This window comes from Allomesorhizobium camelthorni, from assembly GCF_011045125.1.
Classification (GTDB): domain Bacteria; phylum Pseudomonadota; class Alphaproteobacteria; order Rhizobiales; family Rhizobiaceae; genus Allomesorhizobium; species Allomesorhizobium camelthorni.
This window is the reverse complement of sequence record NZ_JAAKZF010000014.1, coordinates 1-112435: the sequence shown is the minus strand read 5'-3', so window position 1 is coordinate 112435 and position 112435 is coordinate 1. Positions and strand designations below refer to the sequence as shown.

The window sequence follows — 112435 nt, the reverse complement described above, 5'->3', positions numbered from 1 at the left end:
ATGTGTGAATAAAAGATTCTTTTGCCAAATCGCCAAGTGTTTGAAATCGCTGCAAAGAATCGTCGGTGGCAGCGAAAACCGGCCAGGATCGGACTGGTTTTATCCCCATTTCGTGAGTGGATGGCGTTGCCGCTTTCGGGGGTTGCATTCTTCACCGCCGGAGCACTGCCGCGAGGGTACGGCATGGATCCTCGGGTCTCCGCTACGTCGCTTCGCTCCTGCTCCGCCCGAGGATGACGAATTGAGGTGCTGCCGCCAACCGCGACATTGGCGATCGCTACATCGCTACGCGGCGGGCGCCGTGCGCATTGCCCAGGCCCGGTAGAACAGGAGCAGCGCGTAGAGGATCATCAGCGCCGTGACGATGCGGACAAGAACGACTGCGCTGGAAAGCGGAATGAACAGCAGGGCCAGGCCGAACACGATGTAGAGCCCTCCGCCGATCATAGCGGGCCATAGCCGGGAGCCACGCTCATGGTCGATGAAGCCGGATAGAAATTCCATTATCCCGACAAGGACGGCGAGCAATCCCACCAGACTCGTCATGAAGCTCAGGCTGAAAATGCCGAGCAGCACCGGGCTGAACAGCACAATCAGGCCGGCCGCTATCGAGAGGCCGTTGCGCACGAGCTCGAACCAGAAAATATTGGTTCTCGGACCTGAGAATTTCATTGCCGCCAGGCCGAGCGCGCCGTCGATCAGCAGCAGGCCGCCGCCCGCCAGGACCAGGAACCTGACCGCCTGGGCGGGATAGATGAAGGCAAGCAGCGCCGCCACCGCCATAAGCAGTCCGCGCAATGCCGTCAGTACGGCATCGATACGATCGGATTCCCCCACTGCCATGATGCTCTCCCGAATTCCGCCGGCACGACCATCGTGGCGGCCTCATTGCAATTCCTATGTCCGGCTGCCCTCATGGCTCCGCCGTCAGCGTTGCGACGGCAGTTCCGGAACCGTCGCGCAGGGTCAGCGTGCCGCCCTCGACGGTGTAGGACGCTGCTTTCGCCAGCGCGGCCAGGAACGCGGCCTCCTGTTCCATCTTGGGCTGCTCGCAAGCCATCATGGTGGAGAACACGTCGCTGAACTTCAGCTTGACGCCGTCGAAACTCGCCTTGCCGCCGAAGCTGTTGCAGCCGCCATTGCCGCTGATGTTGTTGTCATCGTTGAAGGTGAGCGTCGAAACTACACTCGCGGCCGCGTCCTCGCCGCCAAGGCTGGACAGCCGCCAGGCGGTTCCTTTGATCGAGCCCGCTTCGGCCGGGTTTTCAGGCGGAGATTTTTCGGCCACGCGGACCAGCAGCACGGATAGAGGAGCAGCCGGCTCTTCCAGATCGATTGGCGCAGGCGTTTCGTTCGCGAACCAGGTTACGCCGTCGACCGCGATACGGGCCATGAGCCCGTGATCCTTGCCGGGCGCCAGGCGTGCCGCATCGATAGAGAGGGAGAAGGCGATCGGAACCTGGCCGGCGGGATGGACCGACGCTTCGCCAACGACGCCTACCGGCGCTTGCGTCGTGTCCACCAGTTGCACGGTCAGGGTGGCGTCATCAGGCAGGGCCATGCGCTCTCGATAGAAAACGCTGCCGCTGATGGTAACGTCCGCCGCCTGCGCTGCCGTGGGGAGAAAGGCGCCGGCAACCACGAAAGCGAATGCTGCAAGACGGCGACGGTCGATCAAAGCCATCAGCTTTCCTCCGCTCCAGGCAGGGGTCCCGCCTGTGTCCGTCCAGTGCCGGAGGGATATTTCCTGGATGAGACCTCGGCGCTGTAGCGCCGGCCCTATACCTTCATCGCTTCAGGCCTATCGCGACATGTCCCTCAAACATGGCCGTTACGCATCCGACGAACAGGATAACGGGCTTTCCCGGCTCCACAAGCCGCCGGGCGGCGGCTGTAACGGTTACGGCGATCATTCCGGATCGCCGCGCAAAAGCCGGCTCAACTAGCGGGCTTGGGAGCATTTCAGTGTCCTCCTAATTGGCCGGCCGGCCTTCATCGTCGGCCGATCCGCCCGACAGGAGCACCTCGATCCAGCGGCTGGACGGGTCCTGTGCGCAATAGACGATGAAGACCATCAGCATCGGCACGCCGAGGAACGCGCCCGGGATGCCCCACATGAAGCTCCAGAAGAAGACCGCGAAAATGACCGCGAAAGGCGAGATCTTCAGGGACGCGCCTGTGAGCAGTGGTTCCAGGTAGCTGCCGATGATGAACTGGATGATGTTGAGGCCGATGAACACCACGACCGCCATCTGCCAGGATTCGAACTGGGCGATCGCGAACAGCGTCGGAAACACCGTGGCGATCAGCGGCCCGAGAAACGGGATATAGTTGAGCGCGAAGGCGATGGCGCCCCAGGCGGCAGCCAGTTCGAGCCCAGCGGCAAGCGCGAAGATCCAGACGACGAGGCCGGTGAGCACGCTGGCGAAGCTGCGCACCGCCATGTAGCGGCGCAGCTTGCCGGCGATCTCGCGGATGGCGCTCAGGATTTTTTCGCCCTGCGGCTGGGCTCCGGGCAGTCGCAGCCGCCGGGTGAAGTCGTCGACCTCGAGTAGGCCGAGCATGACGAAGATGAATACCAGGACGAGGAAGCCGGCGAAGCCGTTGAGCCTGAGCACCACGCCCTGCGTGACGCGCACCAGCCACATCACGTCGAAACGGTCGGCGAGCGGACCGGCGATGGCTATGCCGTGCAGTTCCAGCCAATCGGCCCAGCTGACGTAGATCTCCTGGTAGCGCGCGGCATTGACGAACAGCCACTGGCCGAGCCTGCCGAAGCCCCAGGCGACCGACGACCCGACCATCAGGATGACCAGGATGGTCATGGTCAGCGCGATCAGCAGCGCCAGCAGCTCCGGTATCCACCTTTTGAGCGCCCGCTGCAGCGGCCAGACCAGCGCGATGGCGAACAGCGAGACGACCAGCGGCACAAGGATCGACTGGGCGAAATAAAGCAGGGCGATGACCAGGATGCCCGTCGACAGACGGCTTACCGGTCGGCTGGCGTTCGTCACCATCATGCCCCGCCTTCAGAATGCTGCATCGAACCGCTGCGTAGCAGTTGGCGTGGCAGCCATCAACGGCAGGGGCCGGAATGGACGATCACGTAGCCCTCGACGCGTGCCAGGCAGCTGTTGGTGAAGGTGCGCAGCCTTCCAGCGCGGCTGGCGCAGACCCGGGCGATTTCGCGCGTGCATTGGTGGATCGGACGGCACTGGCCTTGAGCGATGACGCGGAAGCCCTCGGCGCGCGCCAGGCAGGCATTGGTAAAAGTGCGCTGCCGGTCGCCGCGCTGACCGCAGACCGGGTCGTGCTGCAGGGTGCATGCGACCGGGGCGGGCGCCGGACGGGGCTGTTCCACCACGACGGTGCAGGCCGAAACAATGCCGGCGACGAGCAGGAGGAACGCTGCGGAGTGGGAAAGAACGCGTCGGATCATCACAATTCTCCCTTTAGATCGAGGTTCACGCGTGTCCACCTGCGGCGGCCATCGACTTCAGCGCCCCACTTTGTTCCGGATGAACCCGGCTACGGCCGTCAGCAGGATGCCGCCGAGCAGTCCGGCAATGCCCACCCCGACGAGGATCGCGGGTGTGAGGCCGCCCACGCTTTGCGCGGTGGCGTCCGCCGCCTGTTCGACGCGCCCGACAAAGCGGCCGATGCCGGGCGTCCGCGCCGCCAGCCAGGTCAGCGCCAGGCCGCCGATCGCGCCTGCGAGCGCGTCGCCGGATGAGCCAAGGCTCAGGCTTCGGACGAACCTGCCGAGGAAGATGCCTCCCGCCGCGCCGCAAACGACCTCGATAATGATAGGGACGAGTGTTTGCGTCGTCGGCATGACTTCACCTCGGCCTGGGGCTCATCGGCGGTGGCATGCGACAGCGATGGGATGCCGGGGATGCGCGCGTTCGCAGGATCATGCTGGTCACGCTGCGGCAATCAGGCGGTAGGCAGCCTGAGGATTCCTGACCTTCGGGCCAGATCCGCGCCTTCATGAACTCGCCCTCGAATGCGGTTCGGCAACGCAGGGCAACTCTGCATTGAAAAGGCGGATCCCGCAAGGAAGAAAGCTGCCTGGGGCCGCTCCGGCGGCGTCGCCGGAGCGATGAGTTCGCCTTATCCCCTCAGCTCCCGGCGCAAGATCTTGCCGACTGGCGTCTTGGGCAGTTCGGTGCGGAACTCGATGAATTTCGGCCGCTTGTAGCCGGTCAGGTTCTGCTTGCAGTAGGCGAGTAGGGTTTCCTCGGTCAGGCTTGCATCCTTCTTGACGACGAAGAGCTTTGGCACCTCGCCCGAATGCTCATCGGGTACGCCGATCGCCGCGACTTCCAGCACGCCCGGATGCGCGGCCACGACCTCTTCCAGCTCGTTCGGATAGACGTTGAAGCCGGAAACCAGGATCATGTCCTTCTTGCGGTCGACGACCTTGACGTAGCCATTCTCGTCCATGAAGCCCATGTCGCCGGATTTGAAGAAGCCGTCGGCGGTCATCACCTTGGCGGTCTCGTCCGGCCGGTTCCAGTAGCCGGACATCACCTGCGGTCCCCTGATGCAGATCTCGCCGACTTCGCCGAGCGGCAGATCGTTGCCGTCCTCGTCGCGTATGGCGATGTCGGTCGAGGGCAGCGGCAGGCCGATCGTGCCGGTGAATTCGGTGCCGCTGACCTTGTTGGCCGTCGCCACCGGAGAGGTTTCCGAAAGGCCGTAGCCTTCCGTGATGTTGCAGCCGGTGAGCTTCTGCCAACGGTCGGCGACAGACTTCTGCACCGCCATGCCGCCGCCCAGCGTCAGGATTAGCGGCTTGAAATCGAGCTTGCGGAAATCCTCGTTGTTCAAGAGCGCGTTGAACAGCGTGTTCAGGCCCGGGAAGATATGGAAGGGCTGCTTCTGCAGTTCCTTGACGAAGGCCGGAATGTCGCGCGGATTGGGGATCAGGAGGTTATGGCCGCCCTGCTGGATGCCCATCAGCGCGTTCACGGTGAGCGCGAAGATGTGGTAGAGCGGCAATGCGCAGACATAGTTGATGTTGGCCGGGCGCGGCTTCACCGTGTAGGCGTCCTCCACCCAAAGCGCGAGCTGCGCGACATTGGCGAGCACATTGCCGTGGGTGAGGGTCGCGCCCTTGGAAACGCCGGTGGTGCCGCCGGTATATTGCAGGAAGGCGGTGTCGCCCGTCTCGACCTTGGCGGGCTTGAAGGTCATCGCCGCGCCGGCTTTCAGTGCAGAGTTGAAGGCGGTGTGGCCGGGCAGCGACCAGGCCGGAACCATCTTCTTGACCCGGCGCACGACCAGGTTGACGATCATGCCCTTCAGGCCGCCGAGCAGATCGCCCATCGTTGCCACCACCACATGCTTGACCGGTGTTTTGGCGATCACTGCCTGCAGGGTGCAGGCGAAGTTTTCCAGGATGACGATAGCCTCCGCGCCCGAATCCTTGAGCTGGTGCTCGAGCTCGCGCGGCGTATAGAGCGGGTTGACGTTGACCACCGTGTAGCCGGCGCGCAGGACGCCCATCATCACCACCGGATATTGCAGCACGTTCGGCATCATGATGGCGACGCGCGCGCCCTTGGGGAGGCCCTTCGACTGCAGCCAGGCGCCGAAATCCGTCGACAGGCGCTCGAGCTCGGCATAGGTGATAGTCTTGCCCATGCAGGTGAAGGCCGGCCGGGCAGCATACTTCTTCGCGGCATCAGTCGTCAGATCGCCGATCGAGGCGACTGCGAGCGGCGCGATCTCCGGCGAGATACCCTTCGGGTAGCTTTTAAGCCAAGGCTTGCTGGCGCCGGTAGGCAGGGCCGACGTCGCCTTCGGCATTACGGGCTTGGACTTGGCAGCTGGCTTGCCCGCCGCCTTGCCGGAGCCCTTCGCTGGCGCTGCCTTTGCCGTGGATTTCGCAGCGGCGGATTTCGCGGCGGCCGGCTTGGCGGATGTTGACTTGCCCGCTGCTGGCTTAGCGGAAGTTTTGCCAGCCGGCTTGGGCGCAGTGGCCTTGGCGGCCGGCTGTTTGGATGCGGCAGGCTTCGCGGCTGATTTCGCCGGCGCGACTTTTGCAGTCGTCTTTGCTGTTGCAGATTTTGCCGCGGTCTTGGCGGTCGACTTCGTTACCGGCTTCGATGCGGCGGGCTTCGAGGTTTTGGCAGCCGACGGTTTTGCGATTGTGCTTTTCGCAACCGGCTTGGCAGTTGCTTTTACCTGCTTGGCAGAGGCTGCCTTGGCTGGCTTTGTCGTGCCGGTCTTTGTTGGCGTTGCCGGGCTGGATGGCGCCTCTGCAGGTTTCGCTTTCGGCGCCGCCGTCTTGTTCGTTGTCTTAGCCAATTTTGCCTCCCTCGTGTTTTCCGTTGCCGGATTTTTATCGTTTGCAGCCGCCCCCTCGCAGCTGTTTCGCCCGTCGAGCATTTGCTGCGAAATCGAGCCAAAAACGATCGTGCCGCCTATGTATTGTGACAAAGTGGCGGCGCGCAAGCCTTGCCTCTGCGTCAGCTTCGGGATGATTTTTCTTGTGGAGCAGCGTCTGAACAGCGGCGGCCAAAGTATCGCCGGCTGCTGAGCGAAACAAGCGCTTGCGCAAAGCCTTGGCGTCTCTAACCAGTCTGTAAAGGACGAACCAGAAAGAAAATCCGGAAACTCACTATTCGGAGGTAAAAAAATCTCGTTACCAAGCGGAATGCAAACGGGGAGTTCCAAAGCCCGGTAAACGGTGCTTATATGCGCCCTCACGAGCCCGCCTCAAGGGCTTGGAACAATCTCAGGGGAGTAATCATGAAAAGAAAACTGATCTTCGCGGCCGCGCTTATGGCTGCGACCGTGCTGAGCGGCGCGGCGAGCGCAAAGACGTTCGTCTACTGCTCCGAGGGATCGCCGGAAGGTTTCGATCCCGGGCTTTACACGGCCGGCACCACCTTCGACGCGGCTGCGCATACCGTCTACAACCGCCTGCTCGAATTTAAGCCCGGGACCACCGAAGCCGTTCCGGGCCTTGCGGAAAGCTGGGAGATTTCCGACGACGGCCTGCAGTACACCTTCAAGCTGCGTCCGGGCGTCAAGTTCCAGACAACCGAGTTCTTCACCCCGACTCGCGACCTGAACGCCGACGACGTGGTCTTCTCCTACGAGCGCCAGCTCAAGGCCGACCATCCGTGGAACAAATATGTCCCCGGCACCGCCTGGGAATATTTCAACGGCATGGGCTTTCCCGACCTGATCGCCTCGGTCGAGAAGGTCGACGATCTGACCGTGAAGTTCACGCTGAAGCAGAAGGAAGCTCCGTTCCTCGCCAATGTGGCGATGCCCTTCGCCTCCATCATGTCGAAGGAATACGCCGACAAGCTGGAAGCCGAAGGCAAGATGAACCAGTTGAACCAGATGCCGCTCGGCACCGGTCCGTTCGCCTTCGTCGCCTACCAGCAGGACGCGGCGATCCGCTACAAGGCCCATCCGGATTACTGGAACGGCAAGCAGAAGATCGACGATCTGGTGTTCGCCATCACCACCGACGCGGCCGTGCGCTACCAGAAACTGAAGGCCGGTGAATGCCACCTGATGCCTTATCCGAACGCGGCGGACGTCGAGGCCATGAAGGCAGACCCGGCGCTGACGGTGATGGAGCAGGAAGGCCTGAACGTCGCCTACCTCGCCTACAACACCACCCAGGCTCCGTTCGACAAGGTTGAAGTGCGCAAGGCGCTGAACATGGCGATCAACAAGCAGGCGATCGTCGATTCGGTGTTCCAGGGGCAGGCGACGCCCGCCAAGAACCCGATCCCGCCGACGATGTGGTCCTACAACGACGCGGTCGAGGACGACAAATACGATCCGGAAGCCGCCAAGAAGATGCTTGAGGACGCCGGCGTTTCTGGCCTGTCGATGAAGGTCTGGGCGATGCCCGTCGCCCGTCCTTACATGCTGAACGCGCGCCGCGCCGCCGAGCTCATCCAGTCGGATTTCGACAAGATCGGCGTCAAGGTCGAGATCGTCTCCTATGAATGGGCCGAATATCTCGATCGCTCCAAGGCCAAGGACCGCGACGGCGCGGTGATCCTCGGCTGGACCGGCGACAATGGCGATCCGGACAACTTCCTGCACACGCTGCTCGGCTGCGATGCGGTCGGCGGCAACAACCGCGCGCAGTGGTGCAACGAAGAGTTCGACAAGCTGGTCGTCCAGGCCAAGACCACGTCGGACCAGGCAGAGCGCACCAAGCTCTACGAAGAGGCGCAGGTCGTCTTCAAGCGCGAAGCTCCGTGGGCGACGCTGGACCACTCGCTGTCGGTCGTGCCGATGCGCAAGGAAGTCCAGGGGTTCGTACAGAGCCCGCTTGGCGATTTCGCCTTCGACGGTGTCGACCTCGCCGAATAACGCCAACTAGAAGACCCGGAGTTGGGGGCGCTTGTCATGCAAGCGCCCCCAAGCACATTTTGTGCTATCTTGCCCGTGGTCTCGGAAAACCCACCGAAGGTCTGATATGCTCCGGTTTCTTCTGGGGCGGCTCGCCGTCCTGATCCCGACATTCATCGGGGTCTCCATCATCGCATTTTCCTTCATCAGGCTGCTGCCCGGCGACCCCGTGGCGCTGCTGTCGGGCGAGCGGGTCATGTCGCCCGAGCGCCACGCGCAGATCACGCACGAACTCGGTTACGACCGGCACATTGTCATCCAGTACCTCGACTATTTGTGGGGCGTGCTGACCGGCGATATGGGCACTTCGATCGTCACCAAGCAACCGGTGCTCGGGCAGTTCCTGACGCTGTTTCCGGCGACGCTTGAGCTCTCTACCTGCGCCATACTCCTGGCCGTCATCCTCGGCATTCCGGCCGGCATATTCGCAGCGCTCAAGCGCGGGACGTTCTTCGACCAGAGCATCATGGGGACCGCGCTTGTCGGCTATTCCATGCCGATATTCTGGTGGGGCTTGCTGCTGATCATCCTGTTTTCCGGCATATTGCAGTGGACGCCGGTGTCCGGCCGCATCTCGCTGCTCTATTATTTTCCGTCGGTTACCGGCTTCATGCTGATCGACTCGCTGCTTTCCGGACAGGAAGGCGCATTCAAGTCCGCCGTCAGCCATCTTATTCTGCCCACCATCGTGCTCGCCACCATTCCGCTCGCCGTCATTGCCCGCCAGACCCGTTCGGCGATGCTCGAAGTTCTCGGCGAGGATTATGTGCGCACGGCCCGCGCAAAGGGGCTGCCCCCGTTCCGCGTCGTGGGCGTGCATGCGCTCCGCAACGCGATGATCCCGGTGATCACCACGATCGGCCTGCAGGTCGGCGTGCTGCTTGCCGGCGCGATCCTGACGGAAACCATCTTTTCCTGGCCGGGTATCGGCAAATGGATGGTGGATTCGGTGTTCCGGCGCGACTACCCGGTCATCCAGGCCGGCCTGCTGATGATCGCGGGCATCATCATGATCGTCAATCTCATCGTTGATCTGCTCTACGGCCTGATCAACCCGCGCATCCGGTACTGAGGAGGAGCGGACCATGGCAGATACAACGGCCATCGAGAGCATCTCGCTCGACCCATCCCGCCGCGCTCGGCTCGCCGAGTTCTGGTACTATTTTTCCGAAAATCGCGGCGCGGTGATCGGGCTGTGGATCTTCGTTGCCTTGGTCGTCATCGCGCTTCTGGCGCCGCTGATCGCGCCGCATCTACCCTATGCGCAGTATCGCGACGCGACGCTGTTGCCGCCATTCTGGCAGGACGGCGGCCGCGCCGCCTTTCCGCTCGGCACCGACGCGGTCGGCCGCGACATGCTTTCGCGGCTGCTGTTCGGCGCGCGATACTCGCTTTTCATCGGGGTCTTCGTTACCACCATCGCGCTGGTGGGCGGCATCATCATCGGCGTCATCGCAGGCTATTTCGGCGGCTGGATCGACACCGTGATCATGCGCGTCATGGATGTCATCCTGGCGTTCCCGTCGCTGCTGCTGGCGCTGGTGCTGGTCGCGGTGCTCGGGCCCGGCCTGACCAACGCCATGATCGCCATCGCGCTGGTGCTGCAGCCGCATTTCGTTCGCCTGACACGCGCGGCCGTCATGTCGGAGAAGGGCCGGGAATACGTCACCGCGGCAAGGGTCGCCGGCGCCGGCCCGCTGCGGCTGATGTTCAGGACCATCCTGCCCAACTGCATGGCGCCGCTGATCGTGCAGGCGACGCTTTCGTTTTCGAACGCTATTCTAGACGCGGCCGCCCTCGGTTTCCTCGGCATGGGCGCGCAGCCGCCGACACCGGAATGGGGCACCATGCTTGCCGAAGCGCGCGAGTTCATCCTGCGCGCATGGTGGGTCGTCACTTTCCCGGGCCTAGCGATCCTGATCACCGTTCTGGCGATCAACCTGATGGGCGACGGCCTGCGCGACGCGCTCGATCCGAAACTGAAGAGGTCGTGAGGCGATGGCACTTCTCGAAATAGAAAACCTCGTCGTCGAATTCGCCACCGCCAGCGGGCCGTTCCGCGCCGTCGACGGCGTGTCGCTGTCGGTCGAGCAGCGCGAGGTGCTGGCGATCGTAGGCGAGAGCGGTTCCGGCAAATCCGTCTCCATGCTCGCCGTCATGGGACTTTTGCCATGGACGGCGAAGGTGACGGCCGACCGTATGGTCTTCGCCGGCACCGATCTCCTGAAGCTCAGCGACGCCGAGCGCAGAAAAATGGTCGGCAAGGACATGGCGATGATCTTCCAGGAGCCGATGGCGAGCCTCAACCCCTGCTTCACCGTAGGCTTCCAGATCGAGGAGGTGCTGCGCGTCCATATGGGCATGGACCGGACCCAGCGCCGCGCCCGCGCCATAGAGCTGCTCAAGCAGGTCGGCATTCCCGACCCCGAGCAGCGGCTGTCGTCCTTTCCGCATCAGATGTCGGGCGGCCAGTGCCAGCGCGTGATGATCGCGATCGCGATCGCCTGCAACCCGAAGCTGCTCATTGCCGACGAGCCGACCACCGCGCTCGACGTGACCATCCAAAAGCAGATCCTCGACCTCCTGATGCGGCTGCAGGCCGAGCACGGCATGGGCCTGATCATGATAACCCACAATATGGGCGTGGTGGCCGAGACGGCGGATCGCGTCATCGTCCAGTACAAGGGCCGCAAGATGGAGGAGGCCGACGTGCTGTCGCTGTTTGAGCGGCCGAAGAGCAACTACACCAAGGCGCTGCTTTCGGCGCTGCCGGAAAACGCCACCGGCGACCGGCTGCCGACCATCGCCGATTATGTCACCGAAGAAGCGCCCGCAGAGGGAGCCGTCCAATGACCGAAAAAGTCCTGGAAGCCAGAAACATCGTTCGCGACTACCATGTCGGCGGCGGGATTTTCGGAAAGTCGCGCACCCTTCGCGCGGTCAAGGGCGTCGGCTTCTCGGTGGAGAAGGGAAAGACGCTGGCGATCGTCGGCGAGAGCGGCTGCGGCAAGTCCACGCTGGCGCGCATCATTACGCTGATCGACGCGCCGACCGAGGGCGAGCTCTTCATCGAGGGCAAGAAGGTCGACATCGCCAGGGAACGTCTGACGCCGGAAATGCGCCAGAAGGTGCAGATCATCTTCCAGAACCCTTACGGCTCACTCAACCCGCGCCAGAAGATCGGCGACGTGCTCGGCGAGCCTCTGCTGATCAACACCAACAAATCCGCCGCCGAACGGCGCGACCTCGCCATGAACATGCTGCTCAAGGTCGGGCTGGAGGCAAAGCACTTCAACCGTTACCCCCATATGTTTTCCGGCGGCCAGCGCCAGCGCATAGCCATCGCCCGCGCGCTGATGCTCAATCCGAGCCTGCTGGTGCTGGACGAGCCGGTCTCGGCGCTCGATCTTTCGGTGCAGGCGCAGGTGCTGAACCTGCTGGCCGATTTGCAGGACGAGTTCAAGCTGACCTACGTGTTCATCAGCCACGATCTCTCGGTGGTGAAGTACATCTCCGACGACGTGATGGTGATGTATTACGGCGAGGCGGTGGAGTATGGCAGCCGCGACGCGGTGTTTTCAAACCCGCAGCACGACTACACCAAGACGCTGTTCGCCGCGACGCCTCGCGCCGATGTGGCGAGCATCAAGGCAAGGCTGGCGAAGAAGGCGGCTTAATTCCGCGCCAAAGTGGCGCCGCCCATTGCTAATGATGCAGGTCGATCATGTTCTTCGGTTGCGGCAGGACCGCCGACCTGATCGTCGGGCGCTCGATCATCCTATGCACCCGAGGCGGCTCGGCCCCGCTGTGCAGCCGCCGGATGCGGTCGGTAACGATGGCGTCGGCATGGGTCATCCGGCGGTTGTGGCGCACATATTCGAGCCAGGTCGGCGTGTGGTAGGTCTCCATCCAGCTTTCCGGGTTTTCCAAATCGCGCGCCAGCGTCCATTGCCGCGCTCCGTCGCGCCGGCGAATCCGCCTGCGCTCCGTCATCACTTCGAGGAATTCGGCCGTGTCCTCGTCCTTGATGATGTATTCGATCATGATTACGATCGGGCCTGAGCGCGGTTGCAGGTCGAGCGCGAGCGGCGGCTCCTTGAAACGGTTGAGCGGGTCGAGGTTGAGCGATGTCTGATCGGGCAGGGTGAACCGCCAGAGCCCGAGCGCCGCGCCCGCGATCATCAGCGCTGCCGACGCGAGCAGCGCGTTGCCGGGACCATATTCGTCCGCCGCCACGCCCCAGATCCAGCTGCCCAGCGCCATGCCGCCAAAGGTGGCCGTCTGGTAGAGGGACAGCGCGCGCCCTACTACCCAGCGCGGTGTCGACAATTGCACCGTGACATTGAAGAGCGACAGCGCGATCACCCAGTTTGCCCCGCCGATCGCGAGCGCCGCCGCCGTCAGCCAGGGATAGGTGCTGAGGCCCGCGGTTGCGGCGCAGACGGCAAAGCCAATGAATGCGACGCGCACGCACCATTCCGTCGAAAGCACCTGTCTCAGCCTCGAACTGACCAGCGCGCCGCCCACCGCGCCAACGCCGAATGCGCCGAGCAATATGCCGTATAGCAGCGGGCCGCCGCCGACCAGATCGCGCGCGACCAGCGGCAGCAGGGCGAGAACGGAGATGGCGGTGAAGCCGAAGACGAAGCCGCGCAGCAGCACTTTTTCTATGTTGGGCGACATGGCGATGTAGCGCAGGCCCGCCGCCATTGCCGGCCCTATCGCCTCGCGCGGCAGTGCATTCGGCGGGATCGCCGGCTTCCAGCGGCCGAGAACGAACAGCAGCACCAGATAGCTTAACGCATTGACTGCGAATGCCGCGGCCGCCCCGGCCGCAGCCACTATTGCGCCGCCGATCGCCGGGCCGACGCTGCGCGTCAGGTTGAAGCCCATGCTGTTCAAGGCGACGGCCGCGGGCAGGTCGGTGCGCGGCACCATGTCGCCCACCGAGGCCTGCCATGAGGGGTTGTTGAGCGCCGTCCCGCAGCCGATCAGGAATGTGAAGGTTAGCAGCCCCCAGGGCGTGAGCAGCCCGAGATAGGCGGCGACGGTCAGCGCGACGGATGTGACGAGCATGAAGCTTTGCGCAACCAGCATCACCCTTCGCCGGTCGAAACTGTCGGCGATCGCGCCCGACGGCAGCGAAAGCAGCATGATGGGCAGCGCCGTCGATGCCTGGACCAGCGCCACCATATTGGCCGAGTCGGAGATGGCTGTCATCATCCAGGCGGCTCCGACGCCCTGGATCAGCGATCCGAAATTCGACGCGAGGCTCGCGACCCACACATAGCGGAAGATGTCGTGCCGGAACGGGGCCAATGGCGAGATGCGTTCAGTCACGGGCTTAGACTTTCATCAACTACAACAAGCCTGCGCGTCGGGGCCCATCGCCTTCGCGTGGCGGAGACGCTGGTCCGCTGTTGCGGCCTGGGCGGACATGAAATGGCACACCGAAAGTAAGGTGTACAGGGACAGCAGGCGGGTGCTCAACCTGCGGCAGCTTTATTGCTTGATCTGAGTGCTCAGCGGTTCTTGGACACGCCGACTGGCTCGCTCGTCACGCGAAAAATGCAACGTTGCCAAAGTGTGCGACGATCAGACCGTGCAAACGACACCCTTGTACCTCGATCCGGTACGCTTTGAGGGAGCGGATCGGGCGCATGTGTTCGGGCGCGCAAGAGCATTCCGGCAGCTAGCATCAAAATGAAGTATGAGATGCACTCGGCCAATTCCTCCCAAAACTTCGATACGGGAAGATCCAGATAGCGGACGCCATATTTGTCAAATCCATAACCGATCAACAGGACGACTGCGGCGGCTTGGAATGGCCACGCGCGACGACTAAGCGCATAGCGGAATAGCTCCGGTACGAGACGCCAACGCACCAAGGCGTACGGAACGAGAATGGCGAGCACCACCAACGCCTCGTGTAGTCGGAACGCTTGGCTGGACAGATACGATGCGAATGGCGCCGTAGGCGGAAATTCAATCTCACGGAAGAACAATAATCCGCATAGCAAACCGGCGTTCACGCCAACGGCGCGATCAACGGCACGCGAGCGGCAGGCCGCCAAGAGAAATATGATGGTGGCAGCCAGCAGCACGATGTTCTGTGACTGCTCCATCAAGCCTGCTTCCGAGACGGCAAGGTCCATTGCCATTTATCCAGTCAGCCGCGCCGAGCCAAATTGGCAAGTTCGTCGACGTATGACGCTATGGCCCGAACTCGGTGCAGATTGCGCGCGGCGCATCGAAAATGGAGTCGGCATCCACTTTCTTTTGGAGAGATCAAAGACGCCGGCCACTTGCTCGCCGCTCAGAAATCATCGTTGAAGATCTTCTCTTCGAACATCTCACCGAAGCTGTCGGCCGGCCGCTTTGGGCGGAACATCTGTTCAAATGGATCATAGGCGTCAGCCGGTGGTTTCGCCGGCCGCTGCTCTTTATCCCTACGTTCGCGGTCACGCTGATTCATGCTGACTTCCTTGGCCGTCAGCGCGCGACCTTGTCAAATCACCTTAGGTGGCTCACTAAAATTTGGCGTGTGCTGCCGCACAGCGGTGTGCTTGAAAAAGGCCTTCATCAACTTTCCTTGGGGGGAGAAGTCAGATGTCAGCCTTCAACCATATGGGCATATGGTGAGCTTAGTAGGCGATGTAGGCTGGTTGTTGAAATCATTGGTGCCGCTTGCGTGACTCGAACACGCGACCCCATCATTACGAATGATGTGCTCTACCAACTGAGCTAAAGCGGCAGCCGTGGTCGCGACTTGGCGGCGCGGCCGAATGTGCGCCTGATAGCTTCATTGCGCGGCGAATTCAAGCCGCGTCGCGCGCAAATCGCAGGCATGGTTTCCGGGAGCGCCGGGCGCGCAATGCGGGCGCCCCGCGCCGAATGTCGGATGCTGGCGGTTGATTGATGCCGCCGCTGCGGCTAACGATCATGAAATGCTGGCCGCATCAAAGGGATAACGGATTGGACGCGATTGAAAAGGCGATCCGTAACGCCTTCGAGAAAGGAAACGCCGAGGACCGGGCGTTCCGCGAGAAAGTCTATCGGTCGGCATTCGCCGCGCTCGACCGCGCCCTGCAGGCAAATCCGAGCCTGACGGTGGAGGCGGCGATCAATCGCCGCAAAGCCATGCAGGCCAAGATCACCGAGATCGAATCCGAATTCCAGCCGGCGGCGCCCGCGGCAAGCGCTGCGCCCGAGCCCGTGGCCGGCGGTGCAGCGGAACGCGCGACGGCCGGCGACGTAGCGCCGGAGCCCAGGGTCGACAGCGCCCAGGAGCGCGCGGCGAGCACCGCCCCGGAACCCGTGGCAGCCGCCGGGGCGGGCAGCGAGTCGACCTTTGGCGTCAGTGTCGAGCCGGAGCGACGAGAGGGGGCTGAGCCCTCGGCAAAAGCGCCCGAAGTGTCGCTCGATTGGCGCGTGGAGCCGCGCGATGCCCCGCCGACGCCCGACATCAGCGGCGCACGCACGCCGACGCTTGCTGGCGATACGGCTGCAGAGGTCGCGCCCGACCGCGACGAGCGGCGCGCCCGCCGGCGGCTGCCCTTCGCGCAGATTTTCCTTGCCGCGACCTTGATTGCTGCGGTTGGGATAGGCGGCTGGTGGGCGTTTCAGACCGGCCTCCTGAAGACGCCGGCTGAGCGCGACACGACGGTGCCCAACCCGCCGGCGACGGTGGAGAGCGAGGACTTCATTCCCGAGGCCGAAGCGCCGCCGCTGCTGCCCGGCCAGGCCGATGCGGAGCGCAACTGGATCACGGTGTTCTCGCCGGAAAACGCCACGCAGGTCGCCGCCCCGGCCGACACCAGCGCCGAGGTGATGGAGGACGATTCCGGCAGCTTCCTGCGCATCCGCTCCGGCACGTCAGGCTCGGCGATCGTGTTCGATGTCGGCCAGGGCGTTCTGGAACAGATCGCCGGCAGGAAGGCGACCTTCGACATCGTCGCCCGCGCCGAGGAAGGGCAGGAAACCGAAATGTCGGTCGACTGCAATTTCGGTGAGCTGGGCGATTGCGGCCGCAAGCGCTATGCGGTCGGCTACCAGCGCGGCGACTATCTGTTCGAGCTCGATTTCCCGAACGCCGATCCGGGCTCGGGCGGCACCATCGCCATCAACTCGGATTTCGCCAACCAGGGCAAGGCCGTCGACATATACGAGATCAGGGTGTCGGTGGCGGAGTAGGGGCGTGCGTCCTTCGACAGGCTCAGGATGAGGACCGCGGGTGCTGGCGTCAGCCAGTTAGGTTGGCGCTACCCTTGGCTTGTTGCCAGTAATGGTGGTGGAGAAGGCGTGCGTCCTTCGACAGGCTCAGGATGAGGACCGTGGGTGGTGACGTCAGCTAGTTAAGTTGGCGTCCGTGGCTTGTTGCCCCAACGATTGATCTGTCGTTTGAGGTCGCACAACCGTCCTCATCCTGAGCCTGTCGAAGGACGTACCAGGCATCCGCGGCGCTCAATCCAGCAGCGCCTGCAATGTCTCGATCCGGTCGGCCTCGTGGGTGGGCTTGTCCCAGCGCAGCCGCGAAATGCGCGGGAAGCGCATCGCCACGCCGGATTTGTGCCGAGTCGAGCGGTTCAGCCCCTCGAAGGCGATTTCGAGCACCAGGCCGTGGCTGCGGTCGGCGCGCACCGAGCGCACCGGGCCGAACCGCTCAACCGTGTTGTCGCGCACGAATTTGTCGATCTGCCTTAGCTCCTCGTCGGTGAAGCCGAAATAGGCCTTGCCCACCGGCACCAGCTCCTCCGCGCCTTCCGGGCCAGACCAGACGCCGAACGTATAATCGGAATAGAAGCTCGAGCGCTTGCCGTGGCCGCGCTGCGCATACATCAGCACCGCGTCCACCGTGTGCGGGTCGCGCTTCCACTTGAACCAAGGTCCCTTCGGCCGTCCGGCAAGGTAGGGCGAATCACGGCGCTTCAGCATCACCCCCTCGATCACCGGATGCGGCGGATGCCTGCGCATCTCCTCAAGCGCGGCCCAGTTGGCGAAGGGCGCGAGCGGCGACAGGTCGAAGCGCGACGGGTCGAGCCGGGCGACGAAATTCTCCAGATGGCCGCGCCGCTCTATGAAGGGCAACGCGCGCCGGTCCTCCGCGCCTTCCTGCAGGATGTCGTAGCAGCGCACGAACACCGGATATTGCTCGCGGATCCTGGCCGAAACCGCCTTGCGGTTAAGCCGCTGCTGCAGCTCGGAAAATGTGCCGGTCGCCTTCAGCGGGTCACCGACCAGCAATTCGCCGTCGAGCACGCCGCCGAAATTCATGGCGTCGACCAGATCGGGGAAGGCGCCGGAAATATCGTCGCCGGTGCGCGAATAGAGCCGCCGGACGCCGCCCTCCGAAACCGCCTGCACGCGGATGCCGTCCCATTTCCACTCGGCGGCGTAGTCGCCCGGGTCGAGCTTTTCGAGGTCGCCGTCGCCGACCGGGTTGGACAGCATGACCGGGCGAAACAGCGCCTTGGCCGACTTTACCGGCTTGTCGGCCTTGCCCTCCAGCCAGGCGAACAGTTCGGTGTAGGGCGGCGAAAGCCCGTGCCACAGTTCCTCGATCTCGCCGACATCGACCTTGCCGAAATCGGCGAGCGCCTGCTTTGCCAGCCGCGCCGAGACGCCAATGCGCAACCCGCCGGTCACCAGCTTGATGATGGCGTAGCGCGCCGAAATGCCGGCATTGTCGAGAAGCCGCGCCAGCACCTTCGGACCGTCGGAGCGGCTGGCCGCCTGCAGCGCGGCCACCGTCTCGCCGAGGGTGAGGTGACGGTTGGGCCTCAGATGCGCCGGCGCGTCGGGCCAGACCAGCGATACCGTCTCGGCGAGGTCTCCGACATAGTCGTAGGAATAGCCGAACAGCACCGGGTCCATGCGCTCCATGACCAGCGTGCGCAGCATGGCCGGCTTGACCGCGGCGATGTTCAGGTCGCCGGTGATGGCGGTGAGCGCCAGCCCGCGGTCGGGGTCCTCGACCTCGCGGAAATAGTCGGTCAGCAGCGTCAGCTTGCCGTTGCGCGACGGCGTCATGACGAGGCGGTCGAGCAACTCGGCGAAGCGGTTCATGCGCTGGAGAGCCTGCATCGATGCGGCAGCAGGCGGCCGAGACTACCCCCCTCTGGCCTGCCGGCCATCTCCCCCTCAAGGGGGGAGATTGGCAGCGTCTGCCTCACCGCTCCACCTGCGACGCCAACGATTGGCGAAACCGTCAATGAGGGCTGATCTCCACCCTTGAGGGGGAGATGGCCGCCCCTCGATAAAAACTCGGGAGGCCAGAGGGGGGCCGCCTGAGGAATTGGGCCGGCCATCGCCTCAATCCCCCTCGTCCTCATAGCCGACAAGGTGCAGCGGGCGCGCGGAAATTCCGGACAACTCGCACCAGCGCACCAGCGCCTCCTCGCGGCCGTGCGTGACCCAGACCTCGCCGGCGCCGGTCTCGGTGATCGTATCGATGAGTTCGTCCCAGTCGGCGTGGTCGGAGATGATCAGCGGCAGCTCGACGCCGAGTTGCTTGGCGCGCTGGCGGATGCGCATCCAGCCCGATGCGTAGCAGGCGATCGGATCGGGAAAGCGCCGCGCCCAGCGATCGACGAAGGGCGACGGCGTGCCGACCACGATCGCGCCGGCGAAGTCGGCTTTCGTGCCGGTCTCGACGGTCGCCGGCTGCAAATCGCCGAGCGCGACGCCGCGGCTCTCGTAATACTCGCAGAGTTTCGCCAGCGCGCCATGGATGTAGATGGTCTCGTGATGGCCGGCATCGCGCAAAAGCCGGATGACGCGCTGCGCCTTGCCGAGCGCATAGGCGCCGATCAGATGCGAGCGCTCCGGAAACTGCCTGGCCGAGGTGAGGATGCGGGCGATCTCCTCGGTGTCGGGCGGATGCTTGAACACCGGCAGGCCGAAGGTTGCCTCGGTGATGAACACGTCGCAGGGAATCGGGACGAATGCCGCGCAGGTGGCGTCGGGCTGGCGCTTGTAGTCGCCGGAGGCGACGATGCGGATGCCGCCATATTCGACCGCGATCTGCGCCGAGCCGAGCACATGGCCGGCCGGGTGGAAGGTCACCGAAACGCCGTTGACGGTCAGCGTTTCGCCGAACCTCGCCGCTTGGGTCGATCCGGCGAAATCCTCGCCGCAGCGGATCGCCATGATGTCGAGCGTCTCGCGCGTCGCCAGCACCGATCCGTGGCCGGGACGAGCATGGTCGGAATGGCCGTGGGTGATCAGCGCGCGCTCGACCTGGCGGACCGGGTCGATGAAGAAATCGCCGGGGGCGCAATAGAGCCCTCCGGGTTTCGGGCAAAGCAGGTCGCGGGCGCGCATGCTGCAAACATAGGCATTTGCGTGCGCGGGGGAAGCCTGTTGAAATTCGCTGCTGACAGGCCGATAGAAGCGCGGGAGGCCATGGGGACAGTTACTTTTTGCCCCTTGCGTGACGTATCCACAGCCTCATCCTTCCGGGGCAAGAAAAGTAAACTGTCCCCAGCACTCGTTCAGCCAAGGACTGTTCCGATTTGAAACCGCTAGAAACTTCTTCCAGTGACCTTCTGGCCGACCGCCGCGCCGACTATGCCGAGATGCTGTTCGGCTCGGGCGATCATGCCGCCGCGGCCGAGCTGATGCTCGGCGCGCTGGAACTCGCGCCCGGCTGGGCAATGGGCTGGTTCCGTCTCGGCGAATTCCACGAGGCGGCGGGCGCGCTCGACCAGGCGGCGGAAGCCTGGCGCATGGCGCTGAAACTGGAGCCGGCGGACCGGACGGGCGCGGCGCTGAAGCTCGCGCTGATCGGCGCGGCGCCGGCTGCGGATGCGCCGCCGAGCGCCTTTGTCGAGGCGCTGTTCGACCAGTATGCGCAGAAGTTCGACGACGCGCTGGTGCGCACTCTCGAATACCGCGTGCCGGATATTCTCGCCGAGGCGATTCGCAATCGTGGTCGCGAACGTTTCGGGCTGGCGATCGACCTTGGATGCGGCACGGGCCTTATGGGCGAGCGGCTGCGACCGATCGCCGAAATTCTGGAAGGCCATGATATCTCAGCCGAGATGCTGAAGAAGGCGCGCGGCAAGGGCATCTATGACAGGCTCATGAAGTCGGACCTCCAGACGATCCAGCTTGCGCCGGCGAGCGCCGACCTAATCACGACCGCCGACGTGTTCATGTATGTCGGCGCGCTCGGCAGCATTGTAGCCAAGGTGGCGGCGGCCTTGCGCGGAGCCGGGCTGTTCGCCTTCTCGGTCGAGCGCCATGCCGGCCCTGAAGATTTTGTCCTGCGCCCCTCCCGTCGCTACGCGCATTCAGAGACGTATGTGCGGGATGTTCTGGCGCGAAATGGATTTGCGACGGTCTCGCTGGAGATGCACATTATTCGGCAGGACCGCCGCGAGCCCGTGGAAGGATTGATCGTGGTGGCGGAACGCCCGAATCCGCTTCTTTGAAACTAACGCTTAGTCGCGCCGGCACTGCCGCCAAGGTAGATGACGGGAATGACGATCACGGTTTGTTCACAAATTCGCTTGGCGGCGTGAGGCGTCCGCGCTAATTCTGGCGCGTGAACACGCTGACCCGCTCCCAGATGCAGCATGACGCGGCCGCCCTGCTGCCGGAGCGGTTCGTAAAATGGTTTTCCGAGCGCGGCTGGGCGCCCCGTCCGCATCAGCTCGAATTGCTTTCCCGAGTCCAGACCGGATCGTCGGTGCTGCTGATCGCGCCGACCGGCGCCGGCAAGACGCTGGCCGGCTTCCTGCCAACGCTGACCGATCTGGAGCACCGGCCGAGACGCAGGCCGGGCGAGGCGCGCCGCGGCATCCACACCCTCTACATCTCGCCGCTGAAGGCGCTCGCTGTCGACATCGAGCGCAACCTGACCAAGCCGGTCGGCGAGATCGGGCTGCCGGTGACGATGGAAACGCGCACCGGCGACACGCCGACGCACAAGCGGCAGCGCCAGAAGCTCGTTCCGCCGGACATTCTCATGACCACGCCGGAGCAATTGGCCTTGCTGATCGCGGCGTCGGATGCGCAGCGCTTCTTCGAGGATCTGCGTTACGTCGTGCTCGACGAACTGCATTCGCTGGTGACGTCGAAGCGCGGCCATCTGCTGTCGTTGGGGCTGGCGCGGCTGCGCCGCTACGTGCCGTCGCTGCAGGCCATCGGCCTGTCGGCGACCGTCGCCGAGCCGGACGAATTGCGCCGCTGGCTGGTGGGCCAGAACCCGCCCGGCGAGATGGCCGACCTGATCACCGTGGCCGGTGGCGCAAAGCCCGAGATCACCATTCTCGATTCCGAGGAGCACGTGCCGTGGTCGGGCCATTCGGCGCGCTACGCCACGCCTGAGATCTACGACGCGGTGAAGCGGCACAAGACGACGCTGCTGTTCGTCAACACGCGCAGCCAGGCCGAACTGCTGTTCCAGGAACTATGGCGCGTCAACGACGACAATCTGCCGATAGCGTTGCACCACGGTTCGCTGGACGTTGCGCAGCGCCGGCGCGTGGAAAAGGCGATGGAGACCAACAGCCTGCGCGCCATAGTCGCCACTTCCACGCTCGACCTGGGCATCGACTGGGGTGATGTCGACCTCGTTGTCCATGTCGGCGCGCCAAAGGGGGCGAGCCGGCTGGCGCAGCGCATCGGCCGCTCCAACCACCGCATGGACGAGCCGAGCCGGGCGATCCTCATTCCCGCCAACCGCTTCGAGGTGCTGGAATGCCGCGCGGCCCTCGACGCCAACTATCTCGGCGCGCAGGACACGCCGCCGCTGGTCGATGGCGGGCTCGACGTGCTGTCGCAGCATGTGCTGGGCTGCGCCTGCGGCGCGCCTTTCTACTCAGATGACCTGTTCGAGGAAGTGAGGAGTGCTGCGCCCTACGCCAATCTCGACCGCGCCACCTTCAACCGCGTCGTCGAGTTCGTCGCCACCGGCGGCTATTCGCTGAAGAGCTACGAGCGCTATGCCCGCATCAGGCGGACGAAGGATGGCGCGTGGCGTGTGTCCAACCCGCGCATCGCCCAGCAATACCGGCTGAATGTCGGGACGATTATCGAGATTCCGGCGCTGAATGTGCGCTACGTGAAGGCCGGAAGCAAAGGCTCGGCTTCGCGCGGCGGGCCGGTTCTCGGCAAGATCGAGGAGGCGTTTCTTGAAACGCTGACGCATGGCGACACTTTCATGTTCGCCGGCAAGGTGCTGCGCTTCGAGGGCATCCGCGAGAACGAGTGCTTCGTCTCCAACGCTCCTGGCGCCGACGCCAAGGTTCCCTATTACGGCGGAGGAAAATTCCCACTCTCGACCTATCTGGCCGAGCAGGTGCGCGCCATGATCGCCGATCCCGCCCGCTGGAAGAATTTGCCGGACCAGGTGGCGGACTGGCTGCGCATCCAGGCCGAGAAGTCCGTCCTGCCGCGCCGCCAGGACCTGCTCATCGAGACCTTTCCGCGTGGCGAGCGCCACTACATGGTCGCCTATCCGTTCGAGGGCAGGCTAGCGCACCAGACGCTGGGCATGCTGCTGACACGCCGGCTGGAGCGCGCCGGCGCGCGCCCGCTGGGCTTCGTGGCGACCGACTATGCCATGGCGATCTGGTCGCTCGGCGACATGGGCCAGATGTTCAAGCGCGGCAGGCCGAGCCTCGGCCAGCTCCTCGACGAGGATATGCTGGGCGACGACCTCGAAGCCTGGCTCGCCGACAGCTGGCTCCTGAAGCGGACCTTCCGCAATTGCGCGCTGATTTCCGGCCTGATCGAAAAGCGCCATCCAGGCCAGGAAAAGAGCGGCCGCCAAGTGACCGTGTCGGCGGATCTGATTTACGACGTGCTGCGCAGCCACGAGCCGGACCACATCCTTCTGCAGGCGACGCGGGCGGATGCGGCGACCGGCCTTCTGGATGTCAGGAGACTTGCCGAGATGCTGTCGCGCATCCGCAGCCGAATCGTGCATAAGGATCTGGAGCGGATTTCGCCGCTGGCGGTACCGATCATGCTCGAAGTGGGCAAGATGCCGGTCCATGGCGAAGCCGGAGATTCGCTGCTCACCGAAGCAGCCGATCTGGTCGAAGAGGCCATGGGTTAGAATGAATGTAGCGCTGAGGCCTTTTATGGCCGGAAAAGACGGGACGATCCTTATCGCGGGCGAACGCGCCGTCTGCGACCAGCGCGGCGTGCTCTTTTTCCCGGACCTTGGGCTGCTTGCCGTCTCCGACCTGCACTTGGAGAAAGGTTCGTCGCTAGCGCGGCGCGGGGTCTTACTGCCGCCTTACGACACCGCGGCGACCCTTCTGCGCCTGCAGGCGATCATCGCCGATTACAATCCGCGGATGGTGATCAGCCTCGGTGACAGCTTCCACGACAGCGAAGGTTCGGCGCGACTGCCCGATCCCTTCCGCGACCGACTTTGCGCGATGATGGCCGGGCGCGACTGGTTCTGGGTCGCGGGCAATCACGATCCCGACGCGCCGGCCGGGCTGCCGGGCGAGACGGTGCGGGAACTGGCGATCGGCGGGCTGGTGTTCCGCCACGAGCCGTCGGCGGTTCCGGTGGCGGGCGAGATCGCCGGCCATCTTCACCCCTGCGCCCGCATCGTCCAGCGCGGCCGCTCGGTGCGCCGCCGCTGCTTCGCCAGCGACGGCGACAGGCTCGTGATGCCGGCCTTCGGCAGCTACACAGGCTCCCTGAACGTGCTCGACCGCGCCTATGCCGGCCTGTTCCGCTGGGACGCGTTCGTCGCCTACATGCTTGGCTCGAGCCGCATTTTTGCGATTGCCGGCTCGATGCTTCGGCCGGGGTAGGTTCAGGTGATGCCGGCCTGCAGATGACGGCTTGTGCGGTTACTGACCTGGCTATCAATCCCGGCGGAAGATGAGGCGGCCGAGCCAGCCGGTCAGCATTGCGAGGCCTACGGCGACGAAGCCGTAAAAGGTACCGTGATTGACGGACAGGCGGAAGAGCATCTGCTCGAAGCCAGACTTCTGGATCGCGAGATGCGCTGAGGTCTCCTTGACGAACACGCCATTGCGGAACAGGAAGCCGCGCGCCTTGTGCGTGCCGACGGGAACGTTGGGCGCGAGCGACACCGTCGCGCGGAAGAGGTTCGCCGACAGGAACTGCACGCCGCCGACGCGCTCGTTGAACAGGCCGGTCGCTTTCTTGCGTTCGCGCAGCGCGGCCTCGAATTGCTGGATCGTCACCGGATTTCCATCGGGATCGGCAGGCTGGATATGAAGATTGTCGGCGCCGAGAGCCAGTTGCCGATAGTTGGTCGGGCCGGTGATGTCCTGCAGCGGGCGGGTCGTTGCCACCGAATAGGACTGCGGCACGTTGAGGAACGTTTCCGACTGAAGGTTGACCCAGACGCCGAGCACCCGGTCCTTGCGCCTGACCACGACGGGCCGCGCCGGCCCCTCCAAGACGACGATGACGTCGTAGCGGCCCTGCCGGTTGATCAGCGGATCGGCATTCTCGACGGAGCCGAAGATGGTCAGGTCGGCGCCCGAGAAATCAGCAGTGATTTCGATGCGGTCGGTCGACAGGCCGATCTGGATGCTTTCCGGGACTGGAGCCTGCGCCAGCGCGGCCACCGGCAGGCAGCAGAGCGCCGCCAGCGTCGTGGCGAGGGCTTTCTTCCCGCCCGTCATGGCACCGTCAACCCGGTGAGCGAATAGAGGCTGGGCGGGGGCAGGAACAGGCCGAAGGCCAAGCGCACGGCAACCGCCAGCACCAGCATCCCGAGGAGCGCGCGCAACTGCTCGCCGCGCAGCTTCTGCCCGGCTTTCGCGCCATATTGCGCGCCAGCGACGCCGCCCAGCATGAGTACGAACGCCAGGACGATGTCGACCGTCTGGTTGGTTGTTGCGTGGATGATGGTGCTGAAAGCGGCGACGAAGATGATCTGGAACAGCGAAGTGCCGACCACGACGTTTGTCGGCACCTTCAGGAGATAGATCAAAGCCGGCACCATGATGAAGCCGCCGCCGACGCCCATGATCGCCGAAAGGAAGCCGATGCCTGCGCCAAGCGCCAGAACCGGGATGACGCTGACGAAGAGCTTCGAGGCGCGAAACCGCATCTTCAGCGGCAGCCGGTGGATCCAGTTGTGCTGGCCGGGTTTCTTCAGCGTCGGGGCCGCACCGCCTTTGGCGCGCCTGATGGCGTTCACGCTCTCGACCAGCATCAAGCCGCCGACCAGGCCGAGGAAGACGACGTAGAGTAGGGAAATAAACAGGTCGAGTTGGCCGAGGGCGCGCAGCAGCGAAAACGCATAGATGCCGATCGTGGACCCGACGATGCCGCCGGCCAGAAGCACTGTGCCGAGCTTGAAATCGAGCGTTCCGCGCTTGAAATGCGCCAGCGCGCCGGAAAAGGAAGATGCAATAACCTGGTTGGCGCCGGTGGCGACCGCGATGGCCGGAGGAATGTTGTAGAAGATCAGGAGCGGGGTGATCAGGAAGCCGCCGCCAACCCCGAACATGCCCGACAGGAAGCCCACCGCCGCGCCCATCGCAAGCAGCACCAGCACGTTAACGGACATTTCAGCGATCGGGAGATAGATGCCCACCCGTCAAACTCGATTGTATGTGCCTGTCGGCGAAGACCGTCCCTTGTCCTCGGGTTACATGGCTCTTGCGCCGACAATGCGGCGAAGTCAAACTTCACCGCATTGTCGAAATAAAAACCATCTCAACAGGTTATCATCGAATCCGTAACCAAAGCGTTCCGGCAGCGACGCCTGATGCGATCATTTGCGCGCAATCAGCGCGCGAACCAGCTTTTCGTCGATCTCGCCGGTCGGCGCCAGCTCGTTGTCCTTCTGGAAAGCGATGATCGCGTTCTTGGTTTTCTCGCCCATGACGCCGTCAGCGCCGCCGGCGTCGTATCCGTTCTTGTTCAAGATCGACTGGATGTTCTGCACCGCCTTCTTCATGTCGATGCCGGCGGTAGTATCGGTGCTTTCCTGCCAGGATTCGGGTATGTCGACTGCGTTGGCCTGCGGGTCGAGCGGCTTGGCCTTCCACAGTTCGGCCGCGGCGCGGGCGCGTTCAAGCTGCTCCGGGCGCAGCGCATTGGCGATCTCGTCGCGCTTGGCTGAGGCGTCGCGGTCGCCTGCCTTGGCGACCAGCGCGAACCATTTGTAGGATTCCTCGAGGTTCTGCGTCATGCCGACGCCCTTGGCCGCGAGAATGCCGAGGTTGAACTGGCTGTCCTTGACGCCGAGCTCGGCGGCGTCGGTGAACCAGCGCGCCGCCGATTCATTGTCGGCCGTGCCGTCCGCGCCCATGGCGAACAGCACCGCCAGATTGTGCATGGCGCTGGCGTTGCCCTGCGCCGCCGCGAGTTGGTACCAGGTCTTCGATTTCTGCACGTCGCGTTCGACGCCGACGCCTTTCTCATAGAGGTTGCCGATGCGGTACTGCGCCGGGGCGAAGCCGAGTTCGGCGGATTTCTCGTACCATTTCGCCGCCTCTTTCATGTCGGCGGTCACCCCGCGGCCGTCGGCATAGCGCGAGGCAATTTCGAACAGCGCCTTGGCGTCGCCGGCGTCCGCCGCCTCGCGAAGCGCCACTGGGCCGGCCTCGACCGGCACGGTGACGGCAGGCGTTGCGGGGGAGGGAGAAGCGCTTGCCGTCGACACAAGGTCCATCTGTGGCTGCGGTTCGGTAGGCGAAGCGGCCGCAGAAATTTCCTTCTCCAAGGCCGGTTGGACAGGCCGCACGCCTCCTGCCTGAGTGGCCGGTACTTCCGGCGAAATCTCGGCAGCCTGAGTGTCTTCCCATGGCTCGGGGGCGTCGGACCGCGGTTCCTCGTCGACCTTGCGCATCGCATCCTGTTCGTCGGGCGCGACGTTTTGCAGCTCGGCCTCTGGTGCGGTTTCTTCGAGCGCTGCCTGCGGCCCAGCGTCGTCCTGCGCTGACTCCTGGGTCGAGGCGGTTTCGATCTGCTGCTGGGCCACGAGCGGGACAGTCGAAATTTCCGCGATCTCGCCGCCGTCCGCCAGGAATGCCTTGCCGAGCTGAAGGCCGGCAAGCGCGATAATGATGCCGGCGCTGGCCATCAGGATGGTCTTGCGCCGCTTCTTCAAGAGGTCGCCGATCCTGAGTGCCCGCACCGGTCCGCCAAGATCGGCATTGCGCTTCAGCACTTCGGCTTCCGCCGCCGCCGCTTGGGCCGCGCGGCGGGCCGCAGCGATGAAATCGGATTTGGCTGCGTCGGGTTCGTTCGGCTTGGGCGGTTGGCCGCGCTCGTCGCGCACGCGCTTCATGATCGCGTTGAGATCTGGGCCGCCCGAACCGGGCTCCAGCGGACGGTTGGCGAATTTGGGGTCGAGCGGTTCGTCGAGATCGACACTGGGGGCTTCGCTCGCGGCAGCGGCCGGGGCCGAACCTGCCAGCGGCAGCGTTTCCTTGTCCTTGCGGCCGGTCAGCGCGCGCGCGATACCGCCGAGCATGGAGCGCCTGCCGGAAGGCTCGCTTTCCGCGATGCTGTCAGAGCCGAGGGCGGCTTCCGCAGCCGCCGCGGCAGCTTCGGCGGGCGTGCGCTGGCCGCGCCCTGCGGGAGCGACGTCCTCCGCGGCATGAAGCGGCATGGCGTCATCGAAATCGAGAGATGGCGCGTCCTGCAGCGACAGCTTGCGCTGCGGCGCCGGCTTGGGAGCGGCCGGGGCGTCGTCGGAATTCTCCAGCGAGCCGAGGCGGTCGACGATCTTGATCAGCGTGTCGTGGATCGCCTCGAAAGTCTTGGTGTTGCGTTCATCGGAGCGGCGCGTCAGCGCCTCCAGCGCTTTCAGGTCCTGAGCGAGGCCGGTGACGGCGGCCGTGTGCGTCTGCGAGCCGTCGAGCGAGCGCACCGCATTCTCGGCCGCCTGGCGCGCGGCTTCGAGGATCGATTCGCGGCTGCCGGCGATCGACTTCTCGATATCGTCGAGGCGTGGCCCGATATCCTCGAATTCCGGCAGGGGCGTTCCAGGACGCGTGAGGTGGTTGGAAAGCCCGGACACCTGCGCTTCAAGGCTGCGGATAAGTTCCGGATCGATGCCGGCGAACTGCGCCGATGAGGAATCGAGCCGGCTCGAAATGCTTTCCAGCCGTGCCTCCAACCCGCGTATGGCATCGCTACCGGGCTCGCCGGCTCCGCCCGCGGCAATCTTGTCGGCCAGCGCTGCAAAGCGCGCATCGATCGCATTCATGATCGCGGCATTGTCGAAGGTTGCGTCCGGCACCCTCTGGTCGAGCCGATCGGCCACTTCGTCGAGGCGGCGTTCGAGGTCGCGGAACAGCATATTGCCCTGTTCCAGCGCGTCGCCCTGCCGGCGCTCGATCATGCTGGACAGAAGATCGAAGCGCTGCTCGATACCCTGGAAGATGTAGTCGGCATCCGGCGGCGTTGGGACCCGGTCGATCTTGTCGGCTATAATCGCGATCTGCTTGGCCAGCCGCTCCACCGCCTGGCTGGGCACGTTGGTGTGTGCTGCAAGTTCGTCGACGCGCTGCGACAGGAAGTTGATGCGTTCGATGACTTCGCCCGCCGGGCGGTCCTCGGCGACTTCATCGATCTGCCGCGCCAGCGCCGAGATCCGCGCCTCGATGCGCTCGAAGGGCTCGGGGTCGAAGTTGGGCATTTGGGCGGCGGCCGTCGAAGCCACGATTGCGCGAGAAATCTCGTCTAGCCGCTCCTCGATCAGGGCGAACGTCTCTGACCCGCCATGTTCCTGCTGGCGGGCGAAATGGTCGACGGCGCCGGCCAGCGTGCGCACCTTCTCTTCGAGCGAGCGCAGCGACAGCGATTCGGGAAGGTTGTTGACCGCGTCGCTGATCTGCTCGAGCCGTGCGGTAAGCGCCGCCAGGCCAGGCTCTCCCGCCCGCTGGCGCGCGTCGGCGCGATCCTCGAAATCGCTCCAGCGGCGGTCGAATTCGTCCCAGCGGCGGTCGACCGAAAGCACGGTCTCCTCGCGGGCGAGCGTGTCGAGCGCTGCCTTCACCTGCTCCAGCTCCAGCCGCAGCATGTTGATGCTCTTGTCGTCGCTGCGCTCCGAAAGCGTCTGGATCGCGGTCGCGATGCGCTCGAATTCGCGGCCGAGTTCTTCACCCACCCGCGTTGCAGCGCCGGACGAATAGGCCCGCTCAATGTCCTTTCGCAGGGTCTCGAATTCACGGCGAATGCCGGAAGTGACCTGCAGGCGCAGCTCCTCGCGCAGCGTCTTCAACTCGCCGGCGATCTTGCCGGCCGCGGCGATCCCGTCCTCCTGCCCGCGCAGGCGGTCCATGTCGCGCGCGATCGACTGGTAAGGCTGCTCGCGCATACGCGACGAATAAGGCATGTTGGTTTCAAGGCGGGCGTGCGGGCTCGTGCGATCCGTCTCGCCGCGCGCCGCATAATCGTCGGTCCGTTCGGGCGAGCGACCCAGCCGCTGCTCAAGCGTTTCCAGCGAGCGGTTAAGCTGCTCGAGCGTGGTATGCGGCCTTCGCTGTCTTCCGGCATTCAGTGTGTCGAGATATGACCGCTTGCTGTTCATCGAAACGCCCATCTGCCAGTTTCTCCGGCCGCCCTGCCGGGTTCGAAATCCGTGCCGGGTCTGACCGCGGCGAAGCCGTGGAAGACGAAGCGTGGCCCTGCGCCGCGCTTCGGAAACCGTGAAGAACCAGGTACAAAATAGCCACGGCAGACCGACACGCGCACAATTCGCCCAACGTGGTAAACAAGCCGTTAACCAAGCTTAAGATCGGGCAAGGATTGTCTAAAATGAATGACGCATTCGTCGCGGCGGTGCGACACTCTATCAGCGAAGACAAGGCTTGCGTCGCCTAGACCACCCGATTATATCATTTACGTAAACGTAAAAGTGCGGGAACCCGCTCAGCTTACGCAGCCATTAGTTGAAACCATAGCTGGAAGCCAACGCCCCGAATGCTTCCGCCCGGCGCAGAGCGGCCCGACCGCAGCGCCCACGAACGGGGAAAGCAAAATGACCATGAAGCCAATGAAAGCCGGCGACAATGCTGGCGCTGCAGACAACATGTTCGTCGATTCGGGCGAAGCCGGGGACGGCTTTCTCAGGATCGGCGAGATGGCCAAGAAGTTCGGCGTGACGCTGCGCACGCTTCGCTTTTACGAAGACAAGGGGTTGCTCCATCCCCACCGCGACGGCAGCACGCGTCTTTATACCCGCCGCGACAAGGCTCGGCTGAAGCTGATCCTGCTCGGCCGCAAGGTCGGCTTTTCGCTGCGCGATGTGAAGCAGATGATGGATCTTTACGATCCGTCCGGCACAAACACAAAGCAGCTCCGCCTCGCGCTCGACAAGTCCGAGAAGCAGCTCGCCCGCCTGCAGAAGCAGAGGGACGTGATTGAGGACGCCATCAACGAGCTGAGCAACTCGATGACTCTGGTGCGCAAGATGCTCGCCGAGCGATCCACGCAGACGAACAGCGCCGCCTGAGCTTCCGGCAAGGCGAACACTCAACAGTTTTGCAGACGAAAGGCGCGGGAATTCCCGCGCCTTTGTCGTTTCGTGCGGGCATCGAGCCGCACAATCCGCTTCGCATTCAGCGCGGCTCCAAGTACGATTCCGTGCACGACAGCAATTGACGTTTACGCAAACGTCAATTATTGCTATGACCGTTCGATCGAGGCCGCCAGCGCCCGGCAGGCGCTTTTCATGGCCGTCAGAAATCGCGTGCTGGAGGAAAAGAGATGCCGACATACAAAGCGCCGGTTCAAGACACGCTGTTCGTGCTGAACGAAGTGCTGGGCTACGAGCGCTACAGCAATCTCCCCGGTTTTTCCGACGCCACGCCCGATGTGCTCGAAGTGATTCTCGCCGAGGGCGCCAAGCTTGCCGAAAACGTCATCCTGCCGACCAACCGCATCGGCGACATCGAGGGCTGCGTCCGCCACGAGGACGGCTCCGTCACCACACCCAAGGGCTTCAAGGAAGCCTTCGACCAGTATCGCGAAGGCGGCTGGATGGGTCTAGCCGCGCCGACGGAGTATGGCGGCCAGGGTCTGCCGTATACCGTCCATTCTGCGGTCGGCGAATATCTTTCCTCCGCCAACATGGCGCTGATGATGTATCCTGGCCTTACCCAGGGCGCCATCGCGGCGATCCTCGTCCATGGCTCGGACGAACAGGAGCAGAAATTCCTGCCGAAGATGGTCGAAGGTCTCTGGACCGGCACCATGAACCTGACTGAGCCGCATTGCGGCACCGATCTGGGCCTGCTGCGGACCAAGGCAGTCCCCAACGGCGACGGCAGCTACAGGATTTCAGGCCAGAAGATATTCATCTCCGCCGGCGAGCATGACATGGCCGAGAACATCGTCCATCTGGTGCTGGCGCGCATCGAAGGCGCACCGGAAGGCGTCAAGGGCATCTCGCTGTTCATCGTGCCCAAATTCAAGCTGAAGGGCGGCGAGTTGGGCGATCGCAACGGTGTGTCCTGCGGCTCGATCGAAGAGAAGATGGGCATCCACGGCAACTCGACGTGCGTCCTGAATTATGACGAGGCCGAGGGCCATCTGCTCGGCGAGCCGAATGGCGGCCTGAAGGCCATGTTCACGATGATGAACGAGGCGCGTCTGTCCGTCGGCATGCAGGGATTGTGCATCTCGGAGATCGCGTACCAGAACGCCGTTGCCTATGCCCGCGACCGCATCCAGGGCCGCTCCCTGACCGGCCCAAAGGCGCTGGACAAGAAGGCCGATCCGATCATCGTGCACCCCGACATCCGCCGCAATCTGATGACCATGAAGGCGTTCAATGAGGCCGGCCGCGCGCTGATCCTGTGGACGGCGATCAAGTCGGATGTCGCGCACCGTTCGGGCAACGACAAGGAGCGCCAGGCGGCTGACGACCATATGGGCCTGATGACGCCGATCATCAAAGGCGTGCTGACCGACAAGGGTTTTGACCATGCCGTGATGGCGCAGCAGGTCTTCGGCGGCCATGGCTATATCGAAGAGCACGGCATGAGCCAGTTCGTGCGCGATGCCCGCATCGCCATGATCTACGAAGGCGCCAACGGCATCCAGGCGCTCGACCTCGTCGGCCGCAAGCTGGCCTTGAATGGCGGCCGCGCGGTCCAGGCATTCTTCAAGGAGGTCGGCGAGTTCTGCGAGGAGAACCGCGCCGACGAGAAGATGGTGCCGTTCACCAAGCAGCTCAAGAAGGGTCTCAACGACCTGCAGGCCGCGACCATGTGGCTGATGCAGAACGGCATGCAGAACCCCGACAATGCGGGCGCCGCCTCCACCGACTATTTGCATCTCTTCGGCCTGGTCTCGCTCGGCTATATGTGGGCGCAGATGGTCAAGGTCGCGCAGGGCAAGCTCGCAGGCGGGGCCGGCGGCAAAGCATCATTCTACGAAAACAAGCTGGTCACAGGCCGCTATTTCATGGAACGTGTGATGCCGGAAACGTCGGCGCATCTGGCCCGCATTTCGAGCGGCGCGGGGTCGATGATGGCGCTGCCGGCCGAAGCGTTCTGATTTCCGTGGGGCCGGCTCGACCCGGCCTCGCGTCAAAAAAAGCCGAAGCGGAGGAAATTGTGGCCATTGTTCCTGCTGAAGTCCTGGGCTTGCCAAAACCCGCTTGGGCCGGCGACGATGTCGCCATGCTCTACGACATGGCGACCCGTTTCCTTTCGGAGGAAATCGCGCCGCGCTACGAGGAATTCGAGAAGGCCGAGATGTTCGACCGCGAAAGCTGGACGAAGGCCGGCGAAGCGGGCCTGCTCTGCGCCTCGATGCCGGAGGAATATGGCGGCTCTGGCGGAACCTTCGCGCATGAGAGCGCCATCATCGAGGCGATCAGCCATGTCGGCGTCGACGGCTTCGGCATCGGCCTGCACAATTCCATCGTCGCCCCTTATATCCTCCACTACGGTTCGGAAGAGCAGAAGAAAAAGTGGCTGCCGAGGATGGCGAGCGGCGAGCTGATCGGCGCCATCGCCATGACCGAGCCGGGGGCCGGCTCCGACCTGCAGGGGGTGAAGACCTCGGCCAAACGCGACGGCAACCATTACGCCATCAACGGCTCGAAGACGTTCATCACCAACGGCCAGCTCGCCAACCTGATCATCGTCGTCACCAAGACCGATCCGTCGAAGGGCGCCAAGGGCACGTCGCTCATCGTTGTCGAAACCGATGAGGTCGAGGGTTTCGAGCGCGGCCGCAACCTCGACAAGATCGGCCTGAAGTCCAACGACACGTCCGAGCTGTTCTTCAACGATGTTCGCGTGCCTACCTCCAATCTGCTCGGTCACGAGGAAGGGCAAGGCTTCATCCAGTTGATGCAGCAGCTGCCGCAGGAGCGGCTGCAGATCGGCACCACCGCGATTGCCGCCGTGGAGCGCGCGCTGGCGCTGACCATCGACTACGTCAAGGAGCGGAAGGCCTTCGGCAAGACGATCCTCGAATTCCAGAACACCCAGTTCAAGCTCGCCGAACTGAAGACCGAAGCCACCATCGGCCGCGTTTTCTACAATGACTGCGTGGCGCGTCACATCGATGGCGGGCTCGACCCGGTGACAGCCTCGATGGCCAAATACTGGCTGACCGACCTGCAGGGAAAAGTCATGGACGAATGCCTTCAACTGCATGGCGGCTATGGCTACATGAACGAATATCCGATCGCCCGAATGTTCCGCGACGCCCGCGTCCAGCGCATCTATGGCGGCACCAATGAGATCATGAAACTGCTGATCGCCCGCTCCCTCTAGCAGCGGTCCGCATTCGAGGAGAAGAAAGATGGCCGAAGCTTATGTCTATGACGCCGTGCGCACGCCGCGCGGCCGCGGCAAGAAAGACGGTTCGCTGCATGAGGTCCCGGCCGTGCGCTTGGGCGCGAAGGTCCTTGAAGCCCTGCGCGACCGCAACGGGCTCGACACCGGCACCGTCGACGACATCATCTTTGGCTGCGTCGACCCGGTCGGCGAGGCCGGCTCGGTCATTCCGCGTTCGTCGGCATTCGAGGCCGGCTACGCGACCACGGCGCCCGGAATCCAGATCTCGCGCTTCTGCGCATCAGGGCTCGACGCGGTCAATTTCGGCGCGGCCAAGATCGCCCAAGGCTCGGACGAAATCGTCATCGCCGGCGGCGTCGAGTCGATGTCGCGCGTCGGCATGGGCATGTCGGGCGGCGCCTGGTTCATGGATCCTTCGGTCGGCCTTCCCGCCTATTTCATGCCGCAGGGCGTTTCAGCCGACCTGATCGCCACCAAATACGGCTTCTCGCGCGACGATGTCGACGCCTACGCGGTGGAGAGCCAGAAGCGCGCCGCCAAAGCCTGGGAAAAGGGCTACTTCAAGAATTCGGTCGTGCCGGTGAAGGACCAGAACGGCCTGACCATACTCGACCGCGACGAGCATATGCGGCCGACAACAGACATGCAGTCGCTGGCCGCGCTCAACCCCTCCTTCACCATGCCGGGCGAGATGGGCGGGTTCGGCGCGGTCGCCGTGCAGCGTTATCCGGAAATCGAAGAGGTCAACTACGTTCATCACGCCGGCAATTCGTCCGGCATCGTCGATGGCGCGGCCGCCGTTCTGCTCGGCTCGAAAAAGGCCGGCAAGACCATGGGGATGAAGCCGCGCGCACGCATCCGCGCTGTCGCCAACATCGGTTCGGAGCCAGCGATCATGCTGACTGGTCCGGTCGACGTGACCGAAAAGCTGCTCAAGCGCGCGAAGATGAAGCTGTCGGACATCGACCTGTTCGAGCTGAACGAGGCATTCGCCTCGGTAGTGCTGCGCTACATGCAGGCTTTCGACATTCCGCACGACAAGATCAACGTCAATGGCGGCGCTATCGCCATGGGCCATCCGCTCGGCGCGACTGGAGCGATGATCTTTGGCACGGTGCTTGACGAGCTTGAACGCCGCGACCTGAATACCGCGCTGGTGACGCTCTGCATCGGCGCCGGCATGGGCACCGCCACCATCATCGAACGCGTCTGACCGGGGAGAAGAAGAAATGACCTACAAGAATTTCACGGTCGAGACGGATGCCGACGGTATCGCGCTGGTCACCTGGAACATGCCCGACAAGTCGATGAACGTCTTCACCGAGGAGGTGATGGACGAACTCGACAAGATCGTCGACCAGGTCGCCTCCGACGCCGCCATCAAGGGCGCTGTCATCACCTCCGGCAAGGAGAGTTTCTCCGGCGGAGCGGATCTCACCATGCTGAAGCGCATGCTGACGCTGTTCCACGAGGAAGAGGCGAAGGACCGCGACAAGGCGGTGAAAATGCTGTTCGACGGCGCCGGCCGCATGAGCGGACTGTTCCGCAAACTCGAAACCTCCGGCAAACCCTGGGTTTCGGCGATCAACGGCACCTGCATGGGCGGCGCGTTCGAACTGTCGCTCGCCTGCCACGGCCGGGTCGCAGCCGATAGCGACAAGGTGACGATGGCGCTGCCTGAAGTGAAGGTCGGCATTTTCCCGGGCGCCGGCGGCACGCAGCGCGTTCCGCGCCTGGCGCAACCGCAGGAAGCGCTGCAGATGCTGACTTCCGGCCAGACGCTGACGCCGAAAAAAGCCAAGGCGATGGGTCTGATCCACGAGATCGCCGAGCCGAAACAACTGGTCGAGACCGCCAAGGCGATGATCAAAAACGGGCTGAAGCCGGTCCAGCCCTGGGACGAGAAGGGCTTCAAGCTGCCGGGCGGCCCGGTCTATTCGGCGGCGGGCGCCAATCTCTGGCCGCCGGCGATCGCCATCCTGCGCCGCGAGACCTACGGCAATTATCCAGCCGCATCCGCCATCCTGAAATGCGTCTATGAAGGCCTGTTGGTGCCGTTCGATACCGGCCTCAGGATCGAGCAGCGCTACTTCACCGAGATCATGCAGACCACCGAAGCGGCGATGATGATCCGCTCGCTGTTCGTGTCGCTGCAGGAGTTGAACAAGGGCGCGCGCCGTCCGGAAGGCATTCCCGCCACAAAGTTCAAGAAGATCGGCGTGCTCGGCGCGGGCTTCATGGGCGCAGGCGTTGCCTATGTGACCGCCAAGGCCGGCATTCCGGTCGTGCTGCTCGACCGCGACATGGAATCCGCCGAAAAGGGCAAGGCGCATTCCGAAAACCTGATTTCCGAGCAGGTCAAGAAAGGCCGCGCCACCGCGGAAGACAAGGACAAGCTGCTGTCGCTGATCACGCCGACCGCGGATTATGCCGCACTGGACGGCTGCGACCTCGTCATCGAGGCGGTGTTCGAGGATTCCGAGGTCAAGAAGGCCGCGACCGAAAAGGCCGAGGCGGTGCTCAAATCCTCGGCGATCTTCGCCTCCAACACCTCGACCATCCCGATAACCGGGCTGGCGAAGAATTCTGCGCGGCCGAAGAATTTCATCGGCATCCACTTCTTCTCGCCGGTCGACAAGATGATGCTGGTCGAGATCATTCTGGGCAAGAAGACGGGCGACAAGGCGCTTGCGGTCGCGATCGACTATGTCCGGGCTATCAAGAAGACGCCGATCGTCGTCAACGATACGCGCGGCTTCTACGTCAATCGCTGCGTGCTGCGCTACATGTCGGAATCCTACAGGATGCTGATCGAGGGCGTGCCCGCGCCGATGATCGAGAATGCCGCGAAGATGGCCGGCATGCCGGTCGGACCGCTGGCGCTGACTGACGAGACCGCGATCGACCTCGCGCAGAAGATCATGAAGCAGACCATTCGCGACCTCGGCGAGAAGGCGGTCGATTTCCGCCAGATGGAGTTGATCAACACTATGGTCGACACGCACGGCCGCCATGGCCGCAAGAACGGCAAGGGTTTCTACGATTATCCGGCGAAGCCCGCCAAGAAGAAGCTGTGGCCCGGCCTGAAGGATCTTTATCCGCAGCTTGCTCCGGAAAAGGTCGATGTCGACGAACTGAAGCAGCGTTTCCTCGTCACCATCGCCCTGGAAGCAGCGCGCGTGATGGAGGAGGGGATCGTCACCGATCCGCGCGAGGCGGATGTCGGCTCGATCCTGGCGTTTGGATTCGCGCCCTATACCGGAGGCGCACTGTCCTACATCGACGGCATGGGCGCGAAGAAATTCGTCAAGCTGGCGAAGGGGCTGCAGAAGAAGTTTGGCGCGCAGTTCAAGGCGCCGAAACTGCTCACCGACATGGCCGAGAAAGGCGAGACGTTCTACGAGCGCTTCGATCCCTACAAAAAGGACGAGGTGCGCAAGGCGGCCTGACCGGACGTCCCGCATGTATGTCTGGGCACGCTTTGCTCGAATGGCCGCGACCGTGAAAAGCCGCGGCCCTTATCGGCCAGGCGGGACAAGCCGCCTGGCCTTCCGCTGCCTGCCGACCGACATCGACTTCAACATCCATCTGAACAATGCGCGCTACCTCATGCTGGCCGATCTTGGCCGCATGGACATCTTTCTGCGCTCAGGCCTTCTGAAGTTGATGCGGGAGAGAAAATGGGCGCCGATGATGGGCGGCGTCCAGTCGGTGTTCGTCCGCGAGATCAGGCTGTGGCGGCGTTTCGACGTGGTCTCCTCGATCGAGACATGGGACGGCATGCAGGTCATCGGTCGCCACAACTTCATCCTCGACAATGGCGAGACCGCCGCGCTGGTGATGACCACGGCGGGCATTTACGATCTCGCCAATCGCCGTTTCGTCGACATCGGCGAAGTCATCGCCGCGCTGGGCTTCGAGACAAAGCCGCGCCAGCCGAGCGAAGCCGAACGGATATTCATGGCCTCCCATTCGGGGCTCCGGGCGCTGGCAAAGGGTGGCAGGCCTGATTAGAGCCGCACCGGTTTGCGCGAGAGCCAACTACTTGGCCAAAGCCTCACGGACAGCCTTCGCCCGCTCTTTCTTGTCCACCGGGATCCAGAAATCCTTGAGAATGAGGGAATCTCCTCTTTCAATCCCGCTGAGCGACATGCCCGCATGTCCTGCCTGCGGTTGCCAACGGGATGCGGCGATTTCCTGGAGTACGGCGTGGGCATTCGCGCGGTCGAGCATATAGGCCGACTCTGCGGCATTAAGCCGGACCTGCCTGTTCGGATGGTCGAACAGCGAGATGAGCAATCTGCGTTGGTCGCCCGGCCGCAATCGTAGTTCGTTGACCACGGCAACCTCGTGCTCGAAAAGCCGATTGAACCGCGCGGTGTCGAAATTGTCGAGCGCCTCGGCCTGTGCCGCTCCGATCTCGACGTAGCGGGCGACGAGTTCATCGTTCGTCAGTTTGCTGAGAGATACTTTCTTCATTTCAAGACCTCGAATTCTCGTAGGGCTTCAAGCTTGGCGCTCATTTCCTCATTCCGGGTCCGTGGGGAGCTGTGAGGTTCCATTTTCCAAGGCAATGAGCGACATGCCTGCATCGCCTGACCAAGGTTGAAACGGCGACGCGGCGATCTCCTCGATGGTGGATCTCGCCCGCTCAGGGTTCAACGCGTAGGTCGACTCGGCCACGTTGAGGCGCACTTGCGGGTGCCGATGCGCATACAGGACAAAAAGGGTTATGCGGGCGTCGCCCGGGCGGTGCCGCATTTCCGAGAGCAAAGCTCTGCGACGCAGGATCAATCGGTTGGCGCGCGATGACTGCAGAGCTGCCGTAGCCTCGCCCTCGGCAAGACTTAATTGTTCGAACAGATCCACCAGTTCGGCGTTCGACATTGACGCAAGAGATTTTGCGCGGCTTTTTTTCGTGGTCATTTTAGCACCTCAAATGCCCTCAGAGCATCGGGACAAGGTGATGTCCAATGCCCCTTCCACACAAGACCTGGCCGCGCTATGTTCCAGTCGAGGTAGGATAATGACCAAGCTTGAGCGCGCCATCAAAGAGGCCGAGCAACTTCCGAGCGATTTGCGGGAGCAGCTTGGCGAAAAGCTCCTTCATTACATACACAAATATCTCGCGCTGCGGGATGACATCGATGCTGGGCTTCGCGAGCTTGATGCCGGCGAAGGGCGCGACGGGAACGATGTTTTTGCGGCCTTGAAGTCGACGTATGGCGCTTAGGCTCATGATCGCTCCGGCCGCGGAGCGCGACTTGGCAGACATTCTGGAGTTCATATCGCAAGATGGCGTTTCAGCCGCCCGCAAGACTGTTTTGCGGATCGAGCGGGTGATCGACCTGTTGCTGGAGCGCCCTTTCCTCGGGCCGGCCGTTAGCAGGCCTTTGCGGGTCGGTCTCCGCAAGATCACCGTCTCGCCCTATATCATTTTCTACCGATTGGCGGATGACCAACTGCAGATTGTTCGATTGCTGCATTCGTCCCGCGACCTTGATGAAGAATTGCCGGTCGATTGAATTCGTTTTCGAGCGTTCCCGGCCAACTCGACTAGACAACCCTTTCCGCCCGCGCTAGAAAGTTAAAAAGGTATTTTTTCCTGTCTGGCATGGAGAACGCCATGCTTTCGCATGAGCGCGTTTGGGCCGCGATCGACGCACTTGCCGCGCGCTATTCGCTATCGGCGTCCGGCCTTGCGAAGCGGGCAGGGCTCGATTCGACGGCCTTCAACAAGTCGAAGCGGCTCTCGGCTGATGGCAGGCCGCGCTGGCCGTCGACGGAATCGCTCGCCAAGATAATCGAGGCGACGAACTCCTCGCTCGACGAGTTTCTCGCGTTGATCGACGGCAAGCCTGGCCCCAAGGACAAGCCCCTGCCGGTGCAGGCCTCGTCAGTGCCGCTGCTCGGCTTCGCCCAGGCCGGCGCCGGCGGCTTCTTCGACGACGCCGGCTTTCCGGTAGGGCAGGGTTTTGACCTGATCGAACTGCCGTCCAGGGCCGGCGACAATTCCTATGCGCTGAAAGTGCAGGGCGATTCCATGCTGCCGCTCTACCGCGACGGCGACGTTTTGATCGTCGAGCCGGGGGCGAGGGTCAACAAGGGCGACCGCGTCGTCGTCAAGACCGGCAGCGGCGAGGTGATGGCCAAAGTCCTGGCACGCCAGAGCGCGAAGGAGATCGAGCTTCAGTCGATCAATCCCGATCATCCCGATCGCGTCATTCCCGCAAAAGACGTCGAATGGCTGGCCCGCATCGTCTGGGCGAGCCAGTAGCCGCGCCGATGCGTGCCGGCATTGCAGCGGGCGCATTCCTGACCCTTGTCGGCCTGGGCTTCGTCATCATGACCGGCGGGCAGACGCTGATCCCGGACGAAACGCCGCCCGGCGCCTCCGCACTGCCAGATGGACCGGAGACTGCGGAGGTTCCAAAGATTGATCCGCCGCGTCCGACCATTCGGTCGCGTGCCGCTGACGGGAACGCGGAGCCCGAAGAGTTTGAACGTGTCCCCCCGCGCGAGCCGCTCGGCGAAATTGGTCTCGCGCTGCCGCCGAAGTCGGCTGTGCCCGACGAATGGAAGGGAACCATCCTCTACCGTCCGGTCGCGCCCGCAGCCGGGGTGGTCGAGGCGATGGGGCATACGGTCGCTATCGCCGGGGTGGATGCCGTCGCAGCCGACGAGACCTGCCTGTTTGAAGGCAAGGAATGGGTCTGCGGCATCCGCGCTCGCACGGCCTTCCGCTTGTGGCTGCGCGGCAGGGCCGTCACCTGCGCTGTGCCGCCCGAGGCCGACCCGAAGACGATCACAGCCGCCTGCCGGCTCGGCAAGCAGGATGTGGGCCAGTGGCTGGTATCCAATGGCTGGGCGCGGGCGGCCGCAGGCGGACCCTATGGCGAGGCCGAGGAAAAAGCGCGCGCCGCGAAGAAGGGCATATTCGGCCGGCCCCCGGACAAGAATTCCCTGCCGCCGCCGTCGTCAGCCATCAGCACGTTGCCTAGGCCGCCAACTGACCCGACAGCGCCTTCTGAATGAGCGCGCGCGTTTCAGCGATGCCGTAGAGCGCAACGAAGGAGCCGAAGCGCGGACCGCGTTCCTGGCCGATCAGCACCTGATAGATCATCTGGAAGAAGGCGACGGAAACACCGGGCCCACCTTCCGGGCTCTTCTTGTCATGATCTTGGTAGCGCTCGATTTTCCGCGCGACATTGAGCGAAATGTTCTGGACCGCCTCGCCGTCGGCATCGGCCGGCAATTGTCCGAGGGCGTCCGACAGCGCCTGCAGCGCCTCGCGCTCCACCGGGTCCGGTGACCGGTACACCTTCGCCGGCTTCACGAAATCGTCGAAGTAGCGGATGGCGTAGCCAGCGAGCCGGTCGAGTTCGGGGTGCGACTGCGGCGTCACCCCAGCGACGTGGCGCGAAATGAAGCCCCACAGCACGCTCTTGTCATGCGCATTCGATGCGCTGACCAGGTTGAGCAGCAGCGCGAAAGGCACCGGCAGGTCGATCTGCGGCGGGTTGCCGTCATGCATATGCCAGACGGGATTGCCGAGCCGGGTCTTCCAGTCCTGCCTCTGGTAGGCAGACAGGAAGGTGTAGTACTCGTCGACGGCCTTTGGGATCACGTCGAAATAGAGCCTCTTGGCCGTGCGTGGCTTCTGGAACATGTATAAAGCGAGGCTCTCGGTCGGCGCGTAGGCGAGCCATTCATCGATTGTCAGGCCATTGCCCTTCGACTTCGAGATCTTCTGCCCGTTCTCGTCGAGGAAGAGTTCGTAGACGAAGTGTTCCGGCGCGCGCCCGCCGAGCGCCTCGCAGATGCGGTCGTAGACGCCCATGTTCGGTCCGTGGTCCTTGCCGAACATTTCGAAGTCGACGCCGAGCGCGGCCCAGCGCGCTCCGAAATCCGGCTTCCATTGCAGCTTCACCCTGCCGCCGGTGACCGGCAGCGTGGTTTCCATGCCGTCCTCGTCGTCGAAGGTGATGGCGCCGGCGGCCGCGTCGACATGCTTCATCGGCACGTAGAGCACCCGGCCGGACTTCGGCGAAATCGGCAGGAAGGGGCTGTAGGTCGCCTGCCGTTCCTGGCCCAGCGTCGGCAACATGATCGCCATGATCGCGTCGTAGCGTTCGGCCACGCGCTTCAGGATCGTGTCGAAGCGGCCCGACTTATAATAGTCGGTCGCGCTCGCGAATTCGTAGTCGAAACCGAACGTGTCGAGGAAGCGCCGCAGCATGTTGTTGTTGTGATGACCGAAGCTCTCGAACTCGCCGAACGGATCGGGCACGCGGGTCAGCGGCTTGCCGAGATGCTCCAGCAGCATTTCGCGGTCAGGCACGTTGTCGGGAATCTTGCGCATCCCGTCCATGTCGTCGGAGAAACAAAGCAGCTTGGTCGCGACCTTGTCTTCGGTCAGGATGCGGAAGGCGTGGCGCACCATCGAGGTGCGCGCGACCTCGCCGAACGTACCGATATGCGGCAGACCGGACGGGCCGTAGCCGGTCTCGAACAGCACTGTTTCCGGAAAATCCCGCCCCTTGTAGCGAGCGACGATCTTTTTCGCCTCTTCGAACGGCCACGCCTTGCTTTCGGCGGCGGCCGCGAGGATTTCCGGGTTGAGATCGATCACGTTTGATCTCGCCATTGTGCCTGTCCTGTATTCCTGCCGGCGATTATTGCCGGTTCCGTGCTTGTGGGGATGCTCGGCAATCCCGAGCGCCGCGTCTTGTGCGTATGCAGCCGGACGAGCTTGCAGATGGTCTCTATGCGGGCGGGCGGGGGGCGTCAACATTGGCCCGGTTTTTCCTTGCGAGGGCATGGCCGCGTTCCTACCTTCGCTGCAATGAAACGAAGGGGACTAGAATGGCTTTGCCGACCGCGCATGAGGCGCTGATCTATCTGATGGTGGTGACCTCCGCTTCCGACCGCGACATGACCGATGTCGAACTGGCGCGGATCGGGAATGTGGTTCGATCCTGGCCGATCTTCGAGGGTTTTGACGACGAGAGGCTGATCGGCATCGCCCAGGATTGCCAAAAACGGCTTCACGAGAATGGTGGAATGACCGGCGTCCTGACCCTCGCGCGCAAGGCCATCCCCGAGCATCTCCACGACACCGCCTACGCCATGGCTTTTGAGGTCGCCACCGTGGATCTGGAAATGCGCATGGAAGAAGTTCGCGTGCTGCAACTCCTGCGCCAGCATCTCAACGTCGACGACGCTACCGTCGCCGCCATTGAGCGGACGACCAAAGCCCGCCACCGGACGCTGACATGAGGACGGGATGATGGGCGAGGGCGCTGCCTTTCCGGAAGCCTGGATCCGCGGGGCTGTGTTCCTCGCCGTCTTCGGCTCGCTGGCGGTGCTGGAACTATGGTCGCCTCGCCTCGAGCGCGACGAGTTGCGCGGCGCGCTGAAATCGCGGCGCTGGTTCACCAACATCTCGATGGTCGTCCTGTCGTCGCTGGTCCTGCGGATAATCTTCCCGGCCGCCGCCGTTGGCGCAGCACTCTGGGCGGAGGCGCGGGGCTGGGGCGTGCTGCGGCTTGCCGGCCTGGACGGCATAGTGGGCGGCGTCATCGCCTTTGTCATGCTCGACTTCGCGGTCTGGCTCGAACACGTCGCCAGCCACAAGATACCGCTTCTGTGGCGCATCCACAGGATGCATCACGCCGACACCGGTTTCGACGTCACCACCGGGCTGCGGTTCCACCCGCTGGAAATCGTGCTGTCCATGTTCTGGAAGGCCGTGGTCGTTGTGGCGCTCGGCGCGCCGGTGCTGGCCGTCTTGATTTTCGAGATCGTGCTCAACGCCGGCTCGATGTTCAGCCATTCCAATCTGCGCATCGACAAGCGTATCGATCGCTGGCTTCGCCGTGTCATCGTCACGCCAGACATGCACCGCGTCCATCACTCCACCGATCTTACGGAGACGGACTCGAATTACGGTTTCAATCTGTCGTTGTGGGACCGGTTGTTCAAGACCTATGTCAGCCAGCCAAAAAAGGGTCACGACGGCATCGCGATAGGGCTTTCGGGCTATTCCGCGAGCGAAGCGGCGCGGCTCGGCCGGTCCTTGGCCCTGCCGTTCGTTTCGCGGCCGAGCGCCTACGTCAGAAGAAGCTGACCGGAAAATAGCGCAGGTAAAGTTCGGCGAAGACGCCTTTCACCGCGATCTGGTGCAGCGCCGCGTCGAAGGCGGCGGCCAAGGCCGGCTCGCCGGCCCTTGTGGCGATAGCCAGTCCCGAGCCCAGATATTCCGGTGTGAGATAGGCGCCGCCGGCGAACCGGCAACACCCGCCGGCTTCAGTCCCCGCCAGCCAGAAACCGAGGCGCATGCCGTCGCCGAAGGCGACAGCGATCTTGGCGGCCTTCAAATCCTGCAGCATCCAGTTCTGCCTGGAATAGGTGATGATTTTCACGCCCGGAAAATTGGCGCGCAGCATGCGCTCGTGCGCCGAACCGGCGATGACGCCGACGCGCTTACCCTGCAGCCTGTCGAATGCCGGTTCGGAAACCGCCGTCGTCTTCGACATGACGAAGCGCGCCGGAAACCGCAGATATGGCCGCGAAAAAGCGTATTTCAGCCGTGATTCCGGCGTCACGGCGACGCCGGCCATGATCGCTTCGCCCTGTCCATTTTGCAGCATTCCGTCCAGTTCTGCCCAGGGGACAGCCTGGATCTGGCATTTGTCGGCGATGTCGAGCTCGGCGCAGATGGCGCGCGCCAGGTCGACGTGGAACCCCGACAGGCGGCCTTCGCTGTCGAGGAAATTGAAGGGCGGGAAATCCGTCGTGGTCAGGAACCGCAACCTGGCCAGCCCCGACAGGTCGGGTTTCGGTAGGCGCTCCTTGGCGTCCCAGAACATCGGGACCTGCGGTTCGGCCGCGCGTGCCGAGCCGCAGGCAAAGGTCAATGCGCAGAATGCGGCCAGAAGGACAGCGCGAAATTTCATTTGAGCTCCGGGCGAGGGATATTGGTTTGTTCTAGCGCCGGTCTGATGCGATTCCCAGCCATGCGGCGAGCAGCTTTCCGGCAAAGCAGGGTGCACGGGATAGCCCCTCTTCGGCGGTAACATCGTTGGACCCGCAAATATGGTTACCGGATTATTGCGGCCTTATGTAGCAAAGGCACCAAGGCCGCGTAGCGGCTTAAAGTGTCCGAACTCATGAGGCCGGTTTCCGTGCCGCCGCGCTTGCCGACGTCGGCGGCTGGGATCCCTACAACGTGACCGAGGACGCCGATCTCGGCCTTCGCCTCGCGCGCTTCGGCTACCGCGCCGAGACGATTTCCTGCCCGACGTTTGAAGACGGCCCCGAGGACTTCAAGACCTGGAGGCCGCAACGCACGCGCTGGTTCAAGGGCTGGATGCACCTTGGCGTGAATTCAAGTAAGGATCTGACGGAAAACAGTTTTTAAGCGAATTTCAGAGGCTCGATGGACCGCATAGCAACGCTATAGCAACAAATCGGTCAAACCCCTCGCACTCTGGCGGTTCGATTTCCGGGCTTAGCGAGATATTTGAGTGGGAATGAAACTGGATCATCAGCGGGCTTTCGCCGACTATCGGCGGAAATTGGATGGGTTCAAGCCGATTTTCCTGCCAGATCACCTTCCGATAAGACTACCGTGTCAACGGCCGCCGCAAGACCATTGACGCTCGGTCGCTATGGAGAGGACGGCATCTCGCTGGCCGAGGCGCGAGAGCGCTGCCTCGCGGCGCGCAAGATGGTGGCGGAGGGCAAATCGCCCGCCCAGGAGAAGCAGCGCCAGAAGCGCAGGCTTTCCGCCGCATCCACTTTGGGCGAGGCGGGCAAGCGCTGGTTCAAGCAAGCCAAGATGGCAGAGAGCACACGCTCGATGCGCAAGGCCATTTTCGACCGTGACATCCTGCCGGTCTGGAAGAGCCGTCTACTGACCGAGATCACGCCTGACGACTTGCGGTCACTCTGCGCCAAGGTAAAGGAGCGTGGCGCGCCGGCCACGGCCATCCACGTCCGGGACATCGTGAAGCAGCCATTCTCCACGGTGAGAAGGTCACCAACCCCACCGATGACGTCGGACCGGCCTCCATCGCAACGTTTGCGCCGAAGGATCGTGCGCTCAGGCCAAGCGAGATCCAGGATCATGCTCAATGAGCTTGAGCATGATCCGACGCTGCCGACCATCCGACTTGGACTCAAGCTGATTCTGCTCACCATGGTCCGCAAGAGCGAGCTGCTCGACGCCACCTGGGATGAGGTCGATTTCGAGAATGCTGTCTGGAGCATCCCGAAAGAGCCGATGAAGAGGAAAAAGCCACATAATTCTATCGCTCGCGGCAGGCGCTCGACAATATGATCGCGCTCAGAACCTGCGCTGCGAATTCGCGCTATGTGCTGCCGTCGCGGTACGATGCCGACGAGCCGATGTCGCGCGCGACCTTCAACCGCGTCACCATGGCCATCGTCGAACGGGCGAAGACGCAGGGACTGCCGCTTTCACGGTGCACGACTTGCGGCGCACCGGCTCGACGCTGCTCAATGAGCTCGGCTTCAATCGCGACTGGATCGAAAAGTGCCTCGCGCATGAGGACAACCGCTCGTCGCGCGGCGTCTACAATAAGGCGGAATACGAACCGCAGCGACGCCACATGTTGGCAGGAATGGGCTGACATGATCGACGCGTGGCATGTAGGTAAGAGGCACACGCCGACGCTCCACCCGCCCACAGTGCAATCGATTACTCTCGATCCAGCTTGACCGGCCGCGTCCTGCGCAGCCGTACATCGGGCGCGGGCGCCGTTTCGATCTTTCCGGCTTCGGAGGCGCGCCGTCGCTCCTCGAGCCAAGTCTCAACCTCGGCCAGATCCCAAACGACGCAGCGCGGCGTCAGATAAAAGCGCCGCGGAAATTCGCCCCGCTGCTCCATCTCATAGATAGTCGTAGCCGATAGCGGAACAATTTCTCTCAACTGCGTCCGCCTGATCGTACGCCGTACCGGACGCGATCCCGTGTGGGGCAAAACAGGGAGGGCCTGCGATTCCCTGGCGCTCCGTGCGTCCGAATTCTGCTGACGCTCGTCCATGTCTCGAACCCGAAAAGGAGAAAAACGTTCAAAGTTCCGGGCCTAGGATCACACGAGGCGCCGAATCCTTTTATGGCCATCAGATGCGACGATGCCGCCTTTTACAGCAATTTGTGCATGCTTGCGGCCACAGTAGGCGCATCACAGGCAGCCTCGATACGTTCGCGTGAGTTGGCTCATAACAGGAACGTCGTCTCAGCGGGCTCGATCGCCACTGCCGAGGTGATTACAAAGATTGTCCTCCATTATCTGGGGCATGGTCATATGTTCCATTTGGACGGCGCATGACTTTGCCCGCGGATTGAGGAGCACAATGATCGTTGGCCACATCCGTGCGATGTGTTACGTCGTTGCCATGGCAGAAGCGATGATCGTACCGTTCCATGAAGCCGTCAAAGCGGCCATCTGGCGCGAGTTCGAGTTGGCAAAGGCCCGCTTCGGCAATGACTGGCAGTTACTGTGCATAGAGGAAAACTGGGGCGACACCCTGGATGACCGGCACACGCTGAGGATGCTCCGATCTCTTAACCGGAACGGATCCTGCTACAGCAGGATGTTCTGCCGGCGAGACTAGAGTTCGTTCATTCCGATGGAATCGGATGGATTCAGCCCAGCCAGCGAAAACCTTGATCCGCCGCCGGTGACGTATCTGCTATGAACCAGGGATTGGCGAAATCCGCCTCGCCCCGTTGTCCGCATTTGCCATAGCGAAGCGGATCGCCATCGATAAGCATGGTTCGTCCGCCAGCCCCCCGCAGCACAGCATCGCCGGCCGCGGTATCCCATTCCATGGTGCGGCCGAAGCGCGGATAAAGATCGGCCTCTCCACTCGCCAAGAGGCAGAATTTCAAGGAAGACCCCACCGAGACGATATCCGCGCCCTCAAATCTGGCGATGAACTCGTCGGTTTCGGGCGTGCGGTGGGACCGGCTTGCAACGATCGTGAGCGGCTCAGCCGCGCTTCGTACCGATATCTTGCGGCGGGCCGCTGGCATGAAGTCCGGTGTGATTGAAACCTCGGTCGCTTCGCCGGGACGCCCGGAATATAAAAGGCCCCTGGCCGGAGCATAGACGACGCCTAGTTCAGGCGTACCCTTGCGCACCAGCGCGATGTTGACGGTGAAGTCCTTTCGGCGATTGACAAATTCCTTGGTGCCGTCGAGCGGATCGATCAGCAGGATCGCATCGCTCTCCAAAACCGGTACGACGCCGGCGGCGATTTCCTCCTCCGCCACGCACGTTACGCCTGCCAGCGCGATGCGAAGACCTTCGAGGATCACGCGCTCAGCCGCCCGGTCGGCCTCGGTCACCGGCGAGGCATCCGGCTTCGTCTCATAGATAAATCCGGCCTCGAAGATATCCATGATGGCGCGACCCGCCGAAAGCGCCAGGCTTTCGAACAGGGCGAGGACGGCCTCGTCGTCAGATGGATCCACATTCGTCGGCAAGAGGTCGTTGGGCAATATTGCGTTCATGCAGCCATCTTTCGAGATCATCTAGCATCTCTTCCGGTGATTTGCCGGTCGTTTCTAGCCGTATGTCGGCATTTTCCGGCGTCTCGTAAGGCGAATCGACGCCGGTGAAGTTTTTGATCTCGCCGCTCAGGGCTTTGGCGTAAAGACCTTTTGGGTCGCGCGCGGCGCATTCCTCGAACGGCGTATCGACGAACACCTCGATGAACTCGCCCTCGCCCATCATCTCCCGCGCCATGCGGCGCTCCGCGCGGAAGGGCGAGATGAAGGAAACGATCACCATCAGGCCGGCGTCCACCATCAGCCGCGCCACTTCGGCGACGCGGCGGATGTTTTCGACACGGTCCTCGTCCGTGAAGCCGAGATCGCGGTTCAGCCCGTGGCGGACATTGTCGCCGTCGAGAATGTAGGTGTGGCGGCCGCTCGCATGCAGCCTCTTTTCCAGCAGATTGGCGATGGTCGACTTGCCCGAACCGGAAAGGCCCGTGAACCACAGCACCGCCGGCTTCTGGTGCTTCATTTCTGCACGGGCCGACTTGTCGACGTCGAGCGCCTGCCAATGCACGTTCGACGCGCGGCGCAGTGGATGCAAGATCATGCCGGCCCCGACCGTCGCATTGGTGATGCGGTCGATGAGGATGAACGCGCCGGTGGCGCGGTTTTCGGCATAGGTGTCGAAGGCGATCGGGGCCTGGGTGGATAGATTGCAGACGCCGACTTCGTTGAGGTCGAGCGACTTGGCGGCCTGATGCGCGAATGAATTCACATCGACGCGGTACTTTAGTTCGGTAACGGTCGCGTTCGCCTGGTCTGTCTCGGTGCGGAAGATATAGGAACGTCCCGGCAGAAGCGCCTGCTCGTCGAACCAGACCAGATTGGCCGCGAACTGGTCGGCTACGTGCGGCCGTGCTTCGGGCGCGACCAGCAGGTTGCCGCGCGAAACCTCGACCTCGTCTTCTAGGACAATGGTAACCGCCTGCCCTTCGATGGCCCGCTCTAGGTCGCCACCCTGCGCGACGATGCGCTTGACCCGCGACTTCTTGCCGGATTTGGCGACGACGATCTCGTCGCCCGCCCCGATGGAGCCAGAAGCGACCGTCCCTGCGAAACCGCGAAAGTCGAGGTTCGGCCGGTTCACATACTGCACGGGGAACCGGAACGGCTGCTCGGCCGCGGCATCGACCGACACCGTTTCGAGGTGGTCGATGAGGGTCGGACCGGCATACCAGCCGGTTTGCATGGAGCGCCGGGACACGTTGTCGCCGAAGCGCGCCGACATCGGGATCGGCACGATGGACGAGAAGCCCAGATCCTTCGCGAATTCCGTGTAGTCGGCGACAATTCTGGCAAACACGTCGCGGTCAAAGCCGACCAAATCGATCTTGTTGACTGCGAGCACCACGTGACGGATGCCGAGCAGCGAGGCGATGATCGAATGACGGCGCGTCTGGCGCAGCACGCCCTGCCGGGCGTCGACGAGCACTATGGCCAAATCGGCCGTCGAAGCGCCCGTCGCCATGTTGCGCGTGTATTGTTCGTGGCCTGGCGTGTCGGCCACGATGAATTTTCGCTTGGGCGTGGCAAAGAAACGGTATGCGACGTCAATTGTGATGCCCTGCTCACGCTCGGCTTCCAGCCCATCCACGAGCAGTGCGAAATCAACATCGTCGCCGGTCGTGCCGTACTTCCTAGAATCGCGTTCGAGCGTGGCGAGTTGGTCTTCGAAAATCTGCTTGGTGTCGGACAGCAGGCGGCCGATCAGCGTCGACTTGCCGTCGTCGACCGAACCGCAGGTCAGGAAGCGCAGCAGCGATTTCTGTTCCTGTTCGGCGATGAACTCGCGAACGGTTTCGGTCGCGACGAGATTTTCGGCCAGTATGTGGCGCATTCTCAGAAATACCCTTCGCGCTTCTTCTTTTCCATCGAGCCGGCCTCGTCGCGGTCGATCAGCCGGCCCTGGCGTTCCGAGGTGCGGGCGATCAGCATTTCGTTCACGATGCCTTCCAGATCGTCGGCGTCGGAATCGATCGCTCCGGTCAGCGGGTAGCAGCCAAGCGTTCTAAAGCGGACCATGCGGTTTTCGATGACCTCGCCTGGCTTGAGCTTCATGCGGTCATCGTCGCGCATGATCAGCATGCCGTCGCGCTCGACCACCGGCCGCTTCTTGGCGAAATAAAGCGGCACGATCGGGATCTCTTCCCGCAGGATGTATTGCCAGATGTCGAGTTCGGTCCAGTTCGACAGCGGAAACACGCGGATCGATTCGCCGGCGGAAATCCGGGTGTTGTAGATCTTCCACATTTCCGGACGCTGGTTCTTGGGGTCCCAGACATGCTGAGCATTGCGGAACGAGAAGATGCGCTCCTTGGCGCGAGACTTTTCCTCGTCGCGGCGCGCCCCGCCAAAGGCTGCGTCGAAACCATACTTGTCGAGCGCCTGGCGCAATCCCACCGTCTTCATGACGTGGGTGTGCGTATTGGAACCGTGGTCGAAGGGATTGATGCCGTCTCGCACGCCGTCTTCGTTGACGTGGACGAGGAGGTCGAAGCCCAGTCTCTCGGCCATCGAATCGCGAAACTCGATCATCTCGCGGAATTTCCAGGTCGTATCGACATGGAGAAACGGAAACGGCGGCTTGGCGGGGTAGAACGCCTTGATGGCCAGATGCAGCAGGACAGACGAATCCTTGCCCACCGAATAGAGCATCACCGGCTTCGAAAACGTCGCCGCCACCTCACGGAAAATGTGGATGGCCTCGGCCTCCAGGCGTTGCAGATGCGTCAAAGGGACATTCATGTCGGCACTTTCTAAACCAGGCTTTTGACGGGGCGCAAAGCACCGCCCCTGCAGAGTTAAATCCATGATTTGACCGCTTCAGGGCGGATCTAGCACCGTCGCTCGCGCGGCGGCTCTGAATGAGCCGGGGTCCGTACAGAAATTTCCGCAGTGCAACAACTGTCGAATTGTCGCCGGACGTAGCGCGGGGGCGACTCCGTTTCTTCAGGCGTCCATTCCTCGGACGAACCAGAGGGCAGCCTTGCCTGTCAAGCCCATGGCCGTCCCACAAGTATTTTACCGTCGTACCCGCAGGCGTGTGAGGTCTGCGTGAAGGGCCGGGGACGGTCGCCGGGCAGGACAAGACGAAGTTCCGGGGGCGCGACCGCGTCGGGTGGGCCTTCACTTCGCTGCCGCCGCCCTACAATCTGGTGCGGGCTTCCGAAGCAGCTGACGGTGCCGACATGATTTTGCCAGCAGGCTGCCAACTGGTCGGCCGCTGGCGCAACTCGAGGCTGATAGACGGGGATCTCTCGGCTATCTCGATCTCGGCGGATCAGCCACGATCACCATCGGAGCCGCAATTTAGTGCTGCAGCGATAGGACTGGTGCTCAGACTGCCACCGAGTGCCTGGCCGTTCCACTTTCGAAATATCTGTCGAACTTCACCGCGATGCTCCTCACGAAGGGACGACTTTCTGCCGGTACGACGAAACTGTCGCCCTGGAGTTCAAGGAGTCGAGCAGGACCATGAATTGCGATGGAGCTTGCCTGAAGAAGGAGCCTCTGGCCGGCTTTCCCGAAGCTCTCCACCAGATCGATCGCTGAAAAGGCGAAATCGCACATTAGCCGCTCGATGATCCATCCCCGGACGCGATCGTCGTCGGAGAGCACGATGCCGCGCATAGCCGCCAATCCGCCGTCTGCAACCATGCGCCCGTACTCGCCGGTCGAAGGCATGTTCTGCACGTAACCCTGGCGAAAATGGCTGATGGATGACGGGCCAAGTCCGATCAATGTCTGGCAGCGATCCTCCGTGTAGCCCTGGAAATTGCGATGCAAAGTCCCTGTGCAGGCCGCCACCGCCAGCGCATCGCCCGGCTTGGCGAAATGATCGAGACCTATTGCTTCATAGCCCTCGTCCATGATCGCTCGCGCAGCGAGTTGCGATTGGGCGAACCGCTCTGCGGGACCTGGCAGCCATGCGTCGTCGATCATAGTCTGATGCTTCTTGAACCACGGCACGTGAGCGTAGCCGAAGAGAGCCATCCTGTCCGGTTCCAGTGCCAGCGCTTGAGCGACGGTGGAACATACGCTCTCCCTGTTCTGGTGCGGCAATCCGTAGAGCAGATCGAGATTGACCGATCCGACGCCGCGTGAACGAACTCCGTCGACGACGGCCTTGGTCTGCAAAAAGCTCTGCTCGCGGTTTATCGCCTTCTGCACTTTCGGATCGAAATCCTGTACGCCGAGGCTCGCCCGGGTCATGCCGATTTCGGCGAGTGCGTCCAGATGCGCCCCGTCCATATCGTTCGGATCGATCTCCACGCTGATCTTCGTATCGGGAACAAAATCGAAGCTGTCCCGCAAGAACGCGCCCAGAGCCACCATATCCTCGGGCTTCAGCATGGTCGGCGAGCCGCCACCGAAGTGGATTGCGCGGACGAAGGCCTTGCCGCTGACAAGACCGGCAACCGTCGCGATCTCCGCATATAGCGAGCGCAGATAGGTGGTCACGGGTTCATAGTGGCGCGTCTGTTTGGTATGGCAAGCACAGAACCAGCAGAGCCTGTCGCAATACGGAATATGCAGGTAAAGCGATATCTCGTCACCGTCTTCGAGCGCCTCCAACCAGCCACGGTAAACGGCAGCATCGACGCCAGGATGGAAATGCGGCGCGGTCGGATAACTCGTATAGCGCGGGACGTTCTCACCTAGTCTGGCAGCTAATTCCGGTCGCATGTCGCGGTCCCCCGTGTTTGCATCGCCGGAACTCTGGACGCAAGGGTCAGCCAAAGCCCTGATTTCGGTCAACTTCCAGCACGGACAAACTGCCGCAAGGATTTCTCTACCGTGGATTGCTATCCTGCCGGCCCTTGGGACCCGTTGGACGATCGAGATGACAGTACGCCAGGACATTCGCAGTTTCCGCATTCCCGTTCTTTGCGGGCCTTGCAAGGCACGGCATCACGGCGTCTGCGGTGCGCTCGATCCCGACCAATTGGTTGCACTCGCCAAAACTTCGTCGAGACAGAAGCGCGAGCCAGGGGTCGAACTGATCGGTAACGCCGAGGCCATCGGCAGCTACTCAAATGTGCTTTCAGGCGTTGTGAAGCTGACGAAGAGCCTTTCGGACGGCCGCCAGCAGATCGTCGGCCTCCGGTTCGCACCGGATTTTCTGGGACGGCCCTTCAAGGTGGAAAGCGCGATCAATGCGGAGGCGGCAACAACCGTTTCACTGTGTACTTTTCCGAAGGGGGCCATCGAACGGATGATGAAGGAATCACCGGAGCTCCAGAATCGCCTGCTCAAGCAGACGCTGAACGAACTCGACGCAGCACGCGAATGGATGGTGACACTGGGGCGCAAGACCGCACTGGAAAAGGTGGCGAGCTTTCTCCTAATGATCGCCCGAAATATCGATCCCGCGGTTGATCCGGCGGCCAGGTCGGCGTGCTTCGATCTGCCGCTGACGCGTGTGGACATCGCTGATTTCCTTGGACTTTCTGATGAGACCGTTAGCCGACAATTCACGCGATTGCGGGCTGACGGCCTTATCCGGATCGAGAACAAACGCTATGTGACGGTGGACAGCGTGAGCAGGCTGGAGCAACGCTGCGGCGGCTGAAGCACGCGGCAACCGCCCTTTGAATAAACCCAAGCGACCGGCCCACGTCGCTTACTCCGATACGCGGCAGGACATGCTCGCGTTCGAACGCGATTTGTCGCGCAAGCCTTCGAAGAAGCCGCGTAGCAGAACCCGACAGCTTCGGCATTCCCTATCGGGTCACCATGGCCGATCGCCAGGAGCGTTTCGGTCCCCTCGTCCGCGAAAGCATTGATCCTCGACATGCCCGGCGCGCAACCGGCTGGTGGAGGCAAGATTGGTCTGGGCCGAGGTCAGTACGCCTAATATGCCGGGTACCGTCTCCTCGAACCGGTGAATGTCACAAAGCAGCGGAACGATGGCATTGCTGTGCCAAGGCATTTGAAGCGATCGACGTTCGACAAGGCATCGGCAATACGTTCCACCGCGTCGCAGAGCCTCAGTTCTCAATGCGCGCGCTTCATCGCCTCGCCCGCAATCGCCTCCAGGCCGGCCACGCAGGACTTTTCCATGAGCTGGGCGGCCCGTGCTGCGTTTCCTCGTTCAATCGCCCCGTGCTGATTGCACCGAGCTCGATGCTGCCCAAAGCAAAATCGTCCTGACATGGATCAGGGCGAGCAGGCCGCGGCTGCGGAATTCATGCACCGCGGATTTGGCGTCCGCCGAAATGCGAGATCGGGAACTTGCGATGAAATTCGGCACAGAGATCGTTCTTCTCTACCTGTTTGCCTTTGCGGCCCTTGTAGCTGCCGGTTTGGGCGTGGATGAACCTTTTCGCCAGCATATGTGGGTGTTGTTCTTCGTTCTTGCGGGCTTCACGGCGATCCTGTTGCGCAATACGGAATTCAAACCGGCGATTCCTGTTGATTCCTCGGCTTACATGGACGGGCCGATCCGCTACGGGGCCGTTGCAACGGTGGTCTGGGGCGTCGTCGGCATGCTGGTTGGTGTGGTTATCGCCCTGCAGCTTGCCTATCCGGATCTCAATATCGAGCCCTGGTTCAATTTCGGCCGCCTGCGGCCCCTGCATACATCCGGCGTCGTTTTTGCGTTCGGTGGCAATGCGCTGCTTTGCACATCCCTATATGTGGTGCAGCGCACCTGCCGCGCGCGGCTGTTCGGAGGCGATCTCGCGTGGGTCGTGTTCTGGGGCTACCAGCTTTTTATCGTCATGGCGGCGACAGGCTACCTGCTCGGCGTCACCGAGAGCCGCGAATACGCCGAGCCCGAATGGTATGTGGACCTGTGGCTGACCATCGTCTGGGTCGCGTACCTTATCCTGTTTCTCGGCACCATCCTGAAGCGCAAGGAACCGCATATCTACGTCGCCAACTGGTTCTATTTGTCCTTCATCGTGACCATCGCGATGCTGCACGTGATCAATAACCTGTCGATGCCCGCCTCCTTCCTGAGCTCCAAGAGCTATTCAGCATTTTCGGGCGTCCAGGACGCGCTGACTCAGTGGTGGTACGGCCACAACGCCGTCGGTTTCTTCCTCACCGCCGGCTTCCTCGGGATGATGTATTACTTCGTGCCCAAACAGGCGAACCGACCGGTCTATTCTTACCGCCTTTCCATCATCCACTTCTGGGCGCTGATCTTCCTCTACATCTGGGCAGGTCCGCACCATCTCCACTACACGGCCTTGCCCGACTGGGCACAGACGCTCGGCATGGTGTTTTCGATCATGCTGTGGATGCCCTCCTGGGGCGGCATGATCAACGGCCTGATGACGCTCTCGGGCGCCTGGGACAAGCTGCGCACCGATCCGATCATCCGCATGATGGTCATGGCTATCGCCTTCTACGGCATGTCGACCTTCGAAGGCCCGATGATGTCGATCAAGGCGGTCAACTCGCTATCCCACTATACGGACTGGACCGTCGGCCATGTCCATTCGGGCGCGCTCGGCTGGGTTGGCATGATCTCGTTCGGCGCAATCTATTACATGGTGCCGAAGCTATGGAACCGTGAACGGCTCTATTCGCTGCGGCTCGTCACCTGGCACTTCTGGCTGGCGACCCTCGGGATCGTCGTCTACGCCGCGGTAATGTGGGTCTCCGGCATCATGCAGGGCCTGATGTGGCGCGAGTACGACGAGCAGGGCTTTCTGGTCTACTCCTTCGCCGAAACCGTCGCCGCCATGCATCCCTACTACATCATGCGTGCGCTAGGCGGCCTGATGTATCTGTCCGGCGCCCTGATTATGGCTTGGAACATCGCCATGACCATCTTTGGCTATCAACGCAAGGAGGAGCCGATGCCGGGCTCCACCTCCGCCCTCCAGCCTGCGCAATAAGGAGCCAGAAATGGGCTTGATGGACAAACACGCGATCATCGAGAAGAACGCCACGCTCCTTCTCGTTGGGTCCCTCCTTGTAGTGACGGTCGGCGGCATCGTCGAGATCGCACCGCTCTTCTATCTCGATAATACGATCGAGAAGGTCGAAGGCATGCGGCCCTATTCGCCGCTGGAGCTCGCCGGGCGCAACATCTATGTCCGCGAGGGCTGCTACACCTGCCACAGCCAAATGATCCGCCCCTTCCGCGACGAGGTCGAGCGTTACGGTCATTACAGCCTGGCGGCTGAGTCGATGTACGATCACCCGTTCCAGTGGGGCTCGAAACGCACCGGACCGGACCTCGCGCGCCTCGGCGACCGCTACTCCAACGAATGGCACGTCCAGCATCTAAGCGCGCCACGCTCGGTGGTGCCGGAATCGATCATGCCGAGGTATGCCTTCCTGAAGGACACGCCTATTGAGGTGAAGGACTTCTCGACCCATCTTATCGCGAACCGGCGCGTCGGCGTTCCCTACTCCAATGATATGATCGCCAACGGCAATGCCGATCTCATGGCGCAGGCCGATCCGGGTGCCGACACATCGGGCCTCGAGAAACGCTATCCGAAGGTCAAGATCGGCGACTTCGACGGCAACCCACAGAAGGTCACCGAAATGGATGCCCTGGTCGCCTATCTCCAGATGCTCGGCACATTGGTCGATTTCAAGACCTACGACGAAGCCGCCGGCTACCGCTGAGGAGAGTGATCATGGACTACAATTTGATGCGGGAATTCGCTGATAGCTGGGGGCTGCTCGCGATGGCGCTCTTCTTCGTCGGATGCATTGCCTTTGCGCTACGTCCCGACAGCCGCAGGCACGCCGATGAAGCCGCTCACATTCCTCTCAAGGATGATTGATCATGAGCAGCGAGCACATCGACGAGGTCTCGGGCATCTCAACGACCGGCCATGAGTGGGATGGTATCAGGGAACTCAACAACCCACTTCCGCGATGGTGGGTCATCACCTTCTACGTCACCATCGCGTGGGCGATCGGCTACACTATTGCCTATCCGGCATGGCCGCTGCTGACTTCCGCCACGAGGGGCGTGCTTGGCTTTTCAAGCCGAAACGACGTCAAGAACGAGCTGACGGCCGCAGAGGCCGCCAAGGCCAAATATGTCGCGGCGATAGAGTCGAGAACCGTCTCCGAGATTGCTGCCGACGATGCGTTGCGCGAATTCGCTGTCGCTGCCGGTGGCGCTGCGTTCAAGGTCAATTGCGTGCAGTGCCACGGCTCAGGAGCGCAAGGGTCCAAAGGCTTTCCCAATCTCAATGATGACGACTGGCTGTGGGGCGGCGAGGCCGAGCAGATCCAGCAAAGCATCAAACATGGCATCCGCTTCGCGCCCGACCCGGATACGCGCCTGTCGGAAATGCCCGCTTTTGGAGACATCATCACGGCCGATCAGATCGCGCAGGTCAGCGCCTACGTTGCCAGCCTGTCCGGCCTGGTCCAGGACGCAATGCTGATTCAACCCGGCGCCCAGGTTTTCGCCGAAAATTGCGCTGCCTGCCATGGCGAAAACGCAAAGGGCAACAGGGAGTTGGGCGCACCCGACCTGACCGACGCGATCTGGCTCTATGGACCGGGCGAGACGGCTATTGCCGCGCAGATCCGCGCGCCGAAGCAAGGCGTGATGCCGGCCTGGATCGCGCGTCTAGGCGAGACCAAGGTCAAGGAACTCGCGGTCTACGTCCATTCGCTTGGCGGCGGAGAATAGAAACGGAAGGCTTATTCTCCGCCCACCCCCCGCCAAGCGACGAGGCCCGGCGTGAGCCGGGCCTCGACACCGCTCCGGCGTCCGGCGAATGACCGGCATCAACGCGAGCTGCCAGCCATGCGGCAAACTGCTCAACGTAGCATTCCGGACGTCAGCCAACGCAGACAAGTCGGGTTGCACGGCAATGTCATCGGCTGCGCGATAGGGGATTCTCGTGCTGGATAAAACACGGATAGAACGGCTCGAAGCCGAAGCACTCAACTCCGCCAAGACGCGACAGCCGCTCTATGCCCCGCGCAAGAAGGTGTTCCCCAAGCGGGCCTCGGGCAGTTTCCGCCGCTTCAAATGGCTGGTGATGGCGATCACCCTGGGTATCTACTATCTGACGCCGTGGTTGCGATGGGATCGCGGGCAGTTCGCCCCGAACCAAGCCGTGCTACTCGATCTCGCCAACCGCCGTTTCTACTTCTTTCTCATCGAGATATGGCCGCAGGAATTCTACTACGTCGCCGGTCTTCTGGTGATGGCCGGCATCGGCCTCTTCCTGATCACATCCACTGTTGGCCGCGCCTGGTGCGGCTATACCTGCCCGCAGACCGTTTGGGTCGATCTCTTTCTGGTCGTAGAGCGGGCGATCGAAGGCGATCGCAATGCCCGCATGAAGCTCGACTTTGGCCCGTGGACCACGCGCAAGCTGGTACTGCGTGTATCGAAGCACGCCTTCTGGCTAGTCATAGCGGTGGCAACCGGCGGCGCCTGGATTTTCTATTTCGCCGATGCGCCGACGCTGCTCCGCGAAGTGGTCACCGGCACCGCCGCGCCCGTGGCTTACGTTACCATCAGCGTCCTGACCGCGACCACCTACACGTTCGGCGGGCTCATGCGGGAGCAGGTCTGCACCTATATGTGTCCGTGGCCGCGCATCCAGGCGGCCATGCTCGACGAGAATTCGCTCACCGTGACCTACAATGACTGGCGCGGCGAGCCCCGTTCACGTCATGCCAAGAAGGTTCAGGCAGCCGGTCAGCCGGTCGGCGACTGTGTCGACTGCATTGCCTGTGTCGCGGTCTGCCCGATGGGCATCGACATTCGCGACGGCCAGCAGCTCGAATGCATCACCTGCGCGCTCTGCATCGATGCCTGCGACGGCGTTATGGACAAGCTGGGCAGGGAGCGCGGGCTCATCTCCTACGCGACGCTATCCGACTACAACACCAACATGGCGGTAGCGACAGCAGGTGGCACCCGTCCGATCCATCCCACCCTCGTTCGGACCGCCGGCGGGACCTTCTCCGACGGGTTGGCGCATTTCCGCATTCGCAAGATGTTCCGGCTGCGCACCCTCATCTATGTGGGCGCTTGGTCGGCGGTCGGGCTTGCTCTGCTCTATTCGCTGCTGACGCGCGACCGGCTCGAAATCAACGTTCTGCACGACCGCAACCCGCAATTCGTGACCCTGTCCGATGGCTCGATCCGCAACGGCTATACCGTCAAGCTGCTCAACATGATCCCCGAACCGAGGACCATCGTCGTCAGCTTGCAAGGCCTGGAAGGTGCCGAGATGAGCATTGTCGGCATCGACCTTCCCGCCGGCCGCTCTTTCACCATTCCGGCGGAACCTGACCGGCTGAAAATACTCAAGGTCTTCGTTCGCCTGCCGGCCGACAAGGTCAAGGACCAGGTGCAGACCTTGACGTTCCGCGTCGAGGACAAGGCAAGCTTCGAGAGCAACGAATACAAGGCTAGTTTCAACACACCTGAGGCCCACAGATGAGCGCCGACACGCAAAAGCCCCGCGAATTCACCGGCAGACATATGCTGTTCATCATTCTCGCCTTTTTTGGGGTGGTGATCGGCGTCAATGTGATTATGGCGACGTTCGCCAGAACGAGCTGGACCGGTCTTGTCGTCGAAAACACGTATGTGGCCAGCCAGCAATTCAATCAGAAGACTAGGAAAGGCCAGGCGCAGGCGGCGCTGGGCTGGACCGGCAAACTGACGATCGCGGCAGGCGAAGTCCGCTACAGCCTCCGCGACGCCGCCGGCAAGCCGGTCCCTGTGCACGGCGTCCAGGTGCTGTTTCGTCATCCCGCCTATGAGGCGGAGGACAAGACGGTCACTCTTACCGCCGCCTCCGGTCAGATGTTCGCGGCGCGGCATACGCCGAAGGACGGCGTCTGGATCGTCGAAATTGATGCCGATGCCGGCCTTGCGGAACCCTATCGCGACGTTCGCCGGATCATGATTTCCCGGGGAGCGCTCCAATGAGCTGCTGTGCGCCGGGCGCCGAAATGGCACTTGATGTCGCCGGCGCCGCATCCGTTTTGCCGTCGAGCCAGGAGATCAAACTGGCGAGCCGGCCCCTCGGCGGCGACCTGTATCAGACCGATCTCTCGGTGCCGGCGGTTCACTGCGCGGCCTGCATCCAGACCATTGAGACGGCGATTGGAAAGCTGAATCGGGTCGAGGGCGCCCGCGTCAGCCTGTCGACGAAACGGGTCTCGGTGCGGTGGCGTGGGGACGAGGTCCCATCATTCGTCGCCGCGCTTGGACGGCTTGGTTATCAGGCGCATCTGTTCGATCCTGTGATCGACGAAAAGGACAAAACTCTTTCGGAACTCATCCGGGCCGTCGCGGTCGCCGGTTTCGCGGCGGGCAACATCATGCTGCTTTCGGTGTCGGTCTGGTCCGGTGCCGAAGGTGCCACCCGGGACCTGTTTCATTGGATCTCGGCCCTGATCGCCATCCCGGCCCTCGCCTTCGCTGGCGGCATCTATTTCCGTTCGGCGTGGAATGCGCTGCGCCATGGCCGCATGAACATGGACGTGCCGATCGCGGTCGGGGTTTCGCTCGCTTACGCGATCAGCCTCTACGAGACCATCAATCATGGCGACCACGCCTATTTCGACGCGTCCGTGTCGCTGCTGTTCTTCCTGCTGATTGGCCGAACGCTGGATCACGTGATGCGGGAGCGGGCACGCACCGCCGTCAAGGGCCTGTCGCGGCTGGCGGCGCGTGGCGCCATGGTGCTGCGCGGCGACGGCATGCGCGACTACCTGCCGGTGGGCGAGATCGAGCCCGGCATGCAGCTTTTGATCGCGGCCGGCGAAAGGATCCCCGTCGACGGCAACATCGTGGAGGGCTCGTCGGACCTAGATTGTTCCCTGGTTTCCGGCGAGAGCACTCCCAGAACCGTTGCGCTCGGGGAAAAGGTTCAGGCGGGCACGCTCAATCTTACGGGCCCGCTGACCATGGCGGCGACCGCTGCGGCGAAGGATTCCTTCCTGGCGGAAATGGTGCGGCTGATGGAGGCCGCCGAAGGCAGCCGCACGCAGTATCGCCGGATCGCCGATCGCGTCTCGGCGCTTTATGCACCGGTGGTCCATCTCACCGCCTTCCTGACCTTCCTTGGCTGGATGGCGGCTACTGGTGACTGGCACAAGGCCACAACCATCGCCATCGCCGTTCTTATCATCACATGCCCCTGCGCGCTCGGCCTGGCAGTCCCGATCGTGCTGGTGGTCGCGGCGCGGCGCCTGTTCGAAAGCGGCATCATGGTCAAGGACGGTTCCGCCATGGAACGCTTGGCATCGGTCGACACGGCGGTGTTCGACAAGACAGGCACTCTTACTCTCGGACGGCCACATCTTGTCAACGCCTCCTCCATCGACCCTACTATGCTGGCGATCGCGGCCGACATGGCCGCGCATTCCCGACATCCGTTTTCAAGGGCGATTGCCGGCTTTGCAGGGTTTTCCGGCCAGCCCAAGCTCGAATCCTTCAGCGAGTATCCGGGCTTCGGGATTGAAGCCAGTGGGGCCGGAAACACCTGGCGTCTTGGCCGGCGCGGATGGGCAGGTTGGAAAGCCCGAACCGGCGGCGAAGGCAAATTGAGCGGGAGCGGCGGGACGGTCCTTTCGAGGAATGGGATCATTAGCGCATCCTTCGCTTTCAAGGATGCGCTCCGCCCCGACGCCAAGGCAGCCATCGAGCAACTGAAAGATGCTGGCCTGTCGGTGGAGATGCTGTCGGGCGACACGGCAAAGGCTTGCAGCGAGGTGGCCGAAACATTGGGCGTCGACCGCTTCGTTCCCGCGATGCTCCCCTCCGGCAAGGTCAAACAGATCGAGACGCTGGCAAAAGACGGACATAAGGTTCTGATGGTCGGCGACGGCCTCAACGATACGCCTGCGCTTGGCGCGGCGGATGTCTCGATCGCCCCGGCGACCGCCGCCGACATTGGCCGCAACGCAGCAGATTTCGTCTTCCTGCGCGAGAGCCTTCTGGCAATACCCTTTGCCCTGGACGTCTCGCGGAAAGCCGGACGGCTGATCCGCCAGAACATTGCCATCGCCATCATCTACAACGCCGTTGCCGTGCCGATCGCCATTCTCGGGCACGTCACTCCGTTGATCGCAGCGATAGCGATGTCCGCCTCGTCGCTGCTGGTGATCGGAAATGCGTTGCGCCTGCATGGCTTTGCGCTCGCCGAGGCGACGAGTGCTCCTTCGGCAACGCGCTCGGGCATTCGAGCACCGGTGCAGCAGTCATGACGACGCTCGTCTACCTCTTACCCGTCGCTCTGTTCCTTGGCGGACTGGGGCTATCCGGTTTTCTGTGGGCCTTGAGAAGTGGTCAATATGAGGATCTTGACGGGGCCGCTGAGCGCATCCTCATCGACCGGGACGACGAGCCGGAACGCTGACCCGATAAATGTGGTGTTTCAGCCACCAAGCGGAGAGGACGAGCAATATGAAGAAAATACGATGATTGGGAATGGATTTGGCAATGAATGTAATCGTGCTCCACGGCGTGTCGATGAACGGCCATCTGAAGTTTCGAAAGAAGCTGTCACGGCTCCAGTTTCAGAAGTTCATGACGGAGCATCCGTCGGCAGTGGTTGCGCCGATGCCGAGGCGATTGTGGCCCAGCGACCGGAGATGCGATTTCGTCGAGCCGAAATCGGAAGAACAGCAGGCCAGGGCAGTATTGTTCCGAGCTCGCCAGCGCCTCGTCCACCAGCGCACCGATCTGGTGAATGCATTGCGTGCCATTCTCTACGAATGCGCGGCCACGTCGTCGCGCAAGGCAGCCACCACCTGACTGGCATCAAGGACATCGTCGAGGAACCAAAGAGCAATCTGCCCGAACTGGTCCGCCACGAATGCGCTCGTTGTTGGGATTCGGACCTGATGCAGATCACCATACCGGCCAGCAGCTTCTGGAAGTGCCGAACATGAAGGCCACGCTCGATCACACGTCGAAAAAAGGGCCAGAAGCCTCTGCGTTACGGGCGGCAACCACAGCAGGCTCTACAGCTAGCAAGCTGCGCTGACAGAGATCTTTGAAAAGCCCCCGTCGCACCAAAGACTGCGTTGCTGGTTCCGCCTTCATGCGTAGGCGGCTGATGTCATCATGTACGAGAAAAGGATCGCCCCGAAAGGGGCAGTCCGCCGTTTCGTGCCGATCTGGCTAAACCAAGGCCAAAACATTTTCGTGGCGATCGACCACCAACTCGCCATTGCCGGCATTTGTGGTGTTGGTTGATCCAGATCAAGGTTACGTCCTCATCTGCGTGGTTTCGTCGATCGGTCTTACAGGGAAGAACGCATTGCTATCAGACAGCTTCGTCATCGTATCATACAGCTGGAGCACCCCCGAGCCGAATGAAAATGTCGGCGTCCGTATTTGATGGAACTGCTTACTTCGTTGCCGATTTATGCGGATCTTCCTGCCCAGTGGCTTGAGGCGGTGCAGCGGACACTGGAACGCAGCGCTACCGGTGCACGACTTGTGGCTCAACTCCGCCACCGTCTCACGAAGGTAGCCGATGCGAGGGCGGCAGGCTAATGGCCGGCTCCGGCGACAAGTTCGACATCGTTGTCGTCGGAGCCGGGCCGGTCGGACTTTCCTTCGCCGCGTCGCTTGCCCAGAGCGAACTCAAGGTGGCAGTTGTTGAACAGCAGTCTCTCGAAAGGCTGGCGGATCCGGTTTTCGACGGTCGCGAGATCGCGCTGACCAACGCCTCGATCAGAATCCTTCGCGAGCTCGGCGCCTGGGATGCCATCCCCGCTTCGGACAAATCACTACTTGAAGGCGCGCGCGTGCTCAACGGATCGAGCGCTTTCGCTCTGTGTTTCGATCCTCCCAGTGCATCTAGCGAACCACTGGGCGTTCTGGTCCCAAATTGCCGGATCCGCGATGCCCTGTTCAAGATCGTCCGCTCGCAGGATCATGCCCGGCTGCTGTGCGGCCTGTCGGTGGTCAATGCAACCAACAGCCACAAAGGCGCAGTCATAGTGCTCTCTGATGGCAGGCAGCTGACCGCTCGGCTTCTCGTTGCAGCGGATTCGCGTCTGTCCGCCACGCGCGACCTACTCGGCATCGGCGCCGACATCAATCGACTTGGCAAATCGATGCTGATTTGCCGGGTGAGGCACGAGCGAGTCCATCACCAGATCGCAGTCGAATGGTTCGATCACCATCAGACGATAGCGATGTTGCCGCTCATGCAAGGCGTGTCGTCGCTGCTTCTCACCTTGCGCTCAAGCGAGGCCGATAGACTGCTTGCTTTCGAGGACGATTTGTTCCTGATGGAATTGACGAACCGCTGTCGAGGGCGCCTCGGAGAAATGACCTTGGCAAGCAGCCGCCATGCCTACCCATTGGTCACGACGTGGGCGCACAAGTTCTGGGCTCCGAGCGCCGTACTCATCGGCGATGCTGCCATAGGCATGCACCCGGTGACTGCGCATGGCTTCAACATCGGCCTGAGCGCCCAGAGGCAACTCGCTCATCGAATCCTATCAGCATGTCGCGACAGTCGCGACATTGCCGATCCCGACATGCTCCGCAAATACGAAAGCTGGCTGCGCCGGTCGGCCGCGCCGCTCTACTATGCTACGAATATACTCGTCGGGCTCTACTCAGGCGAGCACCCTGCGGCACTACTTGCACGACATGTTGGGCTTCGCGTTGCCCAACATCTTCCCTTTGTCCGCCAGGGCATTTCGGCCATGCTGAGCCGGTGAACCACAGTCTCCATAGTGTCAACCGCTCTAAGGCGCTATCTCGCTAAGTCAGGTCAAGGGCGGCACGCCACGCCTTGGTGTCGTCACGGCCAAGCATGTCGATTTTTCGCGCAGGGCATCGCAGCGACCGAGCCATGTGCCGCTTCTGGACACGCTCGCAAACCCGGTTGCAGATATAGTACTTCGCGAAACTACACTCCATCTGCAAACCGTTCATACAGCCGGATAAGGCGACAACGCAATTCAACGATGCTGAAACCGTCGCGGAAAACGCGACTGTGCGGCGTTGGTTATTAGCCGCAGTAAGTCGGCGGCTTTTGGATGCCTCTAGGACCCCTGAAGGCCTGCGCCGGCGTTTTGCGCATGCCACATTACGCTGGTATTGGGAAGCTGGAACGTCGATACTGCAAAACAGTTCTGCCTTGCCGATGATTGCGTTGCTTTTGACTTTTTTCTCGCAACCCAAAGCTAGGCAAAAAGCGACAGTGACTGTTGGCCAAGTTCAATTGCAAGCCCCGAGAGGACGGCAGCTGGCTACCGTTTTCGTAGACGCCCCGAGTATCTGCTCGCGAAGAAGACGGAGCTGCTTAATCAGATCGAGGCGCGGCTGGCCTATGTCACACCCTCGCATCAGTTCCCGCTGGGGGGCGTCTTGCCGGTCTCGCGCCGCTATCAGCTCCTCGAATGGGCTCGGCGCAACGACGCTATGTGAAGACGATTACGACAGCGAGTACCGCTACGATATCAGTCCGGTTCCCCACTGCACAAACTGGAGGACCGCAGTTCGTTATCTGTCTTGGCACGTTTCCAAAACGCTGTCGCCGATGCTGCGCATCCTCTATCTTGTGGTGCCCCGGAACTGCAGGATGTCTTCGCGACGGCCAAGCAGCTTCCGGACAGGCATTCTCCGGTTGCGGAGCAGGAGGGCCTGGCCTCGCTGATTGAGAGCGGCAGCTATGAAATGTGCGACGCGCGCGCCGGCTGAACGGCGAGCGCCGGGAGACCCTGCCGCACTTCGACGCGCGTCGCGGACCATCATCAAAGGCGCCGATACCGGGCTGCATGTCGTCGTCCGGTCAAAGACATCTCTCAGTCATTGGAGGACGTGCTGGTCTAAGAGGCGCGATGGGCAGGCGCGGTCCATTCCGCATAGCCGCTCTAGGGCCGGCAAACAGGCGAGGGCCGTCCTGATGGCGTCGGATTGGTGGTGGGCTATTCCGCATTGAGAGGCCAGAACGGCGTTTGACTCCTCAGCGGGCCGTCGAAAGCGGTGAGAAGCAACTCTAAGAACACTTCGGCTGCACACAAAGTCTCAGCCGGTATGGCCGCGAGGGCTTGAATTGCGACATTCGCCCGTGTGCAGGATCGCCGACTGGATTAGGCAAACTCGCAAAAGATGGCCATGTCGATCAGGTCAGCTCCGGGGCAGGAGGTGTCTCCCGGTTGGGGCTGTCATCCTGACACACGGAGCGCGGAAGCAGGCACGGCGACGGACACTCGGTGGAGACGTTCTGTCGAAGGGCCAAGCTGGCTCCGGCGGGCTGCTGCGGATCTTGGTCGGGCTTGAGCATCCGCAGGAGGATATCATCGGTGACCTTTACCAGGTGATGTTCCTGGTTGAGTAAGGCAGGCCGCGCAAACCAGCAGAAGCGCTTGCGGGCCCCATCAGAGCCGATCGGGTTCTCTTCAACTCGTCGGGCTTGTCACCCGCATCACCGCGTCTGCATCGATATCCTTCTGGGAATATCCGTGCGCCGCTTCAGCCAAATCCGCCCGCGGAAATAGAGATGTAACCGGGCGACGGTTGAGTTCATGGCCGGCTGGCTCAGTTCGATCGCAAGCCGCCGCCGTTACGCATGACATCCACAGGGTGGATAGGCCGTATAAAAACAATCGATTTTACCGATCTTTCGAAATGCTCCATTAGCCAACACGAAACTAAGTGTATCGACGTGAAAGTTGCGAGCTGCACAGAAGGACGGAAGTATTGAGAATGTCCATAAGCTATGGAACGCGACGCATCCAAGAATCCGCCAGCCAAATTGGCTAGCCTCACGATCACTGACGACCGCGGATGGCGTGCACAATATGGCCGCTGCTTCGTCCCTCAAGAAGACATCATAAAGGAGGTCTTTGCATGCGCTCTCAGGTGCAGTGGAGGCTTTGCTGGGAAAATGAGTTGCAAGTGGCTGACCATGTCGAACTCGCCGATTTCTTTCGAAAGACCTATGGGCCGACCGGAGCCTTCAACGCAAAACCATTCGAAGGCAATCGGAGTTGGGTGGGTGCGAGGCCAGAGCTCCGTGCAATCGGCTATGACTCAAAAGGTATAGCGGCCCATCTGGGCCTGCTGCGTCGGTTCATCAAGGTTGGCGCGGTCGATCTGCTAGTGGCTGAACTAGGATTGTACGGGGTACGTCCGGATCTGGAGGGGCTCGGGATCGCCCGTTCAATCCACGTCATGAGTCCAGTACTGCACGAGCTTGGGGTTCCATTCGGCTTCGGCACGGTTCGGCACGCGCTGCGGAACCATCTTGAGAGGTTTGGCAGACACGGCCTGATGACCGTCGTGTCAGGCGTTTGCGTACGGTCGACCCACCCGCAGGTGCATCTCCACCTGCCGGCCACGCGCGTGGAGGACGTTCTCGTCGTGGTTATGCCGATTGCGCGGCCGATGAGCGAATGGCCGACCAGTGCCATCATTGATCGGAACGGGCCGGAGCTATGACGCACGTCGGCTGCTTATACAAAGTGCGCAGTGAGTGCTCTGACGGCGCCAGCCATCGCAGCGTTTATCTGACGTTTGACGACGGTCCCAATCCGCTTTTCACACCGGAGATTCTCGATGTGTTGGCAGAACAGGGGGTGCCGGCGACTTTCTTCGTCATCGGCGCCTACGCGGCAGACCAGCCGAAGCTCATCCGACGAATGATTGCGGAAGGGCACGAGGTAGGCAACCACACGATGACTCATCCGGATCTGTCCAAATGCGGCTTCGGGGAAGTGCAACGCGAGATATATGAGACGAACAAGGCTATCATGACGGCGTGCCCACAGGCCTCGGTGCGCTATATTCGCGCGCCCTACGGTGCCTGGAGCGAAGACGTCTTCACAGCGTCAGAGATCGCCGGACTCGCGGCCCTCCACTGGTCCGTAGACCCTCGCGATTGGTCTCGCCCTGGCGTCGACGCGATTGTTGATACAGTGCTCGCCTCTGTCCGGCCGGGCGCAATTGCGCTCTTGCACGACGGATGCCCTCCCGACGAATTGAGACAATGCACCGACGCCGGTCTGCGCGACCAGACGGTCACTGCGCTGTCCCGTCTGATTTCAGCATTGCATGACCGCGGATTTGTAATCCGCTCGCTTCCCCAACATCACTGAACAAATCGGCATCCTATGAACCTGCTTGATACAACCAGCACTGTCGCCATCTCGTGTTATGCGCTGCTCTCGGCTGTCTATAAAAGCATGCAGACGGCTTATGCTTTGCCGATAGGCCGTTCACCGGCGTCGGAAGACCCGGTCGGTTTCGACCTTCTGCCGAGCGTGGATGTCATCGTCCCCTGCTTCAACGAGGATCCGAGCGCGCTCTCGGCATGCCTAGCGTCCATTGCAAGTCAACAATATGCCGGAAAACTGCACGTCTATGTAATTGATGACGGTTCTGCAAATCGCGACGCTGTTGTAACTGTGCACGACGCCTTTGCGGGTGACCCGAGATTCAATTTCATTCTGCTCCCCAAGAACGTTGGTAAGCGCAAGGCGCAGATCGCCGCGATACGGCGCTCATCTGGAGATTTGGTGCTCAACGTCGACTCCGACACGACGATCGCATCCAATGTCGTCACAAAGCTTGCACTGAAGATGCAAGATCCTGCCGTCGGGGCGGCCATGGGTCAGTTGATAGCCAGCAACCGGAGCGACACCTGGCTGACTCGGTTGATCGATATGGAGTACTGGCTGGCTTGCAATGAGGAGCGCGCGGCACAGGCTCGCTTTGGTGCCGTTATGTGCTGCTGCGGCCCATGTGCTATGTACCGTCGCTCCGCGCTCGTTTTGCTGCTGGATCAATACGAGACGCAACTGTTTCGGGGGAAGCCAAGCGACTTCGGTGAGGATCGCCATCTCACGATCCTCATGCTGAAAGCAGGACTTCGAACCGAATACGTTCCGGACGCCATCGCCGCAACAGTCGTTCCGGATCGGCTAGCACCCTATCTGCGCCAACAACTCCGCTGGGCTCGAAGCACATTCCGAGACACTTTGCTGGCGCTGCGCCTACTGCCAAGCCTCGATCGCTATATAACGCTGGATGTGGTCGGACAGAATCTCGGCCCGCTATTGCTCGCCCTGTCGGTATTGGCTGGACTCACGCAGTTCGCACTGACTGCCACAGTGCCCTGGTCGACTGCCCTAGTGATTGCATCCATGACCATAATTCGCTGCAGCGTGGCAGCGCTTCGTGCTCGCGAACTTCGATTTCTCGGCTTCTCGCTGCACACACTCATCAACATCTTCCTCCTACTTCCCTTGAAAGCTTATGCGTTGTGTACGTTGAGCAATAGCGATTGGCTGTCGCGAAGCTCTCCTGCCAACGGACCGAACCAGGGCGGGAAACAGGTCGCCATGCAAAACCCCATCGCTGGATCAAGCACTACAGAATTGTCGGAAAATGCGGTGCCACGTCGCAAGCTCAAGTTGGCGCGGGATCCTTCGACATTGGTGACATCTGACTGCGTTTGCAGCGACGATTGATCGTAACGTTACCTAGGTGGATAAGTCTTGAGCCAGGATACAAAGTATCAACTGTTGAATCGGGAATTGGTCGCAGACGATCCGTGGCAGCTCGGCAGTAATCCGTTCGAGCGGGAGCGCCACACGCAAATGCGCCGCCTGTCGCGGGAGGCTGCGCCCTGCAGTATGCGGCAGCTCGCTACACTCCTCACCAGCAACAAACCCTTGGTTTTTCTTACCGGGCGCGCCGAGCGCGCACCGCGCGCGCTGGGCGGACGCATTGAACACATATGGTGCGACGGCCTGATGTTCACCAAAGCGCTTGGAAGCGAACCCTCGTCGATCGAGGTGCGTTCTTCAGCTGAGATGAGCGCATGTCAAGCGTAGCAGTCGGCTTTGCCGGCGTAACGAAGTCATATGGCGGCAAAACTGTTGTCGACGGCCTGTCGTTCACCGTCGCGCCGGGGGAGTGCTTTGGCCTGCTGGGACCGAACGGCGCGGGCAAAAGCACGATTACGCGCATGCTTCTCGGCATGGCGCGGCCTGCAGCGGGTGAGATCACGGTGCTCGGCGTGCCTGTGCCGGCGCGCGCTCGCTTGGCACGCAAGCGTATCGGCGTGGTCCCTCAATTCGACAACCTTGACCTCGCGTTCACAGTACGCGAGAACTTGTTGGTGTTCGGGCGCTACTTCGGCATGAGCACACGCGAGGTCGAAGCGAAAATTCCGTCGCTGCTCGAATTCGCTAACCTCGAGAACAAGGCAGATGCGCGGGTTGCCGAACTATCCGGCGGCATGAAGCGGCGTCTGACGCTTGCGCGTGCGCTGGTCAATGATCCGCAGCTGCTGGTAATGGACGAGCCGACCACCGGCCTCGATCCGCACGCGCGCCACCTGATCTGGGAGCGCCTGCGCTCACTGTTGGCGCGTGGCAAGACGATTATTTTGACCACCCACTTCATGGAAGAGGCGGAGCGCTTGTGTGACCGGCTGTGCGTGCTCGTGGGTGGGCGCAACGTCGCCGAAGGCCGACCTCATGCGCTGATCGACGAGCAGATCGGGTGCCAAGTGATCGAGATCTATGGTGGCAATCCGCATGAGTTGAGTTCGCTGATCAAGCCGTACGCGAAGCGTATCGAGGTCAGCGGCGAGACGCTCTTTTGCTATGCGCCCGATCCAGAGCATGTGCGGTTGCAACTTCGCGGGCGCGAGGATCTGCGGCTTCTGCAGCGCCCCCCGAATCTGGAGGATGTCTTTTTGCGGCTGACCGGGCGCGAGTTGGAGAAATGAACATGGGTGAAGGTTATGCGGCGGTTCTGCCGGCCAACGCGTGGAACTGGGTCGCGGTATGGCGCCGCAACCTCCTGGCGTGGAAGAAAGTTGCGCTTGTAACGATCCTGGGCAACCTCGCCGATCCTATAATCTACCTGTTCGGCCTCGGCTTTGGCTTGGGAATGATCGTAGGTCGCGTTGATGGCACTTCGTACATCGCGTTTCTGGCAGCTGGCATGGTCGCGACGAGCGCGATGACTGCCGGGACCTTCGAAACGATTTATGCGACTTTCGCGCGAATGCACACTCAGCGTACCTGGGAAGCAATTCTCTGCACGCAACTGACGCTCGGCGATATCGTGCTCGGCGAATTGGCTTGGGCAGCCACCAAGGCTTGTCTAGCCGGCATCGCAATTGCGGTTGTTGCCGCCACGCTGGGCTATGCCACGTGGCCTGCCATCCTCTATGCACTGCCAGCGATCGCCCTCACTGGCTTCGCCTTCGCGAGCTTGGCGATGGTCGTCATAGCACTTGCGCCCAGCCACGACTATTTCGTGTTCTATCAGACACTCGTCCTCACACCGATGCTGCTCCTTTGCGGCGCAATCTTTCCCGCCACCCAACTGCCCGACGCCGTTCAGCAGGTAGGACACTTCTTGCCGCTGGCGCATTCGATCGACCTCATTCGTCCGGCGATGCTTGGCCGCCCAGCCGGCAGCGTCGGCCTGCACATCGGCGCACTTTGCGCGTACGCGATATTGCCGCTCTTCCTATCAGCGGTGCTGTTTCGTCGACGCCTGATGCGTTGACGCAAGACTTCTTGATGTTGGTGACGTCCGACTGGCCATTGCGGCGATCAGCGACAATGCAGCTTAGTTACGTGGAATAGTCTTGAGCCAGGCCAATGATGCCTGCTTGTTACGATGAATGGAGAAGCAAGATGCTATGCCTAGGATTGAGTGGCGGACTTGACAAAGTCTATGAAAACCGACTCGAGCTTCCGAATACATTTCTGCACGATGGCGCTGCGGTACTGGTCCGGGACGGACAGGTGATAGCAGCCGTAGAAGAAGAACGCCTCAATCGGATTAAACACTCCAACAAGCTCCCAAGCAAGTCGATTCAATACTGTCTTTCAGCCGCTGGCGTTCAGCTCAGCGAAATCGATCGTATCGGGTACTACGCTACCGAGGCCTATAGCAACGCTGTGCTCGAACGCCTGTTCGTTTCCCAGCCAGACATCTCCATGCCGTTGGATGCCACACTGTTGCTGCAGAGGCTACTGGCGCAGGAGTTCGATTTCGAGGTCGATGCTTCGCGTGTCTCATTCGTGAGTCACCATCAGGCGCACGCTGTGAGCGCTTTTGCGATGTCCGGCTTCGAACAAAGTCTGATCCTTGCGATTGATGGCGGTGGTGATTTTCTCTCCGGGCTCTTGGCTCTGGGGGCAGGAACCGACGTTACGCAAATCGAGACGTTCCCGGAGAATAACTCCCTAGGGCTATTTTATCTCGAGACGATCCGGTATCTCGGCTACGGCATATTCGATGAATATAAGGTGATGGGGCTTGCCCCCTACGGGGATCCCGTTCCCTATCGCAAACTCTTCGAGCAGTTCTACGAGCTCTCCGCCGAAGGTGGTTACCGCGTCCATCTCGACCGGATCGGGCCGACGTTGCTCCGCAACATCCAGGTCAGGCGAAAGGGAATGCCATTCACCCAGCAGCATCGAGATGTAAGTGCGTCATTGCAGGAAGCGCTGGAGCGGATCGTGTTTCATATTCTCCGGCATCATCGTGAGACTACCGGTATGAAGCGGTTGTGCTTGGCTGGAGGGGTAGCCCACAACTGCACCATGAACGGTAAACTGCTGTATTCGGGACTTTTCGAAGACATCTTCGTGCAACCGGCATCGCACGACGCTGGCTGCGCATTGGGCGCCGCACTAATGGTGTCAAACGAGCTGGGCCGCCCCGCGCCACGCAAGCGATTGCAGGAGGTCTATTGGGGGCCTGATCTCGGGAGCGACCGCGCGGTGGAGCAGGAACTGAATGCATGGGCCGGGCACCTCGATATTGAACGCACTGATGACGTGGCAAGCAGCGCAGCCGACTGGATGGTCAATGGCGCCGTGATCGGATGGGTGCAGGGCCGTTCGGAGTTCGGGCCACGTGCCCTTGGTAACCGCAGCATTCTTGCTGACCCGCGACCTGCCGCAAACAAGGACCGGATCAACGCAATGGTCAAGAAGCGCGAAGGCTATCGACCGTTCGCGCCGTCTGTGCTGGAGGAGGATGCGCGCGAATTTTTCGACCTACCGGATGGTACGAGCGAATTTCCCTTCATGAATTTCGTAGTTCGGGTGCGCGACTCAAAGCGTGACTTGCTCGGCGCCATCACGCATGTGGACGGTACGGCTCGGCTGCAAACGGTATCGCGCAACACCAATCCGGCCTACTGGGATGTTATTGATGAATTCAAGAAGCGGACCGGCATTCCAATTCTGCTCAATACGTCCTTTAACAACAATGCAGAGCCGATCGTGGACTCGGTTGCAGACGCCATCACCACATTTTTAACGACAGATCTGGATGGTCTTGTGGTCGGGTCGTTCCTCGTCAAAAAGCGGGCTCCAACGCTGGAGGATTGGACTGCGCTCGCGGTTTCATTGCCGCCTTATGTATCGCTGCATCAAACCCGCGCATTCACAGCGCCAGATCGCCAAGAGACGGTCTGCGAGATCCGTGCGAACCATTCCAACCGTGACGGTGTTCGTATTTCAGCTGACGTGTTCGACCTGCTGATGCGTATCGAGGGCGAAGCGGTGATCGGAGATCTTCTCGATGTGATTACCTTCGATCAGGTTGCGCGTGAAGCTCTCGTCAAAGAATTGCGGGAACTATGGGAGCAGCGCCGTGTTCGGCTACATCCCTCACACGCTGCTCGCATGGACCAAGACTGCGATCAAATGCCGGATCGAGCATAAGAGGCTGCGATGAATAAGGCCGTTCCAGACAGGCCCCGTGGTCACGTCGGTTTGCGTCGAACATCAAGAGAGCCACATGTCCATTGCGCCCAGCAAGCAGTCGGTGTGGACCGACAGGGTCTTCAATGCAAACCATTCAAACGCTGGACGCATAACGGGCTCCGCCCAAAATGGGTCCCTCCATTCCAGTGCGGTGCACGAAGAGTTTCTGCCGGTGCAATTGGCCAGAATCGCGACCGCTCGTGACTGGATCGGGCGAGGCCATACATTGCCCCTAACCTCCTAATCCCTGTCGTATTCCGGAAGGACGCAAAAGCTTGTGGGTGGCTCAATGAAGGATCGATTCGTCGTATCTCGACGGCGTACTGGTTTCGGTGATTGCCTATGGTCCCTCGCGGCAGCTTGGTCCTACGCGCAGCGGACGGGGCGGACGCTAGCGGTGGATTGGCGCGGCTCGTGTTATCTCGATGAACCCCTTACCAACGCCTTTCCGGTGTTCTTCGAGCCAATCCAGGACATCGCTGGCGTCCCGGTCATTTGCGACGATCGGATCAACCAGCTCTCATTTCCTGGGCCGTTCTTCCCGCCGTGGTGGAATAAGCCATCGATTGACTGCGTTTACCGGCCAGATGAACAGATTTTCCGGGAACGAGACGAGCTGAGAGAGCTTTTCGAAGGCCAAGGTGATAATGAAGCCAACACCGTAGTGTGTGATGCTTGCTTGATGTGGCGTTGCGGGGAAGATGCCGAACGACAGGTCTTTCAGAATATCAAACCAAGGCCTGAAATTGTGTCCCGGATTGAAGCCATCTACCAGGAACACTTTAAGGGGAACAGCATAATCGGGGTTCATGTCCGGCACGGCAACGGCGAAGATATTATGGAGCACGCGCCCTACTGGGCTGATTCGGAGCTCGCCTTGCGGCAGGTATGCACTGCTATTCATAAAGCCAAAGCGCTGCCGCATCCAAAACCTGTAAGGGTTTTCTTGTGTACGGACAGCGCGCAGGTGCTCAACGAGTTATCAGGCGTGTTTCCCGACCTCTTCACTATCCCGAAACGCCTCCAGGCGGATCGGGCCGGGCCTCTACATAGTGCAGCACTGGGGGCTGACGGCGGCTTTGCTGCCCTCGTCGAGATGTATCTACTTGGGCGATGCAATACCGTGATTCGTTTTCCGCCCACCAGCGCCTTCTCGCGCTATGCCCGCCTCTTCGTGCCACGCGTTGTTGAGTTCGATTTGAACGATCCGGGTCGTTTGATCGTGATTGATAACTCGTCCGAACATCTCCCGATTTCATAAGGTACCCGGCAACCTCGCCGATCTAGTTCTGATGGGCAGGCGCCTCGCTCGTTGCGGAGCAACAGGCGGACCTTGCCGATCTTATCGATACGGTCGCAAGTCGCATCGGCGGGGACGATGGCCGCGGAGCGCGGCCGTGCGGCAGGCCGGATTGCCGAGATAACCTTCAATGACTGAGGCACCGAAACGAACGGCTGAGCTTTGGCCCCTGGCCGGCTCAAGCCAGCCCAAGCTTTTTCCTGAGTTCGGCGTTTTCGTTTCGGAGCCGGTCGGCGAGGAGCTTCTTCAGACGGGCATTTTCTTCTTCAAGCTTCACCAGATCCTTGAGCTCATCGCTCTGTTTTGTGTGCCGGGCAGTTTTCTTCCACTGATAGTAGGTCTGTTCCGAGATTCCGGCTTTCTGGACTGCGGTCCTGATGCTCTCTCCCTGTCCGATCTGCTTTTCGATCGCGCCTAGCTTTTGGGCCCGCTCTGTTTCAGAGTATATTTTCCGTGCTGTCCGGACTGTAGGCGAGGCGACCGCTTTAGATGAAGACGCCTGTGGGGCCGACTTGGCGGCTCCGGTTCGTACAGCACCTGCGCGCTGTCCGGTTCGCTTCCTCGTCTTTGGCATCACTTCCTTTGTGTCAGGTATCTGTTCCTTCGCCGACACCTCGGCGGCTGCCTGATTTGCCTCTGTTTCCTTGAGGTCGGCCATGAGACACTCCCTTCGATATCAACCATCTATTCTCCACGCAGCATCAATAACTTACGGACTTTGTCAACATAGCCGAAACCCCTGCTCTCATTGTAGCCAGTCCAAGCCTAAAAAGCGGAGGCGTCAGTGCAGTGCATGCTTACCTTGAAGCGCGTGCCCCCGCCGACACTAGAGGAGCGGCTCGAGCTCAACGATCCCAATCACAGAAGGCCGCAGGCCGCCAGACCACTGAAATGACGCCTGAACTCGGTGCCAAAGCCGCGCCCATCGGGCTGCGCCTGGAGCGGCCGGCGCGGACAGTCAACAACGGCCGACTGGCTGACGCCTCCAAGCTCGACGAGCCGCGGCGCTCGGTTGAGAAATTCCGATTCAAACTTCGGATAATGCAGGCCGAGGGCGAAAAAACCTGCTCTTAAAAACCTGGGGCAGGGTCGATCACCACATCCACGAAGCCATTGCCGGTGAGGCGAGTTTCGAGATCGGTACGGAGCGGCTGGGGCCGATCCAACCACTTTTTTTCGTATATGGCATAGTTGGGGAGATCGGCGATCCGGTCCTCGTCAAGCTCGGCCAGGTATTTCCTGGTGTTGCTGACCCGCTTGCCGAGTTCCACCAGAAGTGTTCCGCGCGGGATCACTTTGTAGAAGGTTCGCTCCGTCGAGACGATCGCCTTGGCCGTGGGCTTTGCATTGCCCTGAGGAAGCGGGAGGATGGCATCGAGAATGGTGGATGGCTCGGTTACTCCGCCGTCCTCCTTGTCATCCCAGGGCGTCGAGTTGATGCTGCCATGGTGACCGATCTTGAGGAAGTCGATCGGCTTGTTGAGCTCGCTCTTGTGCAGTTTCCACGCAGTGTTCCAGGCGAAGTTCTTCTTCTTGTCGCGATAGGCCCTGTTCCATTCGGCGTCGCCAACGAAGAGCAGCCGGCGACCGCGCCATTCGATGAGCAGCATGACGCTCGTATTGTTGACGATCTCGCCTTCCTCCTCGGCGAAGGCCAATGCGCTCGACAGCAAGCGGGATTGGAGGCGCTTGAAATCGGAAGCGCTGATGTTTGCAGGACCCGCGCTGCCGGCTCGCTTCCTCCCGGCGGCGCCAAGCAGGCCCGTCGAAGCTGAGAAGCCGTGCAGGATGTCGCTGGCGGCATCTCCGAGGTAATAGGTGTCGATATCGAATTCGGGGCCGAGCACCTTGAAAGTCGCGCCAGACAGCGTTTTCGGCCTGAGCTTGGCGGCCTTGATGTCGGCATGCACGTAGAGCGGCGTGATGCCGTTCTGTTGGGGCAGGACTGCACGCAACGCGTCCACCGCGCCGTCGTTGCCGATGTCGTAGCGGCCGACAATGTCTTCGAGTTCAGGGCTCAGCTCCAAATTGCGGGCGGCGATGTTGCGCATCGCGGTCGCCGCCATGTCGTGCAACTGCCGTGCGAATTTGGCCTGCGGATGATCGCGGTCCATGGCTACGCTCAACCAGATATTCTCGATCCGAACATCGCTGAGCCAGTCGGGATCGAAGCCTTTGATGTGGTCTTCGTGTTCGTGGCTGACCAGCAGGAGGTCGAGACGCTTCTTGTCGCCTTCTATCGGCAGCTCACCCTTCAAGTGGTCGAGAGCGGTTTTCAATTCGTTGGCGCTGCCCTTCTTTCCGCAATCGATAAGGATGTGGAAATCGTCGACCTTGCTGCCTTTCTTGCGGGCTTTCGGGATGCGGACATAAATGCAGTCGCCGACGCCGACATTGTAGGCGCGGATCAGGAGCTGATCTGCCATGGCCGCTCTCCCATCTCCTCGTCTTCGTCGCCGCCAATCCCGATATGTGGCGAAAGGGCGAAGCGAAGGTTACCGTCGACCCATTCTGCGGTCAGCGGTGCGATCGACTTCTGCAGCAGCCCTGCGGCGCCGCCGGCAACGCCATCGCCGATCCGCCCTGCCGCGATCCGCGCGGCGAGTGCGTTCAGGAATGCTTCGCGGCGGGCTTTGCCAAGTTTGACCTCCTCTTCCTCGGCCTGACGTTTGCGGGAGCCCTTGATGAGCGGCAGGGTGCCGGGCTTGCGCATCCAACCCAGGCAGTTTCCGTCTATGTCGAGCGCCAGTGTTCCGCCGCAAAGCATGCTGGTCGTCTCACCCGCGAACTGGCCAAAGCGCTCGCCTTCGAGCAACACATCCTCGCGCCAGATGTACTGCAGGAGGATTTGCTGTGGCAGCCGGCGACCCGACACCGTCAGCTTCTGCGCCATCGCCAGGTCGGTGACGACGACATCGGCCGCGAAGGGAATGAAAAGGTCCCTGCGGTTGTCGTCGAGAAATCGATAGGCGTTTGCGCGCGAGGCGGCAATCCTGTGCGGATCATGGAACACGGAGACATTGAGGCGATCAAAGACGGTGACCGGGGTTTTCAGTTCGGCCGCCTTCGCTTCGCTCAAAAGGCCACGGACCAGAAAGACGTCTATCATCAGGTTGCGATAGCCGTCGGGATCGGTCGGATTGACGATCTGCTCGGCGCGCAATACCGCCAATGCGTAATCCTCGAACATCACGTCGGCGGGCGGCAACAGGTCGAGCGGCTGCACGGCCATGCATTGCATGCGGCGGATCGTCGACCACAGGGCCTGCTTCACGGATTCGCCGCGCACCTTCATATAATACGCGGTCAGGCGGCGGATGATGTCGAACATCGCGCCGGTAAGCACCTGGGAAACATAATGCTGCCGTTGGTCGTCTTTGACGTCCTTGTATTTCAGGGTGTTCAACGCACTGCGCAAATAGTCCTGATCGCCGATGTTCCGGCCGAACTCCTCGGCGAGGCTTGAGAGCGGGTTATCGCTGTCGAGGTCGCCGCCGGTGGCTTTGGCGACCTGCGAGCGGAAGACGGTGTTACGAAAGGCGATCAGGATCGCTGACATGTCGCCCAAGAACTCGTGGAAGGCCGCGGTCTCGGCGAAGACGGATTCGTGGTAAAGGGGCCGAATACCGTCGAGCACGGCATGGCCAAACTCGTGATTGATGATGTCGGCGGAGAGACAGGTGTGGATACGCTTGCGCGCGCCTTCCTTGCCGGCGTCGAAATAGTAGAACTGAAGCGATTTGCTGTCTCGGTCATAAAATGCGTTTTGGCCATAACCGGCATGCGGCACGACAATGAGCCGGTTGCCCTCGAACCCCCAATCGATGCGGCGGCCGAGGCCGAAACCGGCTTCGAAGAAGTCGAGCGCATTCTGCAGCGTCGCCCAGACATTCATCTGGCGGAACTGCGCCGAGCCGAGATTGTGGCGATCGAGAACCTTGCCTTTGGTGTCGACGAATTTAGCCAGTTCGTCATTCCAGCGGGCCGGCGCGTTCAGGACCTCGGTTGCGCCGTCATAGTCGACAATTGCAAAGCGGGCGCTCGTTGGACCGTCAGCTAGTCCGGGCTCCCAAGGAACGGTGAACTCGACGTCGAAATTGTAGGCCTTGTTGGATTTTGTGACGAAGGGGTCCTGGAAGTAGACATCGAAAGGGATGCGGACACCGAGGTCCGCCTGGATGTCACGATCCAGAAACTGTCGCGCGGCATAGAGTTCAGGCCGCGCTCTCTTGATCGTCGCTCTCGCCTTCTTACCGGCGTCCGCTGCGGTCGGAATCCGTAATTTTGCCGGCAACGTGATTATCCCCGATAGGTCCGACGATGGGTGAAGGTATTCCAGCGCTTGAATAAATCAAGCAGACTGGGGCAGGGGACGTATTCCTCGCGTCGCGCCATCGCAGGAAGCGCGGTCCATATGCGGCTGACGCCTGGCCCGGAGTTAATTTGTGGTCCAGCAGCAACAGGTGATGCAAGTACAGGTGAGCATTCAAATGAATCGCTGGACCATCGTCGTTGAGGGGCCTCTCCCGTTCCCGATGCGCCGGATCGAAGCCTCACGTCGGGGGCGAAACTGGCGTGCAGATAATCACTATGCCGCAACTGGCGGCCCGTTTGGCCGGCGGTTTTACGCGACCTGCCCAATCGCAAGACCTCGATGCCGCGCTTGGCATCGCGCTCAAAGACTGCGGCATGGGGCGCTTCCTTCTGGAGAGTTGGTTGTAACACGCCGAACGATGCCACACCCTCGCTGCTCGCCCCAGTTGCATCTACGTTGAAGCGTGGCGAAGTCGGACTATAGAAAGCCCGCTGCGGAAGGAGGTTGCCGGTCCTGACAGCGGGCTCCTTCGGCGCCTCAGACGGAAATGCGCCTACTAATTCGAACAACGGGTGCTGGCAATTGTTCCGATCGGCGGCATAGATGGCGCGAAAAAAGCCCGGCCAGCATGGCGACAGGGAGCGGGCTGACCGGGCTGATCGGCGACTTGCGGTGCCGATGCCACTATGCTGGGTGGGAATAGCGGCCCACGTGAGGCATCGTGGCGCCAACGAAAAAGGCCCGCTGCGAGAGGGGACGGCGGGCCAGGCTTTGCGCGCCGAGTGAAGGCGCTCGGTTTGTTGGCTTGACGGGAGTATCGATCGCCAACTGCGTAAACGTACCATGATTTCGGCGACAGGGAATGACTGTCGCGCTCCATCTGCAGCCTTGATGCGCGGTATTGATCCAAGGAAGGACGGAGCACGCCGTCCGCGGTTTTCATGGATGTCTGATGCCGGTCGGAATGTAGTGCTTCGGCGGGAATTCGGGAAATTCTGCGCCTCGTTCGGTGAATACAATCCGCGGCCAATTCCTGTGCCAGCACGAATAGCGTCGCCTCATGCGGCTCTCGCTTGCCTGATTCAGATCCGCAATCGTCGATCGGCTCACCTAACCCATTCGGTCAAGTAGCCTTGGGACCAATTCACCAATGCCCGCGCGGCGCGACCCTGCGCAGCTAGAAGCGTAAAGTCAGTCACTCGGGACCAAAATCCCACATTTTCTTGCGCAGTGCACAAGGATGGCGTGAAAATGATCAGCGGTATGGCCAGTCAGAATCTGTGTAGCAGTCACGGAGGCGGATCCTTCACCTGCGCCTAAATCAGCTCCGCGCGACTTTGTTACGCGGAATTCATGACCTTCTCGGACATCGTCAGCCAGAAAAGCCATCAGACACTTGGGCCGGCCGGCAAAGACCATCGCTGTGCTGTGCGCGCGACCTGCTGGCCGTCAGTTGCTACCGCGCCGAACACTGTTTCGTGCCGCCGCCGGAACGCAGGTACCGATTCATTGATGCAGTTTGTCCACTTTTTGGCACTGCATCGGCAGGCCGCTGAGGAGTCGCAGCGAGAATTTCGGACCGGGACCTGCGCCGTATGGGCGACGCACCCAGAGAGAAATATCGAAGTCAAGTGGTGCATAGCAGCGCCACCATGATGGCTCGCGCCAGGGTCGTCATTGTTTTGCAACGGCACAAGCATGGATTTATGCTCCGAAGCGGCATGAGGTGCGAAAGCATCAGAACAAGCGGCACCACTGGTCGAGGAGAAGCACGTTCCGGAATGGAAGCGCAGGCAGGCGATCCGCGATCACTACCGTCACGGGCTCAGGCGTGCCGGCCAGCAGTGGGTGAGGGTCGACAACGACTTCTTGCTGATCAGCCTGGGCACCGGGACCATCGCGAGCATCATCGCGGGGCGCTAGGCGACAAGTCAGTCACACAACAGAGGCGGGTGATGAACCCGCCTCTTCTTTGCCGATTAGGCGGCGGCTTTCCTGCGCGCCCGCTTTACAGGTTCTGCTGCCTTTGGTTTGCGGCCGAGCCCCATCTTCTTGGCGAGTTCTGAACGCGCCGCCGCGTAGGACGGAGCGACCATTGGGTAGTCGGCCGGCAGATTCCACTTCGCCCTGTATTCTTCAGGCGTCATTCCAAACGTAGTCTTCAAATGCCGCTTTAGGGATTTGAACATCTTCCCGTCATCGAGGCAGACTATGTACTCCGGGGTCACCGATTTCTTGATGGGGACGGCGGGTACAAGCTTTTCTGACGGTTCCTTTGCGGAACCATTCGACAGTACTGCCAAAGATTGATGGACCTGCGCGATCAGAGAAGGCAACTCCGAAACAGGAACCGGATTATTCGAGACGTAAGCCGAGATCACGTCGGCGGTCAGTTCTATGGTATCGGCGTTATTGAAGTCGTCAGTCATAATCGGAATTCCCTCGTATTATTCATAAAGATCGCCCAGCGCGTAGATATTGATTATCGGGTAAGATGCAACCCTGTCGCGATCCGGTACGCAACAATCAGCTCGTTAACGTCGAAGCGACATTTGCGGTCTCGTTCCCACGCAGCTTGTTCTTTTGCCGGCCGGCGTGATGCCGCTTGCGTCAACGCGCTTTGGGGGGTGAGAAGTTCAAAGGGCAGGGGGATGAGATAGCGCAGCTCCCGGCCGGCGTTCGCTACAAGCTCGTCATTCCGGCAGGCACCAATACCCGCGTCTGATGACGGGCCGTCGATTGATATGATCTTCGATTTTCTGATGCCACGTGATGCGGAAATCGTGAAGAACAATCCGCCGCTCGTTCGCGGTTTCGTGGTACAGACGGCCGATGCGCAGATCTGGCTCTACGTTTTTACGAGCTTGTCTGGACGCACTCCGACGAGGGTGCCAGCCTCACCGACCAGAAGTGCTTCTGAAGGCAAGCTGACTCGCCCCACTCGGAATGAGCGCGTGATCGCAGGGCATGTTACCCAGGGTTCCAATAGCCCCTTACTTCTTGTGGATCGCGCACTTCCCGATATTGACCGGCACCCTCAAATCACAGCCGACTTAAGTCCCGGCTGTCGGAACCGACAGCCGGGACTGGTGACCTTCTTGTGCATGATTCGTTCGCGTGGGAAGCTGCCTTCGACGCAATCAGCTGCCTGCCACCTTCGTTGCCTTCGCCCCGTAGCCTTCCAATTGCTCGATCACGATTTCCTCGTCCTGCGACGGCACCCACCAGAGCACCACGCCCTCGATTGCATCACCGGCTGCCAGTCGCACGGCGATGTCGTCTGCCTCGTCTTCTGCCAGTCCACGGGTCTTCAACGCGCTGGCGACCGCTTTGGGCCAGACATCCCTCCAGCGTTCGTGGTTTGGCGCGAGATTGAGCGTGAACGGCTGCCGTGGTTCGCCGCCTCTCCAATCGGCATGGATGCCTTGCGCTTCCATCTCGGTTTCGAACTCTTTCCGTGAAAACACCAACTCGATCTCGACGCCAACGGTATCGCCTGCCTGCACTCTTGCAGCGGCATCCACAGCGATATGGAAGGGCACTCCCCTTCGCTTGAGCGCCTTAGTCAACTCGGCGACAACAGGTCCCTCGGTAATCCTGCCGTCCTTGTGAGTGAGATTGTAATGCAACAAGCTATTGTCCTCTGTTCTTCCTGTCGTCGTCGCCCGCCGCTGTAGCCAATTCTCCGAAGCTTGCGAACTGCTCGAACACGAGTTCTCCCAGTCGGTCGTCCACCCATCGCAACTCGACACCTCCGACCGTCTCGCTGCCTTCGATCCGCTTCGCGATCGCCTCTGCTTCGTCTTCAGGCCGCCCCAGTGATTCAGCGCGCCCCGAATGGCATTCGTGCACGGATTCAGCTTGAGCGGCCACATATCGACTGTGAACGGTTTCCGCGGTTCGCCGCGCGTGCAGGTGGCCGTGATTGCGAGCTGCTTCATCTGAGCTTCCAGTGCGCCGCGTGCGAACATAAGCCTTGCAGACCCCGCTGAGGGCGGCCAGATCGTATTCTTCGGCGCTCTCGGCCAAGCGCTGTCGATCTTCCGACGATTACTGAACGGCTAGGCGGCGTCCGGGACGTCGGATTCCTCGTCGAAGATGCCAGCAGGCAGCGAGAGCGACCTCGCGATCCGGTCACGATAGCCTTTGTGGTATCTCAGACCGGACTCGATGTTCTCGATCTCTTCGGCGGCTAGTCCGCAGGCGATCGCCAGCTCCTCGATCGAGTAGCCAAGATGCTCACGGTATGCGCGAATGATGTGTGTCCCCTCGGAAATTGCCTTCAAGACCGTCTCGGGAATACGCGAATCGTTCATGTGGCAGCTCCTCAAAAAGGGGTTAGCGCCGGACGATCGGGGATTTCTTCCCGGCCCGGCGGACCCATCAAATGCAACAAAATGGATGTTGGGCGGCCTGACCGGCCTCATCCATGGAAAGGGCCGCGACTGAAAAATGGCGGCCGCTCACATTATGCGGTTCACCGGCTGCTGATCAAGTCCACAATGACCAGGACGGCGGTCACGCTCGGCGGCAAAGGCCTAACTGGATGATCGGCAATTGCGATCGGACTTGGAATTCGGCTCCGAACCCCCCTTGCCGACTCTGTCAGTGACGACAGGGTGCTCTCGTCGGCGATCATCGGTCGAAAGGTTCGGCTGCCAGAAAATAGAGCAGCCGAACCGCCCTGACTTTAATGACAAAAATCGCTCACATAGTTCGCGACGATCTCGATGCCGTCCGGTTGGCCCCTGCATCGTCATCCCTGTCTTTCGCAGCCGATTGCGAAGACGTCATTTGGAAATAGCGGAACAAAGTTGCCTCCCCATTCCAACATGGTCAGGTCGCAAAAGCTGCAGCCGTTCCTGGACTCCATATGTCCGCGCCCAAATGCCTGTCGGTAGATGGGCGCTGTGGGTTGACTGTATGAAGGCTCTCCGCAGGCGTGATCGTCGCCTCGCGGAGCTGAAGCTGTCCCAACTCGGGCGCGAGGCCACTAGCGAGCGGCACCGAAACACAGGCAGCTATAAGAGCATTCGGCCCGATGTGAACGACTCCAATTTGGCAGCTGACCCGTGGTCGCGACCTGAGCGACTAGGGCGACGGAAATAGAAGGACCGCGGCGCTGCTATGCGGAGCCGCGCTGTCATTTCTCGCTATCAACCGCTTCGGCCAGATGCCTCCGGGAGGCTGACGGAACACCGGATCGAAGTTCGCATTGAAGCGGTCGCGAAAATCCTCACCAACGAACTGGGCTCGTTTTCGGTCGGTGATCGGATAGTGCTGCAAGGCATGGGCGTAAGCCCGAGTTTGGGAGAAGTCTGAGGTTTACCAGGCGCAAGATTTCGCCGAACTTGCGTGGCACGGCCTGACCATGCGGCGCAATGTTGGGTTGCGCCGGACTGAGCAACGCCGTCCAAGCTGTCCTCTCCCGGACGCACCAATTGCTATCTGAAGTCGCTTCCCTGAGCCACCGCAGGATGCCTGTGCGATCGCCAGATCGAGGGGTCATGTGCACGCGTTGCACAAGAGCCGGTTCGAGACGCTGTCGAACTAGACGGACGGTTTATAGCTCCTCGATCCGTTCCAGCACGGCCATCGAAAACGAAACGGCCTGATCGTCGGCAGCCGCATAGGCGTGCGGCTGGTCGGTGAGCAGTCGCGCGGCTTCGCCGGCATGCAGGACCATGGTCTCGGAGCCGACAGTGACTTTGAGACTTCCGCGTTGGATGGAAACAAGTTCGCGCGTGCCGCGGCTGTGGGCCTCCGATCGATGGACGTCGCCTGGCGCAATCGTCCAGGTCCACATCTCGAACATTGTTCGTCCCGAGGTTGATGCTTCCAGTGTGGCCGCGCTACCCTGAGGGGTTCTCCAGAGCGTTGCAGGCCTGGTCCGTTCGATTGGATCGTCCGTGATCCCTTCCGAAGTGTCTCCCAGCAGGTCGGTAACGGATAGCGAGAAGGCGACGGCCAGCCGGCACAAGACGCCAATGCTCGGATTGGCCTTGCCCTGCTCGATGGCCACGACGGTGCCCTTGGACAGACCTGCGCGCCTTGCGAGCGCGTCAAGACTCATGTTCCGCACCCGCCGCAGATGCTGAACCTTGGCTGAGAGCGCGGTTCCTAGCTGTCGCTCCGTTGTCGACGCCGTTGCCTCATCGGTCATTATATTGACTTCCCCAGTCATATCTTGTACGGTCACTATAATGACCGGCGCGGACGCTGCAACCACGCAATCCCCAATCCCAGGGATTGACGAGGATGCGTACAGATCATCGGACTGCTCCTGGCGATCCCTGCGATCGTCCTTCTCAACTCCAGCTAAACAGGGGTGCTCCATGCAACTCGAAACCAAGGCGATACACGCGGGTAGGGGTGTCGATTCCTCCACCAGAGCCGTCACGATCCCGTTCCATCCAAGTACGACCTTCGAGCGCAGCGCGGACGGCAGCTACCCGTCGGGATATGAGTACATCCGGGATGCCAACCCCACGCGCAATGCCTTCGAGACGGCGATGGCCGCGCTGGAGGGTGGCCATGCCGCGGTCGCCCTTTCGTCCGGCATGGCGGCGATCACGGCGGTATTCGACGCGCATCCCAGCAAGGGCGGGCGCATCATCGTGCCGGACGACATGTACTTCGGCATTCGCTCACTGATCGACGAAACCGATATCGGCCGCCGCTTCGAGTTCGTCGCAGTCGATATGCGAGATCTCCACGCCCTGCGTGCCGCGGCCCGCGCCGCGCCTACGGGCCTCGTCTGGATCGAAACCCCGTCGAATCCGCTCATCCGCATCGTGGACATCCGGGCGGCATGTGAGATTTCGCACGAGGCCGGCGCCCTTGCGGTGGTGGACAATACCTGGGCGACGCCGGTCCTGCAGCGCCCGTTCGAACTGGGGGCGGATGCTGTCATGCATTCGGCGACCAAATATATCGGAGGCCATTCCGATCTGATGGCCGGCATTGTCGTCCTGCCGGATGCTTCTCCGCTCGAGCGCCCCTTGCGCATGATCCAGCGGCACAAGGGCAGCGCCGCCGCTCCTTTCGACTGCTGGCTAGCCCTTCGCGGGCTGCAGACCCTACCTGTCCGCATGCGTGCGCATTGTGACGGCGCGCTGAAAGTAGCGGAAGCTCTGAGCAAACACCCGGCAGTCGAGAAGGTTCTGTTTCCCGGTCTGCCCGACGATCCGGGCCATGGGTTGGCCGGACGGCAAATGTCCGGATACGGTGGCATGCTTTCCTTTATCGTCCGAGGCGACGCGGAGGTAGCTATGGCGGTTGCCGGACGGCTCCAACTCGTGATGCGGGCCACGAGTCTTGGTGGCACGCATTCGCTCATCGAACATCGGGCTTCTGTCGAAGGACCAAATTCGATGGCTCCGGCGGGGCTGCTTCGGATCTCGGTCGGGCTCGAGCATCCGCAGGACATCATCGACGACCTTTGCCAGGCCTTGGCTGTGGCCGAGTGATGCAAGAGCGCAAACCAATCGAAGCGCCTGCGAACTCCACAACAGCTTGAATTGATCGGGGCTGCTTGGCGGGCCTGTCACTGCAGCTTTTCGCGAAAAACGTGTGTGAGCGCCGCTTCGGGCAAATCCCGCCGACAGCTCGGCAACAAGCATATTAAGGCAGGGCCGGGAGGTTTGCGACTTTGCTTATGAAGAAAATGGGATAATCGCGTTGCCGTACAGCCCGAGCACCCCGAAACCGGAAAGCCCGTCACAATCGTGGTGTCGACACTTCGAGCCACTGTGGGTCCAAATTCGTTGTCGTCCACCGCGGCCCCAAGGGGTCTATGCTGAAACCATCGAGTTCTCGGACAAGATGCCGCAATGTGTCAGCTAGCACCACTCGACCGCTACGCCCGCACCACCGGCCGCGAACCGCCAATGAGTCCGCCCGACCATACCGCGAGCGGCGCCTGTCCAAGGCATGGCTCGGGGGCGGTGCGCCCGTCTTCAGGGTTCCATGGCAGATCATCGTGCATCAACGTCGCGCCCAGTCTGTGACGGGCACGTGCAACAACTTGCGCAGGAAACGCGAACTCTACTCGGACTGAACAGGTGACAACGAACGACGTTCTTTGTTTGGCGAAAGCACGCGAACAGGCCCGCTCAAATCTCGATGTAGCGGCAGATCGAGCGCAAATAGGCAATAATCTCCGGCTTGAGATGATCGCGTTCGCCAAACATCTCATCGATCTCCTGCAGCCTGGGCTCAGTCGCCTCCCGGTCGCGCGGCGTCAGATCGACGTCGCCAAGTATGTACCCTACGTGGCCGACCGCACATATGTCGCAGCCGGTGCCGATGACCGCTTGCACGAACGCTGGAATATCCGCCTCTGCAAGCGATCCATAGTGTGGATGTATGGCATTCAAATAATCGATTTTATGAATTAGCGGGCATGCTCCATTAGAAGAACAACAATTGACCGAAAGCAAGTACGCCGACACCTGCTGCCGGCGACTTTCTTAGTTATGGGCGAGTGCGGCAGATCGGCCGAAATCGATCCAGCGAATGATTCTAGAAGGGCACCATTTTCACATCGTGGCTGCGGATACCTACGGCTGGCCAACGTGCCTAAGGCCTCAGTTCATCCAATTAAGCCGGAACTTCATTAGGTCTTCTATGCCGCGAGACTTTCGAGCCGATGTCCAGGCCTTGCGGGGTCTAGCTGTCCTGCTGGTTGTCCTTTATCATACCCAAATCGCGCCGTTTGGTTATCTCGGCGTTGATATTTTCTTCGTAATTTCGGGCTTTCTGATCACCGGCCTCATCGCGACCCAGCTTGAGCAGTCACGGTTCAGCTTTTGGGAATTCTATTATCGTCGTGCGAAGCGTCTGTTGCCCGCGGCCTATGTGGTCATTGCGCTCACGACGATCGCTGCACCCTTCTTCCTGTCAGATGTGGGCCTGCGGGAATTCCGAACTCAGGTTCTCGGGGCGCTCACATTCACCGGCAACATCGTTCTCTGGAATCAGGCGGACTATTTCGGCGGATCCGCCGAAACGAAGCCTCTCCTGCATTTCTGGTCGCTAGCTGTCGAAGAACAGTGTTATCTGCTGCTTCCTGCTTTCTTGGCCTTGGTTCCCAAGAGATGGTGGCTGTCAGCGGTTAGTTCGCTCCTGGTTGCCAGTCTGGCACTGTGTCTCTACGTCGCCTTTCGTCACCCATCCGCTGCATTTTATCTTGTGCCGACCCGCTTTTGGGAAATAGCGATTGGTTCGCTCGGGGCATTGCTTCCCGCCAGCGCTCGCGTGGCTGCCAAGTCTGCGGCGCTGCGCCTCCCGGCGCTCGTGCTTATCCTTATTCCCATTGGACCTTCTGGTTCGCAGAACCCGATCGTGGATGCCGCTTTGGTCTGCTTGGCAACCCTGATCCTCCTGCTGTCGCCCAGCAGGGACAATGTGGCGGTTCGAAGCATGGCAAGGATCGGGGATATCTCGTACTCGCTCTATCTGGTCCATTGGCCGGTGCTTGTATATGTGCGAGCTGCTTGGCTGGCAGAGCCTCCTGCGCTTGCGATCTATGCGGCAGTTGCCTTCTCAGTTGTAGCGAGCCTAGTTCTTCACCGTTTCGTGGAGAAGCCATTCCGGCAGGGATTCGTCGCATCTCGTGGACGAATGGCCTCAGGACTCGTTGCCGCAACGGTTCTTCTCGGCTTCGCACCGTCAGTCGACATTGGCGCAGCCGAAAGTAGGGTTGGCTTTTCCGAGAGCCGACGGATCAATTACGGCCTGGGAAGGGCATGTGATCTCACATCTGCTCCTCAGGGCATTCCGGAGGCCTGCCAGACGACGGACAGGCCCGAATTGCTGGTCTGGGGCGATTCATTTGCCATGGCACTGGTTCCCGGCTTGGCCAAAACGGTCGGAGAGGCCGGCCTGGCTCAGCTCACAATGAGCGCGTGCTTCCCCGCCATCGGCGTTGCTGCCTTCTCCAAGCGCGCAGTGTCTCCCTCCTTCGGCGAGGACTGTATTCGCTTCAATGACGGCGTTTTGGATATCCTGAAAAATCGGCCGGAGATAAGGACCGTTGTCATTTCGAGCCCATTTGACGCCCCTGACTCCAAAGACTTCATGCTGCTTAAGAGGCGTGACGGGACGTTCACGGAAGTTGAAACTTCGGTAGATGGAGCCGTTGAGGGTATCAAGTCTCTCGTCGAGGCCGTTCGCGCTTTGGGCAGGCGAGTGGTCGTAGTTGCTCCCCCGCCAGTTGCAGGCTTCGATATCGGCGATTGCCTTGAGCGAAAGGTGAGGGGAAGTCTTATGCTCGGGCGGTACAGTGATTGCAAAATCGATGTCATCGATTACCGCCGGATGCGATCCCGCACTCTCGAGCTCTTGAACCAGGTGGCCGTGAAAGCTGACGTAGAGGTTGTCTCTTACCACGACTTTCTCTGCGACGACACAAAATGCAGAACTGAGATCGATGGCAAATTCCTCTACCGGGACAGCGGCCACCTTTCCTATGAAGGATCAGAGATCATCGCTCGAAAGACAAGACTTGCTGAGAGGCTGATCAGGGCTGCTCGTTAGAGCATGGATACTGTTTCAAGACGAACTTTTTTAGGCGGAGTGAACCGCGAGCACTTTCGCGTGGCCCGCAATGAAAAGCGCATGAGGATTTCGGACGCCCGCCGCGCCGACCTGAAAGCGCACGAGGCGACGGCCCGCAAGGGTGCCAAGCGGAACGCGTTCCCGCACGGCGCGGACGATGAGCCGATCCGTTCCGGAGATCCGGCCGCAATGCAGCGGATTGTTACCCGCATTGAGGAATTGGCGCTTTCCATCGACCGGATGAAGGCCGCCAGCGATCATCCGGAGCATGGAGAAAGAGCTTTTCAGAATTCCGAACTGAACGGCAATGGGCGCCTCATCCAAACGGCTCGACTCGCACCGTCTTGCCCTCCTTCGCCGACCTCAACGCGGCCTCCGCCAGCGTCAGCGCCACCAGCCCGTCATGGCCGCTGGGCGACGCCTTCGCGCGGGATTTCACGGCTGAGATGAAGCTAGCGATCTCGTTGGCGTAGGCATCGAGGTAGCGGGTCATGAAGAAGTCGTGCAGGGGCGGGCGGGTGTAGCCCTGTCCGTTGGCGATCTCGATCGACACGGGGCGCTGGTTCTCGGAGGCAATCATGCCTTTAGAGCCGTGCACCTCGATGCGTTGGTCGTAGCCGTAGGTGGCGCGCCGCGAATTCGAGATGAGGCACTGCTTGCCGGAAGCTGTCGACAGGATGACGCTGGCGCTGTCGAAATCGCCGAGCTCGCCGATCTTCTTGTCGACCAGCACCGAGGCATGCGCCGACACCGAGGCCGGCTCCTCGCCGAGCAGGAAGCGCGCCATGTCGAAATCGTGGATCGTCATGTCGCGGAATATGCCGCCGGAACGGGTGATGTAGTCGTAGGGCGGCGGGCCCGGGTCACGCGAGGTGATGGTCACCATCTCGACCTTGCCGATGGCGCCGTCGTCGATCGCCTTGCGGACGGCCATGAAATGCGGGTCGAAGCGGCGGTTGAAGCCAACCATCAGCGTAGCGCCGGTCTTTTCGACCACGGTGAGGCATTCCTTGACCCGCTTCACGTCAAGGTCGATCGGCTTTTCGCAGAACACAGCCTTGCCTGCCGCGGCGAAGCGCTCGATCAGGTCGGCATGAGTGTCGGTCGGCGTACAGATGACGACGGCATCGATGTCTGGCGATTCCTCGATCTCGTCGATGGAGCGCACTTCTGCGCCATAGGCCGCCGCGAGGTCGCTGGCCGTCTTCTCGAAGGCATCCGCCACCGCCACCAGCCGCGCCTGCGGGTTCAATCCCACCGCCTTCGCGTGAACCTTGCCGATGCGCCCGGCTCCAAGCAGTGCAAAACCGATCGTCATTCCCTCACCTCGTGAAGCAGTGTTGTGCCCTACTCAGCTGCATCGCTTCGCGACTTTTTACAGCCGAGCTCGAATGAAAGCGATGCTGTCGGCGAGCGCTCGTGTGGGATCTTCGAGCGTATGGACGGCGGGCGAGAACGGCTCGAAGGAGAGCGGGCCGGCATAACCCGCGCTCAGCAAGGTGCGGATCTGGCCGACATTGTCGAGGCGGTCGTTCTCGTCCACGAGCACGCGATGCGGGTCGCGCATGTCGTCGACCTGCACGTCCTTGTCGGTGACGCCCGAAATATGGACGAGACCAGTCATGTCCGCGAACAGGGCGGGCTCGCCGGCGAGATGATGATGAAACGTGTCATGCACCAGCTTAAAGGCTCCGATGCCGTCGATGTCCGTTATCGCTTCCGCCGCCTCGTGCTTGGAGCGCAGGGAGCAGGCGGCGAAGCCCAGCGGCTCGACCAGGCCGAGCACCCCCCGGTCGCGCAGGATCGACTTCAGGGCGCGGAGCGCGGTCCTAATGTTCTGCTGGCGCTCGCCATCCGCGCGTCCCGAACCGTCATTGACGGGAACGAGGACCAGCGCGGCCGCGCCGGCGGCCTTTGCGTAATCGGCGAGTTCGATCGCCTCGGCCTCGCGGGCCGGCGTCCAATCGTTGAAGCGCTGCAACGCGTTGATGCTGATCAGCGACACTTCCGCATCGCGGGCCTGGCTGCCGATTTCGGCGGCCGGCGTTCCGTCGATGATGGCGTTGCCAGCAAGGTCGTTGCGGATTTCCGCCTGCGCCGCCCCCACCTTGCGGCAGAGCGCGAAGAATGCGTCGGGGCGCAGCGAGGGCGCCACCATGTGGTTCAACGCGAAAGACGGCGATCGAACAGCCGGCATGATTTCCTCCCTTTTTCTGACGCCGGTCGCTGCCCCGGCGCGGCTGCCGGTCCATCGTCCAGCGGCCGGAGACAGTCAACACAAATCGTGATGATTTTTCATCATTTCTGATAGATTTTCTCGCAGATAACCTAAATGTTTTCCGGCAGGTAGATGTCGAAGGGCAGGAAAGTCTGCCCCGGCGCGTTAGCCGCTCCGTCCTTGATGGCGTGTGCCATGAGATCAACGAGTTCGCGGCACAGCCGCGCCAGCGGCGTCCCGATCACCATGGTGACGATGTTGTCGGCGAGTGCGGCGCGCGACTCCGGCGTGATCTCGTTGCAGATCATGACCGGGTGATGGGCAGGCATGGCTATTCTCATCGCCGAAATGGCTCCCTCCATGCCGCCGCCGGCTATGTAGCATCCGACGAGATCGGGATGCCTTTCGAGCAGGTCGAGCATCGCCTGGTGGGTCAAGTCGGCCGTCTCGAGATTGACCAGCGTCTCCAGCACCGTGAAGTCGGGCGCGTGCTCCCGGAAATAGGCGCGTACGCCGATCTCGCGCAGTTCGTGGCCGTGAAAGCGGTGACTGCCGACGAACACCGCGACCTTGCCGGGCCGCCTAGCGCACTTGGCGATCATCCACGCGGCGGTGCGTCCAACTTTGCGGTTATTGAGACCCACATAGCCCTCCCGAACGCCGGGAGCGAAGTCGGACAGGAGCGAAAAAACTGGAATACCGCGCGCCTTCAGTCTCTCCACGGCGGCCGTGACCGTCGGATGATCGGGGCTGACCAACGCGACTGCATTCGTCTTCGCCGCGAGTTTGTCCAGATGGGCGACGATGTCCTCAGGAGCCTGGCTTGACCAGAAGTCGACGACCGGAACGCCGCGAAACCGAGGCGCCTGAAGCGTCGCGGTCTCCAACTCGCGCTCGAACTCCTGATAGAAATGCTGCTCGGGCTTCTGGAGAAGAAAACCCAGCCGGTATTCCGGGAGATCCTGGCGAATGCGCTGCTTGATCAAGCCCGCGGCGTGATAGCCGATGACGGTGGCCGCCTCGTAGACCCGCTGTGCGGTCTCCTCGCGCACCGGAAGGCGGCTGTTCAAGACCCTGTCCACAGTCGCCACGCTGACCCCGGATGCGCGGGCCACATCCGAGATTGTCGGTCGCTTGGCCAAGGCTGCTCTCCATTACGGCGGTTTCAACGCAATGATATTAAATGATAGAAAAATTGCAAGCTGTATTGAGCGTTATGATGGCATTTGGTAGTTTCTATTCCGCCGGATGAGAGGTTTCAATCTCTTCATTCGGCTTCAAGGGAGGTCATGATGAGCGCTACCGCCGCGGCCGGCGACTATCGGCCGACGAAACGCGACTATAGCCTGATCGGACGCGACGCGCAGCGCGCGGTCGAGACGGGCCTCGCGGCGGCGGCGTGGTACCATACCGCGATTCCACGCAAGCAGATGAAGGAGCTGATGAAGCGGGAGGACGGTCCCGCCATCCGCGACACCATCATTTGGCTGGGCGCCCTGATCGCGGGCGGGGCGGGCGGAGCCTATTTCTGGGGAAGCTGGTGGTGCGTTCCCTTCTTCTTCATCTGCGGCGTCCTTTACGGTTCGGCGACAGATTCCCGCTGGCATGAGTGCGGCCATGGGACCGCGTTCAAGACGCAGTGGATGAACGACGCGGTCTACCAGGTCGCCTGCTTCATGATCATGCGCAATCCGGTGACCTGGCGCTGGAGCCACACGCGCCATCATACCGACACCGTGATCGTCGGCCGCGATCCCGAAATCGCGGTGATGCGGCCGCCGGACCTGTTGCGGCTGGTGCTGAATTGTTTCGGCATCGTGGACGTCTGGCACGCGATGGTCGACATGTTGCGCAACACGGCGGGGCGGCTGAGCGCGGCGGAGCAAACCTTTATCCCGGAAATGGAGCAGCCGAAGGCGATCCTAGTCGCCCGCATCTGGACAGCCATTTACTTCGCGACGATCGCGCTGGCGCTTTATCTGGGCTCGTTGCTGCCGCTGATGCTCGTCGGCCTGCCCCGTCTCTACGGGGCCTGGCACCATGTGATGACCGGCCTGCTGCAGCATGGCGGGCTCGCCGACAACGTCACCGATCATCGGCTGAACAGCCGCTCGGTCCTGATGAATCCGGTGAGCCGCTTCATCTACTGGAACATGAACTATCATGTCGAGCATCACATGTTCCCTATGGTGCCGTACCACGCGCTGCCGAAGCTGCACGAACTGATCAAGCACGACCTGCCGGCGACGTCGCCGTCCATCCTTGCCGGCTACCGCGAGATGTTGCCGGCCTTCCTGCGCCAGCTTCGCAACGAAGATTATTTCATCAAGCGCGAGCTGCCGCCGACGGCGCGGCCGTATCGCGAAGAGTTCCACGCCGAAACCAGGGTTGCCGCGGAATAACAGCCTCCCAAGGCTATGGAGGCGGCGCCCGCGCCGCCTCCGACTTAGACCCAGACAGTGTATCCAGGGAGATGAACGTGACGGATTGGATTGAGGCGTGTGGCGCCGGCGACATCGACGAAGAGGATGTGATCCGCTTCGACCATGGCGGGCGAACGTTTGCGATTTATCGCAGCCCGGACGACGAATATTTCGCCACCGACGGCCTCTGCACGCACGAGAAGGTCCACCTGGCTGACGGCCTCGTCATGGATGAAATCATCGAGTGCCCAAAACACAATGGCCGCTTCAACTACAAGACAGGCGCCGCGAAAGGCGCGCCGGTCTGCCTCAACCTCAGGACTTATCCGGTCAAGTTGGAAGCCGGAAAGGTCTACCTCCAGATCGGATGACAGCCATGGACGCCGGAATGGTCATCATCGGGGCAGGGGAGTGCGGCGGACGCGCGGCGCTGGCCTTGCGCGAACACGGCTATGACGGCCCGATCTCCCTCATCGGCGAGGAGGCGCACCTGCCCTACGAGCGGCCGCCGCTGTCCAAGGAGGCGATTGTCGGCGCCGATGTGCCCGTCGCGAAGACGATCCTCACTGCCGAAAGGGTCGCCGATGCCGGCATCGAGTTCATCGGCAGCAGCCGAGCCGTGGCGATCGACCGCGCCGCCAAAAACGTCCGGCTCGCGGACGGCCGCGCTCTTGCCTACGACAAGCTTTTGCTAGCGACAGGCGCCGTTCCGCGTCGCCTGTCGCTCGCGGTCGCCGGTCCGCGTGTGGCCTATCTGCGCACCTTTGACGACGCTCTGGCGATCCGCGCACGGCTCACGCCCGGCAGCCGGGTCGTGATCGTCGGGGGCGGCTTCATCGGACTGGAGCTGGCAGCGTCGGCGCGCAAACGGGGCGCGGCGGTAACAGTGCTCGAGGCGCAGCCGCGTATCCTGATGCGCGGCGTGCCAGCCGACATAGCGGCGACCGTCCACGCGCTGCATGCCGATAACGGCGTCGAGATCGCCTGCGGCGAAGGCATCGCCGCCATCCGGGACGATGGCGATGTCAGGATCAGGCTCGCGAACGAACGCGTCATCGAGGCGGACCTCGTCGTCATCGGCATAGGCGCGGCTCCGGTAACGGCGCTCGCCGAAAGCGCCGGGCTTGCGATCGACAACGGCATCGCCGTCGACGGCCGGCTGCGGACTTCGGACGCGCACATCTTCGCTGCCGGCGATTGCTGCTCCTTCCCGCTGGCGATTTATGGCGGGCGGCGGGTGCGGCTGGAAGCCTGGCGCAACGCTCAGGAGCAGGGGGCGCTGGCGGCGCGCAACATGCTCGGCGCCGAACTCGAACACACCGCCGTGCCGTGGTTCTGGTCGGATCAATACGAATTCAGCTTGCAGATCGCCGGCCTTGCCGAGGGGGCTTCGAGCGCGGTGCGACGCGATCTCGGCGGCGGCGCCTTCATCCTGTTCCATCTTGCCGCGGACGGACAGCTGCTTTCGGCCAGCGGCATCGGCCCCGGCAATGCCGTGGCCCGCGACATTCGCCTGGCCGAAATGCTGATCGCGAGGCAGGCGCGGCCTGACCCGTCGGAACTGACTTCATCCGACGTGAAGCTCAAGAAATTGCTGGCGGCATGATCGCGAACAAGGGGAGGTGCAGCCGGTGAGCAGGCAAAGACCGACAGTGGCGGATATACGCGCCATGAAAGGCAAGTACCAGTTCACGATGATCCGCGTGGAAACGCTGGACGAGCTGGAGGCTGCCGAGAAGGCCAGGATCGACATGGTTTCGGTGCCGCCGGAGATGATGCTCCTTCCGCATTTCCGCGAGGTGGCGCCGAGCCTTTTCGCGGTGCCGGGCGTTAATTTCTTTGACGTCGGCACGGCCGACGATTTCGTGCGCTGGGCCTTTCGGCTGTTCAAGGCGAGCGCCGACGCCGTCTATTGCAGCGCCAGCCTCGCGACGGTGAAGCGACTCGCAGACGAAGCCATCCCGGTGATCGGCCATGTCGGACTGATCCCGTCGCGCGCCACTTGGACGGGCGGCTTCAAGGCCGTCGGCAAGACAGCCGAAAGCGCCCGCAAGATCTTCGAGGCGGTGAAAGCCTACGAAGCCGTCGGCGCCTTCGGCGCAGAAATCGAGGTCGTGCCGACGGAGGTCGCGGCCGCGATCAGCGAACGCACGTCTCTGTTCATGGTTTCCATGGGCGCCGGAACCGGCTGCGATTGCCAATATCTTTTCGGCGATGACCTATTGGGCCAGAATCGCGGCCATGTGCCCAGGCACGCCAAGGCCTATCGCAACTTCGCAGCCGAGTTAGACCGCCTGCAACGCGAGCGCATCGCGGCGTTCTCCGAGTTTGCCGCCGAGGTGCGCAGCGGCGCCTATCCCGAACAGCGCCATGTCGTCGGCATCGAAGCCGGCGAATTGCGGCGCTTCCTAGAAAGCCTGCCCGTCTCATGAAAACTCATGCCGAAAGCCGCATCGGGGGGCCGCGCCGGGCACGGTCAAGCCGCATCTGGAGAACCTCTTCAACGGCCACAAGTCCTTGGAGGCCACGGGCAAGTGAATTTGGAATTCGTCACGGCATGCAGCTGAGGCCTTCGCGCCGTGGCAATTGCCGTTTCGATACGGCCCCCTAGCCGGGGGAGTTCCGGGAGGATCGGGCGCACCGGACGCCTTTAAGATGGAGGAACAGACATGAAGAAACTGCTTTTGGGCGCCACCATCTCGGCGCTGATGACGACATCGGCCCTTGCCGAGAACATCGGCGTGTCGATGGCGCTGTTCGACGACAATTTCCTGACCGTGCTGCGCAACGGCATGATCGATTACGCCAAGACGCTGGACGGCGTGACCCTGCAGGTGGAGGACGCCCAGAACGACGTCGCCAAGCAGCAGAGCCAGATCCAGAACTTCATCGCGGCCGGGGTCGATGCGATCATCGTCAATCCCGCCGATACCGACGCGACGACCGCGATGTCGAAGATCGCGGCGGAGGCCGGCATCCCGCTTGTTTATGTCAACCGCGAGCCGGTCAATGTGAACGAACTGCCGGAAAAGCAGGCGTTTGTCGCGTCGAACGAAGTCGAGTCGGGAACCCTGGAGACGAAGGAAATCTGCCGGCTGCTCAAGGAAGCAGGCAAGACCGAAGCCAATATTGTCGTGATGATGGGCGAACTGTCCAACCAGGCCGCCCGCCAGCGCACCCAGGACATCCATGACGTGATTGCTACGCCTGAGTGCTCGTTCATGAAGATTGTGGAGGAGCAGACCGCCAACTGGTCGCGCACGCAGGGCGCCGACCTGATGACCAACTGGCTTTCGGCGGGACTGCAGTTCGACGCGGTGGTGGCCAACAATGACGAGATGGCGATCGGCGCCATCCAGGCCATGAAGGCGGCCGGCATGGACATGAAGGACGTTCTGGTGGGCGGCGTCGACGCCACCCAGGACGCGTTGGCAGCGGTGGCCGCAGGCGACCTCGACGTGACCGTGTTCCAGAATGCAGCCGGCCAGGGCAAGGGATCGGTCGACGCTGCGCTGAAGCTCGCCAAGGGCGAGGCGGTCGAGACGAAGGTCTACATCCCCTTCGAACTGGTAACGCCCGCCAATCTGGCGGATTACCAGGCCAAGAACTAAACCCGCATTCGACGCTCCGGAACGCGTGATGCAGCGCGTTCCGGAAGCCTCTCACCGAGGCTGCCCCGGGAGGAGAAGAGCGCCATGCCTAACCCAGCAACTGTCAGTCCCCCGACAATGGCCGCCGTGCGCGCCAGCGGCGCGGTTCCCAACGCCGAATACCTGCTGACCGTGGAGAATGTCCGCAAGGAATTTCCAGGCGTGCTGGCGCTCGACGACGTGTCCTTGAGGCTAAGGCGCGGCACGATCCACGCGCTCATGGGCGAGAACGGCGCCGGCAAATCTACGCTCATGAAGATCCTTGCCGGTATCTACACGCCCGATAGGGGCGAGGTCCGGCTGAAGGGCGTGCCGATCCGCCTGCAGTCGCCGCTCGATGCGCTGGAAAACGGCATCGCCATGATCCATCAGGAACTCAACCTGATGCCGTTCATGACGGTGGCGGAGAACATCTGGATTCGCCGCGAACCGCTGAACGGGTTCGGCCTCGTCGACCATCGACGCATGCGGCGCATGACCGCCGATCTGTTCAAGCGGCTGAACATCGGCATCGATCCGGAATCACAGGTCCGCGACCTCTCGGTGGCCAATCGACAGATGGTCGAGATCGCCAAGGCGGTGTCCTACGAATCCGACGTGCTCATCATGGATGAGCCGACCTCGGCGCTGACCGAGCGGGAAGTCGCCCATCTCTTCGAGATCATCCGCGATCTGCGCAGCCAGGGCATCGGCATCGTCTACATCACCCACAAGATGAACGAGCTGTTCGAGATCGCCGACGAAGTTTCGGTGTTCCGCGACGGCCGCTACATCGGTACGCACAAATCGAGCGACGTTACCCGCGAGGACATCATCCGCATGATGGTCGGCCGGGAAATCACTCAGATGTTCCCGAAGGAAACCGTGCTGATCGGCGAGACGGTGCTTTCGGTCAAGAACCTTTCTCTGAATGGCATTTTCACCGATGTTTCGTTCGAGGTCAGGGCCGGCGAGATCCTGGGCATTGCCGGTCTGGTCGGATCGGGGAGGTCCAATGTCGCCGAGACCATTTTCGGTGTGACGCCGGCCACCGGCGGCTCGATCGAAATCCGCGGCAGGCCGGTGAGGATCGATTCGCCCACCACCGCCATCCGCGAGGGCATGGCGTTCATCACGGAGGACCGCAAGGAAACCGGGTGTCTGCTCATCCTCGACGTACTCGAGAACATGCAGATTGCGGTGCTGCAGGACCGTTTCGTCAGGGGCGGTTTCGTTTCCGAGCGCGAAGTCTCTGCGGCCTGCGAGACAATGGCTGACAAATTGCGGGTGAAGACGCCTAACCTCTACGAGCGGGTCGAGAACCTGTCCGGCGGCAATCAGCAGAAGGTGCTGATCGGCCGCTGGCTGCTCACCAAGCCCCGCATCCTCATCCTCGACGAACCGACGCGCGGCATCGATGTCGGTGCCAAGGCGGAGATCCACCGCCTGGTATCCGTGCTCGCCAAGGACGGCGTGGCCGTCATCATGATCTCGTCGGAAATGCCGGAGGTGCTCGGCATGAGCGACCGCATCATGGTCATGCACGAAGGCCGGGTGACCGGCTTCCTGGATCACGCTGAAGCGGACCAGGTCAAGGTGATGGAACTTGCGGCGCGATAGAAGCGTCCGCCCCAACGGGGAGGAAAAGACATGACAACCGAACACACTGCCAACCAGGCGAGCCTGGCTCCTGTGCAAGTGAAGACGAAGCGCCGGCTGCCCTCCGAAATCAACATTCTCCTGGTGCTGATCGGCATTGCGATCGTCTATGAGATCCTCGGCTGGATGTTCGTCGGCCAGAGCTTCCTCATGAACCAGCAGCGGCTGACCATTATGATCCTGCAGGTCTCCGTGATCGGCATCATCGCTGTAGGGGTCACGCAGGTCATTATCACCGGCGGCATCGATCTCTCGTCGGGCTCGGTGGTCGGCATGACAGCGATGATCGCTGCGAGCTTCGCGCAGTCCGCGGCATGGACGCGGGCGGTCTATCCCTCGCTGACCGACCTGCCGTTCATCGTGCCCATGCTCGTCGGCCTCGGGATCGGCCTGCTGGCCGGCCTCATCAATGGATGGCTGATCGCCTATACCAGGATACCGCCCTTCATCGCGACGCTCGGCATGATGGTGTCGGCGCGCGGTGTCTCGAAATGGTACACCAAAGGGCAGCCCGTCTCCGGTCTCACCGATGACTTCACCTTCATCGGCACGGGCATCTGGCCGGTTGTGGTGTTCCTCACCGTCGCGGCGATCTTTCATGTCGCGCTCCGCTACACGCGCTACGGCAAGTTCACCTACGCCATTGGCGCCAACGTGCAGGCAGCGCGCGTTTCCGGCATCAATGTCGAGCGGCACCTTATCAAGGTCTATGCAATCGCTGGCCTGCTGGCGGGACTTGCGGGCATCGTCACGGCGGCGCGCGCCCAGACCGCGCAGGCGGGCATGGGCGTGATGTACGAACTGGATGCTATCGCGGCGGCCGTCATCGGCGGGGCGTCGCTCGCCGGCGGCGTCGGCCGCATCACCGGTACGGTTATAGGCACGATCATCCTCGGTGTGATGACTTCAGGCTTCACCTTCCTGAGGGTCGACGCCTACTACCAGGAGATCGTCAAGGGCATGATCATCATCGCGGCCGTCGTGGTCGACGTTTACCGCCAGAAGAAGCGCAAGACCTGACGGGGCGGCCGCGCGGCCGCGGCGGTTCTCACCCTGGGCAAGGAGCAGTAGACATGGCATACGAACCGGCGATCGGGATCGAACGTCTGGGTACTGTAAAGGAAATCGCTCAGGCAGCGAGCGTCGGCGTCGCGACCGTGCACCGCGTCCTGAAGGGGCAGCCAAAGGTCTCACCTTCCACGTCGCGAACAGTGTTGGCCGCGGTCCGGAAGATCAACGAACAGAAGATAAGCCTTGCCCGGGGCAGCCAGGGCAGCTGACCGGAATGGCTCGGCAGCGGGTTGTCCATTCGAGGCTCTCCGCAAAGGCCATGGGTGTGCTACCTCGGGCTCGTGTCGATGAAAGGTTTTCCATCGCCTCTCGCCCTGGAAGGATATGGGCTGCAGTGCTTGGGGCACTGTTCCGGCGAAAGGTTTGGGAACTGATTGCCGACTGGCATCCCGCTTCAGTCTTTGGTTCAGGCGCTCTTGTCTGTCACGAGCAGGTCTGCTGCCAACAGCAAAAGCTCGATCGACAGGTCCGTCGTCTTGCTCAGGAAAATGAGTCCTGCCCCGCCCGGCAATCGCGACGAGCTCGGGGGAAATGGCCGCTTTAACTTTGCAGTGTTTTCGGGCGGCTTGAAGAATTCGAAAAATCGAAAAGTTTGTTGAAACATAACGATGATCCGCTGGCCTATTCAACCTCGCATGGTTTGGCCCGCGACATCCTGATCATCGGTTGAGACGCGTGCATGGCCAAGATTGCCCCCACTTTTTGTGTCTCCGAAACGCCGTCCTGTGGACAGCCGATGCCTAGCGTTCCAGGCTTTCGTAGATTTACTCGGCGTCTCACACCGACTCTCGCGTCATTAGCCCGTATCGGATGAAATCGATGCTGGCGGCAAGTGCGCCTGCGAGGTCGTCCGGCGCGTGGACTTCCTCGGTTAGTTCGAACGAGAAGGGGCCGGCATAGCCGCCGTCAAGCAGCGCCCGGATTTGGCTGCCATTGTCGGGGCCGATTAGGACGCGATGCGGGTCGCGTATGTCCGAAATCCGGAAGGTCGGGTCATTCACGCCGGAAATGTGCACGAGACCGGTCAGCTCGCTGAAGAAGAGCGTCTCCCCGGCGAGGGCGTGGTGGAACGTGTCGTGCACGAGGCGGAAGACGGACTGGCCATCGACCGCGGCAATGGCCTCAGCCGCTTCCTTCTTCGATCGAAGCGAGCAGGTCTGGAAGCCCAACGGCTCGATGAGACCGATCAGGCCGCGGGGCTCGAGGATCGGCTTGAGCGCCTTCAAGGCGACGCGGAGATCGCCCTGGCGCTCGCCATTGGCGGGCCACGAGCCGTCGTTGACCGGCACCAGCACGAGCGTCTTCGCGCCGCAGGCTGCCGCATAGTCGGCGAGTTTGTTCGCCTCGGCCTCGCACGCGGGAGTCCACTCATTGAAGCGCTGCAAGGTGTTGACGGAGATAATCGTGACGCCCGCTTCGGCGGCGGCAGACCGGACGTCCGCCGCCGGCACGCCACGTGTAATAGCATTGCTGCCGAGATGGTTGCGGATGTCGACGTCTCTCAGGCCCAGGTCGCGGGCAAGCGCGAAAAATGCCCTGACGTCAAGTCGGGGCGCTGCCATCTGGTCGAGTGCAAAGCGGGGCGATGCTTGGCGCATGGCTTGGCCTTCCTTCCATGAAGCACGAATGTCGTTCTCGGCTGACCGGCTTCCACCGCGCCGCAGCCTTCGGCGACCGCGCAAGTTGCGCCACAAGTTGGACGTGGTGGCGAGTGGCAGCTCACGTTCTCAGCAGACCGGTTCTTCCGACCGAGGTTTTCGTATCCGCTATTCTCTACAATTGGCAAAATCGATTGTTTCGATGGAATGCAATCCACACGATGGATACATGCGTTCCATGCACCTGTAATTGCCCGGGAGAGGACTACGCTTCAGCGGGTCGCGCCCCTACGCCGACCCCACTACACTTCGAGGATGGACTGAAGGCGCCCGATTTCTTCGGGCTCAATGAAAAAGTCGGAGCATTGCCTCGTCTCTGACACCGCTCAGGCAGCCCGTGAGCAACCGCGCAGCGATTTCTTCGGCCTCATTCGCGGAGGTGCCATCCGACGGCCTCGCGCGGTATTAGGCAAAGCGCCAAAGGTCGACTGACAGGGCACCATCGACGACCGGCTTTATGGGCTTTGGCCACTGTATGGTCCGGCACAATACAAAAAGGAGTATTGTCGTCGCTGGAGCAGTGACAATGCTCCAGGGCGAGACCTCGCGGCAGATCTCTCGCTAAGATGTTGGGCCATGTCCAACCGGACGTTGCGCAGCCGCAGTAACCGCCAACACGCAGAACAACGAGTTGATTGTCGGGGGTTCAAGCGATCTCTGGGATGATCACGTCCTTCCGGCTCTTGCAGTGTCATGCATGAGGTTGGCGCTTCCCGCATCGCACCGGCAATTGCGGGCGGCGCCCATGCCTTCGTGATCATCGGCTATCCGATCGCGCTTGCGGCAAAGTCGCTAGGTGCTTCGACCTATGCGGCGACGGCGTCGATGTCCGCCCCATCTAAAGCGTCACCCATCCGACAGGCAAGATCCGACGTTGCGACAACGCTCTCGACAAACGGCATTCGCTGTCGCCGAAGCTGCAGAGCTAACGCGACGAGGAGGTTTAGATCAAGGCCTTAACGCTCTGCGAGGAGAAACGGATTGAGGACACCTCCTTTGCCGCTGAAGTACGGGGACGACAATCGGAATTGCCTGCCTTAGCCTTGCCAATTCAACGCTTCGCAAAACAAAGACTTCAGCAGCGAAAAGGTCTAATTGTCTATTCCTCGCGGAATGCCCGACTGATTTGGTCGGACAGCGGCTTCACAAGATAAGAAAGCGCCGTACGCTCGCCCGTCTGGACCATTGCTTCGGCCGGCATGCCCGGCACGAGCGTCAGGTCCTTGAGCTTCGTCAGTTCCGCAGGCGGAACCGATAGGCGCACCAGGTAATAGGAAATCCCGGTTTTTTCGTCTGTGGCCAGATCGGCTGCGATCCGGCTGACATATCCGTTCAATTCCGGCGTGGTTCTCAGATTGAAGGCTGACATCCGCAGCACGGCCTTGTGACCAAGCTGGATTTGGTCGATGTCCTTTGGGGTGATCCGTACTTCCAGCGCGAGATCGTCGCCTTCCGGCACAATGAGCATAACCGGATCGGCGGGCGTGACCACTTCGCCAATCGTATGAACTGCGAGTTGTTGAATGGTGCCTGACTGCGGCGCGACAATATCGATCCGTCGCAGTTCGTCTTCAGCCGCCACCTTGCGCTCGACATATTCACCAACTTGCGCCTGAACCTCTCTGAGCTCCTGGCCGACTTCCGTCTTGAGATCCTGGTCGATCTGCAGGATCTGCAGGCGCGTTTCGGTTATGCGGCCTGCCGTCTGTGCCTGATAGGCAATCTTCTCACCGCGTTCGCCGCCGAAAGTGGCAACCTGCGTCTTCAGGCTATTCAAGCGTTGGTCCGAGACAATGCCTTGGTCGCGCAGCCCACTCAAGGCAGCAATTTCCTTTTGGAGAATCTCGATACCTTTCTCATAGGCAATTTGCTGCGCCTTGAGTCCCTCGATCTCGTGCTCATATTGAGTGATGCGTTCCGCTAGCTGGGCCCGCCTTCCTTCGCGGGATTGTCTGCGGAATTCGAACAGCCGCGTCTCGCTATGTATTGCCGAAGCTACGTCCGGAACATCTCCGCGGGCGAGCAGCCAGTCCGGGAAGGCGATCTCCGCCAGATCGTCACGCTCAGCTTCGAGTCGTGTCAGCCGGGCGGCCAACTCGTCGAGGCGCTTGGTGACGATGGCGAGATTGGCGCGTGTCTGGGTGGCATCGAGCCGCATGAGGATGTCGCCGGCCTTTACCCTGTCGCCTTCGCGCACCAGGATTTCTCCCACCACCCCGCCGGTCGGGTGCTGCACCTTCTTCACATAGGAATCGACGACAAAGTGTCCGGACGCGACGACCGCACCGGAGAGATTCGTGACGGCGGCCCAGGCTCCGGCTCCTCCGACAAAGATCACGCTCGCCAGAAGGCCCGCCAACAGGTGGCGGCGAATGGAGGCGGAAACGTCATTGTTCTGATCAATGCCGGACATCGGCCCCTCCATTTCAGCGCTCCCATGTTATCCCGTGTAGACACGGTGGCCTTTGAGGCCAGCGTCTGGTGCCGTCGCTGCCCCCTTCAGCACCTTGGACAGCGCTTCATCACGCGGACCGAAGGCTCGCTGCCGTCCACCTTCCATCATCAACACGTAATCTACGGCGCGGATGGCGCTCGGCCGATGGGCGACGACAACCGCAATGCCCTTACGCTCGCGCACGGAGGCGATCGCCTTAACGACGGCTGCTTCGCCTTCCGCATCGAGATTGGCATTGGGTTCATCGAGCACAACAAGGAAAGGGTCGCGATAGAGAGCACGGGCAAGACCGATACGCTGACGCTGCCCAGCGGAAAGTGCCGATCCGGCCTCACCGATCGGAGTTTCGTAACCGTGCTCAAATCGGAGGATCAGTTCGTGGGTGCCCGCTGACTTCGCCGCCGCGACAATAGCCTCGGGGTCAGGATTAACTTCAAAACGAGCGATGTTTTCGGCAATTGTGCCGTCGAACAGTTCAACGCCTTGCGGCAGATAGCCGATATGACGGCCTAATGCCTCCCGGTCCCATTGATCGAGGCTTGCGCTGTCGATGCGAACCTTTCCGGCGGCCGGCGCCCATGCGCCGACGATGGCGCGCGAGAGTGTCGACTTGCCGGAACCCGATGCACCGATGACCCCGAGTGCGCTTCCCGCCTGAACGGCAAACGCAAGACCCGTCACGGTCGGCTTCCTTTCGCCGGGCGGAACGATTGTCACCCCTTCGACGCGCAGTTCGCGCTCAGGTGCAGGCATTGGCATAACGGGAGCGGTTTCAGGAATCTTTGTCAGGAGGTCCTCCAGCCGCGCCCAACTTTGGCGCGCCATGAGGAAGGGCTTCCAGCTTGAAATGGCCAGATCGACCGGAGCCAGCGCACGTCCCATCATGATCGAGCTGGCAATCATGACCCCGGCCGTAGCCTCCTGCCTGATGACAAGGTACGCGCCGACGGCAAGAATGGCCGATTGCAGCATCACGCGCAGCGACTTTGCAATGCCAGCGAGCCCGCCTGCCACGTCCCCGGCTTTCCGGTTGGCGGCCAGATACTTGGCATTGGCCTTGTGCCATCGGGCAGCGATCCGCTTTCCAAGACCGAGAGCTTGCACCACCTCGGCATTGCGGCGCGCCGCTTCCAGCAGACCATTGCGTACCATGTTGTGGGCAATGGTATCGCGTATCGGCCGTTGCGAGAGAGCGTTGGTAAGAAGTGTCAAAGATGTGAGGACGATCGCCCCGATAAGCGCCGTCATGCCGATCCAGAAATGAAAGAGGAAGCAAATGCCAAGATAAAGCAGCATCCATGGCAGATCGAAGAACGCCGTCGGGCCGTTTCCACCCAAGAATCCGCGAACATTGTCGAGATCGCGAAGCGGCTGCAAGCCGTCGCCCGGCATGCGCGTTGAAAGCGGAAGGCGAACGATCGCATCGTGAACGCGTCCGGAAAACTGTCCATCGAAACGCTCGCCGATCCGCAGAAGCACGCGGGCGCGCAGAATGTCGAGCAGGCATTGGAACGCATAAAGCCCCGCAGCAAGCACGACGAGCCCCACCAGCGTCGGTACGCTGCCACTTGCCAGAACGCGGTCGTAGACCTGCAGCATGAAAAGCGGCGAAATCAGCGCAAGCATGTTGACCACGCCACTGATCAATAAAATTCCCCAAATAGTGGAAGTCAGAGGGAAAGCTTTCAAAGCTGAAATGTTCAAGGAATGGTTACTCAGGGAGGTCTGCGTTAACAAAGCATTGTGAGGTCTGGCGATCCAGCACCGCGTAGTGCTGACCGAACGGGCCCACGATACTGACCGCATCCGCTCCCTGATCCATAGATCAGTGCTCCGCGCCGAATATGTTTGGTCCCGGCATTGGATGGAGCGGATCAACAACACTGTCCGGCTGAAGCTTTGGAAGGGCAACGTCATCGTCACCGGCACAAGGGGCCCCAGGGAGCCTTACCGCCTCGACACCTTCAGGTAGGATTCGGCCCACGACCAGCGCGACGCACAGGGCTTCATCAAGCTCAACCGCCACGCCTGCTCCCAGGCGCCACGGCCAGCGGCAAGTAGCGCCCGCCGCGGGTGGCGGGCGCGCGGTTCCGTATGGGTTTTCCGGATCAAACGAAGGTGAAGTCCGCCGCGGTCAGGCCTGCGCCGGCCAGGTCGGCCAAGCTGAACAAACCACTCTGGTTGGCGAAACTCACGTGGGCGAATTCATGCGCGTGATCGTCGGAGGTGACATAGGCCAGATTCGCGACTCTGGTGATGCCATCGTTGTATTGGTAGACGATGATGTCGCCGGCGGTCTCGCCTGAGATCGCACTCGCGGCGGCAGAGGCAGAGGTGAAAGGTTGGTCGGTGATCACCACGACGTGCTCGCCATTCGCACCCGAGGCCGCACCGCTGTAAAAGCTGCTCACCGGATAGCCCGACTGTACGCTGGCATTGTTGATGAAGTTCGCTCCAAAACCGTCGTTGTAGAGGCCCACCGCATCGAAAGCGAAAGTGTCCTCCTTCGGGTCGAAATCGACAATAGTGGTAATGTCCGGCGTCAAGAACCTCGGTTCGAGCCCAGGCATTGGATTGTCGAGCCCAGGCATTGGATTGTGGAACTGGAACACGAAAGTGTCATTGTCGGCGCCGCCGGACAGAAAGTCCCTGCCGTCACCCACGTAGAGGACATCGTCGCCGGGACCGCCGTAGAGCTTGTCATTGTCCTCACCGGCGATGCGCGGTTTGTTGCGGCCGTTGTCGCCGGAGAGATCGTCGTTGCCCTCTTCGCCGAAGATCTGGTCATTGCCCTCGCCGCCGATGGCTCGATCACTGCCCTCGCCGGCCGAGATGGTGTCGTTGCCTCGACGAGCGTCGATCCAATCATTGCCCTTGGGATCCATGATCAGGTCGTCAGCCTCGCTGCCGAAGAGGGCTTCGGAACCCGGGCCACCCCGGATAAGCTTTTCCATGGCAAATACTCCTTATGAAGCACCCCTACCTGACGCCTTCATATTCCTCATCGGACAATTTGGGTAATCGATTGCCTTGATGGATTACATTTACACGATGGATGTATCCTGCACTTCGGTTCCTGCTTAGCAGGTGATGGCCCCGCTGGCGGCGGGCGACGCTGGTCGTCCAGGCAATCGATCCTGAGGATTCGACGCGTCAAACCGGACAAGGCAAGATTTCGATAACGGGGCTATCCTCGTCACGCTTTACTTAGACACACCTTCTTTAGAGCAGGGCGTGGAATAGGTTAGTCTTGAGTCACGCTGCGCATTCTTACGTCGCAGCCTTCCTGTGAGCTGGCCCTGGAAGCACGCTTCGGTCCGTGGTCCGCGCACAAGCTGCCAACCAACGCAATATCGATGTGCCCAGCTCATGGCGCGTTCGACTCCGGTCGGCGACAGTAAGTCAGAGCGTATGGAAAGACCTCATCTATGTTGCTGTTTTCTTGAGGTAAGCGCCTACGCATGGGGAGCTTGTCGCGTCGAGCCGCCGCGATGTAGATTGCGTAGATAACCGAAGAATCTAGCCGCGATGAACATGCGACTCGTTTGATGTCCGGCGTGCGCCGGAAGGCGTACACGAGGAATTGCTCCTCGGAGCCAAAACAAACATCGATAACTTTCCTTAGGATTACATCCTTGGAATCCTGCTATGGGACGTTCTGCAGAATCGGCGAAATCGTTTTTCGATGAAATGCATCCACACTATGGATAGGTGAAGACGTGCGTTTCAAAGGGCTTGATCTAAATCTCCTCGTCGTGCTCGACGCACTGCTGAACGAGCGCAATCTCACGGCGGCGGCACGCAGCATCAACCTAAGTCAGCCGGCCATGAGTGCGGCCGTCGCCCGGCTGCGTGACTATTTCCACGATGAACTGTTTACGATGAGCGGCCGCGAACGTATTCTGACACCGCGTGCAGGAGCACTCGCCCCCGCAGTTCGCGACGCACTCTTGCGCATCCAGGGCTCGATTATTTCTTGGGATCCGTTTGACCCAGCTCAATCCGACCGACGCTTCAGGATCATTGTTTCCGATTTCGTCACGCTCGTGTTTTTTGAAAAGGTCGTGGCGCGTGTGGCACGGGAAGCACCCGCCGTCAGCTTCGAATTGCTGCCTATCGACGACAGCCCCGATGAGCTTCTCCGGCGCGGTGACGTCGACTTTCTAATTCTTCCGGATCTGTTCAAGTCGAGCGCGCATTCAACAGTGGCGCTGTTCGACGAGACGCTCGTGTGCGTGGGCTGTCCCACGAACAAGCAGCTGCCAAGGCAGCTGACATTCGAGAGATACATGTCGATGAGGCATGTTGCGGTCAGGTTCGGGCGTATGGGGAAGCCCTCCATCGAGGAATGGTTTTTGCTCGAGCATGGTCTTAAGAGACGTGTCGAGGTCGCCGTGCAGGGCTTCAGCATGATCCCGCCTATGGTATCAGGCACAGATCGTATAGCGACCATGCCCTTGCGGCTGGTCAAGCATTTCGAAAATTCGTTCCCCCTGAAGATCGTCGAACTTCCGCTGCCACTTCCCGGATTTACCGAGACCCTCCAATGGCCGGCTCTTCACAACAGTGATCCGGCAAGCATCTGGATGCGGGACATAATGTTGCAGGAGGCGTCCCGCATGGCTACTCCGCGCAAGACCCCGGGACGTCGCACGCGCTCCTAGGTTTACTCAGCGCCTCACGCCGACTCTCATGTTCCCTGTCAAGACGAGGGAGAGAGATCGGCTGCTCGGCAGCTGTTGCGAGCGGCTGAAGCTGCACGAAACGAGTGGAGCTCGGAGACGACGGTTGATCAGTCTCTCATCCGCGGGTTGAGTGCCGCCTTCCGTGTCTTCAGCTCGGGGCCGTCCTTGGTCTGGGAGCAGGAGTTGTGTGCGTCAAGTTCAGCACAATGGCCTGGAATCGACGTCGGCGCGTTTCGCCGCGCAGCCTCCTGGCTGACCGTCGAGACCGAGAAAGATTGCGTCGTCATATTTGCGCAGGGCAGCGACCCGCCGGGATTGCCGCTGCGGCAAGCTCGGCTTCGAGTTGCCGGCAGAGCCTGCTGTCGGCGAGAGCCGGCGCGGCGGTCGCAACGGTGAGCACGACAGCTCCCAGCGCAAAGGCTCGTCTCAGCGTTCGCCTGCCCGCCGCCATCCGTGCCGACCCCTCCCGCCGTTCGCCAATCACGCGAATCCCGATGCGGAAGGTTAGCTGTTTCTTCGGCGCCTGGCCATTTGGGGCCCGCCGCTCAACCCGTCCTCAGCGTCGCGACGGCCTTCTGCGAGGCCTCCACCACAGCCAGGGCCGTCATGTTGACGATGCCGCGCGAGGTCACCGACGGCGTCAGTATGTGCGCCGGCTTGTCCGTGCCGAGCAGAATCGGCCCGACATGCAGCGCATCCATCATCTGCTTGACCGTGGTGAGCGCAATGTTGGCTGAATCGAGGTTCGGGAATACCAGCAGGTTGGCTTCCCCCTTCAGAGCCGAATGCGGAAAGACGCGCTGGCGCAGCAATTCCGACAGCGCCGAATCGGCATGCATTTCGCCATCGCTCTGCAGGTCCGGGGCGATCTTTTTCAGGATCTCCGCCGCCTCCCGCATCTTCAGCGCGCTCGGCGAATCGCGTGAGCCGAAATTCGAGTGCGACAGCAGCGCCGCCTTCGGCTCGATGCCGAAGCGGCTGATTTCCTCGGCCGCCAGCACCGTCATTTCGGCAATCTCTTCCGCCGTTGGATCCACGCTCACATAGGTATCGGTGAAGAAGGTGGCGCCGCGCGTCGAGATAAGCATCGAAAGCGCGGAGAGATCGCGGTCGCGGACGCCTTCGCGGGGTCCGATGATCAGCGTGACGTTGCGCAGATGGCGCTCGAACCGGCCTTCCAGCCCGCAGATCATCGCATGCGCGTCGCCCCGCTTCAGCGCGAGCGCTGCGATCACGGTGGTATTCGTGCGCACCAGGGTGCGTGCGGCTTCCTGCGTCACCCCGCGGCGGCCGCCCAATTCGATCAGGAGGTCGACATAGTGGCGGTAGCGCGGGTCGTCCTCTGGGTTGACCAGTTCGAAATCGGTTCCCGACCTGATGCGAAGCCCGTAGCGTTTCAGCCGCACGTCGACGACATGCGGCCGCCCGATCAGGATGGGCTCGGCGATGCCTTCCTCGATCACCACCTGGGCGGCGCGAAGGACCCGCTCATCCTCGCCGTCGGCATAGATGACCCGCTTCGATGCCGCCGTCTTGGCCGTCGAGAACACCGGCTTCATCACCAGGCCGGAGCGGAAGACAAAGCGGTTGAGCCGGTCGACATAGGCGGGAAAATCGGTGATTGGGCGCGTGGCGACGCCGGTCTCGCACGCCGCCTTGGCCACCGCCGGCGCGATCCTCAGGATCAGTCGGGGGTCGAAGGGCGAGGGGATGAGGAAATCCGGGCCGAAGGTTGGCGTCTCGCCGGAATAGGCGCGGGCGGCGACATCGGACGGTTCCTCCCGCGCCAAGGCTGCGATGGCCTTCACCGCCGCCATTTTCATCGCCTCGTTGATGGCGCTCGCGCCACAATCCAGCGCCCCGCGAAAGATATAAGGAAAGCAGAGTACGTTGTTGACCTGGTTGGGAAAATCCGAACGCCCGGTGCAGATCATCGCGTCCGGCCGTGCCGCGCGAGCCTCCTCCGGCATGATCTCGGGGTTCGGATTGGCGAGCGCCAGGATCAGCGGCTTTTCCGCCATGTGCTTCAACAGTTCGGGCTTCAGCACCCCGGCAGCCGACAA

The 112435-nt window shown here is 61.6% G+C and carries 97 protein-coding genes, 1 tRNA gene and 5 pseudogenes; 60 read left to right on the top strand and 43 right to left on the bottom strand.

Annotated elements, in window-relative coordinates:
* The 7 genes from G6N73_RS36315 to G6N73_RS13320 all read right to left on the bottom strand — a co-directional run.
* Nucleotides 1-185: hypothetical protein (locus tag G6N73_RS36315; RefSeq protein WP_206078826.1), on the bottom strand; the 185-nt coding region annotated here is incomplete at its 3' end.
* A gap of 100 nt (nucleotides 186-285) precedes the next feature.
* Nucleotides 286-843 (bottom strand): DUF308 domain-containing protein, encoded by a 558-nt coding sequence (locus G6N73_RS13345; protein ID WP_165028270.1) that lies wholly within the window; start codon nucleotides 841-843, stop codon nucleotides 286-288.
* Nucleotides 844-913: 70 nt separating this feature from the next.
* Nucleotides 914-1684: an META domain-containing protein gene (locus G6N73_RS13340; protein WP_165028268.1), complete on the bottom strand. Its 771-nt coding sequence runs from the start codon at nucleotides 1682-1684 to the stop codon at nucleotides 914-916.
* Between the two features lie 289 nt (nucleotides 1685-1973).
* Nucleotides 1974-3020 (bottom strand): AI-2E family transporter, encoded by a 1047-nt coding sequence (locus G6N73_RS13335; RefSeq protein ID WP_165028266.1) that lies wholly within the window; start codon nucleotides 3018-3020, stop codon nucleotides 1974-1976.
* A gap of 56 nt (nucleotides 3021-3076) precedes the next feature.
* On the bottom strand, nucleotides 3077-3439 hold the full coding sequence (locus G6N73_RS13330; RefSeq protein WP_165028264.1) for a Kazal-type serine protease inhibitor domain-containing protein: 363 nt from the start codon (nucleotides 3437-3439) through the stop codon (nucleotides 3077-3079).
* 57 nt (nucleotides 3440-3496) lie between these two features.
* On the bottom strand, nucleotides 3497-3835 hold the full coding sequence (locus G6N73_RS13325; protein ID WP_165028262.1) for a hypothetical protein: 339 nt from the start codon (nucleotides 3833-3835) through the stop codon (nucleotides 3497-3499).
* A gap of 278 nt (nucleotides 3836-4113) precedes the next feature.
* On the bottom strand, nucleotides 4114-5814 hold the full coding sequence (locus G6N73_RS13320; RefSeq protein WP_165028260.1) for a long-chain fatty acid--CoA ligase: 1701 nt from the start codon (nucleotides 5812-5814) through the stop codon (nucleotides 4114-4116).
* A gap of 7 nt (nucleotides 5815-5821) precedes the next feature.
* Between G6N73_RS13320 and G6N73_RS38265 the strand changes: the two genes are divergently transcribed.
* The 6 genes from G6N73_RS38265 (at nucleotide 5822) to G6N73_RS13290 (ending at nucleotide 12071) form a co-directional block, all read left to right on the top strand.
* Nucleotides 5822-6547 carry a hypothetical protein gene (locus G6N73_RS38265; protein ID WP_165028258.1) on the top strand — a complete coding sequence of 242 codons (726 nt, stop codon included), beginning with the start codon at nucleotides 5822-5824 and terminating at the stop codon, nucleotides 6545-6547.
* Between the two features lie 212 nt (nucleotides 6548-6759).
* Nucleotides 6760-8355, top strand: coding sequence for an ABC transporter substrate-binding protein (locus tag G6N73_RS13310; RefSeq protein ID WP_165028256.1), 1596 nt, complete (start codon nucleotides 6760-6762; stop codon nucleotides 8353-8355).
* A 106-nt stretch (nucleotides 8356-8461) separates the two neighbouring features.
* Nucleotides 8462-9466 carry an ABC transporter permease subunit gene (locus G6N73_RS13305; RefSeq protein ID WP_165028254.1) on the top strand — a complete coding sequence of 335 codons (1005 nt, stop codon included), beginning with the start codon at nucleotides 8462-8464 and terminating at the stop codon, nucleotides 9464-9466.
* Between the two features lie 13 nt (nucleotides 9467-9479).
* The gene (locus G6N73_RS13300; RefSeq protein WP_165028252.1) at nucleotides 9480-10388 is read left to right on the top strand and encodes an ABC transporter permease subunit; all 909 of its coding nucleotides are present in this window, start codon (nucleotides 9480-9482) and stop codon (nucleotides 10386-10388) included.
* Nucleotides 10389-10392: 4 nt separating this feature from the next.
* On the top strand, nucleotides 10393-11247 hold the full coding sequence (locus G6N73_RS13295; protein WP_165028250.1) for an ABC transporter ATP-binding protein: 855 nt from the start codon (nucleotides 10393-10395) through the stop codon (nucleotides 11245-11247).
* Nucleotides 11244-12071: an ABC transporter ATP-binding protein gene (locus G6N73_RS13290; protein WP_165028248.1), complete on the top strand. Its 828-nt coding sequence runs from the start codon at nucleotides 11244-11246 to the stop codon at nucleotides 12069-12071. The genes G6N73_RS13295 and G6N73_RS13290 overlap by 4 nt, the downstream gene beginning before the upstream one ends.
* A gap of 28 nt (nucleotides 12072-12099) precedes the next feature.
* On the opposite strand, the gene G6N73_RS13285 is transcribed toward G6N73_RS13290, so the two are convergent.
* The 4 genes from G6N73_RS13285 to G6N73_RS13270 form a co-directional block, all read right to left on the bottom strand.
* Entirely contained in the window at nucleotides 12100-13734 is a 1635-nt protein-coding gene (locus G6N73_RS13285) for an MFS transporter (protein ID WP_165028246.1), read from the bottom strand.
* 182 nt (nucleotides 13735-13916) lie between these two features.
* Entirely contained in the window at nucleotides 13917-14549 is a 633-nt protein-coding gene (locus G6N73_RS13280) for a hypothetical protein (RefSeq protein ID WP_165028244.1), read from the bottom strand.
* 161 nt (nucleotides 14550-14710) lie between these two features.
* A complete protein-coding gene (locus tag G6N73_RS13275; protein WP_165028242.1) occupies nucleotides 14711-14869 on the bottom strand; it encodes a hypothetical protein in 159 nt (52 codons plus the stop codon).
* A gap of 203 nt (nucleotides 14870-15072) precedes the next feature.
* Nucleotides 15073-15148: transfer RNA gene (locus G6N73_RS13270), tRNA-Thr, on the bottom strand.
* Between the two features lie 221 nt (nucleotides 15149-15369).
* Between G6N73_RS13270 and G6N73_RS13265 the strand changes: the two genes are divergently transcribed.
* Complete coding sequence (locus G6N73_RS13265; RefSeq protein WP_165028240.1) at nucleotides 15370-16587, top strand: hypothetical protein; 1218 nt, start codon at nucleotides 15370-15372, stop codon at nucleotides 16585-16587.
* A gap of 270 nt (nucleotides 16588-16857) precedes the next feature.
* Here G6N73_RS13265 and G6N73_RS13260 read toward each other — a convergent pair whose 3' ends face one another.
* Both G6N73_RS13260 and G6N73_RS13255 read right to left on the bottom strand, forming a co-directional pair.
* The gene (locus G6N73_RS13260) at nucleotides 16858-18459 is read right to left on the bottom strand and encodes a cisplatin damage response ATP-dependent DNA ligase (RefSeq protein WP_165028238.1); all 1602 of its coding nucleotides are present in this window, start codon (nucleotides 18457-18459) and stop codon (nucleotides 16858-16860) included.
* Between the two features lie 246 nt (nucleotides 18460-18705).
* On the bottom strand, nucleotides 18706-19716 hold the full coding sequence (locus G6N73_RS13255) for a ligase-associated DNA damage response exonuclease (RefSeq protein WP_165028236.1): 1011 nt from the start codon (nucleotides 19714-19716) through the stop codon (nucleotides 18706-18708).
* A 191-nt stretch (nucleotides 19717-19907) separates the two neighbouring features.
* Here G6N73_RS13255 and G6N73_RS13250 point away from each other — a divergent pair, with 191 nt between their 5' ends.
* From G6N73_RS13250 to pdeM, 3 genes are all read left to right on the top strand, one after another.
* A complete protein-coding gene (locus tag G6N73_RS13250; RefSeq protein ID WP_165028234.1) occupies nucleotides 19908-20828 on the top strand; it encodes a class I SAM-dependent DNA methyltransferase in 921 nt (306 codons plus the stop codon).
* 137 nt (nucleotides 20829-20965) lie between these two features.
* A complete protein-coding gene (locus tag G6N73_RS13245) occupies nucleotides 20966-23461 on the top strand; it encodes a ligase-associated DNA damage response DEXH box helicase (protein ID WP_165028292.1) in 2496 nt (831 codons plus the stop codon).
* Nucleotides 23462-23486: 25 nt separating this feature from the next.
* On the top strand, nucleotides 23487-24176 hold the full coding sequence (gene pdeM, locus G6N73_RS13240; RefSeq protein WP_246251992.1) for a ligase-associated DNA damage response endonuclease PdeM: 690 nt from the start codon (nucleotides 23487-23489) through the stop codon (nucleotides 24174-24176).
* Nucleotides 24177-24230: 54 nt separating this feature from the next.
* Here the strand turns inward: pdeM and G6N73_RS13235 are convergent, their stop codons facing one another.
* The 3 genes from G6N73_RS13235 to G6N73_RS13225 form a co-directional block, all read right to left on the bottom strand.
* Nucleotides 24231-25022 carry a TIGR02186 family protein gene (locus G6N73_RS13235; RefSeq protein ID WP_165028230.1) on the bottom strand — a complete coding sequence of 264 codons (792 nt, stop codon included), beginning with the start codon at nucleotides 25020-25022 and terminating at the stop codon, nucleotides 24231-24233.
* The gene (locus G6N73_RS13230) at nucleotides 25019-25942 is read right to left on the bottom strand and encodes a TSUP family transporter (protein WP_165028228.1); all 924 of its coding nucleotides are present in this window, start codon (nucleotides 25940-25942) and stop codon (nucleotides 25019-25021) included. The genes G6N73_RS13235 and G6N73_RS13230 overlap by 4 nt, the downstream gene beginning before the upstream one ends.
* A 180-nt stretch (nucleotides 25943-26122) precedes the next feature.
* Entirely contained in the window at nucleotides 26123-29893 is a 3771-nt protein-coding gene (locus tag G6N73_RS13225) for a peptidoglycan-binding protein (protein ID WP_165028290.1), read from the bottom strand.
* A gap of 450 nt (nucleotides 29894-30343) precedes the next feature.
* Here G6N73_RS13225 and G6N73_RS13220 point away from each other — a divergent pair, with 450 nt between their 5' ends.
* From G6N73_RS13220 to G6N73_RS13195, 6 genes are all read left to right on the top strand, one after another.
* Entirely contained in the window at nucleotides 30344-30817 is a 474-nt protein-coding gene (locus G6N73_RS13220) for a MerR family transcriptional regulator (protein WP_165028226.1), read from the top strand.
* Between the two features lie 254 nt (nucleotides 30818-31071).
* Nucleotides 31072-32865 carry an acyl-CoA dehydrogenase gene (locus G6N73_RS13215; protein ID WP_165028224.1) on the top strand — a complete coding sequence of 598 codons (1794 nt, stop codon included), beginning with the start codon at nucleotides 31072-31074 and terminating at the stop codon, nucleotides 32863-32865.
* A gap of 59 nt (nucleotides 32866-32924) precedes the next feature.
* On the top strand, nucleotides 32925-34097 hold the full coding sequence (locus G6N73_RS13210) for an acyl-CoA dehydrogenase family protein (RefSeq protein WP_343044610.1): 1173 nt from the start codon (nucleotides 32925-32927) through the stop codon (nucleotides 34095-34097).
* A gap of 28 nt (nucleotides 34098-34125) precedes the next feature.
* Nucleotides 34126-35334: an acetyl-CoA C-acetyltransferase gene (locus tag G6N73_RS13205; RefSeq protein ID WP_165028222.1), complete on the top strand. Its 1209-nt coding sequence runs from the start codon at nucleotides 34126-34128 to the stop codon at nucleotides 35332-35334.
* A 16-nt stretch (nucleotides 35335-35350) separates the two neighbouring features.
* A complete protein-coding gene (locus tag G6N73_RS13200) occupies nucleotides 35351-37570 on the top strand; it encodes a 3-hydroxyacyl-CoA dehydrogenase NAD-binding domain-containing protein (RefSeq protein ID WP_165028219.1) in 2220 nt (739 codons plus the stop codon).
* Nucleotides 37571-37583: 13 nt separating this feature from the next.
* Nucleotides 37584-38135 (top strand): thioesterase family protein, encoded by a 552-nt coding sequence (locus G6N73_RS13195; protein ID WP_165028217.1) that lies wholly within the window; start codon nucleotides 37584-37586, stop codon nucleotides 38133-38135.
* A 27-nt stretch (nucleotides 38136-38162) separates the two neighbouring features.
* Here G6N73_RS13195 and G6N73_RS13190 read toward each other — a convergent pair whose 3' ends face one another.
* On the bottom strand, nucleotides 38163-38600 hold the full coding sequence (locus tag G6N73_RS13190; protein ID WP_165028215.1) for a DUF2019 domain-containing protein: 438 nt from the start codon (nucleotides 38598-38600) through the stop codon (nucleotides 38163-38165).
* Nucleotides 38601-38648: 48 nt separating this feature from the next.
* Nucleotides 38649-39047, bottom strand: coding sequence for a DUF2019 domain-containing protein (locus tag G6N73_RS13185; RefSeq protein ID WP_165028213.1), 399 nt, complete (start codon nucleotides 39045-39047; stop codon nucleotides 38649-38651).
* 40 nt (nucleotides 39048-39087) lie between these two features.
* Here G6N73_RS13185 and G6N73_RS13180 point away from each other — a divergent pair, with 40 nt between their 5' ends.
* From G6N73_RS13180 to G6N73_RS13165, 4 genes are all read left to right on the top strand, one after another.
* The gene (locus G6N73_RS13180) at nucleotides 39088-39354 is read left to right on the top strand and encodes a hypothetical protein (RefSeq protein WP_165028211.1); all 267 of its coding nucleotides are present in this window, start codon (nucleotides 39088-39090) and stop codon (nucleotides 39352-39354) included.
* 4 nt (nucleotides 39355-39358) lie between these two features.
* On the top strand, nucleotides 39359-39646 hold the full coding sequence (locus G6N73_RS13175) for a type II toxin-antitoxin system RelE/ParE family toxin (RefSeq protein ID WP_165028209.1): 288 nt from the start codon (nucleotides 39359-39361) through the stop codon (nucleotides 39644-39646).
* Between the two features lie 101 nt (nucleotides 39647-39747).
* Complete coding sequence (locus G6N73_RS13170; RefSeq protein ID WP_165028207.1) at nucleotides 39748-40398, top strand: S24 family peptidase; 651 nt, start codon at nucleotides 39748-39750, stop codon at nucleotides 40396-40398.
* Between the two features lie 8 nt (nucleotides 40399-40406).
* Nucleotides 40407-41156 (top strand): thermonuclease family protein, encoded by a 750-nt coding sequence (locus G6N73_RS13165; RefSeq protein ID WP_425484080.1) that lies wholly within the window; start codon nucleotides 40407-40409, stop codon nucleotides 41154-41156.
* Here the strand turns inward: G6N73_RS13165 and G6N73_RS13160 are convergent.
* Complete coding sequence (locus G6N73_RS13160; protein WP_165028203.1) at nucleotides 41119-42768, bottom strand: lysine--tRNA ligase; 1650 nt, start codon at nucleotides 42766-42768, stop codon at nucleotides 41119-41121. The two genes, G6N73_RS13165 and G6N73_RS13160, sit on opposite strands and share 38 nt — an antisense overlap.
* A gap of 218 nt (nucleotides 42769-42986) precedes the next feature.
* Here G6N73_RS13160 and G6N73_RS13155 point away from each other — a divergent pair, with 218 nt between their 5' ends.
* Entirely contained in the window at nucleotides 42987-43400 is a 414-nt protein-coding gene (locus G6N73_RS13155) for a tellurite resistance TerB family protein (RefSeq protein WP_165028202.1), read from the top strand.
* 7 nt (nucleotides 43401-43407) lie between these two features.
* Nucleotides 43408-44250: a sterol desaturase family protein gene (locus tag G6N73_RS13150; RefSeq protein ID WP_165028200.1), complete on the top strand. Its 843-nt coding sequence runs from the start codon at nucleotides 43408-43410 to the stop codon at nucleotides 44248-44250.
* Here G6N73_RS13150 and G6N73_RS13145 read toward each other — a convergent pair.
* A complete protein-coding gene (locus G6N73_RS13145; RefSeq protein WP_165028198.1) occupies nucleotides 44237-45079 on the bottom strand; it encodes a transporter substrate-binding domain-containing protein in 843 nt (280 codons plus the stop codon). The genes G6N73_RS13150 and G6N73_RS13145 overlap by 14 nt on opposite strands.
* A 221-nt stretch (nucleotides 45080-45300) precedes the next feature.
* Here G6N73_RS13145 and G6N73_RS13140 point away from each other — a divergent pair.
* Both G6N73_RS13140 and G6N73_RS13135 read left to right on the top strand, forming a co-directional pair.
* Nucleotides 45301-45495 (top strand): annotated as a pseudogene (locus tag G6N73_RS13140) (glycosyltransferase family 2 protein); the annotation flags it as partial.
* A 251-nt stretch (nucleotides 45496-45746) separates the two neighbouring features.
* A pseudogene (locus G6N73_RS13135) lies at nucleotides 45747-46865 on the top strand (tyrosine-type recombinase/integrase); the annotation flags it as partial.
* Here G6N73_RS13135 and G6N73_RS13130 read toward each other — a convergent pair.
* Nucleotides 46846-47076 (bottom strand): helix-turn-helix transcriptional regulator, encoded by a 231-nt coding sequence (locus G6N73_RS13130; protein ID WP_246251991.1) that lies wholly within the window; start codon nucleotides 47074-47076, stop codon nucleotides 46846-46848. The pseudogene G6N73_RS13135 and the gene G6N73_RS13130 overlap by 20 nt on opposite strands.
* Before the next feature lie 427 nt (nucleotides 47077-47503).
* Between G6N73_RS13130 and G6N73_RS13125 the strand changes: the two genes are divergently transcribed.
* Complete coding sequence (locus tag G6N73_RS13125) at nucleotides 47504-47764, top strand: hypothetical protein (protein WP_246251989.1); 261 nt, start codon at nucleotides 47504-47506, stop codon at nucleotides 47762-47764.
* Nucleotides 47765-47795: 31 nt separating this feature from the next.
* Here the strand turns inward: G6N73_RS13125 and cysQ are convergent, their stop codons facing one another.
* The 3 genes from cysQ to cysD are packed head-to-tail and all read right to left on the bottom strand — an operon-like array spanning nucleotide 47796 to nucleotide 51458.
* Nucleotides 47796-48665, bottom strand: coding sequence for a 3'(2'),5'-bisphosphate nucleotidase CysQ (gene cysQ, locus G6N73_RS13120; RefSeq protein WP_165028195.1), 870 nt, complete (start codon nucleotides 48663-48665; stop codon nucleotides 47796-47798).
* Complete coding sequence (gene cysN / locus G6N73_RS13115; protein WP_165028193.1) at nucleotides 48613-50550, bottom strand: sulfate adenylyltransferase subunit CysN; 1938 nt, start codon at nucleotides 50548-50550, stop codon at nucleotides 48613-48615. The genes cysQ and cysN overlap by 53 nt, the downstream gene beginning before the upstream one ends.
* A gap of 2 nt (nucleotides 50551-50552) precedes the next feature.
* Nucleotides 50553-51458: a sulfate adenylyltransferase subunit CysD gene (gene cysD / locus G6N73_RS13110; protein WP_165028191.1), complete on the bottom strand. Its 906-nt coding sequence runs from the start codon at nucleotides 51456-51458 to the stop codon at nucleotides 50553-50555.
* A gap of 323 nt (nucleotides 51459-51781) precedes the next feature.
* Between cysD and G6N73_RS38575 the strand changes: the two are divergent.
* Nucleotides 51782-51905, top strand: a pseudogene (locus G6N73_RS38575) (IS5/IS1182 family transposase); the annotation flags it as partial.
* A gap of 144 nt (nucleotides 51906-52049) precedes the next feature.
* Here G6N73_RS38575 and hemN read toward each other — a convergent pair.
* Complete coding sequence (hemN, locus tag G6N73_RS13105) at nucleotides 52050-53399, bottom strand: oxygen-independent coproporphyrinogen III oxidase (RefSeq protein WP_165028188.1); 1350 nt, start codon at nucleotides 53397-53399, stop codon at nucleotides 52050-52052.
* A 157-nt stretch (nucleotides 53400-53556) separates the two neighbouring features.
* Between hemN and G6N73_RS13100 the strand changes: the two genes are divergently transcribed.
* From G6N73_RS13100 to G6N73_RS13005, 21 genes and pseudogenes are all read left to right on the top strand, one after another.
* Nucleotides 53557-54285 (top strand): Crp/Fnr family transcriptional regulator, encoded by a 729-nt coding sequence (locus G6N73_RS13100; RefSeq protein WP_008840714.1) that lies wholly within the window; start codon nucleotides 53557-53559, stop codon nucleotides 54283-54285.
* Nucleotides 54286-54952: 667 nt separating this feature from the next.
* Nucleotides 54953-56563 carry a cytochrome-c oxidase, cbb3-type subunit I gene (ccoN, locus tag G6N73_RS13095; RefSeq protein ID WP_165028186.1) on the top strand — a complete coding sequence of 537 codons (1611 nt, stop codon included), beginning with the start codon at nucleotides 54953-54955 and terminating at the stop codon, nucleotides 56561-56563.
* Nucleotides 56564-56573: 10 nt separating this feature from the next.
* Nucleotides 56574-57305, top strand: coding sequence for a cytochrome-c oxidase, cbb3-type subunit II (gene ccoO, locus G6N73_RS13090; RefSeq protein ID WP_008840718.1), 732 nt, complete (start codon nucleotides 56574-56576; stop codon nucleotides 57303-57305).
* 11 nt (nucleotides 57306-57316) lie between these two features.
* Nucleotides 57317-57466, top strand: coding sequence for a CcoQ/FixQ family Cbb3-type cytochrome c oxidase assembly chaperone (locus G6N73_RS13085; RefSeq protein WP_008840719.1), 150 nt, complete (start codon nucleotides 57317-57319; stop codon nucleotides 57464-57466).
* Nucleotides 57467-57468: 2 nt separating this feature from the next.
* Entirely contained in the window at nucleotides 57469-58332 is an 864-nt protein-coding gene (gene ccoP / locus G6N73_RS13080; RefSeq protein ID WP_008840720.1) for a cytochrome-c oxidase, cbb3-type subunit III, read from the top strand.
* 214 nt (nucleotides 58333-58546) lie between these two features.
* Complete coding sequence (ccoG, locus tag G6N73_RS13075) at nucleotides 58547-60106, top strand: cytochrome c oxidase accessory protein CcoG (protein WP_165028184.1); 1560 nt, start codon at nucleotides 58547-58549, stop codon at nucleotides 60104-60106.
* The gene (locus G6N73_RS13070) at nucleotides 60103-60600 is read left to right on the top strand and encodes a FixH family protein (RefSeq protein WP_165028182.1); all 498 of its coding nucleotides are present in this window, start codon (nucleotides 60103-60105) and stop codon (nucleotides 60598-60600) included. The genes ccoG and G6N73_RS13070 overlap by 4 nt, the downstream gene beginning before the upstream one ends.
* Complete coding sequence (locus tag G6N73_RS13065) at nucleotides 60597-62885, top strand: cation-translocating P-type ATPase (protein ID WP_165028180.1); 2289 nt, start codon at nucleotides 60597-60599, stop codon at nucleotides 62883-62885. Before G6N73_RS13070 ends, G6N73_RS13065 begins: the two co-directional genes overlap by 4 nt.
* Nucleotides 62882-63037 carry a cbb3-type cytochrome oxidase assembly protein CcoS gene (gene ccoS / locus G6N73_RS13060; RefSeq protein ID WP_008840724.1) on the top strand — a complete coding sequence of 52 codons (156 nt, stop codon included), beginning with the start codon at nucleotides 62882-62884 and terminating at the stop codon, nucleotides 63035-63037. The genes G6N73_RS13065 and ccoS overlap by 4 nt, the downstream gene beginning before the upstream one ends.
* Before the next feature lie 83 nt (nucleotides 63038-63120).
* Nucleotides 63121-63435, top strand: a complete 315-nt coding sequence (locus G6N73_RS13055) for an IS110 family transposase (protein WP_165028178.1) — start codon at nucleotides 63121-63123, stop codon at nucleotides 63433-63435.
* Between the two features lie 312 nt (nucleotides 63436-63747).
* Nucleotides 63748-63879 (top strand): hypothetical protein, encoded by a 132-nt coding sequence (locus tag G6N73_RS37935; protein WP_281352878.1) that lies wholly within the window; start codon nucleotides 63748-63750, stop codon nucleotides 63877-63879.
* 302 nt (nucleotides 63880-64181) lie between these two features.
* Nucleotides 64182-65363, top strand: coding sequence for a 5-demethoxyubiquinol-8 5-hydroxylase UbiM (gene ubiM / locus G6N73_RS13050; protein ID WP_165028175.1), 1182 nt, complete (start codon nucleotides 64182-64184; stop codon nucleotides 65361-65363).
* A gap of 2137 nt (nucleotides 65364-67500) precedes the next feature.
* On the top strand, nucleotides 67501-68091 hold the full coding sequence (locus tag G6N73_RS13040) for a NodA family N-acyltransferase (protein WP_165028173.1): 591 nt from the start codon (nucleotides 67501-67503) through the stop codon (nucleotides 68089-68091).
* Entirely contained in the window at nucleotides 68088-68747 is a 660-nt protein-coding gene (nodB, locus tag G6N73_RS13035) for a chitooligosaccharide deacetylase NodB (RefSeq protein WP_165028171.1), read from the top strand. Before G6N73_RS13040 ends, nodB begins: the two co-directional genes overlap by 4 nt.
* A 15-nt stretch (nucleotides 68748-68762) precedes the next feature.
* Nucleotides 68763-70121, top strand: coding sequence for a chitooligosaccharide synthase NodC (gene nodC, locus G6N73_RS13030; RefSeq protein ID WP_165028169.1), 1359 nt, complete (start codon nucleotides 68763-68765; stop codon nucleotides 70119-70121).
* 27 nt (nucleotides 70122-70148) lie between these two features.
* Nucleotides 70149-70280: pseudogene (locus G6N73_RS36835) on the top strand (SAM-dependent methyltransferase); the annotation flags it as partial.
* Nucleotides 70269-70379, top strand: a pseudogene (locus tag G6N73_RS38570) (carbamoyltransferase C-terminal domain-containing protein); the annotation flags it as partial. The pseudogenes G6N73_RS36835 and G6N73_RS38570, both read left to right, overlap by 12 nt.
* Before the next feature lie 95 nt (nucleotides 70380-70474).
* Entirely contained in the window at nucleotides 70475-71389 is a 915-nt protein-coding gene (gene nodI / locus G6N73_RS13020; protein WP_008840731.1) for a nodulation factor ABC transporter ATP-binding protein NodI, read from the top strand.
* Nucleotides 71390-71391: 2 nt separating this feature from the next.
* Nucleotides 71392-72180, top strand: coding sequence for an ABC transporter permease (locus G6N73_RS13015; protein WP_165028165.1), 789 nt, complete (start codon nucleotides 71392-71394; stop codon nucleotides 72178-72180).
* 131 nt (nucleotides 72181-72311) lie between these two features.
* Nucleotides 72312-74357, top strand: coding sequence for a carbamoyltransferase family protein (locus G6N73_RS13010; protein ID WP_165028284.1), 2046 nt, complete (start codon nucleotides 72312-72314; stop codon nucleotides 74355-74357).
* A gap of 331 nt (nucleotides 74358-74688) precedes the next feature.
* Nucleotides 74689-75660, top strand: a complete 972-nt coding sequence (locus G6N73_RS13005; protein WP_165028163.1) for a nodulation protein NodZ — start codon at nucleotides 74689-74691, stop codon at nucleotides 75658-75660.
* 217 nt (nucleotides 75661-75877) lie between these two features.
* Here G6N73_RS13005 and G6N73_RS13000 read toward each other — a convergent pair whose 3' ends face one another.
* Nucleotides 75878-76357: a transposase gene (locus tag G6N73_RS13000; RefSeq protein WP_165028161.1), complete on the bottom strand. Its 480-nt coding sequence runs from the start codon at nucleotides 76355-76357 to the stop codon at nucleotides 75878-75880.
* Nucleotides 76358-76590: 233 nt separating this feature from the next.
* On the opposite strand from G6N73_RS13000, the gene G6N73_RS12995 reads away from it, so the two are divergent.
* Entirely contained in the window at nucleotides 76591-76773 is a 183-nt protein-coding gene (locus G6N73_RS12995; RefSeq protein ID WP_165028159.1) for a hypothetical protein, read from the top strand.
* Here the strand turns inward: G6N73_RS12995 and G6N73_RS12990 are convergent.
* Both G6N73_RS12990 and G6N73_RS12985 read right to left on the bottom strand, forming a co-directional pair.
* Nucleotides 76770-78125: a ComEC/Rec2 family competence protein gene (locus tag G6N73_RS12990; protein WP_165028157.1), complete on the bottom strand. Its 1356-nt coding sequence runs from the start codon at nucleotides 78123-78125 to the stop codon at nucleotides 76770-76772. The two genes, G6N73_RS12995 and G6N73_RS12990, sit on opposite strands and share 4 nt — an antisense overlap.
* A complete protein-coding gene (locus G6N73_RS12985; RefSeq protein WP_165028155.1) occupies nucleotides 78107-79993 on the bottom strand; it encodes a gluzincin family metallopeptidase in 1887 nt (628 codons plus the stop codon). The genes G6N73_RS12990 and G6N73_RS12985 overlap by 19 nt, the downstream gene beginning before the upstream one ends.
* 1776 nt (nucleotides 79994-81769) lie before the next feature.
* On the opposite strand from G6N73_RS12985, the gene G6N73_RS12980 reads away from it, so the two are divergent.
* The gene (locus G6N73_RS12980) at nucleotides 81770-81937 is read left to right on the top strand and encodes an RcnB family protein (protein ID WP_165028282.1); all 168 of its coding nucleotides are present in this window, start codon (nucleotides 81770-81772) and stop codon (nucleotides 81935-81937) included.
* A 56-nt stretch (nucleotides 81938-81993) separates the two neighbouring features.
* Here G6N73_RS12980 and G6N73_RS12975 read toward each other — a convergent pair whose 3' ends face one another.
* The 6 genes from G6N73_RS12975 to G6N73_RS12950 all read right to left on the bottom strand — a co-directional run bounded on the left by G6N73_RS12975 (nucleotide 81994) and on the right by G6N73_RS12950 (nucleotide 86177).
* Nucleotides 81994-82443 carry a Ros/MucR family transcriptional regulator gene (locus G6N73_RS12975; RefSeq protein WP_206078825.1) on the bottom strand — a complete coding sequence of 150 codons (450 nt, stop codon included), beginning with the start codon at nucleotides 82441-82443 and terminating at the stop codon, nucleotides 81994-81996.
* Nucleotides 82444-82496: 53 nt separating this feature from the next.
* A complete protein-coding gene (locus G6N73_RS12970; protein WP_165028153.1) occupies nucleotides 82497-82808 on the bottom strand; it encodes a hypothetical protein in 312 nt (103 codons plus the stop codon).
* A gap of 346 nt (nucleotides 82809-83154) precedes the next feature.
* Complete coding sequence (locus tag G6N73_RS12965) at nucleotides 83155-83643, bottom strand: hypothetical protein (protein WP_165028151.1); 489 nt, start codon at nucleotides 83641-83643, stop codon at nucleotides 83155-83157.
* A 4-nt stretch (nucleotides 83644-83647) separates the two neighbouring features.
* Nucleotides 83648-84043: a hypothetical protein gene (locus G6N73_RS12960; RefSeq protein ID WP_165028149.1), complete on the bottom strand. Its 396-nt coding sequence runs from the start codon at nucleotides 84041-84043 to the stop codon at nucleotides 83648-83650.
* Between the two features lie 32 nt (nucleotides 84044-84075).
* A complete protein-coding gene (locus tag G6N73_RS12955; RefSeq protein ID WP_165028147.1) occupies nucleotides 84076-84330 on the bottom strand; it encodes a helix-turn-helix domain-containing protein in 255 nt (84 codons plus the stop codon).
* Between the two features lie 1247 nt (nucleotides 84331-85577).
* Nucleotides 85578-86177, bottom strand: coding sequence for a helix-turn-helix domain-containing protein (locus G6N73_RS12950; RefSeq protein ID WP_165028145.1), 600 nt, complete (start codon nucleotides 86175-86177; stop codon nucleotides 85578-85580).
* 172 nt (nucleotides 86178-86349) lie between these two features.
* Between G6N73_RS12950 and G6N73_RS12945 the strand changes: the two genes are divergently transcribed.
* On the top strand, nucleotides 86350-87483 hold the full coding sequence (locus G6N73_RS12945) for a trans-sulfuration enzyme family protein (protein ID WP_165028143.1): 1134 nt from the start codon (nucleotides 86350-86352) through the stop codon (nucleotides 87481-87483).
* Nucleotides 87484-88128: 645 nt separating this feature from the next.
* Here G6N73_RS12945 and G6N73_RS12940 read toward each other — a convergent pair.
* Nucleotides 88129-88335, bottom strand: coding sequence for a hypothetical protein (locus G6N73_RS12940; protein WP_343044606.1), 207 nt, complete (start codon nucleotides 88333-88335; stop codon nucleotides 88129-88131).
* A gap of 196 nt (nucleotides 88336-88531) precedes the next feature.
* Here G6N73_RS12940 and G6N73_RS12935 point away from each other — a divergent pair, with 196 nt between their 5' ends.
* Nucleotides 88532-90553, top strand: coding sequence for an acyltransferase family protein (locus G6N73_RS12935; protein ID WP_281352877.1), 2022 nt, complete (start codon nucleotides 88532-88534; stop codon nucleotides 90551-90553).
* Between the two features lie 337 nt (nucleotides 90554-90890).
* Here G6N73_RS12935 and iolG read toward each other — a convergent pair whose 3' ends face one another.
* From iolG to G6N73_RS12920, 3 genes are all read right to left on the bottom strand, one after another.
* Nucleotides 90891-91892, bottom strand: a complete 1002-nt coding sequence (gene iolG, locus G6N73_RS12930) for an inositol 2-dehydrogenase (RefSeq protein WP_165028141.1) — start codon at nucleotides 91890-91892, stop codon at nucleotides 90891-90893.
* 57 nt (nucleotides 91893-91949) lie between these two features.
* On the bottom strand, nucleotides 91950-92771 hold the full coding sequence (locus G6N73_RS12925) for a TIM barrel protein (RefSeq protein WP_165028139.1): 822 nt from the start codon (nucleotides 92769-92771) through the stop codon (nucleotides 91950-91952).
* 131 nt (nucleotides 92772-92902) lie between these two features.
* Complete coding sequence (locus G6N73_RS12920; RefSeq protein ID WP_165028137.1) at nucleotides 92903-93934, bottom strand: LacI family DNA-binding transcriptional regulator; 1032 nt, start codon at nucleotides 93932-93934, stop codon at nucleotides 92903-92905.
* A gap of 150 nt (nucleotides 93935-94084) precedes the next feature.
* Here G6N73_RS12920 and G6N73_RS12915 point away from each other — a divergent pair, with 150 nt between their 5' ends.
* The 8 genes from G6N73_RS12915 (at nucleotide 94085) to G6N73_RS12880 (ending at nucleotide 101783) form a co-directional block, all read left to right on the top strand.
* Entirely contained in the window at nucleotides 94085-95194 is a 1110-nt protein-coding gene (locus G6N73_RS12915) for a fatty acid desaturase family protein (RefSeq protein WP_165028135.1), read from the top strand.
* A 77-nt stretch (nucleotides 95195-95271) separates the two neighbouring features.
* Entirely contained in the window at nucleotides 95272-95586 is a 315-nt protein-coding gene (locus G6N73_RS12910; RefSeq protein ID WP_165028133.1) for a MocE family 2Fe-2S type ferredoxin, read from the top strand.
* Nucleotides 95583-96821 carry an NAD(P)/FAD-dependent oxidoreductase gene (locus G6N73_RS12905; protein ID WP_165028131.1) on the top strand — a complete coding sequence of 413 codons (1239 nt, stop codon included), beginning with the start codon at nucleotides 95583-95585 and terminating at the stop codon, nucleotides 96819-96821. Before G6N73_RS12910 ends, G6N73_RS12905 begins: the two co-directional genes overlap by 4 nt.
* A 25-nt stretch (nucleotides 96822-96846) precedes the next feature.
* Nucleotides 96847-97647, top strand: a complete 801-nt coding sequence (locus G6N73_RS12900) for a 3-methyl-2-oxobutanoate hydroxymethyltransferase (protein ID WP_165028129.1) — start codon at nucleotides 96847-96849, stop codon at nucleotides 97645-97647.
* Between the two features lie 237 nt (nucleotides 97648-97884).
* A complete protein-coding gene (locus G6N73_RS12895) occupies nucleotides 97885-98826 on the top strand; it encodes a sugar ABC transporter substrate-binding protein (RefSeq protein WP_165028127.1) in 942 nt (313 codons plus the stop codon).
* Between the two features lie 84 nt (nucleotides 98827-98910).
* A complete protein-coding gene (locus G6N73_RS12890; RefSeq protein WP_246251987.1) occupies nucleotides 98911-100464 on the top strand; it encodes a sugar ABC transporter ATP-binding protein in 1554 nt (517 codons plus the stop codon).
* Between the two features lie 30 nt (nucleotides 100465-100494).
* Nucleotides 100495-101523 (top strand): ABC transporter permease, encoded by a 1029-nt coding sequence (locus tag G6N73_RS12885; RefSeq protein WP_165028125.1) that lies wholly within the window; start codon nucleotides 100495-100497, stop codon nucleotides 101521-101523.
* A gap of 53 nt (nucleotides 101524-101576) precedes the next feature.
* Entirely contained in the window at nucleotides 101577-101783 is a 207-nt protein-coding gene (locus tag G6N73_RS12880) for a helix-turn-helix domain-containing protein (RefSeq protein WP_165028123.1), read from the top strand.
* A 567-nt stretch (nucleotides 101784-102350) separates the two neighbouring features.
* Here G6N73_RS12880 and G6N73_RS12875 read toward each other — a convergent pair.
* The 4 genes from G6N73_RS12875 to G6N73_RS12860 form a co-directional block, all read right to left on the bottom strand.
* Complete coding sequence (locus G6N73_RS12875) at nucleotides 102351-103172, bottom strand: TIM barrel protein (RefSeq protein WP_165028121.1); 822 nt, start codon at nucleotides 103170-103172, stop codon at nucleotides 102351-102353.
* A gap of 1159 nt (nucleotides 103173-104331) precedes the next feature.
* Complete coding sequence (locus tag G6N73_RS12870; protein ID WP_165028119.1) at nucleotides 104332-105645, bottom strand: HlyD family type I secretion periplasmic adaptor subunit; 1314 nt, start codon at nucleotides 105643-105645, stop codon at nucleotides 104332-104334.
* 27 nt (nucleotides 105646-105672) lie between these two features.
* Nucleotides 105673-107391, bottom strand: a complete 1719-nt coding sequence (locus G6N73_RS12865; RefSeq protein ID WP_281352876.1) for a type I secretion system permease/ATPase — start codon at nucleotides 107389-107391, stop codon at nucleotides 105673-105675.
* 404 nt (nucleotides 107392-107795) lie between these two features.
* Complete coding sequence (locus tag G6N73_RS12860) at nucleotides 107796-108641, bottom strand: calcium-binding protein (protein ID WP_165028117.1); 846 nt, start codon at nucleotides 108639-108641, stop codon at nucleotides 107796-107798.
* Nucleotides 108642-109406: 765 nt separating this feature from the next.
* On the opposite strand from G6N73_RS12860, the gene G6N73_RS12855 reads away from it, so the two are divergent.
* Nucleotides 109407-110351 carry a LysR substrate-binding domain-containing protein gene (locus tag G6N73_RS12855; protein ID WP_165028115.1) on the top strand — a complete coding sequence of 315 codons (945 nt, stop codon included), beginning with the start codon at nucleotides 109407-109409 and terminating at the stop codon, nucleotides 110349-110351.
* Nucleotides 110352-110917: 566 nt separating this feature from the next.
* On the opposite strand, the gene G6N73_RS12850 is transcribed toward G6N73_RS12855, so the two are convergent.
* Nucleotides 110918-112435: phosphate acyltransferase (locus G6N73_RS12850; protein WP_165028113.1), on the bottom strand; the 1518-nt coding region annotated here is incomplete at its 5' end.

What these genes read in the sequence shown, in the direction of transcription:
- G6N73_RS13345 (WP_165028270.1), bottom strand. Translation starts at nt 843, where the DNA reads ATGGCAGTGGGGGAATCCGATCGTATCGATGCCGTACTGACGGCATTG.
- G6N73_RS13340 (WP_165028268.1), bottom strand. Translation starts at nt 1,684, where the DNA reads ATGGCTTTGATCGACCGTCGCCGTCTTGCAGCATTCGCTTTCGTGGTT.
- G6N73_RS13335 (WP_165028266.1), bottom strand. Translation starts at nt 3,020, where the DNA reads ATGATGGTGACGAACGCCAGCCGACCGGTAAGCCGTCTGTCGACGGGC.
- G6N73_RS13330 (WP_165028264.1), bottom strand. Translation starts at nt 3,439, where the DNA reads ATGATCCGACGCGTTCTTTCCCACTCCGCAGCGTTCCTCCTGCTCGTC.
- G6N73_RS13325 (WP_165028262.1), bottom strand. Translation starts at nt 3,835, where the DNA reads ATGCCGACGACGCAAACACTCGTCCCTATCATTATCGAGGTCGTTTGC.
- G6N73_RS13320 (WP_165028260.1), bottom strand. Translation starts at nt 5,814, where the DNA reads ATGCCGAAGGCGACGTCGGCCCTGCCTACCGGCGCCAGCAAGCCTTGG.
- G6N73_RS13310 (WP_165028256.1), top strand. Translation starts at nt 6,760, where the DNA reads ATGAAAAGAAAACTGATCTTCGCGGCCGCGCTTATGGCTGCGACCGTG.
- G6N73_RS13305 (WP_165028254.1), top strand. Translation starts at nt 8,462, where the DNA reads ATGCTCCGGTTTCTTCTGGGGCGGCTCGCCGTCCTGATCCCGACATTC.
- G6N73_RS13300 (WP_165028252.1), top strand. Translation starts at nt 9,480, where the DNA reads ATGGCAGATACAACGGCCATCGAGAGCATCTCGCTCGACCCATCCCGC.
- G6N73_RS13295 (WP_165028250.1), top strand. Translation starts at nt 10,393, where the DNA reads ATGGCACTTCTCGAAATAGAAAACCTCGTCGTCGAATTCGCCACCGCC.
- G6N73_RS13290 (WP_165028248.1), top strand. Translation starts at nt 11,244, where the DNA reads ATGACCGAAAAAGTCCTGGAAGCCAGAAACATCGTTCGCGACTACCAT.
- G6N73_RS13280 (WP_165028244.1), bottom strand. Translation starts at nt 14,549, where the DNA reads ATGGACCTTGCCGTCTCGGAAGCAGGCTTGATGGAGCAGTCACAGAAC.
- G6N73_RS13275 (WP_165028242.1), bottom strand. Translation starts at nt 14,869, where the DNA reads ATGAATCAGCGTGACCGCGAACGTAGGGATAAAGAGCAGCGGCCGGCG.
- G6N73_RS13260 (WP_165028238.1), bottom strand. Translation starts at nt 18,459, where the DNA reads ATGAACCGCTTCGCCGAGTTGCTCGACCGCCTCGTCATGACGCCGTCG.
- G6N73_RS13255 (WP_165028236.1), bottom strand. Translation starts at nt 19,716, where the DNA reads ATGCGCGCCCGCGACCTGCTTTGCCCGAAACCCGGAGGGCTCTATTGC.
- G6N73_RS13245 (WP_165028292.1), top strand. Translation starts at nt 20,966, where the DNA reads ATGCAGCATGACGCGGCCGCCCTGCTGCCGGAGCGGTTCGTAAAATGG.
- pdeM (WP_246251992.1), top strand. Translation starts at nt 23,487, where the DNA reads ATGGCCGGAAAAGACGGGACGATCCTTATCGCGGGCGAACGCGCCGTC.
- G6N73_RS13235 (WP_165028230.1), bottom strand. Translation starts at nt 25,022, where the DNA reads ATGACGGGCGGGAAGAAAGCCCTCGCCACGACGCTGGCGGCGCTCTGC.
- G6N73_RS13225 (WP_165028290.1), bottom strand. Translation starts at nt 29,893, where the DNA reads ATGAACAGCAAGCGGTCATATCTCGACACACTGAATGCCGGAAGACAG.
- G6N73_RS13220 (WP_165028226.1), top strand. Translation starts at nt 30,344, where the DNA reads ATGACCATGAAGCCAATGAAAGCCGGCGACAATGCTGGCGCTGCAGAC.
- G6N73_RS13215 (WP_165028224.1), top strand. Translation starts at nt 31,072, where the DNA reads ATGCCGACATACAAAGCGCCGGTTCAAGACACGCTGTTCGTGCTGAAC.
- G6N73_RS13205 (WP_165028222.1), top strand. Translation starts at nt 34,126, where the DNA reads ATGGCCGAAGCTTATGTCTATGACGCCGTGCGCACGCCGCGCGGCCGC.
- G6N73_RS13200 (WP_165028219.1), top strand. Translation starts at nt 35,351, where the DNA reads ATGACCTACAAGAATTTCACGGTCGAGACGGATGCCGACGGTATCGCG.
- G6N73_RS13195 (WP_165028217.1), top strand. Translation starts at nt 37,584, where the DNA reads ATGTATGTCTGGGCACGCTTTGCTCGAATGGCCGCGACCGTGAAAAGC.
- G6N73_RS13190 (WP_165028215.1), bottom strand. Translation starts at nt 38,600, where the DNA reads ATGAAGAAAGTATCTCTCAGCAAACTGACGAACGATGAACTCGTCGCC.
- G6N73_RS13185 (WP_165028213.1), bottom strand. Translation starts at nt 39,047, where the DNA reads ATGACCACGAAAAAAAGCCGCGCAAAATCTCTTGCGTCAATGTCGAAC.
- G6N73_RS13180 (WP_165028211.1), top strand. Translation starts at nt 39,088, where the DNA reads ATGTCCAATGCCCCTTCCACACAAGACCTGGCCGCGCTATGTTCCAGT.
- G6N73_RS13175 (WP_165028209.1), top strand. Translation starts at nt 39,359, where the DNA reads ATGATCGCTCCGGCCGCGGAGCGCGACTTGGCAGACATTCTGGAGTTC.
- G6N73_RS13170 (WP_165028207.1), top strand. Translation starts at nt 39,748, where the DNA reads ATGCTTTCGCATGAGCGCGTTTGGGCCGCGATCGACGCACTTGCCGCG.
- G6N73_RS13165 (WP_425484080.1), top strand. Translation starts at nt 40,407, where the DNA reads ATGCGTGCCGGCATTGCAGCGGGCGCATTCCTGACCCTTGTCGGCCTG.
- G6N73_RS13160 (WP_165028203.1), bottom strand. Translation starts at nt 42,768, where the DNA reads ATGGCGAGATCAAACGTGATCGATCTCAACCCGGAAATCCTCGCGGCC.
- G6N73_RS13155 (WP_165028202.1), top strand. Translation starts at nt 42,987, where the DNA reads ATGGCTTTGCCGACCGCGCATGAGGCGCTGATCTATCTGATGGTGGTG.
- G6N73_RS13150 (WP_165028200.1), top strand. Translation starts at nt 43,408, where the DNA reads ATGATGGGCGAGGGCGCTGCCTTTCCGGAAGCCTGGATCCGCGGGGCT.
- G6N73_RS13145 (WP_165028198.1), bottom strand. Translation starts at nt 45,079, where the DNA reads ATGAAATTTCGCGCTGTCCTTCTGGCCGCATTCTGCGCATTGACCTTT.
- G6N73_RS13125 (WP_246251989.1), top strand. Translation starts at nt 47,504, where the DNA reads ATGATCGTTGGCCACATCCGTGCGATGTGTTACGTCGTTGCCATGGCA.
- cysQ (WP_165028195.1), bottom strand. Translation starts at nt 48,665, where the DNA reads ATGAACGCAATATTGCCCAACGACCTCTTGCCGACGAATGTGGATCCA.
- cysN (WP_165028193.1), bottom strand. Translation starts at nt 50,550, where the DNA reads ATGCGCCACATACTGGCCGAAAATCTCGTCGCGACCGAAACCGTTCGC.
- cysD (WP_165028191.1), bottom strand. Translation starts at nt 51,458, where the DNA reads ATGAATGTCCCTTTGACGCATCTGCAACGCCTGGAGGCCGAGGCCATC.
- hemN (WP_165028188.1), bottom strand. Translation starts at nt 53,399, where the DNA reads ATGCGACCGGAATTAGCTGCCAGACTAGGTGAGAACGTCCCGCGCTAT.
- G6N73_RS13100 (WP_008840714.1), top strand. Translation starts at nt 53,557, where the DNA reads ATGACAGTACGCCAGGACATTCGCAGTTTCCGCATTCCCGTTCTTTGC.
- ccoN (WP_165028186.1), top strand. Translation starts at nt 54,953, where the DNA reads ATGAAATTCGGCACAGAGATCGTTCTTCTCTACCTGTTTGCCTTTGCG.
- ccoO (WP_008840718.1), top strand. Translation starts at nt 56,574, where the DNA reads ATGGGCTTGATGGACAAACACGCGATCATCGAGAAGAACGCCACGCTC.
- G6N73_RS13085 (WP_008840719.1), top strand. Translation starts at nt 57,317, where the DNA reads ATGGACTACAATTTGATGCGGGAATTCGCTGATAGCTGGGGGCTGCTC.
- ccoP (WP_008840720.1), top strand. Translation starts at nt 57,469, where the DNA reads ATGAGCAGCGAGCACATCGACGAGGTCTCGGGCATCTCAACGACCGGC.
- G6N73_RS13070 (WP_165028182.1), top strand. Translation starts at nt 60,103, where the DNA reads ATGAGCGCCGACACGCAAAAGCCCCGCGAATTCACCGGCAGACATATG.
- G6N73_RS13065 (WP_165028180.1), top strand. Translation starts at nt 60,597, where the DNA reads ATGAGCTGCTGTGCGCCGGGCGCCGAAATGGCACTTGATGTCGCCGGC.
- ccoS (WP_008840724.1), top strand. Translation starts at nt 62,882, where the DNA reads ATGACGACGCTCGTCTACCTCTTACCCGTCGCTCTGTTCCTTGGCGGA.
- G6N73_RS13055 (WP_165028178.1), top strand. Translation starts at nt 63,121, where the DNA reads ATGAATGTAATCGTGCTCCACGGCGTGTCGATGAACGGCCATCTGAAG.
- G6N73_RS37935 (WP_281352878.1), top strand. Translation starts at nt 63,748, where the DNA reads ATGTACGAGAAAAGGATCGCCCCGAAAGGGGCAGTCCGCCGTTTCGTG.
- ubiM (WP_165028175.1), top strand. Translation starts at nt 64,182, where the DNA reads ATGGCCGGCTCCGGCGACAAGTTCGACATCGTTGTCGTCGGAGCCGGG.
- G6N73_RS13040 (WP_165028173.1), top strand. Translation starts at nt 67,501, where the DNA reads ATGCGCTCTCAGGTGCAGTGGAGGCTTTGCTGGGAAAATGAGTTGCAA.
- nodB (WP_165028171.1), top strand. Translation starts at nt 68,088, where the DNA reads ATGACGCACGTCGGCTGCTTATACAAAGTGCGCAGTGAGTGCTCTGAC.
- nodC (WP_165028169.1), top strand. Translation starts at nt 68,763, where the DNA reads ATGAACCTGCTTGATACAACCAGCACTGTCGCCATCTCGTGTTATGCG.
- nodI (WP_008840731.1), top strand. Translation starts at nt 70,475, where the DNA reads ATGTCAAGCGTAGCAGTCGGCTTTGCCGGCGTAACGAAGTCATATGGC.
- G6N73_RS13015 (WP_165028165.1), top strand. Translation starts at nt 71,392, where the DNA reads ATGGGTGAAGGTTATGCGGCGGTTCTGCCGGCCAACGCGTGGAACTGG.
- G6N73_RS13010 (WP_165028284.1), top strand. Translation starts at nt 72,312, where the DNA reads ATGCTATGCCTAGGATTGAGTGGCGGACTTGACAAAGTCTATGAAAAC.
- G6N73_RS13005 (WP_165028163.1), top strand. Translation starts at nt 74,689, where the DNA reads ATGAAGGATCGATTCGTCGTATCTCGACGGCGTACTGGTTTCGGTGAT.
- G6N73_RS13000 (WP_165028161.1), bottom strand. Translation starts at nt 76,357, where the DNA reads ATGGCCGACCTCAAGGAAACAGAGGCAAATCAGGCAGCCGCCGAGGTG.
- G6N73_RS12995 (WP_165028159.1), top strand. Translation starts at nt 76,591, where the DNA reads ATGACGCCTGAACTCGGTGCCAAAGCCGCGCCCATCGGGCTGCGCCTG.
- G6N73_RS12990 (WP_165028157.1), bottom strand. Translation starts at nt 78,125, where the DNA reads ATGGCAGATCAGCTCCTGATCCGCGCCTACAATGTCGGCGTCGGCGAC.
- G6N73_RS12975 (WP_206078825.1), bottom strand. Translation starts at nt 82,443, where the DNA reads ATGACTGACGACTTCAATAACGCCGATACCATAGAACTGACCGCCGAC.
- G6N73_RS12955 (WP_165028147.1), bottom strand. Translation starts at nt 84,330, where the DNA reads ATGAACGATTCGCGTATTCCCGAGACGGTCTTGAAGGCAATTTCCGAG.
- G6N73_RS12950 (WP_165028145.1), bottom strand. Translation starts at nt 86,177, where the DNA reads ATGACCGATGAGGCAACGGCGTCGACAACGGAGCGACAGCTAGGAACC.
- G6N73_RS12945 (WP_165028143.1), top strand. Translation starts at nt 86,350, where the DNA reads ATGCAACTCGAAACCAAGGCGATACACGCGGGTAGGGGTGTCGATTCC.
- G6N73_RS12935 (WP_281352877.1), top strand. Translation starts at nt 88,532, where the DNA reads ATGATTCTAGAAGGGCACCATTTTCACATCGTGGCTGCGGATACCTAC.
- iolG (WP_165028141.1), bottom strand. Translation starts at nt 91,892, where the DNA reads ATGACGATCGGTTTTGCACTGCTTGGAGCCGGGCGCATCGGCAAGGTT.
- G6N73_RS12925 (WP_165028139.1), bottom strand. Translation starts at nt 92,771, where the DNA reads ATGCCGGCTGTTCGATCGCCGTCTTTCGCGTTGAACCACATGGTGGCG.
- G6N73_RS12915 (WP_165028135.1), top strand. Translation starts at nt 94,085, where the DNA reads ATGAGCGCTACCGCCGCGGCCGGCGACTATCGGCCGACGAAACGCGAC.
- G6N73_RS12905 (WP_165028131.1), top strand. Translation starts at nt 95,583, where the DNA reads ATGACAGCCATGGACGCCGGAATGGTCATCATCGGGGCAGGGGAGTGC.
- G6N73_RS12895 (WP_165028127.1), top strand. Translation starts at nt 97,885, where the DNA reads ATGAAGAAACTGCTTTTGGGCGCCACCATCTCGGCGCTGATGACGACA.
- G6N73_RS12890 (WP_246251987.1), top strand. Translation starts at nt 98,911, where the DNA reads ATGCCTAACCCAGCAACTGTCAGTCCCCCGACAATGGCCGCCGTGCGC.
- G6N73_RS12885 (WP_165028125.1), top strand. Translation starts at nt 100,495, where the DNA reads ATGACAACCGAACACACTGCCAACCAGGCGAGCCTGGCTCCTGTGCAA.
- G6N73_RS12880 (WP_165028123.1), top strand. Translation starts at nt 101,577, where the DNA reads ATGGCATACGAACCGGCGATCGGGATCGAACGTCTGGGTACTGTAAAG.
- G6N73_RS12875 (WP_165028121.1), bottom strand. Translation starts at nt 103,172, where the DNA reads ATGCGCCAAGCATCGCCCCGCTTTGCACTCGACCAGATGGCAGCGCCC.
- G6N73_RS12870 (WP_165028119.1), bottom strand. Translation starts at nt 105,645, where the DNA reads ATGTCCGGCATTGATCAGAACAATGACGTTTCCGCCTCCATTCGCCGC.
- G6N73_RS12860 (WP_165028117.1), bottom strand. Translation starts at nt 108,641, where the DNA reads ATGGAAAAGCTTATCCGGGGTGGCCCGGGTTCCGAAGCCCTCTTCGGC.